Raw genomic sequence first — 115,343 nt, forward strand, 5'->3', positions numbered from 1 at the left:
ATCTCAGTTTTGCACCGCGGGCAGTTTTTATGCGCATCTTTTTCGGCGTGCGGCGAGTCATCCCATTCGCGGGAATGAATGAGAAAAGTAGCCGGCATTTGGCGGTAAACGGCCTCTTCTTCGATAGAGATCTGCAGTACGTTTTGCGTGGCTTCCAGCAGGTTTTGAATTTCCGGATCGGTTAGTTCGGCGGCAATTATTTCCGGGTGCAGTTTTGCCTGGAACAGAATTTCATCTACGAGCCAGTTGCCAATTCCGGCCAGGATTTTCTGATCGAGCAGCGCAGATTTAAGCGCAGTTTTTCTTTTCCGCAGGCTTTTTGCCAGTTCAGCGCCGGAAATTTCCAATGCATCGGGCCCGAGTTTTTTAGCTGTTTTATATACCGTTTCGCTTTCCCATAAACCGATCCGGCCAAACTTACGCGAATCTGCAAAAGCCAGTTTAAAGCCGCTGTCGAAGAAAAAAGTAGCCCGTTCAAAACGCGGCGCATCTTCCGGAATACGGTAATAATGTAGATCGCCGGTCATGCCGAAATGCAGGCTCAGCACCTTGCCGTTGTCGAGCGTTACGAGTAAATGTTTCCCGATCCGGGTGGTTTTTACCATTTGGCGCCCCATTATTTGCTCCCGGAAATCTTCGGCCGGCATGGTGATCTGGCGCTTTGCATCTACAGCCGTAAAACCGGTAATTTTCTGGTGCATGCTGGTTGCTTCCAGGTATTTGCGGAGCGTTTCTACTTCGGGTAATTCGGGCATTAATCTGGTTGTTGATTGTTGGTTAGTTGTTGTTGGTTGCTGGTTGTTAGCTTTGGGTTTTAGGTTTTAAAGAATTCCGAAAATAATAAAAAGCATTTCCCAGATCATGAACTTAATTTTCCGGAATAATTTTTCAAATTTCCTTCGTAGCGTATGTAGCGTAGGGTTTAAACCCTACGCTACATACGCTACGAAGGAAATTAAATAAGAAACCTTTCAATTACAGTATCTTCAAAACCTTAAACAGTTTTTCAGGCCAAAAGCATACCGTTTTCTTTTCGAAAATGCAGCTGCCGCCAGTAAAAAAGTACCATCCCGGCTTCCGTTTAAACATATAAAACGCAGTAATGGCTTTTTAATTTTATTTAAATCCTGCTGCTATTAAAATAAACCGAGCTGTTTGCCGGTCAGTTGGCAGAAGTGGTTGTAATTGTAGGGTTTCATGCTGCGGCCTGCCAGGTATTTTTTCTTACTCACTCGGAAAAGATTGGCAATATTGGCCGCAAAATTTCCTTCGCCAATAATGCGGGTCCCGAAACGGCTGTCGTTTAATTTTCCGCCGTGGCAATGCGCGGTCTGGTACAATACTTTTTCGGCCCGGTCCGGGTAGGCTTTACGCACCCAATCTTCAAAAACAGCGCCGACAGCGCCATTCAGCCGCACAATGGTGTAAGCGGCATTGCTGGCTCCGGCTTCGGCGGCGGCGCGCATGAGTTCCGGAATTTCGTAATCGTTCAGGGCCGGAATAATGGGTGCCAGCATCACGTTTACCGGAATGCCGGCATCGGTTAACTGCTTTACCACTTCCAGCCTTTTTTTACCCGAAACCGTGCGCGGTTCGAGTTTGCGGCGCAGTTCTTCGTTTAACGTGGTGATGGAAATATTTACGTGCACCAGGTCCAGGGCATTGAGTTTTTGCAGCAGGTCGAGGTCGCGGAGAATGAGGGCGTTTTTGGTGATGATGCTGACCGGATGTTTGTAGCGCAGCAGCACTTCCAGAATTTTGCGGGTAAGCTGTTTTTTGGCTTCTATGGGTTGGTAGCAATCGGTATTGCCGGCCAGCATAATGGGCTTGGGTTCCCATTTCGGGTTTTCGAGTTGTTTCACCAGAACCTGCGGCGCATTTTCTTTTATGATGATCTTGGTTTCGAAATCGAGGCCGGCGCCGTAGCCCCAATACTCGTGCGTATTGCGGGCGTAGCAATATACGCAGCCATGCTCGCAACCCTGGTACGGATTCAGCGAATAACCTAAACCAAGATCCGGGCTGTTTATTTTGTTTACGATCTTTTTGGGCAGCTCGGTAAAATATTCCGTTTTGGGCGCTTCTGCCAGCCAGGGTTCATCAAGGCCCTCCAGGTGTTCGGTTACGTAAGCTTGCTTCTGAAATTTATTGGCCGGATCGAATTGCGCGCCTCTACCCTTCCATAGTTCGTCCTTTTTTTCCATGCTTAAAGTTACGGATTTACTAAATTTAAAAGTATTTTCAAGCCAATTATTTTAGCGCTACCTGTTAATATTTCTAAAACTACCGTAAAAACTAATTAACTTAGCAATTTCTTATATGTGAAGGAAAATCAATTCCCGTATTTTGCGGCTTTTACATTACTTTTGCAGAAAATATTTCAAGCATGCTTTTACCTGAAAACGTCGAAATTATAGCTTACCAAACTCTCCACCGCGAAGCCTTTCGGGACCTGAACCACGAATGGATCACGAAATTCTTTGCTTTGGAAGCTGCCGATAGTAACATGCTCGAGAATCCGGAAAGGTATATTCTGGAAAAAGGCGGGTATATTTTTATGGCGCTGCTGCACGGAGAACCTGTGGGCACGGTTGCATTAATTAAAAACCCGGATGGTTCTTTTGAGCTGGCAAAAATGGCGGTAACCGATAAAGCCAAAGGCCTGAAGATCGGGTACGCCCTGGGCAAAGTTGCGCTCGAAAAAGCCAGCGAAATAAAAGCCCCGAAAGTAGAATTGCTCTCGAACCGAAAACTCGCGCCGGCCCTGAACCTTTATAAAAAACTGGGCTTCGAGGAAGTGCCTTTACCGCCCAACGATTACCAGCGCGCCGATATAAAAATGGAAATCCGTTTCTGAAATTTTAAGTAAAAACGGTACAGTTTTATAAACAAAAAGTCACTGCCGCCGGCAGTGACTTTTTTATGCGCAAAGCATAGCGTTTTTAACCGTTACAATCTTGAAATTATCGTTCCGAACCAGGGTTCCAGGCGTTGCCGGAAATCGGATCGTAATAGCGGTTCCTTGGGTAGGCTTCGCTTTCGAAAGGAGTAGCCGTGTTTCCGTAATCCAGATCTGAGGTTCCGGAATACATATCCTGGTCGTAGCCACTGCCCTGGCGGTTGCGGGCGCGCTGCCGCGAACCGTAATTATCGTAAGGCGAGAATTCCTGGTGGCTGCGCAGATTCAGGTCATCGGTAATGCTGCCTTGCGTAGAATTATTGTAGTTACCGCGGTTATACTGGCTTTCGGAAGTATCGTAAATTTCGTAGCGCGAATCGTCTTCAGCAGGTGTAAAACGGTTGTAACGGCCGGTTTGTCTTTGTTCGCTTTCTTCCGTTCTGCGCCAGCCGCGGGTATTATCAGCACCCTGCGATCCGTACCGGGAACTTCCATCGTAACTTTCGCGCTCGCCGGGCGCAAAACTGTTGCTATCGCGGTAAGCGCCGTAAACCTGGTGGCGCGGACGCGGTGCAGGCTCGTGGTGGCCGCTTGCCCAGCGTTCGTTATTGTAACCGTTGCTGGCCGAGCCGAAGCCCTGGGCGCCGCCGTAGCTGCCCATAGAACCGGCATTGCGCGATGCTCCGTACGTTGCTCCGGTGCCATAATCGCTTTGGTGCCGACCGCGGTCGGCGCCGTTGCGCGAATTACCGGCGTGGCCGTAGCTGTAATCGCGGCCGTAATTTTCCTGGTTCAGGTTGCGGTAGGTATCGCGGTTTTCAGGGCTGTTATCTAAGCGGTAAGCACCCCGGAATCTTTCGCGCTCGTCGTTGCGGTAATCAATGCGGTTGGGGTGCCACATATCTTCCTGCCGACGTTGCGGATCGTTGTTCCGGTTCTGACCGCTATTCCGGTTTTGATCGGAATTCCGGTTCTGCGGGTACTGATTCTGTTCATCCCAATTGCGGGACTGGTCATAATTTCTATTACGGTTCATAGTTTAAATTTTGAGTTTTGATCTGGTAAAGAAATATGCTTACTGTAAACGATTCCGGCCGCCTGCGGTTGTGGAAATAATTCCCCGCTGGTTAACAGCCGGCTACCGGTTTTTAACGCAGTAGCACTTGTATTTCTAAAAATTAACTTTAACTTTATGACAAGATTTATGGTAATTCCAACTTTAAATCTTATACTTCAGAAACCTGGTTACATCTCACCCTTAATCGAGGTATTATGCAGTCAACCCTAGTAGTTTGTTTCGAGAATGAGTGCTGCACCCTGGAGCATGATACGGACAACCAATGCCTGGTCATGACCTGGAAAGGTTTGCTGCCCAGCAAAGGCTTCCGGGAGGTTCACCAGCACGCGCTGCACCTGATGCGCAAACATAAAATCAGCAAACTACTATGCGATGCCCGCCGCATGAAAACCATTGGTAGCGAAGACGCCGCCTGGATCGAAAATTTCTGGATTCCCAGCGCGGTGGTAGCCGGTTACCGGTATTGCGCCATTGTAGAATCAGATTATATTTTCAATCAGATCTCCATTAACAACATCACCGAAAAAATAGACCCGGAAAGCATAACGATCGGGCATTTTAAAACCCGGGAAGAAGCGTTGCACTGGCTCCGGCATAGCTGAGTTTTTCAACCCGAAACCCTACCGTTTCTGCTATTTGGTGCGCAGGTTATTGGCATTGCTGCCGTCGAGCTTGCGCGTATCTTCTTCTTTTTCGGCCGCCACATTTCCTTCCGCCACCGTGCCTTCGGGCTTCAGGTCCAGTTCGTCGGTTTTAATGTCTTCCAGCGGTTCAGGGTTATCGTCAGGCAAACGTTTGCTTTCGTCGGCGTTGGTTATCTGGTCTTTGTCGTCGGGATTATTTAAGGCGGCCATGGCTTTCAGAATTTTAGTTTTTTGGTTGAAAAGGATAGCGTTTTTTCCAGCGCTTATTTAGTCGTTCTCGTTATTGGCGTCGCCGTCGTTGGTATCGCGGTCTTCCAGGCTTTTACCGGGGTTGGCGGCGCGGGTTCCGTCAAAATTTTCGTCGGAAGTTGGCGAACCGCGGCGGTGCGACGTCGGGCTCAGATCAGGTGGCGTGGCTTCGCCGGTGGATCCTTCGTTGGCTAAACGAATGGCTTCCTGGCGCTGGTATTCGGCATCCTGTTCTTCAGGACTTAAAGGTCTTTGGTTTTGAGCATTCATTTTTTCGGGGTTTTTATGTAAGAAGTAAGCGTATTTAAATTCACCTGTTTTACTCCCGTTTCCCGTTTTATGTTTTCCTGCCTGCCCTAAACCACACGCCGTGCAACATTTTCGCAGGGCAATAGTTTAAACAGTGTCTATTCCCTTACAAACCAAAAACAGAAAACCATGAAAAAGTTATTATCAATGTTGTTTGCCTTGGTGCTGAGCAGCGCATTTGTGCAGGCGCAAACCACGCAGGAAACAACAACAAAAGCGAAAGCCAAAGGCTCGATGTCTGCAAATCCGCAAATGCAAAACCCCGCTATGAAAGACGGCATTATGATGCAAGGCGGTAAACTGATGATGGTAAACAAAGGCGTGGCGGCTGTAATAACCGAAGACCAGACGCTGAGCAACGGCATGGTGGTTATGAAAGACGGTAACGTAAAAAAGGCCGATGGCACCACCATGATGCTGCACGAAGGCGACCACCTGACCATGGATGGCAAAATTATGCACCACCACCCGAACATGCAGGCAGACGGTAAGGCCAAAAAAGGCAAAGGCAAAATAAAAGTAGACGATGACGAAACGAAAACGAAAGGCAGCATGGGTAATTCGAAAACCAAATACTAAGAATTGACCTGGCGCTGATTTCGATCTGAAAACTGCCCTGCAAACCACGGGGCAGTTTTTGTTTTAAAAACCTACCGTTTTTGCCCGTATTAATTGCGTATCTTTGTTTCTGGAAGCGAAGAAAAATTACGGTATGAAAAACCTGAAAGAAAACGAACGGGAAGTAATTAAACTCATAAACTTTTTCCGGAAACGGGCTGAACGCCTGATAGAAGAAGGTGCTCTGAGCGAAGAAGAACAACAGGTTACCAGCTCCTGCCAGAAACTGGAAGAAAGCCTTTATATACATGCCGCCAACCGCGATGCCGTACTGGAAAAACGCGACCAGCTGAACACGATCGTGAAAGACAATGCGGCCTGCCCGAAATGCGAAAGCAACGCAAACCTGAAATTTGTAACGGTAGAAAAGAATGAACAGGGCTGGAAATCGAACCGCTATAAATGCCGCCGCTGCAACATTGCCTTTACCTGGAACCGCCCCAATAACCCCTGGGACCTGGTACTGTTTTTAAAAGTTGTAGTAGCCGATATGGAAGCCGCCGCGCAGGACGAAAACGAAACGGAGCAAGCCCGCCAGGTGGCCGCCTATAACCGCGACATGATGCTCGAAAACCTGGCCAAACTGGAACCGGTACTGCAAAGCTCCGACGAAGAACTGGCTGAAATGGAAGCCCGCGAACGCGAAATGAGCAAGCTGATCCACCAGTTCAAAAACTATCTTTTGATAGAAAAAATAAAGCTCGATACCTGGGTAGAGCCCAAAAGCCTGCGGGACTAATTTAAATGGCTTAATGGTTAAATTGCTAAATGGTTGAATGGTTTTTAGTACATAGTTTTTCAGGGTGAAACCATACCATTTTTTTAAGCAATTTTCTTTTAAAGCACGCAATTTCAAATTTCAGGTTAGATCAATTAATAATTTAACCATTTAGCAATTTAACAATTAAATATGGTCGCGATCGGGAATTACAACGAACTGGAAGTAGTGAAATTTGTGGATTTTGGCGTTTACCTCGATTCGGAAGACGGCGAAATTCTGCTGCCGATCAAATACGTGCCGGAAAATTTAGAACTCGGCGATAAGCTGAACGTTTTTATTTACCGCGATTCCGAAGACCGCATGATTGCCACCACCCTGAAACCGAAAGCTACCGTAGGGCAGTTTGCTGCCCTGGAAGTGAAGGATTCGAGCAAGATCGGGGCGTTTATGGAATGGGGCCTGGAGAAAGATCTGTTTGTTCCTTTCCATAACCAGCGCACACCTATGCAGCCCGGCGAAAAACACGTGGTTTATATTTACCTCGACGAATCTTCGGACCGCATTGTGGGTTCGGCCAAACTTAATAAATACCTGAAACCCGTAGACGATGAACTGCAGGAAGGCCAGGCGGTAAAACTACTCATTACCAGCGCTTCTGAACTGGGTTACAATGTGATCATCAACGATAAATATGCCGGCGTTTTATATCACAACGAAGTTTTCCGGAACCTGGAAATGGGCGAAGAAACCAAAGGCTTTATCCGGAAGATCCGTGAAGACGGCAAAATTGACGTAAGCCTGCAGCAAACCGGTTTTGCCGAAGTGCAGGATGCTTCGCAGCAGGTGCTGGATAAACTAAAAACCGAAGGCGGCACGCTGAACCTTTCCGACAGCAGCGATCCGCAGGATATTTATGCGGTACTTGGCATGAGCAAAAAGACCTTTAAAAAAGCCATTGGCACGCTTTACCGTGCCGGTAAAGTTCGCCTGGAACCAAACCGCATTACGTTAACCGGCGAAGAATAATTCCGGAATTATATCTGCAAAAAACCTCACCGCTTTAATGGACCAGTGAGGTTTTTTGCTTTTAAAACGGTAGGGTTTCGGACTGAAAAAGTAATGATAACTTTCGCGACATTTTTGAGGTAATTAGGCTTTAAAGGTTATTTCAATTAATTAAGAAACTTATGGTGCCACAGAAAACCGCTCTGATCGCAGGAGCCTCCGGCCTGGTTGGAAGTTATTTATTGCGCATGCTTTTGCAAAGCAACCATTACGACAAAGTTATTTCCGTAGGCCGCCGCAATCTGGAACTCGAACATCCGAAACTCGAGCAAAAGATCGTGGATTTTGAGAAATTAGCCGTAACCAATAACCTGATAGCCGACGATATTTTCTGTTGTCTGGGCACTACCATGAAGAAAGCCGGCTCGAAGGAAAATTTCTATAAAGTAGATTACACCTACGTAGTAGAACTGGCTAAAGCTACTTCCCGGCATTTTGCGCGGCAGTTCCTGGTAGTTTCAGCCATGGGTGCAGATCCGGACTCAAAATTTTATTACAACCGCGTAAAAGGTGAAATGGAGAAGGCCGTTAAAGCGCTTCCTTTTACGGCCGTGCATATTTTCCGCCCTTCCCTGCTTACCGGCGACCGCCAGGAAAAACGCCTGGGCGAAAAAATCGGCGAAGTGGTGTTTTCCGTTTTGAACCCGGTTATGCTGGGCCCGCTGGAAAAATACCGTTCCGTACCGGCCCGCTCGGTAGCCAAAGCCATGCTGCAAACGGCCCTGGAAAGCGGCGGCGGCGTAAAAATCCACGAATCGGATGAGATCGCAAAAGCCGGAGAGGTGATTAAGGAATAATTTTGAATGGTTGAATGGTTAAATGAAGAAGTAGCGCATGACTTTTCAGCTGTAAAACCCTACCGTTTTTGCGAAATTCATTGCCGTCTGCTTTAGCTGACGGAAAAAAACTTTTCCATTTTCCTGCTTTAGCCTAAATTCAATCCGGCATTTCGGCTAAAGCCATTTTTTCAGCCAGCATATCCGTTAGCTAAAGCAGACGGCAATGAATTCTTCAGAACATGAAAACGACATTTTCCTGGTTAGTTTTTTATCCTCAAACCCTACCGTTTTCTGCTCTACAAAATTCCTGAAATCAATAATTCCAAATTCTACCATTTCAACCTTCAACACTGCAATAATTCGAAAATCCAACAATTCACTCAATCACCAATTCTCTCATTCCCTCCTTCAACCATTCAACCATTCAACCATTAAATCATTAGAAACTAACCCAAACCTCCAGTGCTGCGTACTGCCGGATGCAAACCGATAACCTGAATCATGGCTTCCCGAAACTTACGTGCGCATTTTCCGCGGGCTACTACTTACGATCCGCAATGGGTGCAGCAGCACTCTATGGGCGAAAACGTACTTTTTAACCTCGAAAGTTTAACCGAAAAAATAAAGCTGAAACCGGGCATGCGCGTGCTCGATCTGGGTTGCGGCAAAGCCATCAGCTCGGTTTTTCTGGCTACCGAATTTGGCGTGCAGGTGTGGGCAGTAGATGAAGCCATTTCGGCCACCGAAAACCTGGAGCGCATAAAAGAAGGCAAAGTTGAAGACAAAGTTTTCCCGATCCAGGCCGATGCCCGGGCGCTGCCCTTCCCGGAAAATTATTTCGATGCCGTTATGGTAGTTGATTCTTACACCTATTTCGGTACCGACGAAAAATACCTGCCCTACATTTGCCGTTTCCTGAAACCCGCCGGCGTGATTGCCATTGCCGATGTGTGCTTTACCCGCGAAATAGAAACCCTGAAACAGGTGCCGCCTTTTCTGCGCAAAGATTTTCAGCATTACTGGTATTTCATTCATTCTATAGCCTGGTGGAAAAAACTCTGGGAAAAAACCGGGCTGGTAGAAATAACCTGCGCCGAGGAACTACCGGGCAAAGAACTGGTGCGTAAAGAATATGTGCGCTATTATGAAGACAATCCTAAAAAGGACGCTTTTGCCCGGGCATTAATGCAGGATAAAGAGCAGCTTATTTCTTTTTTCCGGCTCATCGGGCGGCGCACTTCGCAGGAAGCTTACCTGCAATCTTACAAAAAATAAACGTCGGCAAAGCTTTTAGTTTTCAGACCCAAAAAGATACCTTTTTTACCTACCCGAAAAAAGATTTTTTGCGTACAAATGCCTAACTCTTCAAGGTTTATGAAAAATTACGCGTCGCTTTTAAAAATCATTTTCTGCATTGGCATGTTGGTTTTGCTTGGTTTTAAAGGTCAGGCGCAGCAACAGCAAAAAGGCCAGGTCCGCAACCTGAACGGCGGCCCGATCGTGGAATATTACAACGCGGTAGGGCTCCGGCTGGGCAATCAGTTTGGCATAACCGGCAAGCACTTTATGCGCGAAGGTAATGCTATCGAAATTATAGTGGGCAGCCACCTGGGCCGGAAAGGCGTTACTGGTACGTTTCTATACGAGTTTCACCGTAATGCTTTTGAAGCCAAAAGGTTGCTTTGGTATTATGGCGGTGGCGGGCACGTAGGCTATTTCAAATACAACGAATATTACGAGCCCGACAATAACCGTTATAACCGCTCCGGCAACTTTGTAACTGTTGGCGCCGATGGCATTATTGGCCTGGAATATGGTTTAGGAATTGTACCGCTAGCCATAAGCGCCGACGTAAAACCGTACCTGAATTTAATTGGTGGGGAAGCTGCGGGTGTAGATGGGGCGATCTCTGTCCGCTATGTTTTTTAGTTTTTTATTTTGTTTTCTGTGCGTAAATGAAGCCAGGAAGGGTTAGATCTTAGTTTTTTTCTTTTGAAATTTTATCTATCATCTCGATGATAGGAGAGATCTCATCACGTTGGTAGTAATGTTTGCTATTGCGTTTTCAGGTCAGAAAGGATACCTTTTTTATAGCGAGCTTCAGATCTTAATTATTAATGTTTAATTATTAATTAAACATTCTCCCTCCAGCCGGGTGGCTTCGTTTCTGCGTTCGCGGCTGCAACCTTACCTGCCCTACCGGGCTGCCTGAAGGCACCGGTAAGCTTGGAGGCCGCTCTCACAGAAACTGGTATCATGCTCCTTTGTAGCCCGCTTCTTTTTAGTTTAGTTTTCTTCAGACCTTGGTTTTCAGGAAACGCTGCGCTGGCGATAGGCGTGAAACAACCACCCCCAACCCCTCCTTGGAAAGGAGGGGAGCTTTTGCTTCCTGCTTCCATTGAGTTTCTAAGAATGAAAGCATAGCATTTTATATTCTTTGGATTGCGGAATAGCTTCTAAAATTAAAGCTGGCTACGAATAGCTCCCCGCCTGGACAGGAGGGGTTGGGGGTCGTTGACTACATTATCTGATCAAAAGCAGCTGATTTAGTTATTTAAATAAGGTCGATTCTGAAAATTCTTTAATTGGCTACGCCCAACTTCGTTTCTGTAAAGCCTGATTCAGACAAACGAAAAATCCTGCCAATCCCAAAAATCCTTAAAATCGTGTTCAGACAAATATTGATCGGATACTGTGCGGATAGGTCGCAACCTGTCCCTACAAGTTCTCTCCAAATCATAAAACCCTGAAAATTTTAGTTCAGACAACTTTCCTAAACTGGCTGCATTTACTTCGGCAATTCTATATCGAAATACGTGCTGGTGAAACCACCAAAATAACCGTAACCTTTTTCCAGATTGCCGAGCACGCGGGTTTGTTCTGCGAAAGGATTATTGCCGTTATCGTTATACATCTTCAGACTTTTCAGGAACTTGAAGGTATCTTCGGTAATGCTGTGCACATAAATGCGGAGGTAACGCGGTGGTGTATTAGCTTTACCGTAGTAGAGCATGGCCTTGCGGGTAAAGCTAACGGTGTTGCCGTTAAAGGTTTTGTCGTCGAAGGGATTGGCGTCGCCGTACAGGATCGGGGAAAAATGGATGTTTTGAAATTCGTTGCCCACCAAAGCCGCATCTTCATCGGTTTCTTCCTGAAATACATCCCGGCCGTTGGCCACGTAACGGTCATCGAGCAATACGCCGTAAAGGACGTAGTAATTATTTTCAGAACCGTTATCGGGCAGACTGATGCTTACGCGTCCCTGAACTATGGCAAAATTTCCGCCCGGCTCTTCAGCACTTATCTTTTGAAAAGAAGCCCGTAAACCGGAAAGCGCCGACGGCATGGTCAGTTTTCCGGTTACGGTCTCGTAATTCGGGGCAGAAACGGAAAGGGTATATTTCTGTCCCGGCTGGGCTTTGAAACGGGTAACAGGTTCGTAATAGCCATCGTCAGAAGCGCCATAGCCGAAGCCGTTGCTGCGTTTAAAGGTTTCTACCACATTGCCATGCTGGTCGGTTACCGTAAGCATCGCATCGTTCACGCCTTTCAGTTCTGCACCGGAATAAATGCTTTGGCTGTGGTTTATGTAAGGCTGGTACTGCGGAAATAACTGGTAAAACAAGGTATCGGGTTCCTGGTCGGGCAACATGTAGCGCACCGCTAATTTAGGCGTATGCGCCGGTATGGGCACTTCTACTACGGTTTCGCAGGCAGAAAACGAGATGACAGCCAGAAAGGCGGCCGCCAGTTGAGCAGTTTTTTGCAACATTTTCATAGCGTTTTTAAAACTTAAAGCTTTTAGAGAAAGACGGCAGGATCGGGAATAAACTTATCTGCTTGAAAACCGCCGTCGGGCGACCATTGCCGGTATCGTAGCCTTCTTCCAGACGCAGGAAATAGGGATTTTTGCGGTTGTATGCATTGTAAATGCTGAAGCTGTTCACGGTTTCGCCCCATTTTTTCTTCTTGGTCTGGTTTAAACTCAGGTCTAAACGGTGGTAAGGCGCCATCCGGAATTTATTGCGGCTGCCGATGTCTTCTATGGTGTTGTAGCTGCCAATGCCGTAACGGGCTTCGGCCAGGGTGACCGCATTTCCGGTGCCGTAAACCCAGGTTCCGGAAACTGTAATATTGTCCTTCAGCTGGTGCGAAACCACTATGGAAATATCGTGGCGGCGGTCGTATTTATAAGGGTACATTTCGCCGCCGTTCAGCTCCGGGAATTTGCGGTTGGCCCAGGCCAGCGTGTATCCTACCCAACCGGTGGTTTTGCCCAGCTTCTTCTGCACAAAAAACTCCGTACCGTAGCTCCAACCTTCGCCGGAAGTAACTTTATCCTGCCAGTTATTATCGGTAGTTCCTAAAAAGTCTGCCCCTTCGCTGTACTCGATCAGGTGGTTCATGGCTTTGTAATAGCTTTCGATGCTTACTTCCACGGCTTCGTCGAATAAGGTGCGGGTTACGCCAAGGGCCACCTGATCGGCGAGCTGCGGACGAACTTTGCCGGTGGCCGGAACCCAAAGGTCGGTTGGCAGATCGATACCGCTGTTGGTAAGTAAGTGAATGAATTGGGATGTGCGGGCGTAAGAAGCTTTGGCGCTCCAATTCTCATTTAAAATGAACCGGGCCGAAACGCGGGGCTCCAGCGAGTGATAAAGCTTTTTGTCTACGTAAAAACCGGCCAGGCGCAAACCGGCATTCACTTTCAGCAGGTCGGTAATTTTTATATCGTCTTCCACGTAAACGCCGCTTTCGTGGCCCAAGGTCTGGGAAAAGAAATTATTGTTGGCCGCGCCCGGTTCCGGGTTCGATTCTTCTATCTGTAACGCGCCCGGTTTAAAACTGTGCTTGATATACTGCGCGCCGAAACGGATGTAATGGTTGGTGCTCGGCGTATAATCGAAATCGGTTTTCAAACTAAAATCGCGGATGTTGGAGAAATAATTCAGCGAGAACTTCTCGGTTTCCAGCTCGCCCCGATCGTTGCGGAACTGGGTGGTTTGCTCGTTGCCGATATCGAACTGGTATTTGGTGTAGGTTAAATGCGTATTGGCGAAAAGCTTATTATTGATGATGCGGTTCCAGCGCAAAGCGGAAGTTAAATTTCCCCAGCCCACGTGCATCTTATCTTCCAGCTCCGAATCGTCGAACTGGCCGTAGAATTTATCGTAGCCGGTGTAGGCGCTTAAATACAGGCGGTCGCGCTGGCTGATCTTATAATTGACTTTGCCGTTCAGATCGTAAAAATAATACCCGAAAACGCCGTTCTCTTTATTCATGAAAGGCCGGGCCAGTATATCGATGTAGGTGCGGCGGGCCGAAACAATAAAGGAGGCTTTATCTTCTTTGATCGGGCCTTCCAGGGTAACTTTTGAAGCAATGATACCCACCGAAGCTTCGCCCTGAAATTCCTTCATGTTGCCTTCTTTCATATTAATATCGAGCACCGAAGAAAGCCGGCCGCCGTAGCGCGCCGGGAAACCGCCTTTTATCAGCTCCACGTTATTGAGGGCGTCGGCGTTGAAAACCGAGAAGAAACCGAACAGGTGTGAGGCGTTGTAAACCGGCGTGCCGTCGAGCAGGATCAGGTTCTGGTCGGGGCTGCCGCCGCGCACGTATAAACCGGTGCTGCCTTCGCCCCCGCTTTGCACGCCCGGCAACAGCTGCAGGGTTTTCAAAACGTCTACTTCGCCAAACAAAGCCGGCAACGTTTTAATCTGCGCAATGGGCACCGAAATAGTACTCATGCGCGTGCTTTCGCGGATCTTCTCTTCTTTGGTGCCTACAATTTCTACCGTTTTTAGTTCGTTGTTGGCCGTCAGGTTGAAGTTTTGCTCCAGGTCACGGTTCAGAAAAATATTAAAGGAAAGCCGCTCATAACCCAGGTACGAAACGATCAGGCTGATAGAATCCTGTGGCAGCGTGATGCTGTAGAAACCGTAATTGTTGGTGGTGGTGCCCTGCCCGGTTTTCGGGTTGAAAATACCTACGCCGATCAGGTTTTCGCCGGTCTGCTTGTCGCGCACGAAGCCGTTGATGGTAAATTTTGCCTGCTGGGCCCAGGCGGCACCCGGACTTAACAGCAGGAACAGGCATGCAAAAGCCAGCAGATTACCCGGTTTGCGAAACAGGTGAAGGCGCGTAAAAAACGGTATCATTTCTAAAGGAAAAAGTAGTTGAGCAAGGCAACAGTTACCTGATAATGAGGTTAAAACCGGCCGAAACGTTGCATGGCTTCCGCCGGTTTTAACAATTCATCACAAGTTAACAATTTCTACTAAATCCTCAGACAAGTTTTCCGTGAACGACCCTTAGTGGCTTTGAAAAAAACGGTAGGGTTTGGGCAGGATAAAGTCACGGTATGCTTGCGAGCAGGAAGGCTTTGAACTGGCACTTTTTCCGCCCGAAAGCATAGCGTTTTTAAAGAAAAAATCCCGCTCCTTTTTACAGGCAGCGGGATTTTAAATGCAAATTAATGCGGGCTGGTCTTTTTGGCTGGTTTCTTCTTTTTCTTCACTACCAACTCTTCGGTAAACTCAATGATCTTGCCGGCGATGTCGAGTTTGGTGGCTTTTTCGATTCCTTCCAGCCCCGGCGAAGAATTCACTTCCAGGATAAGCGGGCCGCGTTTCGATTGCAGCATGTCTACGCCGGCAATGTCCAGGCCCAGGGTTTTAGCTGCGAGCAAAGCTGCAGCTTTTTCGGCGCGGGTTAGTTTTACCAGGCTGCCGGTGCCGCCACGATGCAGGTTACTCCGGAATTCACCTTCTTTGCCCTGCCGTTTCATGGCGCCTACCACTTCGCCGTTCACAATAAAAGCCCGGATGTCGGCACCGTTGGCTTCCCGGATAAATTCCTGCACAATGATGCGGGCTTTTAAATTATGGAACGCTTCAATTACCGATTCAGCCGCTTTTTCGGTTTCGGCTAAAACCACGCCTAAGCCCTGCGTGCCTTCCAGCAGTTTAATTACGAGCGGAGCGCCGCCTACCTGGTTTATTAGTTCCTTTACTTTTACGCCGTAATTGGTAAAAGCTGTTTTGGGCATGCCCAGACCAGCTTTGGAAAGGATCTGCAAACAGCGCAGCTTATCACGGGACCGCACAATGGCCTGCGAATCTACGGGACTTTTCACTTTCATCATTTCGAACTGGCGCACCACGGCCGTGCCGTAAAACGTAACCGAAGCGCCGATGCGCGGAATAATGGCATCGATGCCGGTCAGCTTTTCGCCTTTGTACATAATATAAGGGTCGCCGGCTTCTATGATCAGGTCGCATTTTAAATGGTCGAGCACCAGTACGTCGTGGCCGCGTTGTTGGGCCGCTTCCACCAAACGGCGGGTGGAGTATAATTTAGCATTCCGCGAAAGGATCGCAATCTTCATGTTGAGTTTTTTTCAGTTATCGGAAATTTAGGCGGCCGGTTTCATGTCCGTAAAAGATCATTTTTAAAAATTTAAAAGCCTACTTTTGAAAAATGATCTGACGGGCAAATATACGGTATCCGGATTGCTCCGGAGGCGGCCTTGCCAACTTATTCTTAATTCTTTTTTCGGATGAATGTTTATCCAAAACACTTTCCTACCCTGTCGCTAACGCCCGGATTCTGGCAAAAGCTGGCGTGGCTGGTGCTGGCCGCCGGTATTTTACTCCGGCTGGCGATCTGGTGGCAGCAACGGCCCATTCTGCTGGACGAAGCAAACCTTATACGCAATTATGTAGAAAGGTCTTACGGCGGCCTTTTCCAGAACCTGGATTATGAGCAATACGCGCCGCCGCTTTTTTCGGTAATGGTAAAAGCCTGCCTCGATCTGTTTGGCAATAATGAATTATCGGCCCGGCTTTTTCCCTTATTGTGCAGCATTGCCACGCTGCTTTTATTTTACGGCCTCAGCCTTCGCTTTCTCAATCTGCCGGCCGCAACCGCCGCTTTAGCCTTCCTCGCCTTCGGAAAGATCTTTATAGATTATGCCACGCAATGCAAGCAATACGCAGCCGACGGCCTGGCTACCTTGCTTTTGCTGGAGCTCTTTTTCCGTATCCCTCCGCCAAACGGTTTTAACCGGAATACGCTTCTCTGGAGCCTGATCGGGGCGGTAATTACCTGGTTTTCCATGCCATCGGTGTTTATGCTGGCCGGAATTGGTATTTACTGGCTCATAAAAAGCTGGCAAACGAAAAGCAAAACCGCCTTTTGGGGAAGGATTTTTGCCGGTTGCTGCTGGGTTGCCAGTTTTGCGGTTTACTTCCTGCTGCTGCTACAGCATAACGCCCAATCCGATTATCTTCAGAATTATCACCGTGATTATTTCCTGGCTTTCCCGCCACAAAATATAGCCGATCTGCAATTACTGGGCAGCCAATTAGGCCGCATCGTTTCAAAAGCCATTGGAAAAACGGCAATAGCCAAAATACTGACCGGCCTTGCCTTAGCTGCTATTTTATGGCAACTCGTGATCCGGCGGAAAGAAGCGCGTTACCAGTTAATTTTGTGGCTGCTTATAATGCCCATTCTTTTTTGCTTTACGGCTTCGGCTTTAAAATATTATTCGCTGCTGGCCAGGCTTACGTTATTTTTTATGCCGCTGCTTATCCTGCTGGTATTTCTGGGTTTACAAAGCCTTGCTAAGAACCGCCTCGTTTCCGGCATAAACACCATTCTGGTATTGGTTGTACTAGGGAATTCGCAGGAGCTTACGGCCATCAATAAAGCCTTCCACAGCGATTTTGCCGAAGTGCGGGATGGCCTGAAATTTATTGCCCGCCAGCAACAACCTGGCGAAGTAATTATTGCTTCTGATGATGTGCTGCCGGTGGTGCGCTATTATACTCAACATCACCAAACGCCGCTTCGCGTGCAACATATGGATCTGACCAAACTGGGTTACGGCAAACCTTTAACAACCAAACTTGATTCCCTGCGCCGCCTGGGTTACCAAAAGGTTTGGATAGTAGCCAGCATTCATGATCCGGCTTTTGCAGAAATTCCGGCCCAACCGGAACGGATCTTAAAACGGGTGGATCATTATTTCAGCTATGCATTGCTTTATAAACTGCAGTAATCAGCGGCTTCAAATTTTAAGATAAACCGGCTTCGCGCTTTTTCTGCTCCAGTTTTAAGCGGCGTTTATAAGCCACATTTTTCCGGGAAACATCTACTATAAAATGGCGGTTGAGTAATACGCGGCCAATGAGCACGGGGTAACGCATATCGCTGCGGTCGGAAAGAGAAAATTCGGCCTGGATGATCTTATCAAAAACCTGAATGGCGGTTTTGATCACGTACCGCTGCTGCACGTCGCCGAAGGAATTTTTAATGTCGCGCAAGGCAAATTCGCGGAATTCGAAAACTTTGTTGTTGTAATGCGGATGGTCTTCGTCCATGAACCGGCAACGGATCACGATGCTGCCGTCTTCGAGTTTTACTTCGCGGATGTCGGTGCAGTGCAGGGCCGAGGTATAAGCGCCGGTATCTATTTTAGCTTCAATTTCAAAAAGCTCCAGTTCCGGAAAATCGACCAGTTCGCGGCGGCCGATGGTGCGTTTTTTGGGGCGTTTGTGCATGGGCAAAATTGTGGTTTCAGGTTTGAAGATACGCTTTCCGAAAGGTTTCCCCGATAAAATTTGCTGTTTTTTTTAGTTTTTGGGGCCAAAACCATACCGTTTTTGAAGCTGCTTCGCTTTTTCATCGGTTTTATGCAGGTTATCAGTAAACTTTCGGCCTTTATACCGGCCAGGCAGCCGCCGGCACTGCATTTCCGGCAACCCGCTTCTAGCGCTAAGCAGCCTTCTAAAAAACTTCAGCTCAGGCAATCGGTTTAAGCCTGTAACCGTATAGCCAAGGCAAACCTTTTAGTTTTTATCATGAAAAAGCTACCGTTTCTGATTGCCGCCTGCTTGCTTTTTATGTTTACCGCGCAGGCACAAGATGTGCAAAAAGGCCGGGGAGCTGCCACCATCCAGGAATTAGGGCAGGCCGTTTTTAATGCTTTGCAACACAACCAGTTTCAGGAACTGCAAAATTACCTGCCCGGCGATACTGAACTGAAAGTACTGAAACGGCGAAGCTCGGAAGATATGCGGCTGCTCTTGGAAAGAACGACACCGGACAGCATCAGGCAAAACATGCAGCGCGACTTTAATTCCATCTCGGAGCAGGCCATCCAGAATACCATTAACTGGTCTGAATGGCAACCTACCAATGCCAAAACAACCCGTCGCGACCGGAAAAACCCTTTGCTTTATCGTGCAGAAATTACGTTAGCCAACCCGGCAGGCGGCCAGCGTACGCTGCTTTTTGAAGTTATCAGAATCAGAGGGAATTATTTTTTATTCAAACAAATGGTATTTCACCCTCAGAATTAAGCTGTTTACTTTTTTGAAATTACTTATATCAGGAAAATACCAATCATATCTTCAGATAAGCTAAAAACAAGCCTTTTCAACTTCGTATAGTTAAAACAGACCAATCTAAAAACTATAACGAAAACAAACTATGAAAAGGATCCTGACTTTGGTTTTCAGCTTTACTTTCATGCTGGCAACTTTTGAAAATGCAACCGCTCAGATGAGTCCGGGTTTATTTGCGAAGAAAAAACCGCTGCCCAGCACGCGGGGTAAAGCCAGCGTAAAAGAACTGGGCAAGGAAATTCACACCGCGATGCAAACCGGCGACACCGAGCGTTTAATGATCTTTATGCCCAGCGAAGCGGAATTGAAAGAGGTAAAAAAGAACAAACTTACGCCCGAACCAACCAAAGAACTGGTTGAAACGGTAAATGTAGGCCAACTCGAAAACAGCTTTAAGCAAGACCTTGCCAACGTTCAAAACCAGTTAGCGGCCGATTCGATAATGCCCGAACTGGCAACCTTTAGTACTGCTACCGGGCACCGGCCTAAAATCCCGAACGTGATACCGGTAACCATTACCTTGCTGGATAAACAGCAACGCCCGGTCGCCTTCACGTTCGAAGCTTTGAAAATTGACAAACGTTTTTTCCTGTTCCGGAATTTACAGGTAAAACGCGAGATGCAGGCGGTAAATATGGAACCGGCCCGGCCGTAAATTCTACCAGCAGAAAATGCTACCGTTTGCGCGTATAAAAGTCAGGCTGCTTTGAAACGGCCTGACTTTTTTGTGCTCTTACCATACCGTTTTCAAAATCCGTGCTAATAAAAAGCAAAACAACTACTTCCGCAGATCCGGGTGCTGTTTCAGATAATTCCCCACTTCGGCCAGTAAATGGCTGTGGCCGGTTTTGAGCGTAATTACCTGGCAGTTGTTCAGGGCGTTGGTAAAGAATTGTATGCCTTCAGCAGTAATGATCTTATCGAAAGTACCCAGGAAAACTACCATCGGAATTTCGGTGCGGTTGAGCAAATTGATCATGGCCGGCAGATCGAATTGCAACAGGCGGAAACCGGTCCAGCTTTTATAAATTTTCAGGCGTTTGGCGGGGCTGTTCATCTGGTACGCGGCAAAACGCAGCATGCTGGGGTGCATAAGTTTGTAGCGGTTCAGGGTGTTTACAAACCGAAAAAAAGGCTGGGGCTTTACCACCGTCCGTTTAAAAAAGCCCGAAAGCCAGCTGGGATAGGTGGCTACGTTGTACCAGAAACTGGTTTTAATGCCGTCGGGTGCGACTAAAAAAACGCTATGGATTTTATCGAAAAAACCCTCCAGAACCGTTAGAGCAAACTTCCCGCCCATGCTGAAACCGGCTACCGAAAACGTATCGATTTGTTCTGCTTCGAGGAAGCGTTCCAGCAAATGCGTGAGCAATTCTTTGGTGAGCGGTTCGTGGTTTTTGGCCAGCCAGCTTTCTCCGTGAAAAAACAGATCGAACGCGTAAATGGTGTACATGCCTCTCAGCGCTTCGGCCACCGGTTCGTAAAACGAAAGATCCTGCCCGAAACCGTGAAAAGCCAGCAACACCCGCGGCCCGCGCCCGAGTTTCTGGTAATGCAGCCGGGTTTTTCCTTCAGTTATGAAAGGCATGGGTTTATGTGCTGTTTTTTAATATGAAAATGTGCTAATGTGGCGTACAGATCGAAGTTTTCTCAAATTCATTCAGTGCTGTGCTGCAATGCTGAAATGCGCTGAAACGTAAAGTTTTACATCTCTTCATATCCAAAACGCTATTGTTTTTCTTTCGAAAACCAACAATTAACAATTACAACTTCGCCACGCCGCCGGAAACCACGAATTTCATGACTTCGGAACTTGGCAGATCGAGGTAGCGCACGTTGTCGCGCTTAATGAACCAGAGTTTACCCGAAATATTGTAAGAATCGGGGAAGTATACGGCTACCAGATCTTCGCGGTGCACGCTGGCCATCGAATCCTGGGTGATGAAACCCATGCGGTGCGCTTCCGGCGATTCCTGCATTTTTACCATTACGGGGCAGTTGAATTTCTGATTATCCCCCACAAAGGCATCGAACAGGTCTTTTAGCGCGGAGTAAATAATGCTTACAATGGGCACTTTGCCAAAAATGCGTTCGGTAATTACCAGAAACGGCCGCACCATAAACGTAGAGCCCAGAAACCCGACTACGGTGAGCAATACAACCACCATAAAAATGCCCAGGCCGGGAATGCGCCCCAGAAAAGGCATTTCTCCAATATCGAACATGGCATCAAGCCAGGCTACAGAAGCGATAATGATGTAAACGGTAAGCGTGATCGGGGCCATGATCAGAAAACCGTTCAGGAAATATTTAAAAAAGCGTTTCATTTTTAGATGTAAGTATCAAGACACAAGTATCAGGACAGCATTCAAGGTTGTTTTTTGCGGGTAATTCAAAAAAACTGAAATACAGCAATTGCAAACAAAAAGCCCTGCAAAAGCAAGGCTTAAAGTTACTAGTTTATATACGTTTCCGGCAATATTAGTTTTTCGAGCAAAAAGGATAGCGTTTTTAAAAAGAACGTAGCGCAGGGTTTAAACCCTGCGCTACGTTGGCTTCTTTAGTTTTGAGAGCAAAAAGCATAGCGCTTTTTTATGCTTCCTGCAAACTGATCTCCTTTATTCTGTCGGCAACCTGCTGCATGAGCCACATGGGCGTGGAAGTGGCCCCGCAAATACCTACGGAACCAGCATTTTTAAACCAGGAGGTTTCCAGTTCGGTTTCGTTTTCTACGAAGTAGCTTTGCGGGTTTTCTTTCAGGCAAACTGAGTAAAGAGCTTTGCCGTTAGAGCTTTTTTTGCCACTTACAAACACAATTACGTCGTATTCCTTGGCGAATTTCAGCAGGTGCGGTTCGCGGTTGCTTACCTGGCGGCAAATGCTGTCGTTGGCGTCGAATTCTTCTATGGTGCCCTGCGCGGCCTGAATGCGTTCTTCGATCAGGCTTTTGATGTGGTAAAACCCTTTGGTGCTTTTGGTGGTCTGGCTGAAAAGCGTAACCGGCCGGCTGAAATCGATCTTAACCAGGTCTTCTTCGGTGGTAACGATAATAGCTTCATCGCGGGTCTGGCCGGCAATACCGATCACTTCGGCGTGGCCCTGCTGTCCGTAAATTACGATCTGGCCGTTTTGCTGCACCGTAGAATCGTAGGCGTGCTTTACGCGGTTCTGCAGTTTCAACACTACCGGGCACGAAGCATCGATGAGTTCAATGTTGTTTTGCAGCGCGATCTGGTAGGTTTCGGGTGGTTCGCCGTGGGCGCGGATCAGGACTTTGCAATCGTGCAGGTCTTTGAGCTGGGCGTGGTCTATAATGCGCAGGCCTTTTTCATATAAACGCTTCACTTCCATGCTGTTGTGCACAATATCACCAAGGCAATAAAGCTCTTCTACTTCCTGCATTTCGTCTTCAGCCATCTGGATCGCGAATTCTACGCCAAAACAGTAGCCGGAATTTTTATCGATTACAATTTCCATTCTGAGTCTTACAACACTATTCCTGTTCGGAAAATTCTCTGCTAAGCACTTTTGTAGCTACCCTATCCAGTACGAAATCTACCTGCTCATCGATCGTCATAAATGAAGTATCGAGCAATTCAGCATCCGGAGCCTGGCGCAGCGGACTTTCGGCGCGGGTAGAATCGATATGGTCGCGTTTTTTCAGGTTCTCGATGATATCATCCAAGTCCACCATTTCCTTTTTGGCCAGTAATTCCTGCTGACGGCGTTTGGCGCGGGTGTAGGTATCGGCGGTCATGAAAACTTTGATCTCGGCATCCGGAAAAACGGTGGTACCAATGTCGCGGCCATCCATCACTACGCCGCGTTTGCGGCCCATGCGCTGCTGTTCTTTAACCATGGCGTGGCGCACCGCCGGAATTACGCTTACTTCGCTTACTTTTTCAGTTACGTACATTTTCCGTATCTCGTCTTCCACGTTCAAACCATTCAGAAACGTTTCGTTGCGGCCGGTTTTCGGGTTATGCTTAAAGGTAACTTCAATATTCTCGAGCGCCAGTTTAATGCCGTGGTCGTCGTTTACGTCTATAAAATGGTTCAGAAAATAGAGCGTTACGGCCCGGTACATGGCGCCCGTATCAATATAGGCGTAGCCGAGTTCTTTGGCTACGAGTTTGGCCGTGGTGCTTTTGCCGCAGGAGGAATGTCCGTCGATGGCAATAACTATTTTCTTCATAAGTTCATTTGTTTGGGTGAGAGCAACTAACAGTCTTTCATCGGGCACGGAATGGGTTTGCCGGCCTTGGGCGCTTTACGGTTTTTGTAAGGCGAACGGCTACAGGCCGAAACCAGTAAGGTAACGGTGAGCAGCAATACTAAAAATGAAAATAACTTCCTCATACGCGCGGAATTTTCCCCAAAGATACGCTAATTTACCTTTTTATTCACGTAAAACAACCCGGAATATACGGACCCAGTGTTTATGTACAGAAGAGCATTCAGCCTGAGCGGCCAGATCGTAGATATTGAAAATCAGGAAGTTTACCGCGGAACCGTGCACGTGGAAAACGGCAAAATTGCCAGTATTGTGCGCGGGGAAACAACTGAAAATCAATTCATTTTACCCGGATTTATAGATGCGCACGTGCACGTAGAAAGTTCTATGCTGGTGCCGCGCGAATTTGCCCGGTTAGCCGTAGTGCACGGCACGGTAGCTACGGTTTCCGATCCGCACGAAATTGGCAACGTACTGGGTCTGAAGGGCGTGGAATACATGCTCGAAAACGGCGCGCAGGTTCCGTTTAAATTTTACTTTGGCGCGCCGAGCTGCGTACCAGCTACGCCATTCGAAACGGCCGGCGCCGAGATCACGTCCGAAGACATTGAAGAGCTTTTCCAGCGGGAAGAAATAAAATACCTGGCCGAAATGATGAACTGGCCCGGGGTGCTGAACCACGACTCGATAGTAATGCAGAAAATTACCCTGGCTCAGAAATTCAGCAAGCAGATTGACGGCCATGCGCCCGGCCTTCGCGGCGAACAGGCCAAAGCCTACATCGAAGCCGGCATGACCACCGACCACGAATGTTTCACGAAAGAAGAAGCGCTCGACAAACTCCAATACGGCATGAAGATCCTGATCCGGGAAGGCAGCGCGGCTAAAAACTTCGAAGCCCTGATCGATCTGCTCCACGATTACCCGGACATGATCATGTTCTGCTCCGACGACAAACACCCGGATAATTTAGTGGAAAGCCACATCAACGAACTGGTAAAACGCGCGTTGGCCAAAGGCATTGATCTGTTCAAAATCCTGAAAGCGGCATGTATCAACCCGGTGAAACATTACAAACTGGAAGTAGGCTTGCTGCGCGAAAATGATCCGGCCGATTTTATTGTAGTGAATAATTTAGAGGATTTCGAAGTAAAGCAAACCTACATAAACGGCAACCTGGTAGCGGAAAACGGCAAAACCAATATTCAGTTTGCGGAAAGCAGCTTGGTAAACAATTTCAATACCGATCTGAAAAAGCCGGAGCAGTTTAAAATGGTAGCTTCCGAAGGCGAAAAAGTGCGGGTGATCGAAGCATTCGACGGGCAACTCATAACGCACCAACTCTGGCAAAACGCTAAAATTGACAATGGCAACGCGGTAAGCGATGTAGCCAACGATGTGCTGAAAATTACTGTGGTGAATCGTTACCAGAACGCCGAACCGGCCATGGCTTTCATTAAAAATATCGGATTGAAAACCGGCGCCATTGCTTCTTCCGTGGGGCACGATTCGCATAATATTGTGGCAGTGGGTTGCGATGACGAAAGCATTTGCCGGGCGGTAAATCTCATTATTAAAGCCAAAGGCGGCGTGGCAGCGGTAGATGGTCCGGCAGAAAAACTGCTGGCCTTGCCGGTGGCTGGCATTATGAGCGCCGAAGACGGTTACACAGTAGCGCAGCAATATTCGCAGATCGATGCGATGGCCAAAGCCATGGGCAGCAGCTTAGCTTCGCCGTTCATGACTTTGAGTTTTATGGCTTTGCTGGTAATTCCGGCGTTAAAACTAAGCGACAAAGGTTTGTTCGACGGCGAAAGTTTCCGGTTTGTAAACGCTATCGAATAAGGCTGAAAAAGTATGAAGCAGAGTTTTTAACCAGAAAAGCATAGCGTTTTTAAAAAAACCTGGGCTGGAAATTATTCCGGTCCAGGTTTTTTTGTAGTTTTAACAACCTTTAACTTCCAGCTACATATTGTTTATTTATGCCTATGAAGAAAATCTTACTCAGCTTCCTTGCCTTTTGCACCTTGCATTTCGCCCAGGCACAACAAACGCAGAACGTTACATTTTCGCACGCCGGTAAAACCATTTATGGCACGTTTACCATGCCCAATGGCAACGGTCCATTCGCAACCATTATCATAAACCCCGGCAGCGGCGCCAATGACCGGGATGGAACCATGATTATGTCCGGCGCCACCGTATCTTGTTTATACCCAAACCTGCTGAACACTACCTTACGGATCTATAAAGACCTGTCGGATTCTTTAGTGGCGGCTGGTTATGCGGTGCTGCGGTACGATAAGATCGAGTATACCTATCCAACCGCCCAAACCCTCGGGCCGATAACCTTTAAGAAATTATGGCTGCCGGTTGAAAGCGCGATCGACTATGTAAAAACGCGCCCCGAGGTAGATGCTAAAAATATCATTCTGATCGGTCACAGCGAAGGTTCATCCCTGATCCCGTACATTGCCAAAAAACGGCGGGATGTGAAAGCCCTGATCTCGATTGCCGGCGCGCGTACCCCGTTCGATTCCCTTCTTGCCCGCCAGCTGGTGCATTTCACGCAGTTATGCAACGGAAACGTAGCCGCAGCCCAAGCCCAGGCCAACGATGTATTAACGTATTTTTCAATCATCAGATCGAAAACCTGGAATGCCAGCACGCCGGCTTTTGGGGGCGTGCAGCCTGCTGTCTGGTCAGAATATATCCAGGTAACCGATTCGGTAGCTTTAAATTACAACGAAGCGAACGTGCCTACTTTGTTTACCGGCTTGCAACTTGATCTGAACGTACCGATATCCGAATTGAGCCGTTTTCAGAAAGAAACCTACCCCGGCCCGGATTTTTACCAGATCCCGAATACGATTCATTACATGACGCCGAACAACGTGCCGAAGATTTCGGAAGTGCTGACCGATACTATTATATACTGGCTTGGAAAGCGCTTAATGAACGGCGTGAAAAATGATATGCTGGAAGAAACATTGGTAAAGGTTTATCCTAACCCGTTTACAGATAACGTTACGGTTACTTTAGATGCCAAACCGGTGAAAAATCTGAATATTTCTGTCCAGAATTTACTTGGGCAGACGCTGCAGGAAGAAAAATTCAAGAACGTTAATGCGAGCTTCCGGAAAACCATATTACTGCAGAACCTGCCGGCCGGCATTTACCTGCTGCACCTGCAAGCCGATGGAAAATTAATGACCCGGAAAATTGTGAAAGAAAAATAAGCTACTGACCTGTTCCTGAACCGGCATTCACTTTTAAGCCTGAATCCCTGGCGGTTTGTCCGGGGTTTGGGCTTTTTTTATCAGCCCTTTTTAGTTTCTAAAAAAACACCGGCTTTAATTTACCTTCGACTGCTGATTGAGGCTGTTGTTGATACGCATGAGCTCCATGTTCTTTTCTTTCAGATCCTGCTCGGTTCTTTTGCGCTGTTCAATTTCCCGTTCCAGGTCACGGTTGGTTTTAATAAGTTGGGCGGTACGTTGCTGAACCCGGGTTTCAAGGGCTTCGTTGGCTTCGCGTAATGCAATCTGCGCCCGCTCGCGTTCTGCCACTTCTTTGCGCAATTTAATATTTACTTCTTCTAAACGCTTTTGCCCGGGAATCCGCATTAAATCAGGCAAAGCCCGGTATAGCATAAAAGCAGTTATTACCGAAACCACGCCGGTTATTATTTTAAAAACGCCTTGTATCCTGTAAACCGGGTTCCAGACGGTAACGATCCCGAATAAATGGGTGATACTGCAAAGAAAAAGAAAGAGGGCAAAAAAGATAAAAACGTACTTATGAGTAAGATCTTTACGTTTTTTGGTCAGGAACAATAAAACCGGCGGAATTGCCAAAAAAGCCAGAGCGGTGAGCGCATCGCCGGCCACGTTGGTTGCCAGAATTGCAGGTTGCCAGGAAAAGGAATGCCCGTGCGGGATAAACCCAACTGATTCGAAAAGGTTCTGAACATATTCAAGCATCTTACAACGAAGTTTCTTAAATGTTTTTTATCCTGACAGGCGCTTTAGTAACCCTACCCGATGTTTAAATATTCCACTAATTAATCTAATGTTAATTATACGTCCATCCTGAAAAAGCGAATACTAACAAATTGGGATCTTACTCCTTTTTATGGCAAAAGCTTTAACATAAAAAAAAGCCGGAACTGTTAATTTCCGGCTTTTTTATTAAAAAGCAATAGCATTTTTGAAAAATACCCAGAAGTGGGTACAATTAATCCAAATATCCTTGCTTTTTCATCCATTCGTCGTTATACACCTTGCCTAAATAGCGGGTACCATGGTCTGGCAAAATAATAACCATTACGTCGTCTTCTTTCATGTGCTCGCGGGCGTATTCCAGTGCACCAAACACCGCCGAACCGGAAGACCAGCCCACAAACAAGCCTTCTTCTTTGGCTAAACGGCGGGTCATTAAAGCAGCGTCTTTATCAGTTACCTTTATGAATTGATCAATCAGGTCGAAATCTACGTTCTTGGGCAGAATATCTTCGCCGATGCCTTCGGTGGCATAAGAATAAATTTCATTCTCGTCGAAAATGCCGGTTTCCTTGTATTTTTTAAACACCGAACCGTAGGTATCCAGGCCAATGGCTTTTACGGCCGAATTCTGCTCTTTCAGGTATTTGGAAATGCCGCAGATGGTGCCGCCGGTGCCTACGCCTGCCGCTAAAACGGTGATCTTGCCTTCGGTCTGGTTCCAGATCTCCGGGCCGGTTTGCTCGTAATGCGCCGCCGTGTTGGAAAGGTTATCGTACTGGTTCGGGTAAAAAGAATTCGGAATGTCTTTATTTAATTGCTTTGCTACCGAATAATACGAACGCGGATCGTCGGGCGTAACGTTGGTTGGGGTTACCACTACCTCCGCTCCTACAGCGCGCAGAATATCCATTTTCTCTTTGCTTTGCTTATCGGGCAGGGTAAAAATGCATTTATAGCCTTTCGCCTGCGCTGCCAATGCCAGGCCCATACCGGTATTGCCGGAAGTGCCTTCAATAATGGTTCCGCCTGGTTTCAGCAAGCCGGCTTTTTCAGCATCTTCGATCATGCGGATGGCCATACGGTCTTTTACCGAGTTGCCCGGGTTGAAATATTCTACTTTGGCCAGGATGGTGCCTTTTATGCCTACGGTTACTTTATTGAGCTTTACCAGCGGCGTGTTGCCAATGGCTTCGGTTATGTGGTTTAAGTAATGCATTATTCTTTATTAGAAATTATGAATTAAAAATTGGAAATGGCCTTTTCAAGCTTAATTCTACTTCGGGCAAAGTTACGGAGTTTTTCGGGAATGGCAGAATGTAAGGATTGGTTTGAAAACGGTAGGGTTTGGGAGGGAAAAAGTGCTGCTGCACATCAAGTTTACATTTGAGATCTGCGCGCAAAAATTTCTTTAACACCAAGCAGCGTTTCATCTAAAAATTACGACTATTATTTATTCAGAATCCACTGGTCTAAAATACTACTCTATGAGAAAATTTTGCATCTTCTGCCTGCTGTTCGTGCTTACAATTTTTAATACTTCAGCGCAATTCTTTCAATGGGCAAAGAAACAGGAAAACAACACGGGTTCTGTTTCAGTGGCCAGCGGGAATAGTTTAGTAGCTACAACCGGCACTTTTTCAAGTAGAATAACCATTGGCAACCAAACATTTACCAGTCAGGATTCTAATAACGCTTATTTAGCGGTATATGATCTTTCCGGTAATCTTCTGTGGGCGAAAAAAATAACCGGAAGCGGTGCACCACTTAATAGTGGCCAGGGACCAAGTATTACAGTAGATGCGAACGACAATATTATTCTTGCTGGGATAATGCTCGATTCTTTATATATTGATGGCTTACTTTTTAAAAGCAGTACTTTACCGGCATTTGGCCTTTATACAGCCAAATTCAGTCCGACCGGAACTTTACTTTGGGCCCAAAGCTCTAATTTTCAAGGTGGCCAGTTCCACTATCTTAATTTCATAACTCCATCTTCTATCGATACGGACGCGGCAGGAAATGTACTGGTTGCAGGGCATTTGAATTTCCCATTAACATTTAACGGGATTACGCTGACGCCTAATAACGCAAGCAACACTTTTTTAATTAAGTATAATGCCAGCGGAACCTTACAATGGGGTGTTCTAAGCCCCAATGGGATAAATTATACTTACCTTAAATATGGCATTAAGATTAAAGCCACGCCTGCCGGAAACATATATTTCACCGGGTATAGCTTCAATAATTTTAATATATTTTTAACGAAATTCAGCCCTTCCGGAGCAGTTCTCTGGAATAAAAATGAGACCAGTTTTTTAAATAACGGCTTAGATATTACAATCGACAATAACGATAATGCCTATATCACAGCTCAATATGCTGATTCGGTTACTGTAGGAACTACTACCCTTCATTCTACCGGATCAAATTATTTACTAGCAAAAATAAACAGTGCCGGAAACTGGCAATGGGTAAAAAATATTCTGGATGAGCCATCCAATTTGTATTGGGCCTACAATAAATTATCAATCGTTTACACCCCTGGCAATGCGTTAGGTCTGGCAGGTTCCTTTTCTGGCACTGCTTTGTTCAATAATACCCCTATTACATACCTACCAAACCCACCCAATAATACTGAAAATATATTTGTAGCAAAATTAGATATGTTGGGTACGCCGATCTGGGTAAGCACTGTTTCAGCAACAACAGACGGTCGCGCTCCGGATATAAGCACAAATGCAACGGGTAATTTTTTTCTGGCTGGGAATTTCAGGGGCACCGCCCAATTCAACGCAACAACGCTTACCTCCTCATCCAATTACAGTAGTTTTCTTACCAAAGTAAACAATGAAGGCAATAGCGTTTCAGGTACTATTTTTATAGACACCAACAAAAACGGTATTAAAGATGCATCCGAAACCGGTTTTGGTGAATTAATGATCGGGGTTTCGCCGGGGCCGCGAAATAGCATATCATTTCTGAATGGAACTTACAACGCTGCTATTTCAACCGGGACTTCTTTCGTTAGCCTTCCTAACCCGCCGCGTCATTATACCTTTGTTCCGGCTAGCCATACCGTAACGTTCAGCGGCACAAACCAAACCCAAACCGGAAAAGATTTTGCTTTGCAGCCCATTCCTAACAGCAACGACGTAAAAGTTACGGTTACCAATCTAACCCCTGCCCGGCCTGGTTTCCAAGCAAATTACCGCCTTACTTTTCACAACGCTGGCACTACCGTTTTATCGGATACGGTGAAATTGTCGCATAATACCAATTTCTTATCTTTCGTATCTTCTACGTTAACTCCGGCCACAAACAGCAACGGCAAAATGGCCTGGTATTACCAGAATTTACTTCCCAACGAAACCCGCAACATCGACGTGACTTTTTCGGTGCCAGCCACTACCGTTTTGGGAACTTCCTTGCAAGCCATTGCGAACATTAAACCCTTTGCTATTGACTTATTTCAGGCCGATAATATCGATACTCTCAAGCACGTAGTTATTGGCTCTTTTGATCCGAACGACAAGCAGGTGGATAAAACTACGCTTTCACCTGCCCAGGCCGCTACCGGCGAATACCTCGATTATACCATCCGTTTCCAGAACACCGGCACCGATACGGCATTTACCGTAGTAGTTACCGACCGCATTCTCTCGCAGCTGAACCTGGCGAATTTTGAAATGCTTTCGGCCAGCCATGCTTATAAACTGAACGTGATAGACGGCAACATGCTGGAATGGCGCTTCGACAATATTCTTTTACCCGACAGCAACCGCAACGAACCGGCCAGCCACGGCTTCATCCGTTTCCGCCTCAAATCTAAAGCCGGCTTACAATTAGGCGACTCCATCACCAACCAGGCCGCTATTTATTTCGACTATAATGCCCCGGTAATTACCAACCATGCTGTTACTAAAGTAGCCAACCCGAATGGAATCAAAGAAAAGAAAGCCAGCATCCAGGCTTTCAAACTTTACCCGAACCCGGCGAAGAACTACGTAATGGTGAATGCTGAATTTAAGAAAAATACTTCGGCTACCGTTTCGCTGGTGAACCTGCTTGGCCAGACGCTTTCTAACGTTACCTTGCCGGCTAACAACCAGATCCATTACCAGCTGCCTTTGAAAGATCTTCCAAAAGGCGTTTACCTGATCAGGCTGGAAACGGAAACCGGCTTGCAGACACAAAGATTGGTGGTTCAGTAGTTTTTAAGCTCAAAAGCATAGCGTTTTAAAAGCCGGTTGCCCTAAAAAGCAGCCGGTTTTTTGTTTGATCTGCAACCCCTAAAAATAAATTCCCAACACGAAGCAACGTTTCGGCAACATTTAACGACTCCTTATAAATCACGCTATCAAATAACAAAAAAGTGACTATGAAAAAACTTCTTCTCTTTTGCCTGCTGGTTGGGCTAACGTCTTTCAGCGCTTCGGCACAGTATTTTCAGTGGGCAAAAAAACAGGACAATAACATACCTGTGACTTCGGTTGCCAGTGGCAACAGCCTGGTTGCTACAACTGGAACATTTTCCAATACTATTACCCTTGGGAACCAGACTTTTTCTACTGCTGACACAATGGATCAATATTTAGCCGTGCATGACCATGCAGGAAATGTGCTTTGGGCCAAACATATTGTTACCGGAGGTATTCTGGGAATTCAACAGCCCTGCTTAACGTTTGATGCAAACCAAAATATCATCATTGCTGGCTCTTTCATCGATTCGCTTTACATTGACGGTTTGATATTCAAAGGAACAACTGGTAACATATCTGGTGCTTACGTGGCAAAATTCAGCCCCACAGGTTCATTACTCTGGGCAAGAAGCTCAGACGTTTCTGTAGTTACGGGGCATGCTGCTGGGAGATCAGTGACAACCGATCTTCAAGGCAATGTAATTGTAGCAGGAGACTTTTATAATTCGGTAACTTTCAACAGCACCAGTTTAACGGCTAATGGCTCTAATGCTGCTTTTATCGTGAAGTATGATGTCTCAGGAACATTACAATGGGCAGTAAATACGCTGTCTACCACCGTACCTGAAAATGTTTCCAAAATAAAAGCTACTTCGGCTGGTGAAATTTATTTAATAAATTTCGCTCAAGGCCTGGGAGCTCCCGGTGCTTCTGGTTTCCCTCTTTATAAATATAGTGCTGCTGGCATCTTACTTTGGAATAAAACCATTAATAATCCAACTTTTAGTTACCCTAATCTGGCAGTAGATAATTTAGATAACGCCTATATTATCGGAAATTATCATACTAATATTACCATTGGCAATAGTGCTTTAACTACTCCTCAGAACGTTTCAAGTTCATTTTTAGCAAAAATAGATGCTGCCGGCAACTGGAAGTGGGCACGCACAATTGCTTCAAATTTAATTTTCGGCTATCCTTACATGTTTCATCCTGCACCGGGTATTGTGTATACCAATGATAATGAACTTATTATTTCCGGCACCTTTAGCGGGACCACACAATTCAATAATATTTCTATTACTTCATCCCGGACAAATGGCCTCAACACCTTTGTTGCCAAACTTGATACGGCCGGAACCCCGATCTGGGTTAACAATGCAACCTCAACAGTAGCAAACAATAATACAGACTTGAGTGGAGATAATAGCAACAACCTCTTTCTTGCCGGATCTATTGAAAACGGAAGCACCCAGTTCAGCGGCTCTATGCTTACTACTTCCGGCACTGCAAGCTATTTAGCAAAAATAACCCACGAAGCTAATATCGCCTCCGGCACCATTTTCTTAGATGCAAACAGCAACGGGATAAAAGATGCTTCCGAAGTGCCATATATCCAGTTAATAATACAAAGTACACCCGGACCTGTTTACGGAATTTCGAACCTGGATGGCACTTATAGCATGTATCTACCAACCGGAGCCAGTACCCTTAGCATTCCGAGTCCGCCTCCATATTATACTACCGTTCCGGCGAGCCACAGCCTAACGTTCAGCGGAGCAAATCAAGCCCAGACCGGAAAAGATTTTGCTTTGCAGCCGATCCCGAACAGCAACGACGTAAAAGTTACGGTTACCGCTCTTATTCCGGCGCGACCAGGCTTTCAATCCAAATACCGCCTGACGTTCCATAATTCAGGAACCACAACTTTATCCGACACACTGAAATTTCAGCACAATACCAGTATTCTAGCGTTTGTGTCTGCTTCAGAACCAACTGTAAGCAACAGCAACGGAAAAATAGCCTGGTATTACCAGAACCTGCTGCCGAATGAAACCCGCAACATCGACGTGACTTTCTTGGTGCCAACTACTACCGTTTTAGGAACGCCCTTAAAAGCTATTGCCAGCATCAAACCGTACGCGATCGACCTTCTTCAGGAAGACAATATTGATTCGCTGCACCACGTGGTAATCGGCTCTTTCGATCCGAACGACAAGCAGGTGGATAAAACCACCCTTTCACCTGCCCGGGCCGCTACTGGCGAATACCTCGATTACACCATCCGTTTCCAGAACACCGGCACCGATACGGCTTTTACTGTAGTGGTTACCGACCGCATTCTCTCGCAGCTGAACCTGGCAACCTTTGAAATGCTTTCGGCCAGCCATAACTACAAAGTGAACGTGATAGACGGCAACATGCTGGAATGGCGCTTCGACAATATTCTTTTACCCGACAGCAACCGCAACGAACCGGCCAGCCACGGCTTCATCCGTTTCCGCCTCAAATCTAAAGCCGGCTTACAATTAGGCGACTCCATCACCAACCAGGCCGCTATTTATTTCGACTATAATGCCCCGGTAATTACCAACCATGCTGTTACTAAAGTAGCCAACCCGAATGGAATCAAAGAAAAGAAAGCCAGCATCCAGGCTTTCAAACTTTACCCGAACCCGGCGAAGAACTACGTAATGGTGAATGCTGAATTTAAGAAAAATACTTCGGCTACCGTTTCGCTGGTGAACCTGCTTGGACAAACGCTTTCTAACGTTACCTTGCCGGCTAACAACCAGATCCACTACCAGCTGCCGCTGAAAGATCTTCCAAAAGGTATTTATTTGATCAGGCTGGAAACCGAAAGCGGTATGCAAACGCAGCGCTTGGTCGTTCAGTAGTTTTTCAGCTCAAAAGCATAGCGTTTTAAAGCCGGCTGTCCTGAAAAAGCAGCCGGCTTTTTGTTTGATTATAATACTGTGGAAAACTAAATTTTCTGCATCGTGCAGCGTTTCGGTTATTATTTACGACACTATAATAAATGCTGCATGTTTTAATTTATTCGCTATGAAAAAACTTCTATTCCTTTTCTTATTGCTTGGCCTTACTTCTATATTTTCACAGGCGCAGCATTTTCATTGGGCCAAAACTACCCACGATTCCAGTTTTGGATCTAATGTTGCCAGCACCGGAAATCTCGTAATTACTTTCAGCACAGTTAGCCATAACCTCCGGGCGCCAATTTTTACACTCGCCGCACACGATACTTCCGGCAACATACTCTGGAGTAAAAATATTTTCGGGCGAAGGTGGATACAAAGCATCTATGAACTAACCCCGGCAGTAACCATAGACAATCAGCAGCAAGCTATAATTGCCGGCTCCTTCCGGGATTCGCTCTCTATTGACACCCTTATCTATAAAGCACCGGCTTTGAACGGGTCCATGTTTTTTCTTGCCAAATTCGATAACCGGGGTACGTTACGTTGGGCGCGAACCTCGGCTTTTAACGCTACTCAGTTTATAGGTTCTGTTAACCCAACCTCCGATGTGGCAGGAAACATTTATTTATCCGGCCTGTTTTCGGGAACCCTAAGTTTTGGAAATATCTCTATACAAGCGGCAGGAACCCAGGATGCATTCCTGATTAAATACGATGCTAACGGAAATTTCCTCTGGGCAAAAGCAACCGGCACTCAGGAGGAGGAATACAGTGTAAAATCTAAAGCTTTGCCCAATGGTAGCGTTTATCTGGTTTCCGGCATTAGTTATCCATCAAAGCAAGTTATTCAAAAATTCAACACTAACGGGAACCTGATCTGGAGCAGAACCATTGCGCCCGGAGGAGGAAGCAGCATTACTGGAAATAATACCAACATAAAACTAGAAGTTGATAAGGCTGATAATTTATACCTTACCGGAAACTATACCGGCAGCCTGGATTTTACCAATTCAGTGAGTTTAACCTCTCTTAATCCTAAAATTTTTCTGGCCAAATATTCGGCCAGCGGAACTTTCAAATGGGCTAAAGATCTGGCTTCCGGAAACAACTTCACTACAACTGTTCCGGCCATCTTTTATTCCGGCGATAATACGCTGGCCATTGCCGGAGCATTTAATGGCACAGCCAACTTCGATCAGACTCCGTTATCTTCTACCCCGGTTAATAGCTTTAATGGCTTTATTGTTAAAACTGATACCGCCGGCACCTTATTATGGACAAAAACAATACCTGCCATTAGCGGCACAAACGAGGCATTTGGTATCAGTGGAAATAACAAAGGAACCTATTTTATTACGGGTTTATTTACCGGAGGCGCTGATTTTAGCGGTGGCTATCTTAACTCCCTTACCCGAAAAACCTATATGGCCCAGTTAAAAGCCGTAAGCGGCCCGGTGGTTACGGGAAGCACCTATAACCTGGTTACCGGAAACGTATTTTTTGACAAAAATATGAATGGCATAAAAGACCCGGATGAAACCGGCGCGGCCGAAACATTTATCAAAACCAATACAAACGAAATAAGTAATATTATTTCTCCTGAAGGCACATATAATATGCTTCTTCCGGGCGGTAATTACACCTTAATTCCCTCGCCCAAAAAACACCATAACCTTACCCCTGCAACCCGGAGGATTTCTTTAAGCGGCTCGAACCAAACCCTGAGTGCCGTAGATTTCGCACTGCAGGCAATTCCCCAACAAGTGGATGTTGCCGTAGATCTGACCAATTTAACCCCTGCACGCCCCGGTTTCGGATTTAGCTATTTACTTACCTTTAAAAACCCGGGCACCACAACCGTTTCAGACACATTAACGATGTTGTATGACCCTTTGCTTTTAAATTTTGTGAACAGTACAACCTTACCGGCAACGCAGCAAACCGGAAAGCTGAGCTGGTATTACGCCAATCTTCAGCCCAACGAAAGCCGGACCATCCGGGTAAACTTTCAGCTTTCTGTTTCTGCTCCGCGTGATTCCGTATTACAGGCTACTGCCAGTATAAAACCTTTAACCACAGACCTGTTCCAAGCCGACAATTTTGATACCGCCCGGGTGGTTATTACCGGTTCTTTCGATCCAAATGACAAACAGGTAAATAAACAAATGCTTTCGAAAGGTGAAGGAATGGCAGGTGCTTTTCTGGAGTACACCATCCGTTTTCAGAATACCGGCACCGATACCGCTTTTACCGTTGTAGTTTCCGATAAAATAGCGACCGGCCTGCAGGTGCATACGCTGGAAATGGTAGCTGCCAGTCATCCGTATGTTTTAAAACTCTATGAGAACAACCGGCTGGAATGGCGTTTCAATAATATTTTACTACCCGACAGCAACCGCAACGAACCGGCCAGTCACGGTTTCATAAAATTCAAAATTAAAAGTAAACCAGGTTTAGTTTCCGGCGATTCCATTACCAACCAGGCTGCTATTTATTTTGACTATAATGCCCCGATCATCACCAATTATGCTGTTACCAGGGTTAAAATCACTACCGGGAGTGGGAATGCTCCAATCCTGAAACTCTACCCGAACCCGGCGAAGAACTACGTAATAGTGGCGGCAGAATTTAAGAAAAATACGGCTGCTACGGTTTCGCTGGTGAACCTGCTTGGCCAGAAACTTTCCAAGGTAACCTTACCAGCCAATAACCAGATCCATTACCAATTGCCCTTGAAAGAACTTCCGAAGGGCGTTTACCTGATCAGGCTGGAAACGGAAACCGGTTTGCAAACCCAGCGTCTGGTGATTCAGTAGTTTTTAAGCTTAAAAGCATAGCGTTTTTAAAGCCGGCTGCTGTAGAAAGCAGCCGGCTTTTCCATTTCCGGCCCTGAAAACGCTATGCTTTTAGCTTAAAAAACTAAAAACCCGGCCAATTTTGCACCGGCCGGAAAAAAGCCTATTTTTGCAGAAGCGTTTAATTTTGCATCAAAACCACATAACGAAATACCAATGAGCGTATTAGTAAATAAGAATTCCAAAGTAATTGTGCAGGGCTTCACCGGCTCGGAAGGTTCTTTCCACGCGCAGCAAATGATCGAATACGGTACCAACGTTGTTGGCGGTGTTACACCGGGCAAAGGCGGTTCTACGCATCTTGATCGTCCGGTATTTAACACGGTTGCGGAAGCGGTTGAGAAAGCCGGCGCCGATACTTCTATTATTTTCGTGCCACCAGCTTTTGCTGCCGATGCTATTCTGGAAGCTGCTGATGCCGGCATTAAAGTGATCATCACCATTACCGAAGGTATTCCGGTGAAAGACATGATCGCGGTAAAAGCGTATCTGAAAGGCAAAGACCTGACTTTGATCGGACCAAACTGCCCGGGCGTAATCACCCCAGGCGAAGCGAAAGTAGGCATCATGCCGGGCTTCGTTTTCAAACCAGGCCGCATTGGTATCGTTTCTAAATCTGGTACTTTAACTTACGAAGCAGCTGATCAGATCGTGAAAGCCGGCTTAGGTATTTCTACTGCTATTGGTATCGGCGGCGACCCGATCATTGGCACGCCTACTAAAAATGCGGTTGAAATGCTGATGAACGACCCTGAAACTGACGCGATCGTAATGATCGGTGAGATTGGCGGTAACTACGAAGCGATGGCTGCCGAATACATCCGCTCTACTGGCAACAGAAAGCCAGTAGTTGGTTTTATTGCTGGCCAGACTGCGCCAAAAGGCCGTAGAATGGGTCACGCGGGTGCGATCATCGGCGGCGCTGATGATACTGCAGAAGCTAAAATGCGTATCATGCGCGAGAACGGTATTTTTGTAGTTGATTCTCCTGCTGAAATTGGCGATACAATGGTAAAAGCGCTGAGAGGCGAAGCGGTTAACGCTTAATTTTCCCTTATTGATTAAAATAAAGAAAGCCCTGCTGTGAAAACGGCAGGGCTTTTTGTTTATAGCAGCTATTCGTCAGTTAAAGCAGACAGCCATGAGATTCGGTTTAGCCGGTTTTTGCTGGCAAATGAATTAAGAATATAACTGCAATGCTCCACGGGTTAACCCCATGGCAAACAGTTGTTTTCTCTGACCTGTATGCTGGAAATTTGCTCTGCTTTACTCTGGCGCAAGTGTTAAGCCGAAAGCGTCTACTTTTGCCTTTTTATATTAGGAAGTCTCCAGACTTCCGTGAAACCAATTTCTGATTATCAACTTTGCTATTGTCAATTAGTCATAAGTGGCGCCTTTGGCTTACCACTTGCGCCAGGATTTTTTTTGCTGACTTTCTTTGAAAAAATAAAAGTCAGGCACTTTTCAGGCCCGAAACCCTACCGTTTTAAATTAAAAACTCGAACCTCCAACATTTGAACTTTCAACTGGCTAATCGCAATTCGTATTCCGGCTCGAAAGGCACAGCTTCGGAATAATCCTGCTCGTCGAACCAATCAGAAACATCATCTACTTTCACTTTCGGACCTTCTACCAGAATTTGATCTTTGCGAATGTAAACGGTAACGGCCGGGGTAAAAAAGCTGCTTTGCACGAGCATTTTATTGAAATACAAACGGTTGGAACGGCCGCCCTTTAATTCATAGCCATTCTGGTAAAACTTCCGGCGCAGCTTATCCAGGCAGGCCTCTTTGTCTTCGAAACGGATCCGGATGCGGTGCGCCCGGTTCAGGTATACGCTGATACTTACCAAAACCAACACTGAAAAACTGTAACCAGCCCAGGTAAAATTATTGGTGGCATTGGAAAACAGCTCGCGGTTAGATAAAAAAAGCAAATAGACGCCCAGAAAAATGAAATTGGGAAGAACAAGTTTAAAGTAGTACACAGATCTGTTCATGGCTGCAAAGCTTTTATAATTTTAACGTAAACCGGCTATTCCAAATTGCAAGCTGCTGCGCCAGCCGGACAAATTTTGCTAACGGAAAAAACCGTACCGAAAGTTGCTTTAAAGATAATGTTACTGCTAAACGTTTACAGATGCCCGGTTAAGTGCAATACAGTTCTAAAAACGGTATTATTTTCAAGGCAAAAACTAAACCGTAAATTTTAAGTAAACCTCATTTTCAGGAGAAATTTTACCTGGAATAAATTAGCATATTCCTGAATTGTTTATTCTTTTATTCTAATTGTAAAAACTATGAACGAGATCGTTGAACCATATTTAACTTTGAGCAGCGCCGCATTTTTAGATGGCCAGCATATTCCCGAAAAATACACCTGCGACGGGGAAAATAGTAATCCGCAACTCGAGGTTGGCAATATTCCGGAAGGTACGCAAAGCCTGGCTTTAATCATGGAAGATCCGGATGCCCCGAATGGCACTTTTACCCACTGGCTGATCTGGGACATGCCCGTATTGCACACCATCATGGAGAACGAGGCACCCGGCATTCAGGGGAAAAATGATTTTGGCGAGAATAAATACGGCGGGCCCTGTCCGCCTGATGGTACGCACCGCTATTATTTCCGGCTATATGCCCTGAGCCAGCAATTAAATTTACCCGAAACAACCTCGAAAGAAGAACTACTCAGCGCCATTGAACCAGTAAAACTGGCCAAAGCAGAATTAATGGGCAAATACAACCGCTAGTTTTAAGGCAGAATTTTCGCGCTTTAAGTAGTTTCTTTACTCCTCCGGCCTTGCAATCCGGAGGAGTAAAGAAACTACGGTTAAATCTTATTCTTCGGAAAAATTTGTTCCTGCCCCATCTTTAACTTCTAAAACCCGCTATGCCTCCATTAAAAAAAGAAGGCATAGCGGAAAAACGCCCGTTCACCAAGATCTTTTCCGGCTTCGGGCCTTAAAACTACCTGTTCATCCTATTTGCCGGGTAACACTCAAACATATAATCATTCTTACAAGTATTATAAGTTTACCAACAATTTAAATTTGTAATACTATGGAAAGAAAACTACGCGCAAAATTATCGTGGTTGGTATGGATGATCTGCCTATTGCCTTTTTCCGCTTGCGATAGCGATGACGATACCACCGACAACCCTGTAAACAAAGTGCTGCAATTAAGAGAAATGAACGGCACCTTCGTTTCGCCTATCGCTTTAGTAGAATCGCCGGACGAAACGAACCGCTTGTTTGTAGTAGATCAGGCCGGCAAGGTTTTCATAATTAATGCGGCCGGCAATGTGGTTACTGACCCTTTTCTGGACGTTACGGCTAAAATGGTGCCTTTAACGCCTCAATACGACGAGCGCGGCCTGCTCGGATTTGATTTCCACCCGAATTATAAAACCAACGGAAAATTTTATGTGTATTACAGCGCGCCGTTAAAAGCCGGTGCGCCCGCGGGCTGGAACCACACCAGCATGATCTCGGAATTCACGGTTTCGGCCGACCCTAATAAAGCCAATGCCGGTTCGGAACGCATGATCATGGAAATACATAAACCGCAGGCAAATCATAACGGCGGCACCATTGCATTTGGCAAAGATGGGTTTTTATATATTTCCATCGGCGATGGCGGCGGGGCAAACGATGTAGGTCTGGGTCATGTGCTGGATTGGTACACCGTAAACGATGGGGGCAATGCGCAAAGCGTAGATAACCTTTTAGGTAAAATCCTGCGCATAGATGTGAATAGCGGCTCGCCATATGGCATTCCTGCAGGCAACCCGCTGGTGGGCAAGCCAGGCATGGACGAAATTTATGCAATGGGCCTCCGGAATCCGTATCGTTTTTCTTTCGACAGAACGACCGGCGAATTATTTGTGGGCGACGCCGGTCAGAATTTATATGAAGAAGTGAACAAAGTAACCATTGGCGGAAATTACGGCTGGAATGTAAAAGAAGCTTCGCATTGTTTCAGCACGGCCACCCCGAACCAGTCGCTGGCTAGCTGCCCGTCTTCCGATCCGGATGGCCGGCAACTGGTAGACCCGATCATTGAGTTTCAGAACATCAAATCTTTTGCCGGTGGCCTGGGGCTGGTAGTAGTGGGCGGCAACGTTTATCGCGGCAGCGCTGTTCCAAGACTCCAGGGCAAATACCTGTTCAGCAATTTTACCGCCTCCCAAACCAGCCCGTCGGGCGATATTTACATGGCATCTCCGGGCGGAACAACCTGGCCTTATGAAAAAATTAGTTTCAGCAATGCAACAGCTCCCGGTATAGGTTACTATGTAAAGGGTTTCGGGGAAGACAATAAAGGCGAACTTTATGTGCTGGCAACGAAAGAATTAGGACCCACCGGAAATACCGGCAAAGTTTTAAAAATTGTAGAGGAGTAAAAACCGGTATGCGCCAGGCAGGGCCTCTGAAAAGAACAAGCTGGCCTTACTTTTTGCCTCCCAAATGATACTGTTTCAGCAATAAATAAGGCGAAGCTCCTACAGAAAGTTTCCGGTACTGCTTTCCAAAACGCTATGCTTTTCAAACAAAAAACCCGCAGGCCAAAGCCTGCGGGTTTTTTGTTTTATCTTAAGTCTTGTGTCTTAAATCTTAAGTCTACTTCGCGTAGCTCACCGAACGCATTTCGCGGATTACCGTGATCTTGATCTGACCTGGATACTGCATTTCTTTTTCGATCTTCTGGGAAATATCGAAGGAAAGCTGTTGGGCGCGTTCGTCGGTTACGTTATCAGCATCTACCATTACGCGGAGCTCGCGGCCGGCCTGGATGGCGTAGCACTGATTCACCCCTTCGAAGCTTAGAGCCGTTTCTTCCAGTTCTTTCAGACGCTTAATGTACGACTCCATAATTTCGCGGCGGGCGCCCGGACGGGAACCGGAGATCGCATCGCAGGCCTGTACCAAAGGCGAAACCATTGCGGTCATTTCAATTTCGTCGTGGTGAGCACCAATGGCGTTTACTACATCCGGGTGTTCTTTGTATTTCTTGGCCAGCTCCATACCGATGATGGCGTGCGGTAATTCCGGTTCTTCGGTGGTTACTTTCCCAATATCGTGGAGTAAGCCGGCCCGTTTGGCGTGTTTCACGTTCAGGCCAAGCTCTGCCGCCATTGTGGCGCAAAGGTTAGCAACTTCGCGGGAGTGTTGCAATAAGTTCTGGCCGTAAGAAGAACGGAAACGCATACGACCAACCATTTTGATCAGTTCCGGATGCAAACCGTGAATTCCTAAGTCGATAACAGTACGTTCACCGATCTCAACTATTTCTTCTTCAATGGATTTCTTCGTTTTGGCAACAACTTCCTCGATGCGGGCCGGGTGAATACGACCGTCAGCTACTAAGCGGTGCAGAGCTAAACGGGCAATTTCGCGGCGAACCGGATCGAAGCCGGAAATGATGATTGCTTCCGGGGTATCGTCTACGATAATTTCTACGCCGGTAGCAGCTTCTAAAGCTCGGATATTACGGCCTTCACGACCAATAATTTTACCTTTTACGTCGTCGGATTCGATGTTGAAAATGGAAACGCAGTTCTCGATGGCGTGCTCAGCGGCGGTGCGCTGAATGGTTTCTAAAACTACTTTCTTCGCGTCTTTGGCAGCCGTTAATTTGGCGTTAGCAACGGTGTCTTTGATATAAGATGACGCCTGGATCTGGGCTTCGTTTTTGAGGGCTTCCACCATTTGTTCACGGGCTTCGGAAGCGGTTAAACCGGCTATTTTCTCGAGCTGGCTAACGATGCTTTGGTGATCTTTTTCAACCTGCTCCTGGCGTTTTTTCAGGCCTTCGAGTTGGGTATTTAAGGTTCCTTTCAGCGCTTCAACTTCTTTTTCGTTTTTCTTGAAGTCTTCAATTTGTTTGGCAACAGCTTGTTCGCGTTGTTTAACTTTGGCTTCGTTCTGAAGGATTATGTTTTTCTTCTTGTTGGAGTCTTCTTCGAATTCCGCTTTCAGGCGCAAAAATTTCTCTTTGCTTTCGAGCATCCGCTCTTTCTTGATGTTTTCGGCGTTAATTTCGGCTTCGCGCAGGATCAGTTTCGCTTTTTCGCGGGCGTCTTCTTCCTCTTTAACGAAAACCTTTTTAAGCATTGAACGGCCTAAAAGCAGGCCAATGCCAAGGCCGACGACAAGGCCAATAATGATATAAACAATTTCCATAACTATAATTTTAGGGTGTTAAAATTATAGCAACCGGGGCAAAAACCTACAGAGGGCTGGGCAATGCTTATTACTATTCCGCTTTTTCGTCTAAATTAAGAGCATTCAGCGTGTCGTTTAACCGGGTAAGCTTGTCGGAAAAAGTTGAGTCGGTTTGCGTGGTGGCCTGTACCGTTTTGAGGCGGTCGGCGGCAGTTTCCAGGGCTACCATCGCCAACAGGTCCTGCTTATCGGTTATGCCAAACTGTTCTCGGAACAGCTTCAGGCGTTCGGCTAAATATTTGCCGGCAATGCGCAATCGTTCTTCTTCTTCCGGCGAAACGCGCATTGGATAATCGCGGTCAGCTATTTTTATTTTAATAGATAACTCATTCATTTCCGTTGCCTTCGTTCTGTATTCCGGTTAATGTTGTTTTGTACGGGTGTTAAATATGTATAAACCTTTCTCTTTGTTTTTACAGCTTTCCGGCACTTTTTGGGGCTAAACCCCTAGCGTTTTTATCGTTAAAAACCTGCCGGGAAACACAAGTAACTCACAACCGCTTAGTCTCTTAAATAAGCAATGCACTTATCTATTTCGCGGATATATTCGTTTATTTTCAGCTTTAATTCTGTGGCGTTCGCAGCATCGGCTGCTATCGTATTCACAATTTTACCAATATTTTCCTGATTTTGAAAATTTTTTATTTCCTGTTCCTTCTCTCCTAACGCCGTTTCAAGCTTTTTTATTTCGGCCTGCGCCGCACTCAGCTCGCGCTGCAACCCTTGGTAACGGGCTATCAGCTTCGAAACTTTCGCTTCGACGCTCCGCAGTTGGTCTAATTGAGAGGCTTTGGTTTCCATATTGGTTTCGCGAAGATAGGAAATTCTGGTTTTCGCTGGTTGTTTCTTTTATGACGGCTTTTAGTTATTGCGTCATTCTGAACGAAGCCGAGGAAACTTATGGAGTCGAATTAGTTCTTACCAAAAATATCATCCCAATAATGAGTGGCTAGCTCTTTCAATTTATCTAACGTTATTGGCTTACGCGCTTCGTCCAAAATTTCAAAATCATCACACTTAAAAATAAGCTTCCCTCCTGAAAACAAATTTTCTAATGAATTGAAGCATCTGCAATGAACAAGAAGGTTTCCTGTTTCATAAATTTCTGCGCTTAGAATCTCAAGTTCAAGGTTGAAAATTTCCTTTGGATTGATAATAATCAGAGGTTCATCGGTCCAAGCGTCGAAACTTAAATTTTGAACATTTTTGAGTTCAATAAAAAAGTATTCAAAATCTTTGTTAATTAATTCGGCTAAATATTGAATACCAACTTTTAATTCAATATTTGGGTTGTTTTCAACTGCACTTACAATAACTCTATCGTGGAGCATATCGAAAAGGTCATTTAAGTCTTGTAAGTTATCCATAATGAATAAATAAATTTTCCCCGAAAACAAGATACAATAAAAGCCTCATAAGTTTCCTTGGCTTCGCTCGGAATGACGCAATAAATAAAAATTTCCCAAACCCTGCTGACAATCTGTTGTCATGAGCCGGTGGTAGCTTTGTTCCATACTTCAAAAAACCACAAAAATTATGGAAAACACGTTAGAAAAAACCGCTACTGCTACTTTCATTTCCCCTGCCGATATGCTGGCGCACTGGCAGGGGCATCGCAACTTAACCCGCCGGGTAATTGCCGCTTTCCCGGAAAAAGAACTGTTCGAATTTTCAATTGGCGGAATGCGGACGTTCTCAGCCATCGTACAGGAGCTTTTGGCGCTTGGTGCACCAGGCTTGCGGCAAATCGCTATGGAAACCAACGAAAAACTAAACGAAGACATTAAAGAAGCCAACTCCAAAGAAAACATCCTGCGCCTTTGGGATGAATCGACCGCAGAAATAACCCAACTTTGGTCGAAAATTCCGGCGGAGCGATTCAACGAAAAGATCGTGGCTTTCGGGCAGTACGAAGGCACCGTGTGGTCTACCATTCTTTACTACATCGATAACGAAATTCACCACCGCGGACAAGGTTATGTGTATCTGCGCGCTTTAAATATTGAGCCACCTTTTTTCTGGGAACGCTAATTCCGGCATTATGAAAACAGTACTGGTATTCAGAACGTCGGTGGCCACACCGCAACAGGCCGGCCGGCTAAAACCCGTATTGGATAACCTGATGCATACCCGCGAAAAGTGGAACTTCGACCTGGAAGATTGCGACCGCATTCTCCGGGTCGAAGCTTTTACCTTGCAGGCGCAGGTTATCATTGAAAAGCTGAACCGCGAAGGTTTTTTCTGCGCCGAACTGGAAGATTAACTTACCAGTTTAGCCGAAACTACCCCTTTGAAGGGGGCTGGGGGATGTTTTTTTCTGTTTCTTTCTAAGGAGTTTGTCAGTAAAACCCATTCTCTAAGGTGTAAACACCCCTCTAACTCCCCTCAAGGGGAGAATCCTAAATAGCAAGACTCTTCGAAATCCATAGAGAGGATTAACCGACCAATTCCAGCGTAGGAAATTTTAGATTAGCCGTTGCTTTTTCCAGCAATTCGCTAACCTTCTCGCGGAAGCTTTCCGGTGAAATTATTTCCGCGCAATCGCCGAACATCAGGTAATACCGCGCCAAACCTTCAGTACAGCTGCCGGTTTTAAAGGTCATTTCTACAGCGTCAGCTAAAATATTTTCCGACACAAAACCGTAGTATTTCCGGCCCGATTCCATAAACCGGGCAAATTCTTTCTGCACTTTTATTACCACTTCCGTTTCGCCTTCCGGCATTTCTCTTTGTTTCCGGAAATCGGCTACGTTATCGTGTTGTTGGGTGAAGGGTTTATCGGTGCGTTTTAAGCCGATCATCCGGTCGGTGCGGAACTGGCGGTAACTCTGGCGCAGGTGGCAATAGGCAAAAATGTACCAGCGGTTGTGTTCATTAAACAAACCTACCGGCTCAATAATGCGGTTAGAGGCTTCTTCTGAATACAACGATTTATATTCCAGCGCTACCTGCTTTTTTTCGGCAATGCTGATCATAATCAGGCTCAGCGCATCGGGCGTATTCTCATTAAAAACCTTTCCCGAATTGTTTACCCAAACCTGCGTTTCCAGGGCCGCGATCTGGTCTTTGGTATTTGCCCGCAGCACCGATTTCACCTTAAACACCGCCGATTCGAAACTGGCGCCCAGACTTTTATCACTGAATTTCTGCATCAGTTTTTCGGCGGCTACAAAGCTGCTTGCTTCTTCGGGCGTAAACATAACCGGCGGCAACCGGTACCCTTCCAGCAACGAATACCCCACTCCTGCTTCCCCGGCAACCGGCACGCCGGATGCTTCCAGGGATTTTATATCGCGGTAAATGGTGCGCAGGCTAACCTCAAAACGGTCGGCCAGTTCCTGCGCCTTCACCACCCGGCCCGATTGCAGGTGAATAAAAATAGCCACAATGCGGTCGAAGCGGTTCAGGGTTTCGGTATCCATAGTCTGAGAAGGTTAGCCTATCAAATTTAATAAAACCCTGAATTAAAAGCTGGTAAATAAAACTATATTTGAAAACTTTCTGCTGCCTTTTTACCCCGGCTGAATGTAAGTAAAGTTGCTTATTAAATTGCTTTCACCCATTCAAAACCTATCGCAATGACCCAGCCAAGCTTCTTCCGAATCCCGATCCTTCCACTGCTGTTCATTTTAGCGTTTATCACTTCCTGCAACGGCCAAAGTAAAACGAACTTACCTCAGGAAAACTCCGGAAAACTCCAAACATCCGAAATTGGTCAGGCGAAAATTATAAAAGCCCAAAACGCAGGGCATGGTAATGTACATTGCGGGTTGCAGGATAAGGCCGGGAATCTTTGGTTTGGCACTACCAACGAAGGCGTTTACCGCTACAATGGAAAATCGTTCGTAAATTTTACCCAGAAAGACGGCCTCAATAGCAATAATATTGCTGCAATCCTGGAAGATAAAGCGGGGAACATTTGGCTTGGCACCAACGCCGGCCTTTGCAAATTCGACGGTAAAAAATTCACCACTATTCCGCTTGGCAATTATTTTAACACTACCCCTACTTCGAATGCATCCGCTAAAATCCCGCCGGCAAAGAATGCGGTTTGGAGCATAATGCAGGATAAAACCGGGATTATCTGGTTTGGCACCTTCGACGATGGCGTTTATCTCTACGATGGCAAAACGTTTACTCATTTTTTACACAACAATCCGGTTGAAAATAAAAGTAACCTGCAGCTGAAAACAATTACTTCCATTATAGAAGATAGATCCGGAAATGTCTGGTTTTCTACCTGGTTTGAAGGGTTAAGCCGGTTTGACGGAAAATCCTTAACGAATTTCAGGCCGGATAACGAAGTATGGCACGCTGGGCTACTGGAAGATAAAAACGGAAATATCTGGATCGGCAGAAGAAGTAAAGGGGTAAGCCTTTATGATGGAAAAACCTTTACCAATGTGCTGCAGCACAGCACCTTCGATTCCTGCAGCGTACTGCCTTTATTACAAGATAGCAAGGGAAATATTTGGTTCGGCACGATACACAGTAATTTAGGTAGAAGAGAAAAATCAGGTGGCTTGTGGCGTTACGATGGTAAAACCTTTAAGAATTTTACCGCGGCAGATGGTTTGAAAAATAATGCAATCTGGAGTGCAGAAGAAGATAAAAATGGCAACATCTGGCTGGGAGCCAACAACACGGAACTATACCGATACGATGGCAAAACTTTCACTAAATTTTCGGAATAAAAAATCAGCCGAACAACAACATCTACTTTATTAATTTCCACAATTTTGTTTTATAATCATAAGGAAAAATTATCGCAGAAAAATTTGAGTAGCCAAATAACTACACATATATTTGTAGTCAAATAGCTACACGATGAATTTAAGACGCGACGTATTCCAGGCCATAGCCGACCCCACCCGAAGAGCCATCCTGCTTTTGGTAGCTTCCCAGGCCATGACGGCCGGGGCCATAGCCTCCAATTTTGACACCGCCAGGCCTACCGTTTCCAAACACCTGCAAATACTGACCGAATGCGAATTGCTACAGCAGGAGCAAAACGGCCGGGAGATCTACTACCATATAAACGCCAAAAAGATGAAAGCCGTAGCCGATTTCCTGGAGCCCTTCCGCGAAATGTGGGACGACCGTTTCAACATACTGGAAGCCATTATGAAAGCCAAGATGAAGGAAGACCGGAGGGAGAAATAAACCTGCGAAAAAAGTTTCCTTTAGAGGGGATAGCGGGAGAAAACCACGCATTGCCGAAGATTCTCCCCTTGAGGGGAGTTAGAGGGGTGTTAAACGTGCTGTAAACTTAAACTGTGAAAAATGAAAAATCCGATCATCCCATACCGGAAAGATCTTCGGACTAAAGCAAAGGAACTAAGGAATAACAGTACGTTATCCGAAATTTTGCTTTGGAACGAAATTAAAAACAGGCAGATAGATGGGTTTCAATTCCACAGACAAGTTCCAATGCTCGATTTCATAGTAGATTTTTATTCGCACGAACTGAAACTTGTTATTGAAATAGATGGGGATAGTCATAATGACAAAGTGGAATATGATGATTCAAGACAGCAGAAATTGGAAGCTTATGGCGTAAGATTTCTTCGATTTGATGATTTGGAGGTAAAGCGGAATATGCGGTGGGTTTTGAATGAGATCTGGGAACAGGTTCAGGGATTGAAAAAATCGTTGGAAATGGGAGAATGAAAAACACCCCTCCGGCTCCCCTGAAGGGGAGAGTATCGGATAACGTAAAAGGATTCTTCCCCACCCTTCCAACCGATAACCAAAAACGCTAGGCAATAACGAAAAAAACCACAAAACTAAAACGCTATGGAAAAGAAGACAAAAATCCACGCCGAAGATGGTAAGCAGGATCTGGTGATTACCCGGGAATTTGAGCTGCCGTTGGAGTATCTTTTTAAAGCCTATGTGGAGCCCGAAATTGTGGAGCAATGGATGGGCACGAAAGTGCTGAAACTGGAAAACCAAAAGCACGGCAGCTGGCAATTCGAAACCACCGATCCGAAAGGCAACAAACACGGCTTTAATGGCGTGATCCACGAATTTGTACCGAACCAGAAAATTACACGGACCTTCGAAATGGAAAATACGCCGTTTCCGGTGCAGCTGGAATTCCTGGAATTTGAAAAACTTACCGATGACACCAGCAAACTAACGATGCAGATCGTGTACCGTTCGGTTGCCGACCGGGACCAGATGCTGAAGCTGCCTTTCGCGCAGGGCATAAATATGGCGCATAACCGCTTACAGGAAATTGTAAAAAACTTAATCTAAAACCTTATGACAAAGCGAAACAAAATAATCTATTGGGTGGCTACCTGCTGGCTTGCTTTAGGAATGCTATCGACCGGAATGGTGCAGTTATTAAAAGTGGAATCGGAAGTAGAAAACATTACCAAACTGGGCTATCCGGAATATTTTTTAATCATCCTGGGTATCTGGAAAATCCTGGGAGTTTCCGTGGTGCTTATGCCTAAATTTCTGTTGCTGAAAGAATGGGCGTATGCCGGCTTTTTCTTTGCAATGTCGGGCGCTACGTTTTCCCGGATCTTAGCCGGCGATCCCGTTAACGCCATATTTCCTTCATTGCTGCTTTTGGTGCTGACGGTGGTATCCTGGTATTTCCGGCCGGCCGATAGAAAGCTTGTTGCTGTTAATTCCTGAACGTATGAATCCGAAGGTTGATTTTTATTTCAAAAAAGCCGGCAAGTGGCAGGAAGAACTGGCACATTTGCGAACGATTATGCTGGATTGCGAACTGACAGAAGAACTGAAATGGGGCGTTCCCTGCTATACCTTGGAGAAAAGCAACGTGGTTTTAATTCACGGTTTTAAAGAATATTGCGCGCTGATGTTTGTAAAAGGTGCCTTATTGAAAGACCCCAGTAATATCCTGATCCAACAAACCGAAAATGTGCAGGCTGGGCGCCAGATCCGGTTCACCAATGTGCAGGAAATTGTGACTTTGGAGCCCATTTTGAAAGCCTATATTCAGGAAGCCATTGAAGTAGAAAAAGCCGGTTTGAAAGTGGAGTTGAAGAAACCTTCGGAATTCGCAATGGCCGAAGAATTTCAAACGAAACTAACAGAAAACCCTGCTCTGAAAACTGCCTTCGAAGCTTTAACGCCCGGCCGGCAACGCGCTTACCTGCTGCATTTTTCGCAACCCAAACAAGCCAAAACCCGCGAAGCCCGCGTTGAAAAATGTATGCCGCAGATTTTCGCCGGAAAAGGGTTGAATGATTAAGTGACGTTAAGTAACCAAGAGGAAAATCACACTTTGAAGGGGGTTAGGGACAATGCCATCAACTTAAAATAAAGATTTATACATTATTTGGTCATTCTGAGCCTGTCGAAGAAACTATTTAGTACTTCTATGGAATTTTGAGCGATTGAGCGATAAATTCCTTTCGCTCAGGTTTTTTGATAAGCTTTCTTGCGGGTTCGGTACGCGTTAGTTCCCTCGGCTTCGCTCGGGATGACCAGATAATGTAAAAATCCTCCCTCTAACCCCCTCCAAAGGGGGACAAAAAACCTTGCACAACGTCAGTAATTAAGATCGTTGGCGTGAAAATAAATTGAACATTTTTTAAGATATTACCTACTTTGCAAACCTCCGGATTCCTTTTTGAGCAGTTACAAAACGCTATGGAATAAGCCGGAAAAACTAAAAATTAAGCATTAATCTGATGGGTAAATTAGCCGAAATAAAAACCAAAGAAAACACCGCCAGCGTGGAAGACTTTATCAATTCCATTCCGGACGAAACCAAACGCCAAGACAGTTTCCGCATCTTGGAATTAATGCAAAAGGCATCCGGCGAAACGGCTAAAATGTGGGGAGCTTCGATGATCGGGTTTGGTAATAAGATCTACAAAAGCCCGACATCCGGCCGGGAAGTTGCCTGGTTTAAAATGGGTTTTGCGCCGCGAAAAGCCAACCTTTCTTTTCACCTCCTTAACCTGAAGCAACACGCCGCCGCCCTGGAAAAATTGGGTAAACACAAAACCGGCGAAGGTTGTCTGTACATCAATAAACTGGCCGATGTGAACCTGACCGTTTTAGAGGAAATAATTAACGCGACTGCTAAAAATGAGCACTAAAAAGGAATTGCCGGAAGAGCAAAGGAACGAACTGCTCCGCGTTTTGAAAGCCCGTTTCGAGAAAAACCAGAACCGCCATAAGGGAATTGCGTGGGCCGACGTTCAGGCCCGCCTGGAAGCGAATCCGGAAAAGCTGTGGAGCCTGGATGAAATGGAACTGACAGAAGGTGAGCCGGATGTGGTGGGTTTTGATGCCCAGACGCGCGAATACATTTTTTACGATTGCGCCGCCGAAAGTCCGAAAGGGCGCCGGAGTATTTGCTACGACCACGAAGCGCTGGAAAGCAGGAAAGAACATAAACCGAAAAACAGCGCGTTGGGAATGGCCGCGGAAATGGGCATCGAGATTTTAACCGAAGACCAATACCGGGAACTGCAGCAACTTGGCAAGTTCGATACGAAAACGTCGAGCTGGGTGAAAACGCCGGCGGCCATCAGAGAACTGGGCGGGGCCCTCTTTTGCGACCGCCGCTACAACCAGGTTTTCACGTATCACAACGGGGCGGAATCTTACTATGCCGCCAGGGGATTTCGGGGTTCGTTGCGGGTTTGAGTTCGTTGGTTTAAAGTTTTGAAGTCTCTCTTATTGAAAGGCTTTTGTTTCAATTTTGGTGTGTGGAGATTGAAATTCTGGATATTCTTTAGACTTTAGATGATGAATGATTTAAGTGGAATAATGTCTTCTATTTTTATTAAAAGGATTTAACTAAAGGTTTAATAATGACAACTAAAGAAGAAATAGCAACTACTCTTATACGATATAACCATTCAGTAAAAATTCTAGGTCTAATTCTTGATCGAATAGAAGAAAAAAACTTTGATAATAATAGTTGGGTTACTTTTTCCGAAAAGATTGGGAAGAAATATTTAAACCAAGCTTTTACACTACAACAGGCTTTCACTAATGATCTTTACATAATTAAAGGAAATATTGAAGAAAGATTTTTTGATTTCTCTTCTATTTTTTCCCTATTAAGAGTCCAATTAGAAACCTATGCTGTTTTTTACCATTTATTTATCGACAATTGTAGCATTGAAGAACGAATAATTCGATTTCGCCTTTGGCAACTCGATGGGTTAAAATCAAGACAAACATATTCTCAACCAGACGACGAAGAATTAAAACAAAAGCTGGAAAAAGAAAATGAAGATATTCAGCATTGTATTTCAGCTATTGAAGGAGTTAATTATTTTAAAACTTTAGAGGAGAAAAATAAATTATTTTTATTAAAGTTTGCGGCTTGGCGTTTCACAAACGAATCCCTAAAGAATAAGGACAATCAAAAAAAGAAGATTAGCATTAATCAAATGATAATGAATACTGGTTTAGATAAAGCCCATTTTGATGATTGGTATTCATATACTTCCACACATACACATACAACATATTGGAGTGTTGTTCAAAATGATAGTTTAGTTGAACAGGATAAAATTACAATGGAATATGTTGCTCTAATGCAGGGAACCTTTATTACTTCATTCTTAATTAAAGATTTTTGCAAAATCTATAAAGTTGCACAAGATGTATTTAATGCACTTCTTGAAAAAGATCAGAAATTAATTAACTCGTTTGAAAAAAGGGGAAAAAACAAACTATGAGAGAAATTTCAAATCTCGAATTAAAGATCCAACTCACAAATGAATACTTAAGAACAGGTGGAGTGGAAAAAATATTTGATGACGAGCTACTTCAAGATTTACAAAATGTAAGGTTTGACTTACACGGAAAGGCAATTGAACAAACTATAACACCTAGGCTAAATGCCTTTATGCTAGCAATATTGGGATCACATACTTTACCACCCCTTGAGACTGAAAATCATATTTCTGAATATGATTCATTTGTACAAAAAAGCTCTTTTTTTGACCAACATAAAATTGATACAAAAAAAGAAGTGGATGAGTTAATTGAAAAATATAAAGACTCAAAAAGCATTCTATTCAGGGGACAAAGAGAAGCGAAATGGAGGCTATATAGCTCATTGCAGAGGTTCTGGGTTTGGGATAAGATGGGAAAAAGTAATGAGGAATATTCTGCTTTCTTAAAAAATATAATAGCTGGCGGAAGGAAAGAATTTGAAACTGAAATCTCAAAAATTTTAAAAGAAATACATATAGACTCTCTAAATGATATCTCTACCTTAGGTTTCTTACAGCATCACGATTGCCCAACTCCTTTACTTGATTGGACCTATAATTTTAAGACTGCTTTATTTTTTGGTGTAGATGGTCTCCAGAGAAATGATAGTCCTAAAGAAATCGATAAGTATTTCAGTATATATTTTATTGATGAGAAGCATTTTGAAAGTGCAGGAATGAGAACTTTGTTAAGTGATAGCTTACAAAAAATAAGTGAAGACTTAAAAAATGAGTTGATTTCCCAAATTGCAAAAAATGAAAAGCAACGGATTGAAATGACTAATCGCTTTAAAGAGAGAAGTTTTTTTGACAAAGATAAATTAACTGGCTCAGGTTTAATTAACCATATGACTAAAATAGAACATATGGTTAATATCCCAATTAGTTATTTTAGCGACAGAGATATTGATTCTGGCATTGCATTTTCTTTAACAAATAGTGAAAATATAAAGAAACAAGACGGAGTTTTTACTTGGAATGCACATTTTTCAAAACCATTAGAGGTAATGGGAAATGAACAATATAGTGAAGCTAAACTTGAATCTGAACCTGTTGATTATAGATTCAGCGAATGCTTCAATGTAAACAAGGATTTATCAGATTATATTATGCAAAAACTTGCAGATGAAGGTATTTCAACGGAAACAATGTATCCTGACAATCATATAAATGCCAAACATATTTATGATCACAATAAAAATATTAAATCATAATTTTTAAATTCAAAGACATCAATCAGGTTGCATTTTCATAAGTAAAAACAAAAAAAATGGTTAAACCGCCTCTTCAGCAGTTTAACCATTTTTCATTTTAAGCCCTTAAAACTTACTTCCTGATAACCGCGCCGAGCTGCTTTTCGAACTGCTGCATCAGTCGGCTCATCGTGCTTTCGATGGTTTTGTCGGTGAGGGTTTGCTGTTTGTCCAGGAGCGTGAAGCTGATGGCGATGGCTTTTTTACCGGCTTCAATTTTGTCGCCTTCGTACACGTCGAACACGTTAATGTCCTGGAGGAGTTTGCGTTCGGTGCGTTCTGCTATCTGTTTTACCTGCTCAAAGCTTACAGTTTTATCCAGCACCAGCGAAAGGTCGCGGCGCACTTCCGGGAACTTCGGCAGCTCTTCGAAAACGGCGTTGTCTTTGTAGTTGCGGGTTAAATACTCCCAGTTCAGTTCGGCGTACCAAACCGGCTCTTTTACGTCGGCTTGCTTGGCTACGGCGGCGTTTACCAGCCCGATGTGCGCCACGGTTACGTCGTTCTTCAGGTAGGTAATGCCATCCGATAAATACGCGTGTTCGGTTGGTTTGGTGCTGAAGTTGCGGGCGTTGAGTTTTACAAGTAAATTCTGTACCGTTTCAGCCAGTTCGTAGAACGAAGTTTTGGCCGAAGGCTGGCGCCAGGTTTCGGCGGCGGTGTTGCCGGTAGCAAATAAAACCAGCTGGTTCTGCTCTTTGTATTTGCCGTTTTCCTGCCAGTAAATTTTCCCGAACTCGTACATCTTCAGGTCTTTCTGCTTCCGGTTAATGTTGCGGCGCAGCGTTTCGAGGCCCGAATAAACCAGCGTTTTGCGCATCACGTCCAGGTCTTCGGAATTGTAATTCAGAATGCGCACCAGACTTTCGTCGCGGTTATCGGTACCGTTTTCGTAGTATTTCGAATCGGTGAGCGAGTTGGTCATAATTTCGTGGAAACCCTGGCTCGAAAGCTGGTTGGCCACGGTGCTTTTCAGCACTTCCGGGTCCGGGTGCGGGAATTGCGCCAGGAAACTCGCCGACAAATTCGGTTTCAGCTCCACATGGTTGAAGCCGTAAATGCGCAGGATTTCTTCCACCACGTCGGCTTCGCGTTTCACGTCCACTTTGTGCGGCGGCACGCTCAGCTGCAGATGGCTTTCCGATTCGCCTTCAATTAAAATATTCAGGTCCGTGAGGATGCTTTTGATGCGCTCCACGCCAATGAACTGGCCAATTAAACGGTGTACGCGGTCGATGTTCAGCGCAATTTTGAAGTTCTCGATCGGCTGCGGATACACATCCACAATTTCGGAAGTAACTTCGCCGCCCGCAATTTCCTGGATGATGAGCGCCGCGCGTTTCAGGGCGAAAATGACCATATGCGGATCGGTGCCGCGCTCGTAACGGAACGAAGAATCGGTTTTGATACCGTGCCCCTGGGCCGTTTTGCGAATATGCTCCGGCTGAAAATATGCCGACTCCAGGAAAATATTGGTGGTTTCTTCGGTTACACCCGCTTTTTTACCGCCGAAAACGCCCGCAATTACCATTGGTTCTTCGGCGTTGCAGATCATCAGGTCGGTAGCGCGCAGTTTTCGTTCCACGCCATCTAAGGTTACAAACGTTTCGCCTTCGGTAGCTTCCTGAACGATTATCTTTTTACCGGCAATTTTATCGGCATCGAAAGCGTGCATCGGCTGGCCCAGATCGTGCAGTACGTAATTGGTAGCATCTACCACGTTGTTTATCGGCGACAAGCCGATGCTTTTCAAACGGTGCTGCAACCACTCCGGGCTCTCCCCTACTTTCACGCCACTAATGCTCACACCCGCATACCGCGGACAAGCTTCCGGGTTTCTAACTTCAACTTCAATTGGCGCAGAGTTATTTTTAACGTGGAAGTTTCCAATGTTCGGCAGATTGGCTTCGGTTTTCAGCAAAGCCTGAAGATCCCGGGCCACGCCAAAATGCGAAGCCGCATCGGCGCGGTTCGGGGTTAAACCAATTTCAAAAACGCTATCGGATTGCAGTCCAAAGTAATGCGCCGCCGCCGTGCCGTTCGGCAAATTCGTATCGAGCACCATAATTCCCGCGTGCGACGTTCCCAAACCAATCTCATCTTCCGCGCAGATCATCCCTTCGGAAGCCGCGCCGCGAATTTTCGATTTCTTGATCTTGAACGGTTCGCCGGAAGCCGGGTACAGCATCGCATTTTCCAACGCCACGACCACTTTCTGACCAGCCGCCACATTCGGCGCACCGCACACAATATTCTTTGGTTCAGCTTCGCCTACGTCTACCGTGGTAATGCTCAGTTTATCGGCATCCGGGTGTTTTTCGCAGGTTAAAACCTCGCCAATTACAATTCCCTGCAAGCCACCTTTAATGCGGTCGTATTGTTCAATTCCTTCCACTTCCAGACCCGCGCCGGTCAGCAACGCGCCAACTTCTTCGGCAGGTTTATCGGTTTGGATGAATTGCTTAAGCCACTCGTATGATATCAGCATTTTGTTTCGATTTTTCGATGTTCGATTGTTCGAGGTTCGACTCTTTTAAGCTAAAAGGATAGCGTTTTTGGTCGGACTTCTACTTTGTGTAATATACTTTATCCCGTCATTTCGACCAGCGGGAGAAATCTCCTGAGGAAGGTAGAGCAGCCAGAATAAAAGCTACTACCATTTTGAAGAGATCCCTCCTGCCGTCGGGATGACCGAAAAGCGTAAATGACGCAATTAATTAACCCGCAAAATTAGCTATTTCCGCAGAAAAATCCGGCTTTACTTGGTGAAGTTCTTTTCGCCGGCGGGAATTTTAACGGGTAAGCGGTTTTCCTGGGGCGGTACCGGGCAATTGTATTCAGCATTATAGGCGCAGAAGGGATTGTAGGCTTTATTGAAATCTACCTCGATGCCGGCCGCATTGGTTCCGGGCATCGGCAGATCAATAAAACGGCCACCACCGTACGTTTCGAAGCCGTTGGTTTTATCAGTGAAAGGAACGAAAAGTTTGGGCTGGCCTTCTTCGTTTACTTTCTTGAAAAGCGTCAATTCGTAGGGTTTATTTTCCAGTTCGAAGGTGGCTTTGCCGAATTTTAAAAATGCTTCAGGCTCACCGCCGGTCATTTGCATGGGGTAGGTTTCCGGGTTTTCGTAGACTTCCAGGTCGGCTAAGAACTTGTAATCCGGGTTGGCGGGGAAATAATCGAGGCTGTCGAATTTCGGGCGAACGCCTTCATCTAACGGAGAATTGCGGCCTTTGAATTCGCGGTTCTTGGTTTTGCGTACCTGTTGAATGCTGCTCAGGTATTGGCTATTATCGAAGATCAGGTCATTGAGGAAATAAACGGCTATTACGCCGAGGCCCAGCAAGATGATCCAGGTTTTTAAGCTTAAACGCATACGGTTTTGGGTTATGAGTCCAGGCAAAGATACGAAAGTAGCGCAGGGTTTAAACCTGCGCTACTGTTCAAAATTCTGATAGCATCCCTAAAATCCTTTTCATCAACAAAATCCCTGAAATCGTGTTCAGACTAAAGCAAACCTTCATCCGCAAAGCTGTAATAATCGTTCTCCGTAAAAATAATGTGATCCAGCACCGGCATATCCAGCAGCAATCCGGCTTCTTTCGCTTTTTTGGTAAGGGTAATGTCGGCAGCGCTGGGTTTCGTGTTTCCGGAGGGATGATTATGGACCAGAATGATTGAACTGCAGCTGCTTTCTATTGCTTTCTTAAAAATAATCTTTGGGTCGGCTACCGTGCCGGCAATACCGCCGGAACTGATTTGGACTTTCTGCATCACCACATTGGCGCGGTTCAGTAGAATAATCCAGAATTCTTCGTGCGGCAGATCTAATAGTTGGGGCTTGATATAATTGTAAATATCGGTGCTACAAGTTATAGTAGTTCTTGCGGCAGCGGCGGTTTCTTTCCGGCGGCGGCCCAGTTCCAGGGCGCTGACAATGGTGATGGCTTTGGCTTCGCCGATCCCTTTGATCTTTTTCAAATCTTTAATAGAAAGCTTCGCCAACGCGTTCAGGTCATTATCTACAGAACCCATGATCAGTTTTCCGACATCTACGGCGGTAAGTTTGGCGGTGCCTGATCCGATCAGGATGGCGATCAGCTCAGCATCGGACAAAGCCGCTCTGCCTTTTAACAATAATTTTTCTCTGGGACGGTCGTCTTCGGCCCAGCTTTTTATGCCCAGGGTTGGCGCGTAAGCGGTAATTTGTAGCAGGTTTTCGGCCATAAAAGGATAGCGTTTTTGTTCATGCGCCTAATGTTTTTAAATTGAAAATAGTTCAGCCCTTCCCTGAACTAGCAGAAAAAGCCCGCGTAAGCAATAAAAATTTTCAGGTTGAAGAATTTCAGATGCAAAAACTGACCACCATTTTCCTTGCCGGGCTGCTGATTTTCCTGGTAGATCTTTACGTTTTTCAGGCAGTACGATTGGTTATGCAGGAGTTGCCGGGTACCGGCCAGGCTGCCATTACCGGTTTGTTTTGGGGCTGGTCGGCGTTTACGTTTATAACCCTGGTGCTGGCTTTGCTTTCGCGCGGCACGCCGCCCACGCCTTTCCGCACGTATTGGGCCACGGTGCTTTTCATTGTTTTTGCATCGAAACTGGTGGTAATTCTGTTCCTTTTCCTGGAAGATACGTTGCGGCTGATGCTGTGGCTGATCCCGGACTTTCCCGGCGATTCAACGGCTGGTACTACGCCATTGCGAAGTCCTACCTGGAGCAAAGTAGCGTTACTGGCAGGGGCCATACCGTTTACCGCTTTTATTTATGGTATGGCCTTTGGCGCTTTTCATTATAAAATAAAACATATCCTGCTGACTTTTCCGAACCTGCCGCCAGCTTTTCAGGGTTTTAAAATGGTGCAGATCTCCGATTTACATACCGGGAGTTTTTCAACCAGAAAGCCGCTCGAAAAAGCAGTAAAACTGATCAATGCACAACAAGCTGATGTGGTGTTCTTTACCGGCGATCTGGTGAATAACGTGGCCACGGAAGTTGAACCTTATATTCCGGTTTTAGGCCAATTACGCGCCAAGGAAGGAGTTTTTTCGGTGCTCGGCAACCACGATTACGGCGATTATGTACGCTGGCCCAACCGGTTGGCTAAAATAGAAAACCTGGAACGGCTCAAACACACCCATGCGCGCATGGGCTGGCGGCTGCTCATAAACGAACACGTAAAACTGGAACGCAACGGAGAAAAGATTGGTATTCTGGGCGTAGAAAACTGGGGCAACCGCGCCGGCTTCCCCAAATATGGCAAACTCTATAAAGCGCATCAGGGAACCGAAGAGCTGCCCTTCAAAGTATTGCTCTCACACGATCCCTCGCACTGGGACGGCGAAGTGAACACCAAATTCCCGGACGTAGACCTGATGCTTTCCGGGCATACGCATGGCATGCAGTTCGGCTTTAATTTCAAATTCTTCCGTTGGAGCCCGGTGCAATACGTGTATAAGCAATGGTCAGGTTTATACCGAAAAGGGTCACAATATTTATATGTAAACGTGGGCCTGGGCTTTCTGGGCTACCCGGGCAGGGTGGGATTCCGGCCGGAAATTACGGTTTTCGAACTTCGCCATAATTAGATCTGTATCAGGAAAATACAACTTTGCCTATATAGTTTGCGTAAGTAGCGCTATAATTTTCAGGTTTTAAAACCGCAACCTATAAACTATGAAAAAACTATTGATGATTTTTGCCGGAGCGGCCCTGTTTTCGTTTCAGGCCTGCCAGGGAGATACGTCGGATGGTAAAGTAAATACCAACGAGAATACTCAGGAAACCTCCCAGAGCGTGATGGATGCCGGCAACGAGGGCTCTAATGCCAGTTCCGATACCGATTCGAGCAATGCCCGCATGGAAGAGCATACACGCATGAACCAGGCCGCCGAAGAGGCTGAACCAAAGCGCTAAGCTTTCATCCACAGCGTTTTTCAGCTTAAAGGCATCGCGTTTTTAAGCTGGCCGCCAAGTGCATTCAGCGGCATTGCCTTAAATTTCAACATTTCCAATTTTAAATTTCTGAACTATGAAGAAATCAGTTTTCCTGTTGCTGGGCACCGGCCTGTTTGCGTTTGCCTCCTGCAACAAAACCGAAAAAACCACCTCTGATACCGCGGTGGTAACTGAAAATACGGAACCGGTAGATAACGAGGCCATGTACCGCGACCGGGCAAAAGAAGTATCGCGCCAGATGGCCCGCGACCTGCAATTTGATGCCGATACGCTTATGCAAAGCCAGGTTAGCAAGGTTTATTATACCCGCGCGCAACGTCGTAACGAGGCCCGCGGCCGATATGCTACCGATACAACCGGGATGTATGCCGAAATGCGGGAAATAGACCTTGAAGCTGATAAAGAATTCCAGCGCATCCTGAAACCAGAGCAGTATAAAGTTTACGAAACCAACCGCGTTACCTATTATGGCGGCTTCGAAGAAACGGATATGCCCAGCCCGGGCTTCGATACCAGTTCTTATGCCGCAACCACAAGTGGCGCCGCTACGGGAAGCGCCGCTTCTACCACCGGCAGCAATGCCAAGGTAAAAACCAAAACGGAAAAAGACGGCGATACCAAAACTGAAATTGAAGACGGCAAATCGCAAACTAAAATAAAGACCGATGCCGACGGCGAAACCAAAATAAAAACCAAAGAGAGAAATTAAGCGAAATAATCTGCTTTATTTCCCGTTCCAGAAAAGCCTGCGCTAAACCCGCGGGCTTTTTTATTGTCTGAAGGCCAAACGGTATGGTTTAGGCGCCTAAAAGTATGCAGGCTTTGCCTTGGGCAACTGTTGCTTAAATCTTACATTTGCGTATGCTGCGTTTTTTACTTTTGCTGATCTTCTTTTCCGGTAGCAGCCTATGCCAGGCGCAAACCCAGGCCGTCTGGGTAACGGTAAGCGGGCAGGTCATGCAGGCTGAAACGAACAAACCTTTAACCGGCGTTTCGCTCGTAGCCCGGCCCAGCCGCAGTGGCACCACCACCCAGGCCGACGGCACCTTCCGCTTAAAAGCCCGCCCCGGCGATACGATCACCTTCAGTTCGGTGGGGTTTCAAAACGCTAGCTATTTCGTATCTAAAACTCTGCTGCAAGCCAACGTGAAAATTGTATTGTTGGAAAAAAGTCAGGAGTTGCAGGAAGTGGAAATCACTACGCGGCCTTCGGCAGAAAAAATAAACCGCGTATTGCGCAACATGAAACGCGAACCCGAACCCAGCCCCACTAAAGCGCCGCCCCCACCCCAGCCCCTTTTCGAAGAAAAAGAAACAACCCCGGTAAAACCGGGTGCGATCTCCAATCCGGCTTCGTTTCTTTACGACAAGTACTCCAAAGAAGGAAAAGAACGCCAGAAAATGAACGAGATCTTAGAAGAAAAGCAACGGCTGAAACGCGATTCGGTAAACCGCAAAAAGGAAGTGGAGTACGACAAGCTTTTCCTGGATCGTAACCAGCCTTTTAAACAAAATCACTTTTATTACCGCCACCGCTGATTTATTTTATTGCTTGGCTTATACTATCTTATGAGTTTTCCAGGCTAAAACGCTACCGTTTTTTAAACAAAAACTGCTTTTTAGGGTTAAAAGATTTCGCGCGTTTTAGCTTTATGAAAATCGGATATCCCTGCATCAACGAGTCGCTTCCCTGCACCTCTTCTTCCACCTTCCGGCTGGCTTCTTTTTCGGAAGAACGGCTGCTGGAAACCACTGCCAGAAACTTCGCCTGCCTCGAAAATATCCTGGAATACAACGTGGCTCATAACCTGCTTTTCTTCCGGATGAGTTCGGACCTGGTGCCCTTCGCTTCGCATAAAATCTGCACGGTAGACTGGCAAATGCACTTTAAAAGCACGTTGGAAAAGATTGGCCGCTACATTCAAAACCACGGTTTGCGTATTTCCATGCATCCCGATCAGTTTGTGGTTTTAAATTCGCCCAAACCCGAAATTGTGGAGAACAGCGTGCGCGAACTGGTTTATCAGTGCGAGGTAATGGATCTGATGCAACTGGAAAGCTCAGCCAAACTGCAGATCCACGGCGGCGGCGTTTACGGCGATAAACCAGCCGCTATGCAGCGCTTCATCGAAACCTACGCCTTGCTGCCCGAAAACGTAAAAAACCGCCTGGTAATAGAAAACGACGACCGTTTATACAGCCTCCAGGATTGTTTGTTTATACATGAGCAAACCGGCATTCCGATCCTGTTCGATAATTTTCACCACGAATGCCTGAACAACGGCGAACCGATGCACGAAGCGCTGGCTTTAGCTGCACAAACCTGGCAGGAAAATGACGGCATTCTGATGATGGATTACAGCTCACAGGCCTTGGGCGAACGCAAGGGAAAACACACCGACCAGATCGTAGAAGCACTTTTCCGGGAATTTTTACTGGAGCTGCGCGGCCTGGACCTGGATATTATGCTGGAAATAAAAAACAAGGAAGTAAGCGCTTTAAAAGCCGTTTCTATTGCCCGCGAAATGGGTTTACTCGTTTAGATTCCGGAGTTTGCGCATCATTAAATGCGGCAGCGGCGCCCAGAAAACGGTTTCTACGTCCGCTTTTTTCAGCGCCGTGTTGGTCCAGCCATTGCAGGTTTTAATAAGCGAAAACCGGCCGTTGGCTTCGTAAAAATTATCGGTGCTGGTATAACCTTTACTTTCTATGAGCAAAAACCTACCGTTTTTATCTTGCTGAAAGGTATTAAAAATGTATTGCACCAGTTTGGCGTATTGTTCTTCGGAAAGGTGCAATTTAATTTCTTTTTTACCGGGCTTAGGCGCTTTCGGCAAATAATAAACGTGCATCGCGCTTTTGCCTATGCCCAACGCAGCCGAAAGCGCTACATCTAAATTCAGGTCGCCCCATTCCGGAGTTTCCATGTAAAAGCGGCGGTTGCCCCAGCCAAAAGCAAAATGCGTGAACGTAGAATCGGCGCCAGGATAATCTTTTAAAGGCAAATGCCGGCGCCAATCGATGGTGTTTGTTTTGGCGGGCAGAACCAAATCGGTGTGCACGCCGTTATCTATAACGAAGACCGCAATTCCCTTCTCTGCCTGCGCAAAACTATTGTTTACCGGAATAAGCCCGAAAAACACGATCAGAACGGAATATAGCAATACAAATCCCAGCAAAAAAGCGCCTAAACCCGCAACCCATCTGGCAATTTTCACGAATGCATGTTTCATGCTTTTTATACGGTAACGCCTGCAAAGTAACCCTGGTCATACTAAGCACGTGAATCTGTAAAAATTACAAAAAACCAATGCTAAAAAAATGGCACTGAAATTGCCGTTGAACCTACGAGAACAAACCTTTGAACACCATGCAGAACTTACGAGAAGAAAACAACCGCATTAGCCTGGAACTGAACCACGAAATCCGCTACTGGACCCAGCAATTAAAATGCAGTAAAGAAGAATTACGCCGTGCCGTTAGAAAAGTGGGCGCCTGCGTTACGGCTGTTCGCCGCGAACTGGCCCGGTAATTTTTATTGAATGTCTTTGCTGCGAATCGCGGAGAGGTTTATCAAAAAAATCACTTCATAATGCAAAAAAAATGGCAGGCAGAACCATTCTAAAACTCAGGGTTTCCGGATCAGGTTTATCAGGCCGTCTTCCGAAACCACTACCGCCAGGCAATTATGCGAACTTGTTTCTACGTAACGGATGGCCGAATTATACCGCGCACCGCGCGCTGCATTGCCATTTTCTGAAGCCAGCCCATCCAGTATCAGCCCGATAGCGTGGCAATGACCTTCGGTATCGAGCAGCATGGCGCCGTCTATCTGGGTTAATTGCCGGATAAAGCTGGGTGCCATGGCCATGGGCGAAACTTTAAAACTCTGCTTTGCCAGCCTTTTGGCTTCTTCTGCCGCACCTTCCGAAATTACCACAATAGTGCCATGCCGCAGTTTGGTTACTTCGTGCATCAGCAGCCAGAGTTTCTGCGCATTTTCTTCCGGCAGCGCCGGGAAAGTCAAACCCAGGTCGCGGCGGAATTTTTGTTCATCGAGCTGGCCCTTGGGTAAGTTCGGTACGCCATAAGCCACTTTCATCATCACGTGGCCGGCATGTACAAATTCCCAGGTATAGTGCTTCGTGAAATTGATCATAAACACTTCGGCCTTGCTGAAATCATGGCCCGGTTTCAAACTCCCCAATCCATACACATTCACCGCATCCGAAAGCAGCCGGATATTACCTTCGGCCAGTTCCAGCAGTTTTCGCACCGAACGGTAGTCGCGCAGCGGCACGGGCGTATCTAAGGTGAGCAATTGGTAGATTTCCGGATGGTTCCGTTTTGTCAGCAGCATAGAGCCCACGCCTTCCGAACCTTCATATTTTAAAGCCGAAATGGCGTTACAGGCATCAAACAAACCATGGCTCGAGCCGGCCGGCGTGTACATGAACCGTTTGCCGGCGGCCCGCAAAACCTCGCTGTAATCGCGGTCCAGAATACTCTTTCCGGAAGCAAATTCAGTTTCGTGCAGGGCCTTTACGCAATCGTTCAGGAATTCAGTAACCGTGGCGTCCAGGAAAGATACAGCCGGCGTGTGGGTTTGCCTGGCGGGCACCGGCGGCAGCGTGTAATGCGACAAAAACACGCTCCGGTCGAAATGCAACGTAACCAATACCAGCAGATCGTTTACCCAAACCGGACAGGCGCACAAAGAAAGCCGGTTTTGTCCCCGTTCCAGGTTCAGTTCATTAAGCAACACCTGCAGGTTAAGCCGGAGTAATTGCTGCTGCACAATGCGTTCGTGGCGTTCGTTTTCGCTTAAGTGGCCGCTGTCTTTATAGCGTTCGGCTTCCTGTTTTTCGAATTTGGCAATCTGGAAAATAAATCCCTGAAAACGCTCAAAATCGAAACTGATCTCGTTCGGTTCCAGAATGATCGTGTGCTTTGCCTTTTTACCGGTTCTCCCGAAGGCTGCAATAGAAACTTCCGGCTTCAGGTTGCGGTCTAGGCCCGAAAAAATACCTTCGGCTGCCAGTTGCGCCGAAACCCGGAATAAGGTCTGGTTATGCCACATCTGCGCGGAAGTTTAAAATAACGGTAAAGAAAAACGGTAGGTTTTCAAGGCAAAAAAGTCTGATGCTGGTTTATGAAAAAGAAAGCGGCCTGTATGAAAGCAGGTTACCAAAGATCCTGGACATAACCGTAAAGCCAGCCGATCAGTTTGGCAAGTCCGTACATTACCAATGCAAAAGCGAGCACCATAATTATAATAATTACGGTGAGGAAGCCGGTGCCCGACCCCTGGTATTTGCCTTCATGATAATGCGCTTTCAGCAGCCGCACGTTGCGCTCGTTGGCCTTATATCCAAAATCGAAAAGCGCCCCTAGTATAGGAATGCTGCCAATAACCATGTCCAGAATAATGTTCACCACCATCCGGATGATCAGGTGACGGCTGGCACCGTGCCGGGCCATGGTAAGTACCAGCGTCCCCGAAACTGCAAATGAAGAAACATCGCCCAGGAAAGGAACCAAACCCAGGATCGGGTCCAGCCCGAAACGAAAATTCGTACCCGGCAGGCGGAACTGGCTATCCATTAAGCGCGCAACACTTTCAACCCAGCGCAATTTCTTAGCATCGTCGTTAACAGCCATATATAGGAGATTGATTATTTATTTTTCCTGCTTACGGTTTTACGGCAAAAGGTTTGCAAACGTCGCAGATTTCGCTTTGCCGTTTTTTTCAGCCAATAAAAAACGGTAGGCTTCCGGGCATAAAAACTGCTACAATTATGCAGGCTTGAAAGAAAACGGGAAACGCTATGATCTAAGGCACAAAAAATGCATACCCCGGCAGAATAAAAAACGTGCCAAAATTTCCCTGCTCTGTGTTAAAAACAACTGATTTACTATAATTAAGCCAATAAAATACTTACCTTTGCGGGCTTAATATCTGAAATTACGCAGCCACGATAAAGTCCCTGATGGAGGGAAAAGGAAGAAGAAAAAGCGTCACCGGTTTGTTGTTAAGAATCGAAGGCCGTAAAAATCTCCTCTTGTTCTCCCTGAAAGTGCGCCTGAGAACGCGGGTAAGATCAGTGTAATCATACGAATTCGTTTAAAAACCTATATGAGAGTTCTATTCCCCGTGCTACTGATCATAGCACTGGCAACATCCTGCGTCAGCCAGAAAGAGGTAACTTACTTTCAGGCCGCAGATCTAAACAAAGATTCCGGTCAGGTTGCGGTGCAGGAAAAATATATCCGTCAGCTTCAGCCCGGCGATATTCTTTCCATTCTCGTGAGCAGTTTAAGCCCGGAAGCCAGCGCGATGTTCAACCCCTACCAGATGGGCAATAATATGAACATGCAGCAACAAACTACCCAATCTACGGCACCTACCCCGGCTACCGGTTTCCTGATAGATGAAGAAGGCGCCATAACCTTACCATTGGTGGGTAAAATAAAACTAGCCGGGCTTACTACCGGCGAAGCGGGCACCCTTCTCACCAAAAGCCTGGACAAGTACCTGCAGCAACCCACCGTGAACGTACGCATCATCAATTTTAAAGTTTCAGTTTTAGGCGAAGTTACCCGCCCGTCGGTTTACACCATCCCGAACGAAACGATCACGTTGCCCGAAGCCCTGGGCCTGGCCGGCGACCTGACCATTTACGGCAAACGCAACAACATCCTGGTGATCCGGGAAACGGAAGGGAAACGCTCCTTTAACCGGGTAGACCTCACCAAACGCGATTTTTTCAATTCCCCTTATTATTACCTGCACGCTAACGATGTGATTTATGTAGAGCCCACCGCCGGCCGCATCACCTCTACGGACCGCGCTGTGCAACTGGCGCCGGTAGTTTTAAGCGGCTTAAGCATTGTAGCAGTAATTTTAACGGCATTTTTAAGATAACCGCATTTTAGTTCGCATAAAAGCATAGCCAATTAAACTTAATTCAGGCACGCCTTGTTTGCCCCGAAGCTTCGAAAAAACAGCAGCATTTAAGAATAACAGGTGCAATAATATTTTCAGATGAATAATACTACTTCCAGAACCAACATCCCTGTTAACCCTTTCTATTTCCCGCAGGAAGAAGAAAACGAGATAAATCTGAAAGAACTGGTTTATAAGTACCTGGCCTACTGGAAATGGTTTGCCCTTTCGCTTGCCCTGGCTTTGCTGACAGCTTTCATTTATCTGAAAACCCAGAACCCGCAATACAAGATCACCAGCAGCGTCCTGATAAAAGACAACAAGAACAATCTGGGCCAGGACGACCTGATGAAACAGCTCGACATTTTCTCTTCCAACAAGGTGGTAGACAATGAGATCGAAATTCTGAAATCTTTCACGCTCATGGAAAAGGTAATAACCAACCTGAACCTGCACGTACAATATTTCACCTCCGATTCCTTTAAGGACATCGAACTATATGGCCAGACCTCCCCAATTCACCTGGAAGTAATAAAAGCCAACGACCTTGCCTTCGAAGAACCACTGGAAATAAAAATTACCAGTAAAAACGCTATCGAAATCAACGGCAAAACTCATCCGCTGAACCAGCTCATTCAGACTGAAGCCGGCACTTTTAAAATAAGCCTTACCGGAAAAAACCCGGACCTGCATGAGCTTACCGTGCATCTTTCGCCTATCCAGCCTTTAGTTGAAGATTATCTGGAAAACCTGAAAGTGGAAACCAGCTCCAAAATGTCCTCGGTTTTAATGCTGAGCTTGGAAAGCCCCGTGCAGGAAAAAGGCAAGGATATTCTGAACAAACTGATCGAAGTTTACAACGCTGCCGGCTTGGAAGACAAAAACAAAGTAGCTGCCAACACCCTCGTTTTCATCGACGAACGCTTGGCCCTGATCTCCAAAGACCTGACCGAAGTAGAAAAGAACGTAGAAGAATTCAAATCCCGGGAAGGCATTACCGATATCAGCGCAGAATCAAAACTTTTTCTGGAAAGTGTAAAAGAAAACGATGCCCAGCTGAACCAGGTAAAAATTCAGCAAGGTATCCTGAACAGCATCGAGCAATACGTACGCAACAAGGAAAATAAAACCGGTACCGTGCCGGCCACTTTAGGCCTCAGCGATCCGGTGCTTTTAGGCTTATTAGATCAGTTGGCCGAACTCGAAGCCAAACGCGTGCAAACCAGCAAGTTGGTAAAGGCCGATAATCCCATGATGATCGCCATCGAAGATCAGATCGGCAACCTGAAAAAGAGCCTGAATGAAAACATCCAGACCTTCCGGAAAAGCCTGGCCATTACCCGCCAGCAACTGGAGCGCCAGAATGCCAAAATGGAAAGCCTGATCCGCACGGTGCCCGGCAAAGAACGCGCCTTGCTCGATATTTCCCGCCAACAAGCCATTAAAAACAACCTTTACATCTTCCTCTTACAGAAACGCGAAGAAACCGCCCTTGCCTATGCCTCTGCAGTTTCCGACAGCCGCACCATCGACGAAGCCCGCAGCAGCAACAAACCGGTAAAACCAGTTAAACGCAACATTTTCCTTCTATTTGCTTTAGCCGGTTTAGGCATTCCGTTCGGCTTTATTTACCTCATCGATTTGTTAAACGACAAGGTGAAAAACAGGCAGGAAATCAAAAAAGCCACCCAAGCCCCGATCCTGGCCGATATTTCTTTAGGCGACCAGGAAGAGGCTATCGTAATAAATCACCAAAGTCGCAGCGTAATTGCTGAACAAATACGCGGCTTACGGACTAACTTATCTTTTCTGGCGCCCGGCAAAGGCGTGCATACTATTCTGTTCACCTCCAGCATCAGCGGTGAAGGCAAATCCTTCGTTTCCCTGAACCTGGGAGCCAGTTTAGCGATGACTGATAAAAGAACGGTAATTCTGGAAATGGATATGCGGAAACCTAAGTTACATGCGGCATTAGAGATCCCTAATACCACCGGTATCAGTAGTTATCTTATCGGGAAAGCCAGCCTTCAGGAAATCCTCCGCCCGGTTTCCGGCCAGGAAAATTATTACGTGATCACTTGCGGACCAATTCCACCTAACCCGGTAGAATTACTGGTAAACGGCCGTTTATCAGAACTCTTTCAGGAATTAAAAGAGCAGTTCGATTACATTGTAGTAGATGCGCCGCCGGTAGGCATGGTAACAGATGCTCAGATCTTAGGGCAACATGCCGATGCAACCTTGTTTCTGGTAAGGCACAATTTTACACATAAGGCCTCTCTAAAACAGATTGACACTTTATATAAAGAGCAGAAATTCCAGAACCTGAATCTTATATTTAATGCTGTTAAAAAGGGAGGAAAATATGGCTATGGTTATAGCCATGGTTATGGATATGGTTATTACAGTAACTGATTCATATTATTTCTAATTTTCTAGAACTGAACTTGAAGCTATTATTTGAAAGATAATAGTTTATAATATGAAATCTACGCTTACAGCATCTTCGAAATTGAGTTCGATAGACTCAAGATCTAAAAAAACTTTATTCGACATAATACTTTCTTTAATAGTTAAAGGAACGAGTGTAAGCATAACTTTCATTACCATACCTCTTATTTTAAGATTTGTATCAAAAGATACTTTTGGTGTTTGGCTTGCCCTCACTTCTGCTTTCGCTTTAATTAATATAATGGATATTGGCTTAGGTGATGGCTTAAGAAATAAATTTGCTGAAGCAAAAGCGCAGAACGATTTAAAGCTAGCTAGAGCATATATCAGCACAACTTATTTTTCTAATTTCTTTTTAAGCAGTATAATAATTATGTGTTTTTTTATTTTAGAAGAACATATAAAATGGCATGTGTTGTTTAATCTACCCCAAACATTAGAAGTAGAGTTAAAATTTATTACAAGAATCTTAATTATTTCTACATCTATACAATTCTTTTTACAAGCATTTTTAAATTTACTAAAAGGGGATCAAAAAGTAGGAATCGCATCTACAATTGGCCTTATACTTAACTTATCATCTATTTTATCTATTGCCATATACCTTTATTTGGAGATACCAGGTACACTATTACATTTGAGTACCTCATATTTTATTGTTCCTAATATCTTATTATTGATTATCAGCCTAACCTTCTTTTTCACAAAATACAAATATATCTACCCTTCTATTAAAGAAATAAAGGCAAAACACTTCCATGAGCTAACAAAAATAAGCCTGAAGTTTTTTGTTATTAATATTTTTACTATTATCTCAATTCAAGCAGCTAACATTATCATTATAAGAGAATTTTCCTCCTTAGAAGTGGCTAACTATAACTTACTGTACAAATATTACTTCTTTCTAATTACAATATCTTTTATTCTATTTAATCCTTTATGGTCTTCATTTACTGAAGCAATTTTCAAAAATGATATTGAATGGATATTAAAAATATTAAATAAATGCAGGCTTATCTCACTTATTTTATCATTAATAATACCAATACTAATTTTATCATCTAATCAATTTATATCCGTTTGGACGAATCAGCCATTCAGCTCTACCTTAGAATTAAATTTGCTTTTTGGACTCTGGACTTTTTTAACAATTTATTCAGAACCACAAAAAGTATTTATTAAGGGAGCGGGCAAAATAGGCAGTTACGTAAAGGTGAGCATTATTTTTACAGTAGGTCAAATCGGTTTAACCATTGCTTTAATTAATTATCTAAACCTTGGATTAAACTCAATTCTCATCGTGAACATTATTGTTCAATTTGGATATCTTTTATTTTTTGAGAGGGTAAAAAATTCAACGATAATGAAATTAAATCAGTCAAAGACAAGTGAATTTTAAGATAAATTATTTCTTTCTGGTTTTGTATATAGTTTCATTTCAGAATGTACTATTTGAATTTGTACCTTTTTTTAAACAGTTAAATTCTTATACAACCCTCTTTGTTGATTTTGCTTTAATGTACTTAGGTATAAGTTCATTCAAATGGGCAAATAAAACCTTCAACTTCTTGCTTCTTCTATTAATTATTTTTTCAACTCTAAATTTTATTTTTGGTCCTAAGATCCTACTTATTAGCCATATAAACGGTTTAAGGGAAATAAGTAATATCTTTTTTCTGAGTGCTTTTCTAAACTTTATCTATAAATCTAATTACCAGTTTGAATTTAATGTAAAATTTAAGCGATTTGTAATCCTGTTTCTAATACTACAACTACCAATTTCTTTTTTGCAATTTAAAGAATTTAGTGCTGGCGATCATGTAGGAGGTACACTGGGAACTGGAAGCAGCGGAATACTTACCTTAACAATTTTGATTTTAATTTACTACCTGGTAGTATTAAAATCTAATAATAAAAAGCATGAGAGAAAGATTCTATATTTTTTCTCTTTTACCCCCTTTCTTATTCCATTAATATTAAATGAAACAAAAATATCTTTCATCTTAATCCCTATATTAATATTAACTTTAATTAACCCTGCACAAATAAAGTCATTAGTTGGAGCGATATCCGTCGGAACACTACTCATTGTTCTATTAATTAATAACTATTCTGACCAAGGGAAAAAATACAGCAATCCAATAAAAGAAATTTTTAATGAAGACTTTCTTGAAAGCTATCTTTTAAGTAAAGATGATAAATACGAAGATATACCCAGGTTTACTAAAATAGCATTAAGTATTAATATTTTATCAGATGATTACTTAAGCTTATTTTTCGGCAAAGAATACGGCGCTTTTAAAGGAGGGACAACATTAGAAAAATCTGAGTTTGCTTTTAGCTATGAATGGCTATTGCGAGGATCCAGACCATTTCTTTTTAACTTAATAATAATGGGTGGGGTTACTTTAGTCGTTACATTTATTGCCTTAATGTGTTGGATATTTTTTTCTAAAAAAAACCAAAGCTACAAATCAGGTAACGTTGGGTTCCTAACCTTCTTATTTGGCATTTTATTGCTCATCCTATTTTATAATGATAGCCTTAGAAATCCGGCTTTTCTAATGATATTTTTTAATCTTATTTACTTTGGGAAATATTTCCCTCAAATAGAATCAAATAAGATCCAATATTTAGCAAGTACAAATTACCCAGAAACTCCGATGCAAGAGTTGATAGCTTAATTATTTTTATAAACACATACATATTTAAACTACACTTGATACTTTCCATATTAAAAACATGCCTACTTCAATAAAGCCTAACTTATTTATTTGTACTTCCAATCAGTTTGGTTACTTAACGGACACTTATAAATATTGCGAATATGGCCGGCATCATTTTAATATAACTTATCTCTGCTGGGATTATAATCTTCCTAAAATTGAGCTAAATAATGTATCAATTATATATATTAATAGGAATGGCAACCTGTTTACAAGAAATTTTCGTCTCCTTCAGGCTATATATGATTTTATCAATAAGAATAATTTTAAATATAATTTTATAGTTTATATAAGAGGAATATCAATTGTAAAACTTTTACTTCCTACTTCATCAATAATCTTAGATATCAGAACCGCCTCAGTTCACACAAAAAAATCAAAGAGAATTATTTACAATTCATTCCTTAGAATTGAATCAATATTTTTTAAAAGAATATCGGTTATTAGTGAAGGTGTTGCAAACTCACTAAGGTTAAAAAAATTCCAAGTTCTTCCGTTAGGGGGCGACAATTTTAAGCCAATATCTTCAAGGAATTTAATACTTACATTTATTTATGTAGGAACTTTAGCGGGAAGAGACATAATAACTTTTGTTAAAGCGTTTTATCAATTTTGCTTAAATAATTCTGATCAGCATTTTGTTCTAAAAATTATTGGTGATAGCCCTAACAATGAGCTTGAGGAATTGCAAGATTTTGTCAATCAAAATCAAATCTTGAATATCGAATTATTAGGCAGAGTTAACCAAAAAGATTTACACAAACAATTTTTAAATGCAAATATTGGGGTTAGCTATATTCCTATAAAACCCTGGTATGAATTTCAACCCCCAACAAAAACATTCGAATATTTAGTTTCAGGATTACCAGTAATTGCAACTTCTACTTTTGAGAACAAAAAAATCATTCGAGAAAACAACGGGGTTCTAATCGATGACAATTTTGACTCTATCATCAATGGTTTAGAAGCCATTAAAAATAAGTTTTATTCTGGTGGCTACGATGAGAATTTAATTAAAAGTGAAAGTGAAAAATTTTCCTGGAAGTTCATTGTAGAGAATTTTTTAAAATCTGTTCTTGAAAACGGTACATTCCCAAAATCAACTTAAGTAATTAATAATGAAGGTGCTATTTATCACTAATATGTATCCAACCTCAGATTATATCTATAACGGCATACATGTAAAAGAGCAAACCGATTACTTAACCAGCAAATATAATTTAGATAGCCAGATCTATTTTATCAATGGAAGGCAATCAGCAATCAACTATTTGAAAAGTATATTTTCATTGAATTTATTTATAAATAAAAATAAATTTGATGTTATTCACATTCATTTTGGACTAACTGGTTTATTCCTGCTATTTAACCCATTCATCTATATTCCTACAGTTCTGACTATTCATGGAAGTGACATAAGTTCATCTAAACTATTCGGTTTATTACCTATAATTACTAAAATGGTAACAAAAAGAGTAAATAAGGTAATCATCTTAAACGAAAACATGTACAGCCTATTATCTAAGTATAATTATAAACTTATCCAGATTCCTTGTGGTATAAATATTAAACAATTCAATATTAAAAGGGCCAATAACCCTATTTCTTTTACCATTGGTTTTCCTGGTGATAAAAGACGCCCGGAAAAGAACTTTTCACTATTTGAAAAAATAGTAAAGGAGTTAAGAAATACACATACTAATATAGAGATAATTGAATTTCACAATTTCACTAGACAAGAAGTTATTGATAATTTAAGTAAGCTTGATTGTTTATTAATGACATCATTTAGAGAGGGCTCTCCTCAGATAGTAAAAGAAGCAATGGCGGCAGGGGTACCTATAATTTCAACGAAAGTTGGAGATGTAGAAAAACTTTTAGAAAATGTTGAAAATTGTTCTGTAATCAATAATTTCGATCACACTGAATTTCTAGAAGAGTTATTAAAATTATACGCATTAGATTATAATGAAAGAATTACAAATGGTTATTTAAAACTAGAAAGTTTATCACTTGACCAAGATTCTGTTACAGAAGCTATTTACAGTTTATATCAAACCATAAATAAGTAAAAGTTTGAAAAAAAAAATAAGTTTGGTCATTTATTTCCTCATTGCCTATAATCTTCCATCCAGTTATTTTCCGTTAGGCAAATATTTCAATATTCTGAGAGTATATTTATTAAAGAATGTAATCTCCAACTTAGGGAATAATAATAAAATCCAAAAACATGTGCGATTTGGAGATGGTCAACATATTGATATTGGTTCCTTCTGCCAAATAAACGAGAATGTTTACATCCAGAGAGCTAAAATTGGTGACTATGTGATGATAGCTCCTAATGTTTCAATACTTGGCTCATCTCATAATTTTGAACGGATTGATATTCCAATGGTAAACCAAGGTGAAACCGAGCGGCTAACCCCAATAATTAGCAATGATGTTTGGATAGGCAGAAATGCTATCATTATGCCTGGAATCAAGATCGGAGAAGGAAGTATAATTGGCGCTGGTGCAGTGGTAACTAAAGATGTAGAACCTTATTCAATAGTAGGTGGAGTTCCAGCAAAATTTATTAGGTCACGATTAATTTCCAGAAGTTAATTTTCATTGATGAAGACAAAAAGAATTAGTATCTGCAATATACCGGTAGATGCATTAACCATGCAGCAAACCCTGGAAATTATTGATACCGCCATAACCAATAATAAACCGGTGCATCATGTGGTTGTGAATGCAGCTAAACTGGTAAATGCCCAGAAAGATGCCAAATTGAAGGAATCTATCGTTAATTGCGATATTATTAATGCCGATGGCCAGGCCATTGTCTGGGCTTCGAGAATATTGAACAATGCCTTGCCCGAACGGGTTGCCGGGATAGACCTGATGGAGAATCTGGTTGCTATGGCAGCTGGAAAAGGCCGAAGAATCTTTTTCCTGGGTGCAAAGGAAGAAATAGTAAAAAAGGTTGTTGAAAAATACACAGCTACCTATGGAAGCTCCATTATTGGCGGGTACAGAAACGGCTATTTTAAAAAGGAAGATGAATCTGAAATAGCCAAGCAAATCGCTGCTTCCAAGTCAGACATCCTTTTTGTAGCAATCAGCTCTCCTAAAAAAGAAATTTTTCTGGATACTTATAAAGCTGAAATCAATATGCCTTTTATTATGGGGGTTGGAGGCAGTTTCGACGTGGTATCCGGACTTGTGAAGCGTGCACCCTTATGGATGCAGAAATCAGGTTTGGAATGGTTTTACAGAACCTTGCAGGAACCAGGACGGATGTGGAAACGGTATTTATTTACCAATACCGAATTTCTGTATTTATTGATGAAAGCGAAAACGAAGCAATTACTCGTAAAACAACCGGAAACGATAGAAGCATAATTACATTCTTTTTCATTCCGGATTCCTTAAATTGATTTCCCTATTGTAAGAACTTATCAAATGAAGATTACTATCATAGCTGGCGCCAGACCTAATTTCATGAAAATAGCGCCCATCATTGAAGCCATCGCGACGGCATCTGAACAAGGTGCAGAAATCAACTATCGGCTGGTGCATACGGGGCAGCATTACGATAAAAAAATGAGCCAGGATTTCTTCGAACAATTGGGAATTCCGGAGCCTCATGCAAACCTGGAGGCCGGAGGCGGTACTCAGGCTGAGCAAACGGCAAACATTATGGTGCGTTTTGAGCAAGAACTTTTGGCTAATCCGGCCGATCTGGTGCTGGTAGTTGGAGATGTTACATCTACGATGGCCTGCTCGATAGTAGCAAAAAAATTAAACACGAAAGTTGCTCATGTAGAAGCAGGCATTCGTTCCGGCGATATGACCATGCCAGAAGAAATAAACCGGATTGTAACAGATTCGATAACAGACTATTTCTTTACTACTTCCGAAGTGGCTAATAATAACCTGCGAAATAGCGGGATTAATGAGGATCGAATCTTTTTCGTGGGAAATACAATGATTGATACCTTACTGAAGCAGATGCCGAACTTTAAACAACCAGAAATCTGGAAACGGGCATCACTTGAGCAAGGTCAATATTTTGTTCTTACCCTTCATCGTCCTGCCAATGTAGATCAGGATCAGCAATTAAAAGTTTTGCTCCAGGAAATAGTAAATTTAAGCCAGGGATTGCCCATAGTTTTTCCGGTACATCCCCGAACTGCTACAATGTTATCGAAAATTGGGGTTGAAGCGCCTAATTTACATCTGATCGAGCCTCTGAGTTATTTGGAGTTTAACTATCTGGTTCAAAAAGCCAAAGCCGTAGTTACAGATTCGGGAGGAATAACGGAAGAAACAACGGTAATGGGCATACCATGTTTAACCTTACGCGAAAGTACCGAAAGACCAGAGACCTGCACAATTGGAACAAATGAACTTTTAGGCACCGACCCGAATGCACTTCAGCCAGCAATGGAAAAATTATTTAGTGGCAACTGGAAAAAAGGGCAGATCCCGGAATTATGGGACGGGAAAACATCCCAAAGATTAATTAAACACCTGTTGAATTTAATCGAACCCGAGCTGGTTGCGTAATTTTTTATACATTCCAGCCCTTTCCTATCCCAAAGAAAGTAATATTTTAATCTGATCAATCTGAATTCATTCTATCCTAAAATAAATTGCTGCTCTAAAATAGACCTGTAAATATAAACAAGCCTTAAAGAATATAATGTTCATTTTAATATGAAGGGTAAAGCTTCCTTTTGTTGACTTTTCTATTAATTAATAAAATAAAAAAGGGTAATATCTATTGTTTTCATTTATCTTTGCAGGCTTCATATTGATTCAGGGTTGTTATATCTCTCCGCTACAAAGACCTTATTATGAAAGCATAACAACTTGGCTGGAAGACTTGGTTGTTTGGATCATCAGCTTTTATTATAGTATTCGTACTTAAATGACTATCCGATATACTGCATTCTCGAAGGCTTTAAACCTGTTCACAGATTTTTTTCTGCTGAACCTTAGCCTGTATACATGCTTTGTAATTCAAAACCCGGATAAGCTTTGGGAAAACGTATCGGAAAATTACCATGTCCGATTTCTGCTGGTAAACATCATGTGGTTTATCAGTGCTACACTCAATAACCTGTATGAAGATATTTTCAAGCGTGACAGTATACCTACCATAAAACTTTCGATCCAGTCACTGGTCCTTTTTATTTTCCTTGTAATTGTACAACGGATAGCCCTACCCTATGAAAGATTTCCGGCGACTTTACTAGTTGCTTTTTTCATTTTATTCAGTACCCTGGTTCTGGGCTGGAAAACGGTATTCCTTTTGATCCGGAAACCCAGACGCTGGTCGTTGGTGAAATTCAAGAAAATTGTAATTATTGGTGCAGGCAGCCTGGGAGTGGATGTTTACAATTACATTAACAAAAACAGGCAACTCGGTTACGAAGTGGCTGGTTTTTTTGATGACCATATTCCAGCTATGCCAAACATTAACCCCATATTGGGAAAGATAAATGAATGCCTGGATTATGTAGAAAAAAATAACATTGCGGAAGTTTATTGTGCGCTTCCCGATATTGCATACGACAAGGTTTTAGCACTGGTGGAAGAAGCGGATAAACGGTTGATCCGGATTAAACTTGTGCCCGATGTAAAGGATTATTTTAAAAATCATTACATGGTAGAGCTTTACGGGCACTTACCTGTACTTACGCCGCGGCGCGAACCATTGGAAGACAAAGCAAACGAAATTATAAAACGAGTCTTCGATATCGCTTTTTCTTTAGCGGTAACCGTATTTCTGCTTAGCTGGCTCGTGCCTTTAATTGCAATTATTATAAAACTGGATTCTAAAGGCCCGGTATTTTTTAAACAGCTCCGCTCCGGCAAAGATAATAAACCGTTTTATTGCTTAAAATTCAGAAGCATGGCGGTAAACTTCGATGCTGATAAAAAGCAGGCAACCCGCAATGATTCCCGGATCACCCGGGTAGGCGCTTTTCTTCGAAAATCCAGTATCGATGAGCTTCCGCAGTTTATTAATGTGCTCTTCGGCGATATGTCGGTGGTAGGGCCTCGACCGCATATGCTCAAGCATACAGAAGACTATTCGCAGGTAATAGACAAATACATGGTGCGTCATTTTCTGATTCCAGGCATTACCGGCTGGGCTCAGATCAATGGATTGCGGGGAGAAACGGACGAAAATGAATACATGGAAAAGCGGGTTAACGCTGACATCTGGTACCTGGAAAACTGGTCTTTGCTACTAGACCTGAAAATTATTGTACTTACCGCCTGGCAGACGGTCCGGGGAAATGAAAAGGCTTTTTAATTGCCGGTTTCCATATGAATTACACTGCCGTTTATTTCCGATCCATCTCTATAAATAAGTAAGCTTCTTTACAGTTCATCATCCGTTTTTCATGTGAGAAAGCATCCTGACATTGCTTGAAGCTTACAGCAATGTAGCCAGGCTGAAAACAGGAAACTGTGAGCAATGCTTATTAATTGCAAGAAACAAAACCATTATCCAATTCTGAAAAACGCTATAGGTTTAAGGCAAAAAAGTGCCTTCCTTTTTTATAACCGGATAATTCATAATAACCGGATAATTCATAACTGTAGTTTTACAGGTAAAAACCATAGCATTTTACCTTTATTACCGTAAACCTGATCGCAAAAAAAAGATCCGAAACAGGCAGTTTCGGATCTTTAATAAGGGGAAGCAAGGTAGTTTTAAATAACCGGTTTTATTATTACTACCCTGTTTTGGGCCCGGCCTTCTTCCGTTTTATTAGAATGCATTGGCTTGCTGGAACCGTAGCCTTTTGTAGTTAACCGCGAAGGTTCAATTCCTTTCGAAACCAAGTAATCTTTAATCGTATTGGCCCGAAGCTCCGACAACTCCTGATTCCAGTGACTGGGCCCGGTTATATCGGCATGCCCTTCTATTACAAAGGTGTTCTGCTCTTTCTTCAACAAATCGGCAATGTTATCTAACACCCGCGAAGAACCGGTTTTCAGGGTAGCAGAATTCAGATCGAACTGAATGATCTTACCGTAGGTCTGTAATACTTTTTCCCGGACCTGCTTTTTAGAAATTGCACCCGCCGAGGCATTTACGTCTTTTACAATGGTGGTAATGCCTTTCTTTTTCAGGTTCGCACTGAAAGCATTGGCTTGGGCCGGCTTGGTAAAATTACCAGCATAAACCCGGTGCATTTTTTTACCATTCACAATTTCCTCTTCTACAGAAACGGCTGCGCCGGGATCAAGGGCTTTAATTTTATCGGCCAGGCTTTTGGCATTGGCCTCCGTAGAAAACACCCCTGCCTGTACCGCAAATCGGGCACCGGCTGGTTTAGAAACGAATGATTCTCCGGCAAAAGCCAACGGCGCATTTCTCTGACCGGCTTCTAAGTTTGTGGTCAGCTCTTTTAATTTAGTTTCCGATTGTGCCAGTGCCACCTGAAGCTGGTCCTTTTCACTTTGCAGGATTTTAAAATCTGATTGCAAAATATTCAGCAAAGAATCTTTTTTTTCCAGCTCCTTTATATATCCCGACAACTTAATAAGGTCTTCTTCTTTATAGGTTAATTCGCCCTGAGAATTGCGGGCTTCTAACTTTTTAATGTATTCTGAAAGTTTTATTAATTCCTCATCGGTGTAATTATTTACAGCTTTTGTAGGGTCGTTATTTTTTTTCCCCTGCGAATAGCCATAAAATTGGGCACAGAAAAAAAAGATCATTAAAGGAATTATCTTTTTCATTTTCTTGACATGAAGTGATGAAAGTTTATGTAACCGGGTCTTTCTACCCAGGATTAATAAAACACAAATACAAAAGCGGTAGAATTGTATTTGTAAAGCAACAGGGTTTTAGTAACGGAAAATAAAAAGCGTGGAAAAATGTTTGCCCGCTACTAAAACCACCTGGTAAACACGAAAAAAAACCTAAGAAACTAATAACTTAAAAATCAGATTATGGGAATTCCACCCCAGAAGACTATCGGCCCATAATCCGGTTAAGATGATCTACAGCAGATTCTGTCTGGCTATTTCTGAATCGCCCGCCATATAATTTAGAACCGCCGAATTTATAGATAACGCTTATGGAGTGTTGCTTATAGCTGGTAGCCCCGCCACTAAAGCTAAATTTACCCATTGACTCCAGGTTAACCCCTATTTTATTCGTAACCCACATATTGGCACCAAATCCTAAATGGTTGTACCAAATATCTTTTTTAAGGGAACTAAAGTCTTTTTTGGGTCCAAGGGAAGTGAAACCGTACCCGCCCCCTACATAAGGATCGAACCACTTTGTAGGGCCAAACAGGTAGTTCAGATCGAATTTAGCGGTAGCATCAACTGCATAGAAAAGCTGGGTTGTTTTGTTAACTTCCAGATTAACCTGCTTGCCGGCTTTATATTTGTTATAAGAACCATTTAACTGAACGCTTAAGCCCTTGTAAATGTGTTTTTCAACAAATAATTTAGAAGGTACAGGCATAATATTCCAGTTATTCCCTATCCGCAACGGTTCTCTTAATTCCGTTCCGGAATCGTCAACCCCGTTTATTCCTAATCCGACGATCCAAAATCTTCTTACTTCATAGTTTACTTTCCCACGTTGAGCAAGTGCGTTACCCATACTGACAATGCATAGCAAAGCAGCAACGGCAAGTTTTAAGTAGTTCATTTTTAATGAATTAAATTAGCAGAATATCAGACAATAAACAATAGGATGTTATGTTCTTTAAGTTTACAAGAGTACATATATTTTTTAAATTTACCAACAAATAACACAACTTAATTAATCATCTCATTATCAGGAATATAAATCGATTTTTAGGATGTCTTTTCTACGCTTTAGCTTCTACATAAAATCACAATCTTTCCTAAGCCAGATTCTATATAAACCATAAATCAATATTTATTTAGTACAATTAATCCAATTCATTTTATTTCCAGTAATCTTCAGAAAGGATTGCATAAATAGCAGTTAGCATACTGGTGCTTTACGAAGATACAGGCTTAAATCTGCACCTGTATTTAAGATCTAACCTGGGGCCGGCTAGGTGAAAAGAGCGGCGTTATAAAGTAAAAAACGCTATGGTTCGAGGCTGAAAAAGTGCGGGCATAAAAAAACCGCTACCAGATTTCTTGCAAAACCCGATAGCGGAAAAAAAATTGGTGGAGATGCAGGGATTCGAACCCTGGTCCAGACAAGGAAACCCTCGTGCCTTCTACATGCTTAGTTTCCAGTTAATTTTCGAATAAGCCCAGGCTGGATCAAACCTATGAACTTACCTTATCTGCTTTATTTCGCCCGAAAGCCGCAGTCTCCTTCAGACTAGTTCTACATTTCGATGCCCCTGATGCAAGCGCGGTAAAACGGCGCTCTTGCGGGACAATGGCTAATGCGTAATACCTAGATTAGGCAGCCATGGCGTAGTTATATTCGCCAGTTATTGTTCGAAAGGATTTTTAACAGGAGGTCCTATCAACTCCCGACATGCTTACACGGAATCTGCTCAAGCTGTCAATTCCGGTCATCCCCATAAATTAAAGAACGTTGCACCTTTTCAGCACAAGTCTGCAAAGATACTTTTTTCAATCAGAACTATAACGTTTTTTTAGGGGTAAATAGTTTCAAGTTTTTCGTTTGCGTTTGAAGATTAAAAGTCTCCCTTAGCCGGGGTTAGGGAAAGATTTTTACATTCTCCGATAATTTGATCCAATATGCGTGCCCCTCCCCCTACCCTTCCAAAGGGGACAAAAAATCTACTCACTCCTATATTCCAGAATATCGCCCGGCTGGCAATCTAATTCCTTGCAAATAGCTTCCAGCGTAGAAAACCGGATGGCTTTGGCTTTGCCGTTTTTCAGGATGGAAATATTGGCCATGGTGATACCCACTTTCTCCGCAATCTCCGTTACCGACATTTTTCGTTTGGCCAGCATGACGTCTAAATTAATAATGATCGGCATATTCAGACGGTAAGTTGTTCTTCTTCGTAAAGGCGGTTGCCTTCTTTAAAAATTTCGGCTAAGATATAGGAAGCCAGCATGAGCACCAGCGTACTAAAGCTGAAATCGAAACTGAAATGCCCTGTATTTCCGGCCGCAACAAAAGTAAAACTCGATACGATGAAAATCCAGAGTAAATAACCCGCAATTTTCTGAAAGGATCTTACATTCTGCTCCCGGAAAGTTTGCACCAGTTTCACTGCTTTTATCACTTTTAGAAATTCCTGTACCACCAGGATCCATAAAACCAGTTGCGCCAACATCTGAATATATATTATATAAACCGAAAAAGGCTGCAGCTGGCTCACCATAAAGGTGCGGGTATCATCCATTTCTGAGGCAGCCGTATGAATAGGATTGCTTATACTAAGCTTTCCCAGAGGGCCGGAGAATTTCCAATCGTCATAACTTGCCGGATCTAACTGCCATTGAACAACATAATAGGTTAGTAATAAGATCAACCCAACCTGAAAGGCTTGCATAAGGCGACAGCAGACCATTGCCCAGAAAAGTAGTTTATTGCGTTCCATAATGTTTACGTATGTTTTTTTTACAAACATAAGAAACTAAATTGTAAAAACAATATTTATTTATCGTTTATCAATAATTATTTATCCCAAAGAGATAATAGTATACTTTTCAAGTATAAATATATAGCGTTTTCAATCTGAAATCTTCTTGCCAGGCGAACTGCTCCAAACTCTTAAAACAATCCAATTGCCATTCTAAAGCTGAAGCCGTATCTTTGTAATGATGGAAAATTTTGTTGTTTCGGCGCGGAAATACCGGCCAAGTACGTTCGATAGTGTAGTTGGGCAACGCCACATTACCACCACGTTAAAAAACGCGATCACCAATAACCACTTGGCACAGGCATTTTTATTCTGCGGACCAAGGGGTGTGGGTAAAACTACCTGCGCGCGAATTTTAGCCAAAACCATCAATTGTACGAACCTTACGCCCGAAACCGAAGCTTGTAACCAGTGCGAATCGTGCGTGAGTTTCAACAACAATGCCTCGTTCAATGTGCACGAACTCGATGCGGCTTCCAACAACTCGGTTGAAGATATTCGTAATCTCGTGGAACAGGTTCGGTACGCGCCGCAAACCGGAAAGTACAAAATCTACATCATCGATGAGGTGCACATGCTTTCGAATTCGGCTTTCAACGCCTTCCTGAAAACGCTGGAAGAACCGCCGAGCTACGCCATTTTCATTCTGGCTACTACAGAACGCCACAAAATTATCCCCACCATCCTATCGCGTTGCCAGATCTTCGATTTTAACCGGATCCGGATCGATGATATGGTGAAGCATTTGCAGGGAATTGCGGGTAAAGAAAACATTCAGGCCGAACCCGATGCGCTGCATTTGGTAGCCCAGAAAGCCGACGGTGCACTACGCGATGCGTTGAGTATTTTTGACCAGCTCGTTACGTTTTCCGGCAGCAATATCACCTATAAATCGGCGGTAGATAACCTGCACATTTTAGATTACGATTATTACTTCAAACTCACCGATTATTTACTGACCGAAAACCTTTCGGGCGCTTTGCTTCTGTTCGATGAAGTGCTGAAAAAAGGCTTCGATTCACATAATTTCGTGATCGGCATTGGCGAGCATTTCCGCGGATTACTGGTTTGCAAGGATAACGCCACGGTACAATTGCTCGAGGTTTCGGATAATATAAAAGCCAAATACGCTGAACAAGCCAATAAAGCGCCGCTGTCGTTCTTGCTTTCCGGCCTCAACATTGTTGCCACCTGCGATCAGCATTTTAAAGCCAGTAAAAACCAGCGCCTGCACGTAGAACTGGCGCTTATGAAACTGGCTTATCTGAACGCGGCAGTTCAATTTGCAGCTTCCGGAGTGGCGGAGGGCGCCGCAAAAAAGCTGATGCCGGTAGCGTAAAACCTGCCGGCTCCCCTGCGCACCACGTAACTTCTTCGGCTACAGCTTTAGAACCCGGCGGCGATAAATTGCCGCCCGCGCCTTACGTGCCCAAAGGTTCTACAGAAGATCCTTCAGCTGTTGCCAGCACTTTTTCGGACCAAAACCCTGGCGTTTCAGCTCCGGGCGTGGTTACTGTTTCCGAACCTGTTGCTTCAGAAACTACTTTTGTAAAGCCTGCCATTCATGCGCCTAAAAAAGCGATCGGTAAGTTCAGCTTAAGCAGCCTGAAAGAAAAGATCAGTACCGGCAACTTCCAGGAAGAAACTACCGAAGTAGCCGAAGCCGAACTGGACATGCGTCCGGGCCAGCAAAAGCCGATCGAGATGGAAACCTTACGCGCCGCCTGGTTTGCTTTTGCACAGCGTAAAAATCAGGAAGGCCGGGTTTCGGAATACATGATCCTGAACCGCAATTTTGAGCTGCAAAACGGTACCGAAATCCACTTAAAAGTAGATAACCCGGTGCAGGTAGAGCAGTTCAACGACGTAAAAGCCGAACTTCTGGGTGAACTTCGCCGGAAAGTGCAGAACAATAAATTAAACGTGCTCGTGGAATTTGTGGAAGTGGTTGGCGCCAAACGGCTCTACACTTCTATCGATAAATACAATTTCCTGTCCGAGCAATACCCGATTCTAACGGAACTAAAGCAACGTTTAGGCCTGGATACTGACTTTTGATCGCGGATGAAGCGGGTTATTTGATCACGCGGAAAGATATGGGCAGCCTTATTGGGTTGCCCTTTTTCGTTTTTACTATTTTACCTTATCGCACCGATGACTAAAGCAGACGAAAATGAAGTCTGAACACGATTTTTAGGATTTATGGGATGGACAGGATTATTTGTCTGAATTAGGATTTATAGGATTCAGAAATTTAAGGATTATCAATTTCACATGTATATCGCCAGCGCAGCGCCCTTGAAAATCACGCTATCTGAGAGAGTAAACTAAAAAGAAGCCAGCTACGAAGGGAACTGATACCAGTTTCTGTGAGAGCGGCCTCCAAGACTTCCGGTGCCACAGGCAGCCCGCAAGGGCAGGAAGGGTTGCAGCCGCGACCGCAGAAACGAAGCCACCCGGCTCGAGGGAGAAAGTTTAATTAATAATTAAAAATTAATAATTAAGAATTGAAGCCTTCTATGAAAACAGTATCGTTTTAATCATCAAAAGTCAAAAACAACTATCTCATTACCTTAAGTAGATCTCTACTATCGTCGAGATGACCGAAAAAGTCAAGATAACCGAAAGAGAAACGCTATACATTCAAACCAAAAAACTCCGCGAAATCCCAAAATCCCATTAAATCCACGATCAAAACCAAGGTAAATCAACAAGCAAACCGACAAATCAGAAACAAACCCTTACAAATCACAAATTTCCAAAACTACCTTGTATCTTTGTCGTTCGGCTCCGCGTGAACCCGGGCGAAGTATTGGATTAAAAAACATGAAAATAACCGTTTGCCGTAAAGAACATTTTAATGCTGCCCACCGGCTGCATAACCCGGCCTGGACCGAAGCGCAGAATGACGAATTTTTCGGGCTTTGCAATAATCCTAATTTCCACGGGCATAATTACGAGCTGATCGTGAAACTGACCGGCGAGGTGAACGAAGAAACCGGCTACGTCTACGATCTCAAAAAACTCAGCAACCTGGTTTCTGAAGAGATCATTGCGCGCTTCGACCATAAAAACCTGAACCTCGATACCGAAGAATTTCGCACCCTCAACCCTACTGCCGAAAATATTGCCGTTGTAATCTGGAATTTGCTGCGCCCGAAAATTGAGGCCGAACTGGCACTTTCCGTTACCTTATTTGAAACCGAACGAAACTTTGTTGAATACCATGGAGAATAGGGAACTTCACGCCGACGAAACCGGCCACGATCATTTGAGCGCTTCCCAGCAGACCCCGCTCCGCCCCGATGCTTTTGAACTTTCCGACGACGATAAGATCCAGATCATTGAAGGCCATTTTGCCGAAATTATGCACACCCTGGGCCTGGACCTGACCGACGACAGCCTGAAAGGAACGCCGCACCGGGTGGCTAAAATGTACGTGAAAGAGGTTTTTTCCGGCCTCAATCCGAAAAACCGCCCGCACGCCCGATCATTCAGCAACCATTATAATTATAACCAGATGCTGGTGGAACGCAACATTACGCTTTTCTCCTATTGCGAGCATCATTTTGTGCCCATCGTAGGCAAAGCGCACGTAGCTTATATTCCGAACGAACACGTAGTGGGTTTATCGAAACTGAACCGCATTGTGCAATATTACGCCAAACGCCCGCAGGTGCAGGAACGCTTAACCATCCAGATCGCCCACGAACTGAAAAAAGCGCTGCGCACCGATAACGTAGCGGTTTTAATTGAAGCCGACCATTTGTGCGTAATGAGCCGGGGCGTGAACGATATCAGCAGCAACACCATAACCTCCGAATACAGCGGTCTTTTTCAGGAAGCCCAGTACCGCAACGAATTTCTGCATTACCTCGGAAAGTAGTAAACTTTAGAACTTTAAATGACCATGATGGTTATAATGCGTATACTTTAATTTTCCAGTGAATCGTTTAAACCGTTATAGCCCACTTCGCACACAGGCAAAGCAAATGGCAGGAAAAATTTTAATTACCGGCGGCACCGGTTTAGTTGGCACCAGGCTTACCGAAATGCTGATCGATTCGGGTTACGAAGTAGCACACCTGAGCCGGAAACCGAACAATTATTCCCGTTACAAGGCCTTCCGCTGGGATCTGAAACAAAACTACATCGACGACCACGCCATTAACTGGGCCGACTACATCATTAACCTGGCCGGGGCCAGCGTAGGCGACGAAAAATGGACCGAGGAACGCAAAAAAGAGATCCTGAACAGCCGCGTGCAAGGCACCAACCTGCTTTACAACTGCCTGAAAACCACCCCTAACCACGTAAAAGGTTTTCTTTCGGCTTCGGCCATTGGTATTTATGGCAATACCGGTGAGCAACTCATAACCGAAGAGAGCAGCTATGCTTCTGAAGAATTTCTGGCGGAAGTTGCCAGGTACTGGGAAAAAGCGGCCTGGCAAATGCACGAGATCGGAATCCGGACGGTAATTTTCCGTATCGGACTGGTGCTTTCCAATTTAGGCGGCGCATTGCCCCAAATGGCTAAACCGGTTAAAATGATGGCCGGCGCCCCCTTAGGATCGGGCAAGCAATACATGAGCTGGATCCACATCGATGACCTTTGCCGGTTGTTCATTAAAGCCATTGAAGAACAGCAATTTAGCGGAGTTTACAATGCTGTAGCGCCGCACCCGGTTACGAACCAGGAATTCACCAAAGCCCTGGCCGAAGTCATGCACCGGCCGCTGATCGTGCCTAAAATTCCGGCTTTTGGCCTTAAACTGGTGCTTGGCGAAATGAGCGAAGTGGTTTTAGGGGGTTCACGGGTCAGTTCAGCTAAAGTACAGAACACCGGTTTTACTTTCGAATACAACTCGGTAGAAGAAGCGCTCGAATCTTTTTATCACCAGGAAGCTTAGTTTCATTTCAAAAAACGGTATTGTTTACAGGCTTGAAACTGTGGCCTGCTGCTTTCGGGTAAAAAAAACGGTAGGGTTTAAAGCCTAAAAAGTGCTGTTCCGGAAAAATCTTTTAAAAACGGTATCTATTTCAGCTCAAAAAGTCTGTTATACAACTGTCACTACAAGCCTTAAAAGCCTTTTTTGAAAAATATTTCAGAAAAGGCTTTCCTTTTTATCTTTATCATCGTAATATTGCAATGAACAAATGATAAAAACATGGGCGCTACTAAAACCGATCATTTCACCCTACAGCAAAACGAACTGGCCAGCTTAGCCAAAGCCCTGGGCCATCCGGCCCGCATTGCTATTCTGGAGGTACTGCTAAAACTGGATAGCTGCATTTGCGGCGATATTGTGAATGAGCTTCCGCTGGCCCAACCCACGGTTTCGCAGCATTTAAAAGAACTGAAAACTGCCGGCCTCATAAAAGGAAATATCGAAGGAAACTCCATTTGCTATTGCATCGATGCCGAAAACTGGAATAAATACAAAGAGTTGCTTTCGGCTTTTTTCGGGCAGCTGGCGCTTAAAACCAATTGCTGCTAAAAATCTTTACTGTCATCCTGAGCCTGCGAAGGATTTATGTAGGCGCAGTTTTCGAGATAGTTTGCTCCTAAAGTCGGGACGACATCAGAATTTGATTTTCAAATCTTTAAATTATAAAAGCCATGAACCAGAACGTATTTCCAAGAATGCACGTGAGCTTATATGTAAGCAACCTTGCCAAAACTGTAGACTTCTACACCGCATTTTTTGGTCAGGAAGCTGTTAAAATCAAGCCCGGTTACGCCAAATTTGTGCTCGATAAGCCTTCGCTTATCATTTCGTTTGTAGAAAATCCCGGTCGCGTACAAAGCAATTTCGGGCATTTAGGTTTTCAGGTAGAAACGGTAGCCGAACTGGAAGAAAAACTGGTTGCAGCCCGCGAAAAAAACCTGGTAGCCAAAGAAGAAATGGGCACCAACTGCTGCTACGCCAAACAAGATAAATTCTGGGCTACCGATCCGGACGGCGTGCAATGGGAAGTATACTATTTCCACGAAGACGCTGAATTCAACGATCCGCATTACGAAACCGCCGCTGCCGAAGCCTGCTGCCTTGCTCCTGCGCAATCTACCATAGAAATCACCAATGCTGCATCCTGCTGCGAGCCGCTGGAAACTTCGGAAAAACCCAAATTCGATCTCAGCAACCTGATTGCTGGTTCAACCAGAAACAACTGCTGCTAAATGAAAAAGATCTTAGTGCTCTGCACCGGCAACAGTTGCCGTAGCCAGCTTGCCGAAGGCTACTTACGCCATTTCGCCAACGGTAAAGCCGAAGTTTACAGCGCCGGCATCGAAACGCACGGCGTAAACCCGCGGGCCATTGCTATTATGAAAGAAGACGGCCTTGATATTTCCGGTCACACGTCCAACAACGTAAACGAATACCAGCACCTCGATTTCGATTTCGTGATAACAGTTTGCGACAATGCCCAGGAAAACTGCCCTTACTTTCCTGGTTTTGCCAAAAAATTCCATTATAATTTCCCCGATCCGGCCAAAGCTACCGGTTCTGAAGAAGAGATCATGGCGCAATTCCGGAGCGTGCGCGAACAGATAAAAGAATATTGCCGGAAGTTTGTAACCGAGAATTTGTGAAAAGTTATTTAGCGGAATTCATCGGCACTTTTACGCTGGTTTTCTTTGCCGCTGGTTCAGCCCTGGTAGATGCACAAACGAACGGCGCAGTGAGTTTAATTGGTTGCGCTACGGCTTCCGGGTTGATTGTAACGGCCATGATTTATACTTTCGGCAATGTATCCGGGGCCCATATCAATCCGGCAGTTACGATTGGTTTTTCTATGGCGGGCTTATTCGATAAAAAAGAAATACTCCCGTACGTTGGCAGCCAGTTAGCAGGAAGTTTAGCCGCCGGTTTAACTTTAAAGTTACTTTTCCCGGCAAGTCAAAACATGGGGGCTACTTTTCCCGCCGGCGAAGTGATGCAATCTTTCATATTAGAAATTATCCTCACGTTTCTGCTCATGCTGGTTATTCTGCATACTTCGCAGGGCATTAAAGAAATACAGCAACTGGCCGGTTTTATTATTGGCGGGATGGTTTTACTAGAAATTATTTTTGCCGGCCCTATTTCCGGCGGTTCCATGAACCCGGCCCGTAGCTTCGGACCAGCCCTGGCAGCAGGAAATATTACTACGCTCTGGATTTATTTTCTGGCGCCGGTTCTGGGTGCTGGCTTGGCAACGTTTGCCTGGAAGATCACAAAGGCAGATTGAGGTTACTTTTCCCGCTCAAAACCATAGCGTTTTTAACTAAAAAGCCTGCTTAATGGAGCAGGCTTTTTCTGTTTTATGGTTATGCCACTGCTTCCATTCTACCGGCTTTGCTTTCCGGCTTCTTATCAATTGCAATTCCAGCCAGCATATGCGCCAAAACCGGGGCGCACTTTTCGTGGCAGGCGGGATAAAAATGACCATGTTTCCAGAAAGCCGATTTAGGCGATAAGCCCCACCAGAATTCGGCCATGGCCAGTGGTTTTAAACCTTGCTGAAAAGCGTACTGCAGAAGTTTCGGAACGGCACAATCGCCGGCACCAGCTCCGGGCCCTCGGCTGGTATTTTCCCGAAAAACAGTGCGTAAGCTTTTTTCTTCGCCGGCCTGGTTTAAAAACTGATACTGATCAAATAACTTTTCCTGGAGCTTGAGCGAATGCTGCTTACGGATCTGTTTTAACAAAGCAATTTTTCCCGGATCGTTGGCGGCAAAACTTTCCAGCGAAGTTATTTCGGCATTCATTTGGGTAAGTTCCTGCATGCCGGTATTCAGGAAACTTCCCGGTAATAAGCTATCGTAAACGGGCGGCACAAAATTAGCGTGGTGGTAACTGCCGGCTAATTTTCCCGAAAAAGCGGCCAGGAAACCGATCTCATTTTCTTCCGTGCGAACCAGCAACACGCCAAACATTTTCCCGATAATGGTACCCGCTTTTCCTTCTTCCAATCCAAAATTATGCTCCCATTCGGTTTGCACTTTTAAATAACGCTGAAGTTTATTAACGGCCAGCAGGCAAAGCGGATGCGGTGTGTAATTAAATGGATAGGTGAAATTTTCCGGCAACGAATAAGCCGCAATAGGTTCATCGAAAGGAATAAGACAATCGATTCCGAAAGGAATTTGAATGGGTAAGTTCCGTTTCACAATTTCAAAATTAAAAACTGCAAAACGAGTTACGGCACCAAAACCGTTTCTCCTCCTACTTCCGGCTCCACATCCTGGGCATCTTTTAGCTGCAAAGAATCCACTTTTGGTTTCGGAATAAAACTCTGGCACATGTACTTCTTGCGGATCTTCACGGTTGGTTTCGGGAAACGACCGAATTTATAACCCAGGTCCGGATTCTTATATACGTTTTCCATAAAGATACCGAAAACCGGCAGAGCCGTTTTAGAGCCTTCGCCCATAGCCGAGGTCCGGAAGTGAATGCTGCGGTCGTCGCCTCCTACCCAAACACCCGTAATTAGATCCTTGGTTACGCCCACGTACCAGCCATCGGAATGGTTGGAAGTGGTGCCGGTTTTACCGCCCACTTCGTTGCCTTTGCGCCAGCCCAGATCGTATTCCCAGAGCGCCTGCGAAGTTCCGCCCTGCTCTTCCATCCCGCCTTTCAGCATATAGGTCATGAGCCAGGCCGTTTCAGAACTAAGTACTTTTTTCTGCTTCGGCATAAACGTGTGGATCACGTTGCCATTGCGGTCTTCTATGCGGGTTACGTACATAGGTTCGGTGCGGAAACCGTTGTTCATGAATGTGCCGTAAGCCCCAACCAGTTCAAACAGCGAAACATCCGAAGAACCTAAACCAATAGAAGGCACAGCTTGCAACGGACTTTTTATCCCGAGTTTATGAGCGTATTCTGCTACCGTTTGCCAGCCCACTTTTTCGGTTAATTGCGCCGTAATGGAGTTTATTGATTTTCCCATGGCGTGTCGCAAGGTAATATTGGCGCCCGAAAAATGATAATCGGCATTGTGCGGGCTCCAGCTTTTGGCTTCTCCGTTCTCCACATAATTAATAGTTAAACGCTGGTCGCGCATTCGGTCGCAGGGCGCGTAACCTTTATCGATTGCCGTTACATAAACAAAAGGCTTGAACGTAGAACCCGGCTGGCGCTTGGCCTGTTTCACGTGGTCGTACTTAAAGTATTTGAAGTTGATACCCCCCACCCAGGCTTTTATCTGACCCGAATGCGGATCCATGGTTACCATGCCGGCGCGCAGAATGCGTTTGTAATACGCCAGCGAATCCATCGGGCTCATGGTTACCGTTTTCTCCAGGCTGTCGTTGTCCCAGGTAAACACTTTCATCTGGCGCGGCTTATGCAGTTCGGCATTTATGGCGGCCTGGTTGTTGCCGTGTTTATTCTTCAGTGCTTTGTAATATTCGGTGCGCTTCATGCTGGCTTCCAGAAAACCCGGAATTTCCTGGTCTTTATCGTCTACCCACGGATTTTTATCACCCCAGTGGCGCTTGAATTTCTTCTGCAGGTCGCGCATGCGTTTTTCCACAGCCTGCTCGGCCAAAGTCTGCAAACGCGAATCAATGGTGGTATAGATTTTCAGGCCGTCGCGGTACAGATCATAACCATTTTCGGCGCACCATTTTTTTACGTATTCACTCACCGCGCCTCTGAAATAGGTAGCCGGACCATCGTAATGATTTTCCACTTTATAACGGAGCACAATGGGCAAAGCGCTTAAGGAATCGGCCATTTCAGGGGCAATTACCCGGTATTTGGCCATTTGTGCAAGCACAACGTTGCGGCGGCGCAACGAGTTTTCGGGGTTAAAACGCGGACTGTAAGAAGTAGGTGCTTTCAGTAAACCAACCAACACGGCGGCTTCTTCGGTTTTTAAACTATCGGGCGAGGTACCAAAAAAGGTTTTAGCGGCCACCTTTATCCCGAAGGAATTACTGCCGAAATCTACCGTGTTCAGGTACATGGTCAGGATTTCCTGCTTCGAATAATTTTGCTCCAGCTTTACGGCCGTGATCCATTCCTTGGTTTTATTGATGAGCGTGCTGATGCCCGGAATATAACCCAATACACCCTTCGATTTTTCGGTGCGGATTTTATACAGGTTTTTGGCCAGCTGCTGGGTAATGGTAGAACCGCCCCGGTTTTCGCCCTTGGCTACGGCCGCAATTACACTCAGCATGGCTTCCGGATCGATGCCCGAATGGTTGTAAAAACGCACGTCTTCGGTTGCGATCAGGGCTTTGATCAGCATCGGGGAAATTTTCTCGTATTTTACCGGGCTGCGGTTTTCCCGGAAATATTTCCCGATCAGTTTGCCATCTTCGGTATAAAGTTCGGAGGCCAGTTCGGTTCGGGGGTTTTCCAGTTTTTCGAGGCTCGGCGAAGCGCCAAACAGGAAAAGGAAATTGATATCGACGAGGAAAAGGTAAACCAGGAAACCGATCAGGCCGAAAGCAAAAAAACGCCAAAGCCAGTTTACCAGCCGCGCAAATGCTTTTGTAGGTTTTGGAGTACTCGGTTGTGCTTGTTCAGACATTGTAAAAAACCTGCCTCAAATCTGCGCCACTTACCGGCCCGGACAGGAAAAATTTCACAAATATAAATGTTTAAAAGCGGATTTCGCTATTTCCGATTACAGCCTTTTTTGCTTATATTTTCCCGAAACACTATGATTTTCAGCCTGAAAACTAATTTTTATAGCCTTCCCATTTAGCTTGAGGGAAAAAATATTCGTAAACATCTACCCACGCGGGCTTGTTTTGGGAAAACGCTATGGATTTGACGCGAAAAAGTCTTTGATCTTTAATCCTGCTTCTTTTGTCTGAAAAATGAAACGATTTCACCTGTTTGAATGGGAAGACCAAACCTGGTTTCCGGACGTGCTGCGCCGTAACATGACCGATTACCTGCGTTTCATGATCACCAGGCTCGGTATTTACGACCCCGTAGTACCGCATTTAAAAGAAATGCTCGAAAAAACCGGGCAGCGGCAAATCCTGGATCTTTGCTCCGGCGCCGGCGGCGGCCTGGAAACCCTGCAACCCAAGATAAGCGCCGAAATAGGTTTTAACGTGCCGGTAACGCTCACCGATAAATTTCCGAACCTGGAAGCCTGGCAGCAAATTCAAACGGAAAGCAAAAACGCTATCCAATTCGAACCCCAAAGTGTAGATGCCACCAACGTACCCGCAAACCTGACCGGCGTGCGCACGCTTTTTTCTTCTTTCCACCATTTCAAACCCGAAGAGGCGCAGGCAATTTTACAGGATGCTGTGAATAAAAAGCAAGCCATCGGCATTTTTGAAGGTTCCGGTAAACAATACCACGAACTGCTGCTGGCTGGTTTGGTGTTTCCACCCTTAATGCTGGGAATTACGCCTTTTATTCGCCCGTTTAAACTCAGTCGCTTGTTTTTTACGTATCTTATTCCGGCTATTCCGGTTTTCACCTTGTGGGATGGCGTGGTTTCCGTTCTGAGAATGTACAGCCCGGAAATGCTATCGGAAATGACCAAAAAACTCGAAGGCCCGCCCTACGTCTGGAAAACCGGCTACGCCAGACACAAATCCGGCGCGAAAGTTATTTACCTGATCGGCTATCCGGAGGTTAATTAGGAATTAGAAATGGATTTAATGAATGAGGAACAGATTACATCTTGGATTTTTTTAGCATTAGCTTTAGCCTCACAAACTAAGCCAACTGACATTAATGGAATTTCAATGGTTGCTGATGGCATAAATCATGCTGTACCAACACAAGAACAATTACAAGCCTCTATTAGTTGGTTAACAAATCACGATCTCATAGAAAAAGCCGGGAATAAATTTAAATTAACAGAAAAGGGGAAATTATTATCCGAAAGAGCTTCAAATGAAACTAATATTCTTTTAGCGGTTTGGAAAAACCTAGAGTTAGAAATAAAGAATCTGCTACCTTAATCTTCTTTAATTTCAAATCATTAAAATGAACGCCCTGAAACTCATGCGCATCCCGTTTTCGGTATTCCTGATGCCAGTTTTCTGGTTTGCGTTAAGTGCCGCGCCTGTATTCGACTGGCAGAAAGCCGTGGCTGTTTTTCTCATTTTACACGTATTGGTTTACCCGGCCAGCAACGGTTACAACTCCTATTTCGACCGCGACGAAGGCAGCATTGGTGGTTTGAAACATCCGCCTAAAGTAACGCACAGTTTATTTTACCTGGTCGTGGTTTTCGATTTCCTGGCTGTTTTACTTTCGCTGCTTATTTCCATACCGTTTGCGGTTTGCGTGCTGGTTTATTTGTTCGTTTCCAAAGCCTACAGTTACGATAAGATCCGCCTGAAAAAATACCCTTACCTGAGCACCTTTACCGTGGTTTTCTTCCAGGGCGCTTTTACGTTTTTAACGGTGCAGATCGGCAGCGGCGTTCTCTCAGAACACTATTTCAGCGCTCAAAACCTGGTCCTGGCTTTCGTAAGTTCGCTTTTTTTATGCGGCAGTTATCCGCTCACCCAGGTTTATCAGCACGCCGAAGACAAAAAACGCGGCGACGAAACGCTGAGCCTGAAGCTCGGTTTAAAAGGCACGTTTCTATTTTCTGCCATCAGTTTAACCCTGGCCGCCGCTTTATTAATTGCGGAATACTTCTATACCAACCAGCTGAGCAGCATCGTTATCTTTGCAGTTTTTACCGCGCCGGTCATAGCGTTTTTTGCCTGGTGGCAACTCCAGATCCGCAAAAATTCCTTAGCTGTAAATTTCGAAAATACCATGCGCATGAACCAGATCTCCTCCCTTTGCATGAGCGCCGCCTTTCTGCTCATGCTGTTCTGGCCAAAACTATTCTGATTCCCTTTCTAGGCCAGTTTAAAAGTATAGCCTGAAGCCTCCTCAGAATCGGGTCAGAATTATAAAGTGGTTAGTATTTCACCGGAAAAATTCGCTACTTCAACGGTACAAAAAGTACAACCGGCTTTTTCAGGTTTCTATGCCTTTCTTTTCGCCGTACTTTTGAATAAACATTAGCATTACCACTATGAATCAATATCAGGGTCCGCGACGTTCCGGCAAAGTAATGGCAGGCTTGGTACTCCTTGCCGTAGGTGCCATCTTATTACTCAAAAATATCGGTTATTTCTTTCCGGACTGGCTTTTCTCCTGGCCCATGCTGCTCATCGTACTGGGGCTTTTTATAGGTTTCAAACATAATTTCCGGAACCCGGGCGGCGTGATCCTGATCATTCTCGGTTCGCTTTTCCTGGCCAAGAAATTCTTTTACATGAATATTATGTGGGAATACGTCTGGCCCGTTATCATAATGCTTTTTGGCGTTTGGATGATCTTCGGCAAAAGCCGCGGGCGCCATTTTCATCCCCGCGAAGACCTGGAAAAGAACGCTGAAAATGCGGCCTCAAACAGTACAAATTACGAAACAAACCACGGCACAAATTACGGCACTCCGGAAAAGCCTTACGAAAGTCCCAATCCTTATGAAACCGTAACGGCCACCGATGAAGATTACCTCGATACCACTTCCGTTTTCGGCGGCACAAAAAAGCTGATCCTTTCCAAAAATTTTAAAGGTGGCGAAGTGGTTACCGTGATGGGCGGCGCCGAACTGAATTTTTCCCAAGCCGATATCCAGGGCCGGGCCATTTTAGACGTAACCCAGATCATGGGCGGCACCAAGATAATTGTCCCTCCGCACTGGGACGTTAAATCAGAAATGGCTGCCATCCTGGGCGGCATCGACGACAAACGAATGATCCAGCCCGCCGGCGTAGACCCCAACAAAGTGCTCATAATAAAAGGCACTTCCATTCTGGGTGGCATCGATATCCGCAGTTATTAATAATTGGCATTTGGTTGCAAGTATCTGGTAGCTGGACTTTTAATTCATCCAAAATCCCCCGATACCAGATACTAAATACCAACTAGCAGTTACCAAACCGAAACATGGCCAATTCTCCGTTAGAATCAGCAAAGTACCGCGCCATATTTTTTGGGGTGTGGCTGGTTATTGCGCTTTTGCAAACGGCTACGCTTACCTGGTTCGGGGTTTTGTTCGAATTAGCCCTGGGCGATGCCTTTATCAGTTCGGCTTTGCTGGCGGCGGCATGCTGGCTCATCAGTTCGAACCTGGAATATTACCGGCCGCAACAGGCGCGCTATTTTTACATCGGACTTTGGTGTTTGCTGTTGGCTGTTTTTTACGCCAGCACTTTATACTACCTCTTGCCAATGCTGCTGGAAACCGATGCTGCCTATGAAATTTTCCTGCTGAACTCCTTACCTGTACGCTTCAGCATTGGTCTTTTAATGATCGGCTGGATGGCCATGATAAGCATTTTGTGGTACAACCAGCAGGAACAGCAGGCCAGTTTAAAGCGTAAATCAGATACCGAAAAACTGGCGCGCGAAGCCGAATTGTACAAATTACGCCTGCAACTGCAACCGCACTTTCTCTTCAACAGTCTTAATTCCATAAATGCATTAATTGGTTTTCAGCCGCAGGAAGCCCGCAAAATGGTGCAGCAATTATCGGAATTCCTGCGCAGCACGCTCCGGAAAGACGATACGCAACCGGTACTTTTAGCCGAAGAACTGCAAACGCTGGAATTGTATTTAGAGATCGAAAAAATGCGTTTCGGCCACCGTTTGCAAACCGAAATTTTGGCCGATGAAACCAGCCGCACCATGAAATTACCGCCCATGCTGTTGCAGCCCTTAGTAGAAAACGCAATCAAATTCGGCCTTTACGATACTACCGGCCAGGTAACCATTTCGCTGCAAACAAAAGCCTTGGAAAACACTTTAGAGATCTCGATCCGAAACCCGTACGACCCGCAAACCGCCACCAAGCGCCAGGGCACCGGTTTCGGCTTAAACGGCGTGCAGCGGCGCCTTTATTTACTTTTCGCGCGTCACGATCTGCTGCAAACCCGCGCCGAAAATCATTTTTTTACTTCCACGCTCATAATTCCGCAAACCCTATAATTTTATGAAAGCCGTATTGATAGACGACGAACCACTGGCCCGCATGCTGGTAAAAGAATACCTCCAGAACTTCCCGCAAATAAACGTGGTGGAAGAATGCAACGACGGTTTTGAAGGCCTGAAAGCGATCTCCCAGCACCAGCCCGACCTGGTATTTCTGGACGTGCAGATGCCCAAAGTTACCGGCTTCGAAATGCTTGAATTACTCGAAGAACCGCCCGCCGTGATCTTCACTACCGCTTTCGACGAATACGCCATAAAAGCCTTCGATGCGCACGCCGTAGATTATTTGCTCAAGCCTTTTAGCCCGGAACGTTTTAACCAGGCCGTAGAAAAATTCCTGCAAAAAAACGCTACGCCCGAAAGCAAAAAAACTACCAAAGCACTGCTCGAAACGGTAGGAAAAACCGAGGAAAAACTCGACCGCGTAGTGGTGAAAACCGGAACCAAGATCCGCATCATTCCGGAATCTGAAATTTTGTTTTTAGAAGCAGAAGGCGACTATATCAACATTCATACGCCCGAAGGCCGCTTTCTGAAAACCAAAACCATGCAATATTTTGAAGATGCGCTGGACCCGAAGAAATTTGTTCGGATTCACCGTTCCTACATCATTCAGCTGGCGCAGATCACTAAAATTGAGCCTTACGAAAAGGATACACACACGGTAGTTCTAAAAAACGGCGCGCGGTTACCCGTAAGCCGAAATGGCTACGCCAAACTAAAGCAGGTGCTCGATTTCTAAACCCGGAAATGCTGAAAAAACGGTAGGGTCTTAAGCGCAAAAAGTCAGTCTGCCTAAAAAGGCCTGGTTATTTTTATATCGGTTTCCGGCCGGCAAGCAACTAATAACGCAAATATGCGGGCTTCGTAAACGAGGTAAAAAACCACACGGCTATGAAAAAAATATTGGTTTACTGCGCAGTAGCTGCCTTTTCTTTTTCCTGTTCCGAAAACAAACGGCTCGAAATGAAGGACACCACCAGAACCGATAAAAATGGGAATACTACTTCTGAAAAAACAACCAATATAACTACCGGTTCTGCCCCAAAAACTGCCGAAAATACAGCCTCCCGGATCAGCTTTACCAATATGCGTACCCACATTTTTTCCGATCCAGCCAAACCCGATACCTTCAGGATCGTGATGCAGGGTTCAGATATTTTAAATGGGAAAGCACATTTCACCATTACCACGGCCCAGGGAAAAGTAATTCACAACGAAATAATTCCTGCCCCTGACCTGGAAGCTTCCATGGTCTACGAATTGGAAACCCCGACTGCCACTAAAAAACAGCGGGAAGATTTCATCAAAAACCGTTTCAGTCAATTTTTCCACGAAGAACAATTCACTACCCCGGCTATCGCCCCCAACGATGTTTACGACCCAACTTTTGGCGACGAAACCGCCTGGAACGCTATAAAAAAAGACCCCAAAAGTATCAGCTTCAGTTATTTGCTCGGCAAAGAAAACGGCAAACGAATAGCCTATTCCAAACTCAAAAAGAAAGTAATGCTGGTAGGCAATTTTGGCGGCTGAATTAGGATCAGGATTTGCAGAATTAAAGGATTTACAGGACAATTGTTTGAAAGTTGATTCTTTTGATTTTTATGATTGCTGTGACAATGTAGAAACAGGGCTTGACCTGTCCGCATGGTATCGGATCAATTGTCTGAACACGATTTTAAGGATTTTTGGGATTGGCAGGATTTTAATATTTCGTGCTTTGTGATGTTCTCTTTGCAGTGTATATCTCTGTATTGAAGACCACCACCCCCAACCCCTCCTTGAAAAAAGGAGGGGAGCTTTTTACTTCCGACTTTCTTTGAGTTTTTGTACTTCAAAGCATAGCATTTCAGGCCCTTTGGTTGAGGAATAGCTTCTGAAATTAAAGCTGGCGACTAACAGCTCCCCTCCTTTTCAAGGAGGGGTTGGGGGTGGTTGTTTCAAGCATATCGCCAGCGCAGTGTCGCGCGAAAATCACGTTATCCAGAAAACTAAATTAAAAGAAAGCTTACTACGAAGGGAACTGACACCAGTTTCTGCGTGCGCGGCCTCCTATTCATACGGTGCCTTTAGGCAGGCCGCAAGGCCAGTTTGAATAGAAGACGCGAACGCAGAAACGAAGCCGCCCGGCTGGAGGGAGAATGTTTAATTAGGAATGGAGAATTACGAGTTAGGATCTGAAGCTCGCTATGAAAACGGTATCCTTTTAAGAATCAAAAGTCAATGGCTTACTTTCTTATTAACCTGAATAGATCCTCCTCTCGTCGGGATGACAAAAAAAACGGTATCAAATTCCACTAAAAAAGTCCTGCCTCCATTACAGAAGCAGGACTTTTTATTAAAAATCGACCAATCGAAAATTCGAACCTACGAATTCATCGAGATCAAAAACTCATCATTATCCTTCGTACCCTTCATGCGGTCTTTCAGGAATTCCATGGCTTCCACGGCATTCATATCAGACATGAATTTGCGCAGGATCCAGATACGGTTCAGTTCATCTTTATCCATTAACAGATCTTCCCGACGCGTACCCGAAGCCGGAACATCGATAGCCGGGTAAATACGACGATTCGCCAGTTTACGATCCAGCTGAAGCTCCATATTACCGGTTCCTTTAAATTCTTCGAAGATCACTTCGTCCATTTTAGAACCGGTTTCGATCAGCGCGGTAGCAATAATGGTTAAAGAACCGCCATTTTCCACGTTACGGGCCGCGCCAAAGAAACGCTTCGGTTTGTGCAGTGCGTTGGCATCTACCCCACCCGATAAAATTTTACCAGACGAAGGAACAACCGTATTGTAAGCTCTGGCTAAACGCGTAATAGAATCCAATAAAATCACCACGTCGTGGCCACATTCTACCATGCGCTTGGCTTTATCCAGCACAATGCTCGAAATTTTCACGTGGCGCTCTGCCGTTTCATCAAACGTAGAAGCAATCACTTCGGCTTTTACGCTACGGGCCATATCGGTAACTTCTTCAGGACGCTCATCAATGAGTAAGATCATCAAATAAACTTCCGGGTGGTTTTCGGCAATGGCGTTGGCAATTTCTTTCAATAATACCGTTTTACCGGTTTTTGGCTGCGCCACGATCATCCCCCGCTGGCCTTTACCAATTGGCGCGAACAGATCCATGATACGGGTAGAGTACAAGCCAGACTTAGTGGTCAGGTTTAAACGTTCTTCCGGGAAAAGCGGCGTTAAGTGCTGAAACGGAATGCGGTCGCGGATCTCTTCGGTAGTACGGCCGTTCACCGAGTCAACTTTCAATAAAGCGAAGTATTTTTCCCCTTCTTTTGGTGCGCGCACGGTACCTTTCACGGTATCGCCGGTTTTCAGACCGAACAGTTTTATCTGCGAAGGCGAAACGTAAATATCATCCGGCGAAGCCAGGTAATTATAGTAAGTAGAACGCAGGAAGCCGTAACCGTCCTGCATGAGTTCCAGCACGCCTTCGTTGGCAATTACGCCGTCGAATTCGCGGAAATTATTGTTGTTAAAACCTGAAGTTTGCTGGTTGCTTTGTTGCGGCTGACGCTGCTCACGGTTTTGTTGTTTCTGCCCGAACTGCTGGCGCTGATCACCGCGGGGTTGCTGATTTTCGTCGCGAGGTTGCTGGTTTTCGCGGTTTTGATTTTCCCGGGACTGGTTCGGCTGGTTTTCGCGCTGCTCCTGGGGCTGAATATTTTCGCGTTGTTCGCGGGGCTGGTTTTGTTGGGGTTGTTCTTTTGGCTCGCGTTGTTCCTGAACAGGTTGGGCAGGTGTTTCGCGGGCTTCGGTTGGTTGTTCCTGGCGGGAAGATTGGGGCTGGCGCGGTTCACGCATTTCGCGGGGCTGGCCTTCGGTGCGCGTTTGGTCAGCTTTGTTGCGTTGGTTTCGCGGCTGAAAAGGTCTTATCGGGCGGCCATTGCTATCCAGGCGTTCACCGGTAGCAGTACTTTCGCCGGCCGGGGTTTCCGGTTGCTGGCGTGGGGCATTTTCAGTAGTTCTTTCGGTATTTCTTTCCGGTGCAATTTCAGCTTCTGCCTCGTTAAAATCGCGGGTATTGGCATCGCGGCGCATTTCCGGCTCTGGTCTTTCTGCAACCACGGCTACGGTTTCGGCTACGGCCGGAGCGGCAGCAGCTACGGCCGCGCGGGCCGCTTTTTTCGGCAATTTATCGGCTGGCAAAGTGGCCTGCTGATCCAGGATCTTATAAATTAAATCTTGTTTGCTGAGTTTTTTGAAATTGGTAACACCAAGCCTTTCAGCTATTTCTTTAAGCTCTGAAAGCAGCTTGTCTTTCAATTCTTCAATATTGTACATAGAAAGAATAAGGTAGTTGAACTGTTCTCCGAAAAACCAATGGACAGAGCCGGTCGGCAGGCAGGTTTCAGGAAAAAATGCGTTTGAATATTATACTGTTGAATGCGCCCCGGAAAAACGGGCATTTTGAATTTGTACCGCAATGTTAATTTAAAGCAGACGAATTACCAAAGCATTAGCGAGGTTTTTCGTAAAAATGTTTCAATTTGCCGGAAAAGATTTTCAAAATAACGTTTGCTGTACAAAATATTATATTTTTGTGGACTAAAATTTACCTGAAACCATGCTGCAACTCTCCGTTTTAAAAGAGCAGACCGCCCTGGCCATTGCCGGACTTACCAAGAGAAATTATAAAAATGCGGAAGCCGAAATTGCTGCTATTTTAGAGATAGACCAGCGCCGCCGTAAGATCCAGATCGAGCACGACGATATTCTGGCCCGCTCTAATTCCCTGGCCAAAGAGATCGGTAACCTCATGAAAAGCGGCCAGAAAGAAGAAGCCGAAAAACTGAAAGCCGAAACCGCTGACCTGAAAGCAAAATCGAAAACACTGAGCGAAGAGCTAACGCAGATCGAAACCGAATTGCACGAAGCGCTGGTAAAACTACCAAACATTCCGCACGAAAGCGTACCGCCCGGCCGCACTGCCGAAGACAACGAAAATATCTACCAGCACGGCGAAATTCCAACGTTGCACGAAGGCGCGTTGCCGCACTGGGAGCTGATCAAAAAATACGACATCATCGATTTTGAGCTGGGTAATAAAATTACCGGCGCCGGTTTTCCGGTTTATAAAAAACAAGGCGCCCGTTTGCAGCGCGCCTTGATCAATTTCTTTTTAGACGAAGCCCTGAAAGCCGGTTATACCGAAATTCAGCCACCTATTTTAGTAAACGAAGCCTCCGGATTCGGTACCGGACAGCTGCCCGACAAAGAAGGCCAGATGTACCATGCCACCGAAGACAATTATTACTTAATTCCAACTGCCGAAGTTCCGATCACCAATTTGTACCGCGACGAAATTATTCCGCGCGAAAAACTACCGATCAAAAACGCCGGTCACACGCCCTGCTTCCGCCGCGAAGCTGGTTCGTGGGGTGCCGACGTACGCGGCCTGAACCGTTTGCACCAGTTCGATAAAGTGGAAATTGTGCAGATCCAGGAGCCGGAAAAAAGCTACGAAACGCTGGAAGAAATGAGTCAGCACATTCAGAATCTGCTGCAGAAACTCGAGTTACCGTACCGCGTGCTCCGTTTGTGCGGAGGCGATATGGGCTTCACTTCGGCCTTAACCTACGATATGGAAGTTTACTCGGCCGCACAAGGCCGCTGGCTGGAAGTAAGCTCCTGCTCCAACTTTGAAACTTACCAGGCCAACCGCTTAAAACTGCGCTACAAAGGCGAAAACGGCAAAACCCAGTTACTGCACACCTTAAACGGCAGCGCCTTGGCTTTACCAAGAATTGTAGCCGCCATCCTGGAAAACAACCAAACCCCCGAAGGCATAAAAATGCCGAAGATCCTGCACAGCTACTTAGGTTTCGAAGAGATTAAGTAAGCCCCTATTCAACTACATTTTTCAGAGCCGGAAGCCAGTTTCCGGCTCTTTTTTTTTGCCATTCATTAAACAAAAAACGAAAGTCAACTTCCAAAAACCCATAAACCCTTCCACTCCATTTCACCAATATTCTCACGCCTATCGCCAGCGCAGCGTATCCTAAAAATCACGCTATCTGAGAGAGTAGACTAAAAAGAAGCCAGCTACGAAGGGAAACTGATACCAGTTTCTGTGTGAGCGGCCTCCAAGACTTCCGGTGCCGACGCAGGAGGCAGCCCGGTAGGACAGGAAGGGTTGCAGCCGCGAACGCAGAAACGAAGCCGCCCGGCTCGAGGGAGAAAGTTGCCTATGAAAGTTGAAATTCTGAGTTAAGGAATAATGCTCATTTGAAAAAGAAAAGCAAAAGTCTTCCTCCGAATTAGTTATTTAGGTGGGGTAAAACGGTATCCTTTCAGGCGTAAAAACTCATCCCTTTCAATACCGTATCTCTTTTAGCCTAAAAAGTAAAGCCGGATATGGAAATAAAAAAGTTCTTCAACAAACTAAAACACGAAGCCCAGGCCCTTACCGGTCAGGAAAGCAAAGACCGGTTTTTCTGCGCCGAAGCCATTTTCCCGGATGCCGCTGCTGCCCAGACAACATTTCCCGAAGCCCGGAAACGGCTTTTCGACATCAACAACTGGCACGACAATACGCCCGTAACCACCCCTTTTGAACTCTACGATTCCGCCGGCCGGAAAACCACTGCTGAACCGCAAAAAGGAAACTTTATAAAGATCACCTTGCCCGGCATTCCGGTAGAGAACTGGGTAGAGATTACCGACCTGCAGGATCAGCCTGACCAAGCTGCTTTCACGGTTCACCCTTGCCCCAATCCTTTCAATAACGAAAAAGAAACGCAGCATTTTTTTGTACAGGAAACCAGCAGTGTTTTTAAAGTGGTGCGCCAGGGAAATAAAATAATTGCTTCGGAAACCGGCCGCAACGAGTACATCAATAACCAGGAAGAAGCCGGAAACCGCGCCGCGCTGAACACCGTGATCGCAGAAGGCGGCTGGGCCGTTTTTCAGAAAATACTCTGGCAGAACCTGGCCGATTATTGGTGTTGCAAAGATGAAATGCCTTCCTGAACTTCGGAGATAAAGCTGCTTAAATATCGGGTATAAAACCAATGCCAGGTGGAAGAAAAGCCAACTCCTGACGGCAGAAACCGTATCCATTCAAGCACAAAAACTACCACCGAAAGCTATGGAATTCCAGGATATTATTGAAAAGGCAAAACACGAGCTGAAAGCGCTGCAGGGCGAAACCGGAAAAAATAAAACCTTCCAGGCCGAACAACGATTTTTCAGTTCCGAAACTGCCCAGAACCAGTTTGCCGGGGCCATAAAACGCCTGCTCAACATAAACAAATGGTCCGAAGAATCGGGCATCCGGGCCACGTTTCAACTTTACGACAACACCGGCCTGGAAAAAAAAGCCGATAAACCCGAGATCGGCGATTATTTTAAAGTGCTCTTGCCCGGCGTGCCGCTCGAAAACTGGATGAAAATTACTGACATTACCACCAGCATTCATCTGGCCGAATTCACCGCCCACCCCTGCGCCAATCCGCAGGAAAATCACTCCGAGATCACGTCCCACTTTTTTGTAAAAGAAACCAGCAGCACTTTCCAGGTTAAAGTAGACGGCACGCGCATTAAAGCCTGCCAGATCGGCCTGAATGAAAAAATAAACAACCACGAACAGGCCGGCAACCGCGCCCTTGCCAACACCTTAATTGCCGAAGCCGGCTGGAATGGCATGCAGTTCATTCAGTGGGAAAACCTGGCGGCTTACTGGTGCGGCGCAAAAGACAAAAAAAACCACTAAAAACGGTAGGCTTACAAGCTAAAAAACTCAGGGATACTCCGGCAAGGCCAAAGCAAGGGTAGTAGAAATCTTAAACGCCGGCGAAAGGCTTTTGTGGACCGGGCATTTCTGCGCAATCACGGTTAAGCGCTCCAGTTGTTCCGGGCTTAAATTGCCTTGCACCAATAGCTGCATTTTGATGTTGGGCATTAACTGGTTTTCGCTTTCCGCTTCCCCTTCGAACTGCAATTTTACGTCAATTTGGGTTAACGGCCAGGCTTTGTGATCGGCGTACATGCGCAATGTAATAGCAGCGCAGGAACCCAGCGCACTTAAGATCATGTGCTGCGGTTGCGGGCCGGCATTGGCGCCACCCATATCTTCAGGTTCATCTACCACAAAACTGTGTTTCCCGACCCGTATTTTGGTCAGGAATCTGGGTTCGGAAAGGCTGGCACTTACCTGGTTGGGTAAAAGGATGCGGGTATCGGCGAGAGTTCTCAAGAGTAAAACGGTATGGTTTAGCCCTTAAAAACTCTAAAAGAAGCAAAAAGGTTAAGCCGGAAGTGTAAAATTAAAGCTTTGCTCGCGCATGCACTTGAAATGCCCCCGCGGACATTTGCTGTACCCGATCTTAGAACAAGGCCGGCAATCCAGTCCGCGTACTTCAAAAACCCCGAAATCGGTTTTGTACGGGTACATGCCAAATTCCGGTACAGTGTTGCCCCAGATGCTGTAAATTTTCTTCTGAAAAGCCGCCCCAATATGCATTAATCCGGTATCGTGGGTAAAAAGCGCTTTGCATTGTTTTACCAGCGAAGCCGATTGGTTCAGATTGTATTTTCCGCAAGAGTTGAAAATGGTTGTTCGTTGTTGGTTGTTGGTTGTTGGGTTTTCGTTGTTCGTTTTTCGTTGTTCGTTGTTCGGATTTTGGTTTTTGAAATGCTTCGCAATTAATTCGCCTGTTTCGAAATCTTCTTTGCCACCAAGCAGCATGATGGGCGCATTTATTTTTTCGCAGAGCTCGATGAGTTTTTCTACGGGCAAACGTTTGGTGTAATGCTGCGCGCCGATGGCCATGCCGTAATAGCCGTTCTGATGGGTTTCCGGCAAACTGCTCATTTGCACTTCATCTTTTTCCGGAATAAAATAATCCAGACCTTCGCCATCGTTGCTGATGCCTAATTTTTTAGCCGCGGCCAGATACCGTTCTACAATGTGCACGTCGGGCATGGCATTGTACTTCAGATTAACCAAAAGCCACTTCCGGAAATTGAGTTTATCGAACGTGCCATTTGGCCGTGCCAAACGCGTTTTGATGAGGCGGGTGCGCAGGTTATTGTGCAGATCCACTACGAAATCGAATTTCTCTTTATTCAGCTCCGCGATCAGGTCGTTCAGGCTTTCGCCGAGGTAATGCGCTTTATCTACGTATGGATTGTACTCAATAATGCTCCGGAAACTTTGCTTCGTGCAGTAATGGATTTCAGCATTGTCCAACTGCCGCTTCAACGCCCGGATTACCGGCGTGGTTAAAACGATATCGCCAATGGAAGAAAAACGGAGAATGAGGATTTTTTGCAAGGTGGTTTTGGGCGGTATGTTTCTGCAAATTTACACTTTAAAATCAGCTTTAAAACGAAGCTATTAACCAGCTGACGGCCCCAAAAAGGCGCAAGTCTTCGTGTAGCAAGATTTATGAGTTATAGACAATAGCCAACCCACATACTTGCACTTCCCTGAAATTGCCCGGCCCCGGAAGTCTGGAGGCTTCCGAAATGTAAAAAGGCATAAGTGACGCCTTCGGCTGAACACACGCGCCAGAGAATTAACACTTATGCCAGATAAGCCTAACAAGGCTTTGCATGAATTATCAGGCTTTTTAACGCTTAAACACCATTTCTGAAATAGTTTTCCCGATAGCCAGCGAACTGGTAGCCGCCGGCGATGGCGCATTGCAAACGTTTATAATAAACTCATCTTCCAGGATCAGAAAATCGTCGATAAGGCCACCGCTACGGTCGCAGGCCTGGGCTCTAACGCCGGCGCCGGAAGGAACCAGGTCATCTTCCTGAATTTCGGGTACCAGCTTTTGCAGGGCTTTGGTAAAAGCCGCTTTGGAAAAAGAACGATAATATTCGCCTAAACCGGTTTTCCAGTATTTCAAAGCAACTTTCCGGAAGCCCGGCCAGGTAACCGATTCCATAAATTCATCAAATTGAAAATCAGTCCGTTTATAGCCCTCACGTTTGAACGCAAATACAGCATTTGGCCCAGCTTCTACGCCACCGCCAATCATGCGGGTATAATGCACGCCCAGAAACGGGAAATTCGGATCCGGCACCGGGTAGATCAGGTTCCTAACCAAGTTTTGTTTTTCTTTCCGGATCTCGTAGTATTCACCGCGGAACGGAATGATCCGAACGTCGATATCTTTGTGATTGATGGCGGCAATTTTATCGGAAAATAAACCGGCGCAATTTACGATCAGTTTAGCCTCGTAGGTTTTATGTTCCGTAATAATTTCCGAGCCCTGCCCAGATTTATTCCGGATATCAATTACTTTTTCGCCTAAGAAAATTTCGCCGCCAGCCTGTTGGAATAACTCAGCATATTTAGCCGAAACAGCTTTATAATCGATGATACCGGTTTGGGGCACGAAAATTCCTTCAATGCCGGAGCAATGCGGCTCGTATTCGGTAATTTCCTGGCGGTCTATTTTTTTCAGTCCTTCCAGGCCGTTTTCAATTCCCCGCTTATATACATTTTCCAGCGCCGGCAATTCACTTTTATCGGTGGCAACAATTATCTTACCGCAAAGGTCGTAAGCAATGCCGTGTTTATCGGCAAACTCAATTAACTGCTGGTAACCCGTAATGCAATTGGTAGCTTTTAAACTGCCGGGCTTGTAATAAATGCCCGAATGAATTACGCCGCTGTTATTACCGGTCTGGTGTTTAGCAATGGCGTTTTCTTTTTCCAGTAAAGCTATTTTCAGTTCTGGCTTTTGTTCTTTTAAACGCAAAGCCGTAGCCAAACCCACTATACCCCCGCCAATAATTAAAATATCGTATTGCATTGTTGCGAAAAACTCAGTTCAAGGCTCAAAATTATGCAATTATACCGGAATTGTTTTCTGAAATTTTACCACCTCATAAAATCCCCTTCTCCTTCTTCCTTTCCACAAAATACGCTTCCACTTCTTCCCTACTCTTCGCATTAAAAGTCATTTCGGCAGATAAGCCTCCTTTGCGGCCCATGAGTACGCCGTAGCGCATATCGGCGTAGCCGGTGGTGCTGTGGGCATCGGGGTTGATGCTGAGCATTACGCCTTTTTCCAGGGCATAACTTACCCAGCGCCAATCCAGATCGAGGCGCCAGGGGTTGGCGTTTATTTCGATGATCACGCCGTTTTCGGCGCAGGCATCGATTACGGCCTGGTGGTCTATCGGGTAACCTTCGCGGCGCAAAAGCAGGCGACCGGTGGGGTGGCCAAGCATGGTGGTGTAGGGGTTTTGAATGGCCGTGATTAACCGTTGCGTGGCTTTTTCGCAGGTCATGTTCAGGGTGCTGTGCACGGAAGCTACCACAAAATCGAAGGTTTTTAGGATATCTTCTTCGTAATCTAAAGAACCGTCGTTCAGAATGTCGGATTCAATGCCTTTGAAAATTTTGAACGGGGAGAGTTGTTCGTTTAGCTTGTCGATCTCTTTTTGTTGTTGCACCACGCGGCCTTCCTGCAAACCGTTGGCGTAAAAAGCCGATTTGGAATGGTCGCACATGCCTAAATACTGGTAGCCTTGTTCTTTACAGAAAACCGCCATTTGTTCCAGCGTATTTGCGCCGTCGGAATAGGTGCTGTGGTTGTGCAGAATGCCTTTCAGATCGGTGTCTTCCAGTAGTTTCGGCAGTTTGTTTTCTGCGGCCAGCTCTAGTTCACCGAGGCCTTCGCGGAGCTCGGGGTAGATAAATTGCAGGCCGGCTTTTTCGTACACTTCAGCTTCCGATTTGAACGTGACTTTTTTGAGCAAATTGTATAGCGTTTCGGAACCGTTGTAAGGCAAACTCAGGTGCATATCAGCAGCAGAATTTTTAAAAACTTCGTTCACAAAATCCGCTTCCGACACCAGTTTCATTTCGACTTTTAAACCAGTTTCGGCTACTGTTCCGCGCCAGGCAAACGGGCCGGAAAGCTTTTCATCCTGTTGCAAAGCGGAAATTTCGTTTATCTTTTCCTGGGTGCGTACCGGGTTTTCCGTCGCGATTACCAGTTGTAGCAAATTAATGATTTCGAGCTTGCGGCGGAATTCGCCGGTAATTTCAACGTTGTCGGTTTGCAGAGTTTCCTGCAAGATTTTCTTCAGGTCTTCGGCGGGAATTTCGGCTTCGGCCCAGAGCAGTTTGCCTTTGCTTTCCTGCGAATACAGCAGTGCATTCTTCAGGGTTTCCTGGGTTTTGGCGCCAAAGCCTTTCAGCTTCGCGATCTGATCGTTTTCGCAGGCCTGCAGCAGATCAGCCGTATTCTCAATGCCCAGTTCTTTCCAGATAGCGCGGATCTTTTTCGGCCCGAAACCTTTTATATTGAGCATTTCCACCACGCCGGCCGGCGTAACTTCGAGCAACTTATTCAGGTCTGAGAAGCTGCCGGTTTGGTTTAATTCTACAATTTTGGCCGCAATGCTTTTCCCCACGCCTTCGTAGCTTTCCAGTTCTTTTTCGGTCATGCCAGCCATGGGCGCATCCACTCTTTCCAGTGCGGCCACGGCATTCTGGTAACCTCTTATTTTAAAGGCATTCTCGTCGTGCAGCTCCATTAAGCTGGCCATCAGTTTAAAAGCGCGGCGTATATTTTTATTATCCATCTTGTTTAGTGATTAGTGAATAGTGATTAATGATTAGTAATGGGGCATTAAACACTATTATATTCATAGCCATCTGCTTTCGCTGACGGGTAACCCGGCAAAGAAATTCATGAGCCCTAAGAAAGTAAAATTAGGCAAAGCTGCCGGAAACCGAAACGAAAAACAGTTTTTAGTTTTTCAACCCAAAACCATAGCGTTTTTAAAGGCCGCCAATCATATTAAAAGGATTAATCATCACCCATTAATCATTCTCCACTAACCATTAATCACTTTCCACTTACCTGATTTTTGTATATTGCCCGTAATTTCACCCTTATTTACGTATTCGAAAATTCAACCTGATGCCATTTAGATTCATTCCCGGCGCGCTGCTGCTTTGTTTAATGCTCTTAGCCGGAACCTGCAAGAAAAAAACGCCCAAAGAAACATTGAAGATCACCAACGCGCTGCTCGGCAAAACCTGGCTTCACTCCCACGAAGAAGACCGCGGCGATACGCTGGTTTACCGCCCCAACAGCTACGATTTCCCGCCTTCCCGCGGCCGCATCGGGTTTCAGCTGGAAGCCGACGGCAACCTGAAACAATACGACATTGCTCCGACCGATGGCCTGGAAGAAAAAGCGGGTAAATGGCAGATTCGCGACAAAAACCGCCTGGAGGTAACTTTCCCGAAACGCAATTCCATGGATTACGACGCAGAGATCATTTCTATTGATGCCGATAAACTTATCCTGAAACGTACTTTTAAATAATGATTGAATGAAAGAATGAGAGAATATTTTCTGAAAGCTCTAATCATTCTCTGATTCTCCCATTCAATCATTTTCCCAATCAATTATTCAACAATTCAATCACAAACATGAACTATTGGCTCGTAAAATCGGAACCGGAAACGTATGGCTGGGGCGACCTGGTGAAAGACGGAAAAACCGTTTGGGACGGCGTGCGCAATTACCAGGCCCGTAATTTTCTGGCCGAAATGAAGCGCGGCGACCTGGTTTTATTTTACCACAGTGTTTCGGAAAAAGCCGTTGTGGGTTTGGCCAAAGTAGAAAAAGAAGCCTTTCCGGACCCTACCGCCGACGATCCGCGCTGGCTTTCGGTAGAATTGGTGCCGCAACGCGATTTTAAAGACAAAGTAACCCTGAATCAGATAAAAACCGACCCGCGGCTGCAGAATATCGGCTTGCTGCGGCAGTCGCGCTTATCGGTAATGCCGCTTAAACCCGAAGAATTTGAAGTAATTCTGGGGCTGGGGAACTAACATTTTTGTAGAGGATCTGCTGCTGCGCTTGCCTGCGGAATATACTTCAGAAACGCTATACTTTCAGCCTGAAAAACTGCCGGAGCAACCTTAAAACAAACGGGCGGCTCCGGCGTTATTTTAGTACCGAACTTCCCCCGGCAGGTTCGCGTAGGAAAATCCTGGCGGCTATGAAAGCAATCTTATTCCTTTTCTGTTCTCAGTTATTTACGGTGTTTTGCACCTGGGCCCAACCCAGCCAGAACAGCCGCGCAGAATTGCCATACCGCAACGATTTCACCCAATACGAAATCTTTCCGCAACCCGATAGCACCCTTTTTCTCCTCACGCACGAAAACTATACCCGCCGCAACGCCGATCCTTTTCTTATTTTCAAATTTGACCACAACCTGACTTTGCTGTGGCAAAAACCATTGCACTTGCCGCGCAGCAGCAAATTTCTACAGGCTGCCTGCGAAGCGAGAACCCTTTTTCTGTTCTTCGATGGCGCTAAAAAAGACGAATATGTACTCCTGCGCGTGCATACCCGCACCGGTGAGCAAACCCAAACCAAACACCAGCTGCCGGAAAACATGACCTTTGCGCTTTCCGGGATGCAAGCCTTGCAGGGCAGCCTTTTCCTGACGGGTTTGCAGAACGACCGGCTTACCGTTTTGCACCTGAATCCCGACCGGGAAGAGCTCATGAAGCTGCCGGCCATTTACGATCAGTCTTCGGCCCTGGCTACTTTTTACGCCGATACGTTAACCGGCCGCATGGAATTTATTTTAACGGAATCGAACGGGTTGAAAGCGCGGCTGCAAACCAAAAGACTGGGCCCGGACGGGCGTTTATTTTCAACCAATTTCCTGCAAAGCCCCGAACACAATTACCTTTCCGGCCGATTAACGCCCGGCGACAGCACCCGGAAATTACTGGCCGGCACGTATAGCTTGCGCGATCTGCGTTACCCGCAGGGCTTTTTTACCGGACCGTTTTTAACCACCGGGAACCAGCATCTGAAGTATCACGATTTTACCACCTTCGCGCATTTCTTCGATCACCTGCGCCCTGGCCGCCAGGAAAGAGTGCGGCGTAAACTGGACCGTTTCCGGATCTCGCGTAAAACCTATTTACTGCGGCAGCGCTTTTTAATGCACGAAATGTACCCTTTGGAAAATGGTTTTATACTGGCCGGCGAACTTTACTACCCACAATACGAAGGCGAGGGTTCTACCAACCGGGTTTTCAGCGGGTACGCATTTTCGCAGGCCGTGGCGGCAGCTTTCGACAGCCAGGGAAATCTGCAATGGGAAAACAGCTTTCCGCTGGAAAATGTGCAGCAACTGGAACTGAAGCAAATTACGGCAGCCGGGGTGTTTGCAAACAAGATCGCTTTTTGCTACCCGGATGAAGAAATGATCCGCTACAAGGTTATTTCCGGCAACGAGAATTCTTCAAACGAATTAAGCACCCCCGTTAAGCTCATTTTCCCCAACGAGAAGATACTAAACACCGATCTGCGAGGCATCAAGCATTGGCACCGGCAACATTTCCTGGTTTTTGGAGAGCAGAAAATCCGTGGCAGCGACGGTGTTCGCACCGTTTTTTTCCTGAATAAATTATCGTTTTAAAATGCTATTCTTTTGGGGCTGAAAATCCTAGCGTTTTTTAGCATCAGTAGCGTAAGGTTTAAACCCTATGCTACAGAGAATTTTTTTTCCCTTCCTGACCCTAGCGTTTTTACGCCGCAGAAAATGTTTTTTGTTAAAAGAAGAAAACAAAAATAACACGCAACAGTTGCTTTCTTAACACAAACTTATATCTTTCGCAAGAATTTCACGCTCAAGCTTTTTATATGAAAAAAATGCTACCTGTTTTTGCCGTCATTTTTGCATTTATAATAAGCGTAACTACTGTTTCAGCGCAGAATTACCAGCCCTTCCGGAAAGGTTTGACCTACCACTACATTGCCCGGGATTCTATTTATTCCATGCGCATCGATTCGGCTAAAGTGGTGAACGGCGATTCAGTTTTTGTTTTTAATGCAATGGCCCGGAAAGGCGGCCCTTCGGTTTCCAATTGTCCGCCGCCGCCAATATTTCATCTGGAATATGCCGTTCATCCTAATAACCAGTTCGGGAGCCAAATGCGCAAAATGCCAAACGGCGACTATGTTTTCAAAACGCATCAAGGCGCCGAATTCCTGTTAAAAACCAAAGCGCCTATTGGCCAGGGTTGGACCGCTTTGGCTAATCCGGCCATAACCGCAACCCTAACTTCCCGCACATTTGAGCCGGTAAAAAATACGGTTTCCGATTCGGTTCTGACTTACACGTTGAGCAACGGTAAAACCATCAAGCTTTCTAAAAACTATGGTTTTCTGAAAGCGCCGAATCTGAGCCAATATTCCGATGCTTATTTCAAGCCGAGAGAGCTGGAATTTTATGCTATTCCGGAAAAAGGCTTGGGCCACACGATCAGCAGCCCGTTTGCGATTTTTGATTTTCAACCCGGCGATCAGTTCAGTTTATACTACAAGCATCTTACAGTTCATAATTCTGTTTGCCAGGAAGAATGGACTAAAAGAGAAGTAAAAACCCGAACTACCAATGGTGATACGATTTTATACTCCATTGAAGAACAACAATTAACGAAAGGCTATGGTACTCCAGGCGCACCAATGGGATGGTGTTCGGCTTCCAGAGCCTCTACTTTAACCCCGAAGTACACCTATGTTTTAAAAATATATCCTGATTTCCCCAATGCTCCCTATGCGCTTTCGCATGGCTTTGTTGCAGGCACAGATTTTATCCGGCAAGACAGCCGGGTTTCAAAGGGCATAATCAGAAAAACACAGTACAATTTTAGGGAGCAGATGCAATTTACAAATCTGGGTTTTGATACGTGCAGCAAAATCTTTTCACTGGGAGTAGATTATGCTATTCAAAATACCTATACGGTAGGCTTGGGTGAAACCCGGCGGGAAATTTTTTCGATGGGCGCCGTAGAAACCACGATTCTGGAATGCTACACCAAAGGCACCGAAACGTACGGCTCTTGCCGCAGTTTAGCTGATATCATGGCAACCACAGAAGATCTTCAGAAGCAACCAATGGTTCAGGTTTTCCCGAACCCGTTTACTGATGAACTGACTTTAACGTTTGGTGAAACTGCCGGCAAAACGCATTTGGTTTTATTGAACACGCTGGGGCAAAGAATGTGGCAGCAAGAAACAACAACTGCCGCGAATACTGAATTGAAACTACAACTTCCGGAATTGCCCAAAGGCATGTATATTCTGCAGGTTTCGCAAAACAGAAAAACTTTAATCACCAGATTAGTGAAACAATAATTGACTTTTTCTGTCTAAATTCCTAGCGTTTTTTAGCATCAGTAGCGTAAGGTTTAAACCCTATGCTACAGATGCTAAAGGCAGCAGTTTTTCCTTCCCAAACCCTACCCTTTTCCGGCGCAGAAAATATTTGGCGGCAAAAGGCAAAAACGTATCTTTGCGAAACCAAATTGCTATGCAGAAACGCCTGATTGTTCCCCATGCTTTGCTTCAGATCATGTTGCAGCGCCTTTGCCATCAGCTCATCGAAACGCATGGCGATTTCAGCAACACGGTTCTGATTGGTTTACAGCCGCGCGGCAAAT

109 protein-coding genes, 1 other RNA gene and 1 pseudogene (2 of these 111 running past the window's edge) are annotated in these 115,343 nt (G+C 45.1%); 71 read left to right on the forward strand and 40 right to left on the reverse strand.

The window, feature by feature from the left end:
- Both mutM and I5M27_RS13670 read right to left on the reverse strand, forming a co-directional pair.
- Nucleotides 1-755: the 5' portion of a DNA-formamidopyrimidine glycosylase gene (mutM, locus tag I5M27_RS13665; RefSeq protein ID WP_200506874.1), read on the reverse strand. 61 nt of this gene lie to the left of the window's left edge; only the first 755 of its 816 coding nucleotides appear in the window; its start codon is at nucleotides 753-755; its stop codon lies beyond the left edge, outside the window.
- Between the two features lie 381 nt (nucleotides 756-1,136).
- The gene (locus I5M27_RS13670; RefSeq protein ID WP_200506875.1) at nucleotides 1,137-2,204 is read right to left on the reverse strand and encodes a PA0069 family radical SAM protein; all 1,068 of its coding nucleotides are present in this window, start codon (nucleotides 2,202-2,204) and stop codon (nucleotides 1,137-1,139) included.
- A gap of 182 nt (nucleotides 2,205-2,386) precedes the next feature.
- On the opposite strand from I5M27_RS13670, the gene I5M27_RS13675 reads away from it, so the two are divergent.
- A complete protein-coding gene (locus I5M27_RS13675; RefSeq protein WP_200506876.1) occupies nucleotides 2,387-2,857 on the forward strand; it encodes a GNAT family N-acetyltransferase in 471 nt (156 codons plus the stop codon).
- Between the two features lie 106 nt (nucleotides 2,858-2,963).
- On the opposite strand, the gene I5M27_RS13680 is transcribed toward I5M27_RS13675, so the two are convergent.
- Nucleotides 2,964-3,935, reverse strand: a complete 972-nt coding sequence (locus I5M27_RS13680; RefSeq protein ID WP_200506877.1) for a hypothetical protein — start codon at nucleotides 3,933-3,935, stop codon at nucleotides 2,964-2,966.
- A 236-nt stretch (nucleotides 3,936-4,171) separates the two neighbouring features.
- Here I5M27_RS13680 and I5M27_RS13685 point away from each other — a divergent pair, with 236 nt between their 5' ends.
- The gene (locus tag I5M27_RS13685) at nucleotides 4,172-4,579 is read left to right on the forward strand and encodes an STAS/SEC14 domain-containing protein (protein WP_200506878.1); all 408 of its coding nucleotides are present in this window, start codon (nucleotides 4,172-4,174) and stop codon (nucleotides 4,577-4,579) included.
- Nucleotides 4,580-4,609: 30 nt separating this feature from the next.
- Here I5M27_RS13685 and I5M27_RS13690 read toward each other — a convergent pair whose 3' ends face one another.
- Both I5M27_RS13690 and I5M27_RS13695 read right to left on the reverse strand, forming a co-directional pair.
- Nucleotides 4,610-4,831, reverse strand: coding sequence for a hypothetical protein (locus I5M27_RS13690; RefSeq protein ID WP_200506879.1), 222 nt, complete (start codon nucleotides 4,829-4,831; stop codon nucleotides 4,610-4,612).
- Nucleotides 4,832-4,888: 57 nt separating this feature from the next.
- Nucleotides 4,889-5,140, reverse strand: a complete 252-nt coding sequence (locus tag I5M27_RS13695) for a hypothetical protein (protein ID WP_200506880.1) — start codon at nucleotides 5,138-5,140, stop codon at nucleotides 4,889-4,891.
- Nucleotides 5,141-5,308: 168 nt separating this feature from the next.
- Here I5M27_RS13695 and I5M27_RS13700 point away from each other — a divergent pair, with 168 nt between their 5' ends.
- From I5M27_RS13700 to I5M27_RS13725, 6 genes are all read left to right on the forward strand, one after another.
- Complete coding sequence (locus I5M27_RS13700) at nucleotides 5,309-5,758, forward strand: DUF6799 domain-containing protein (protein ID WP_200506881.1); 450 nt, start codon at nucleotides 5,309-5,311, stop codon at nucleotides 5,756-5,758.
- 133 nt (nucleotides 5,759-5,891) lie between these two features.
- A complete protein-coding gene (locus I5M27_RS13705; protein WP_200506882.1) occupies nucleotides 5,892-6,536 on the forward strand; it encodes a hypothetical protein in 645 nt (214 codons plus the stop codon).
- Nucleotides 6,537-6,707: 171 nt separating this feature from the next.
- Complete coding sequence (locus tag I5M27_RS13710) at nucleotides 6,708-7,544, forward strand: CvfB family protein (protein ID WP_200506883.1); 837 nt, start codon at nucleotides 6,708-6,710, stop codon at nucleotides 7,542-7,544.
- A 161-nt stretch (nucleotides 7,545-7,705) separates the two neighbouring features.
- On the forward strand, nucleotides 7,706-8,380 hold the full coding sequence (locus I5M27_RS13715) for an oxidoreductase (protein WP_200506884.1): 675 nt from the start codon (nucleotides 7,706-7,708) through the stop codon (nucleotides 8,378-8,380).
- A gap of 483 nt (nucleotides 8,381-8,863) precedes the next feature.
- Nucleotides 8,864-9,637 (forward strand): SAM-dependent methyltransferase, encoded by a 774-nt coding sequence (locus I5M27_RS13720; protein WP_200506885.1) that lies wholly within the window; start codon nucleotides 8,864-8,866, stop codon nucleotides 9,635-9,637.
- Between the two features lie 99 nt (nucleotides 9,638-9,736).
- Complete coding sequence (locus tag I5M27_RS13725) at nucleotides 9,737-10,291, forward strand: hypothetical protein (RefSeq protein ID WP_200506886.1); 555 nt, start codon at nucleotides 9,737-9,739, stop codon at nucleotides 10,289-10,291.
- 859 nt (nucleotides 10,292-11,150) lie between these two features.
- Here I5M27_RS13725 and I5M27_RS13730 read toward each other — a convergent pair.
- From I5M27_RS13730 to rimK, 3 genes are all read right to left on the reverse strand, one after another.
- The gene (locus tag I5M27_RS13730) at nucleotides 11,151-12,134 is read right to left on the reverse strand and encodes a DUF4249 domain-containing protein (RefSeq protein ID WP_200506887.1); all 984 of its coding nucleotides are present in this window, start codon (nucleotides 12,132-12,134) and stop codon (nucleotides 11,151-11,153) included.
- A 13-nt stretch (nucleotides 12,135-12,147) separates the two neighbouring features.
- Nucleotides 12,148-14,523, reverse strand: a complete 2,376-nt coding sequence (locus tag I5M27_RS13735) for a TonB-dependent receptor (protein ID WP_200506888.1) — start codon at nucleotides 14,521-14,523, stop codon at nucleotides 12,148-12,150.
- A 314-nt stretch (nucleotides 14,524-14,837) separates the two neighbouring features.
- Nucleotides 14,838-15,752 (reverse strand): 30S ribosomal protein S6--L-glutamate ligase, encoded by a 915-nt coding sequence (gene rimK / locus I5M27_RS13740; RefSeq protein ID WP_200506889.1) that lies wholly within the window; start codon nucleotides 15,750-15,752, stop codon nucleotides 14,838-14,840.
- Nucleotides 15,753-15,923: 171 nt separating this feature from the next.
- Here rimK and I5M27_RS13745 point away from each other — a divergent pair, with 171 nt between their 5' ends.
- Complete coding sequence (locus I5M27_RS13745; protein WP_200506890.1) at nucleotides 15,924-17,429, forward strand: glycosyltransferase family 39 protein; 1,506 nt, start codon at nucleotides 15,924-15,926, stop codon at nucleotides 17,427-17,429.
- Between the two features lie 16 nt (nucleotides 17,430-17,445).
- Here I5M27_RS13745 and I5M27_RS13750 read toward each other — a convergent pair whose 3' ends face one another.
- Nucleotides 17,446-17,931, reverse strand: coding sequence for an ATP-dependent zinc protease family protein (locus tag I5M27_RS13750; RefSeq protein ID WP_200506891.1), 486 nt, complete (start codon nucleotides 17,929-17,931; stop codon nucleotides 17,446-17,448).
- Nucleotides 17,932-18,231: 300 nt separating this feature from the next.
- Between I5M27_RS13750 and I5M27_RS13755 the strand changes: the two genes are divergently transcribed.
- Nucleotides 18,232-18,732 (forward strand): hypothetical protein, encoded by a 501-nt coding sequence (locus I5M27_RS13755; protein ID WP_200506892.1) that lies wholly within the window; start codon nucleotides 18,232-18,234, stop codon nucleotides 18,730-18,732.
- Nucleotides 18,733-18,862: 130 nt separating this feature from the next.
- Entirely contained in the window at nucleotides 18,863-19,432 is a 570-nt protein-coding gene (locus I5M27_RS13760) for a hypothetical protein (RefSeq protein WP_200506893.1), read from the forward strand.
- Between the two features lie 123 nt (nucleotides 19,433-19,555).
- Here the strand turns inward: I5M27_RS13760 and I5M27_RS13765 are convergent, their stop codons facing one another.
- The 5 genes from I5M27_RS13765 to I5M27_RS13785 all read right to left on the reverse strand — a co-directional run bounded on the left by I5M27_RS13765 (nucleotide 19,556) and on the right by I5M27_RS13785 (nucleotide 23,136).
- Nucleotides 19,556-20,365, reverse strand: a complete 810-nt coding sequence (locus I5M27_RS13765) for an alpha/beta fold hydrolase (RefSeq protein ID WP_200506894.1) — start codon at nucleotides 20,363-20,365, stop codon at nucleotides 19,556-19,558.
- 175 nt (nucleotides 20,366-20,540) lie between these two features.
- Nucleotides 20,541-21,104 carry a DUF502 domain-containing protein gene (locus I5M27_RS13770; RefSeq protein ID WP_200506895.1) on the reverse strand — a complete coding sequence of 188 codons (564 nt, stop codon included), beginning with the start codon at nucleotides 21,102-21,104 and terminating at the stop codon, nucleotides 20,541-20,543.
- Nucleotides 21,105-21,369: 265 nt separating this feature from the next.
- Nucleotides 21,370-22,254, reverse strand: a complete 885-nt coding sequence (locus tag I5M27_RS13775) for a 4-hydroxy-3-methylbut-2-enyl diphosphate reductase (RefSeq protein ID WP_200506896.1) — start codon at nucleotides 22,252-22,254, stop codon at nucleotides 21,370-21,372.
- Between the two features lie 16 nt (nucleotides 22,255-22,270).
- A complete protein-coding gene (gene cmk / locus I5M27_RS13780; protein ID WP_200506897.1) occupies nucleotides 22,271-22,972 on the reverse strand; it encodes a (d)CMP kinase in 702 nt (233 codons plus the stop codon).
- 26 nt (nucleotides 22,973-22,998) lie between these two features.
- Nucleotides 22,999-23,136 carry a hypothetical protein gene (locus I5M27_RS13785; protein ID WP_200506898.1) on the reverse strand — a complete coding sequence of 46 codons (138 nt, stop codon included), beginning with the start codon at nucleotides 23,134-23,136 and terminating at the stop codon, nucleotides 22,999-23,001.
- Nucleotides 23,137-23,218: 82 nt separating this feature from the next.
- Between I5M27_RS13785 and ade the strand changes: the two genes are divergently transcribed.
- On the forward strand, nucleotides 23,219-24,856 hold the full coding sequence (gene ade / locus I5M27_RS13790; RefSeq protein WP_200506899.1) for an adenine deaminase: 1,638 nt from the start codon (nucleotides 23,219-23,221) through the stop codon (nucleotides 24,854-24,856).
- Nucleotides 24,857-24,999: 143 nt separating this feature from the next.
- Nucleotides 25,000-26,250, forward strand: a complete 1,251-nt coding sequence (locus I5M27_RS13795) for a T9SS type A sorting domain-containing protein (RefSeq protein WP_200506900.1) — start codon at nucleotides 25,000-25,002, stop codon at nucleotides 26,248-26,250.
- A 114-nt stretch (nucleotides 26,251-26,364) separates the two neighbouring features.
- On the opposite strand, the gene I5M27_RS13800 is transcribed toward I5M27_RS13795, so the two are convergent.
- Nucleotides 26,365-26,994, reverse strand: a complete 630-nt coding sequence (locus tag I5M27_RS13800; protein ID WP_200506901.1) for a hypothetical protein — start codon at nucleotides 26,992-26,994, stop codon at nucleotides 26,365-26,367.
- Between the two features lie 256 nt (nucleotides 26,995-27,250).
- Nucleotides 27,251-28,231, reverse strand: a pseudogene (locus I5M27_RS13805) (PLP-dependent cysteine synthase family protein); the annotation flags it as partial.
- Nucleotides 28,232-28,499: 268 nt separating this feature from the next.
- On the opposite strand from I5M27_RS13805, the gene I5M27_RS13810 reads away from it, so the two are divergent.
- From I5M27_RS13810 to sucD, 4 genes are all read left to right on the forward strand, one after another.
- The gene (locus I5M27_RS13810) at nucleotides 28,500-31,226 is read left to right on the forward strand and encodes a DUF7619 domain-containing protein (RefSeq protein WP_200506903.1); all 2,727 of its coding nucleotides are present in this window, start codon (nucleotides 28,500-28,502) and stop codon (nucleotides 31,224-31,226) included.
- Nucleotides 31,227-31,393: 167 nt separating this feature from the next.
- Nucleotides 31,394-34,111 (forward strand): T9SS type A sorting domain-containing protein, encoded by a 2,718-nt coding sequence (locus tag I5M27_RS13815; protein ID WP_200506904.1) that lies wholly within the window; start codon nucleotides 31,394-31,396, stop codon nucleotides 34,109-34,111.
- Nucleotides 34,112-34,277: 166 nt separating this feature from the next.
- On the forward strand, nucleotides 34,278-36,968 hold the full coding sequence (locus I5M27_RS13820; RefSeq protein ID WP_200506905.1) for a T9SS type A sorting domain-containing protein: 2,691 nt from the start codon (nucleotides 34,278-34,280) through the stop codon (nucleotides 36,966-36,968).
- Between the two features lie 195 nt (nucleotides 36,969-37,163).
- The gene (gene sucD, locus I5M27_RS13825) at nucleotides 37,164-38,054 is read left to right on the forward strand and encodes a succinate--CoA ligase subunit alpha (protein WP_200506906.1); all 891 of its coding nucleotides are present in this window, start codon (nucleotides 37,164-37,166) and stop codon (nucleotides 38,052-38,054) included.
- A 475-nt stretch (nucleotides 38,055-38,529) separates the two neighbouring features.
- Here the strand turns inward: sucD and I5M27_RS13830 are convergent, their stop codons facing one another.
- Entirely contained in the window at nucleotides 38,530-39,006 is a 477-nt protein-coding gene (locus I5M27_RS13830; RefSeq protein WP_200506907.1) for a hypothetical protein, read from the reverse strand.
- Nucleotides 39,007-39,306: 300 nt separating this feature from the next.
- On the opposite strand from I5M27_RS13830, the gene I5M27_RS13835 reads away from it, so the two are divergent.
- Together I5M27_RS13835 and I5M27_RS13840 are read left to right on the forward strand one after the other, a co-directional pair.
- Nucleotides 39,307-39,759: a YbhB/YbcL family Raf kinase inhibitor-like protein gene (locus I5M27_RS13835; RefSeq protein WP_200506908.1), complete on the forward strand. Its 453-nt coding sequence runs from the start codon at nucleotides 39,307-39,309 to the stop codon at nucleotides 39,757-39,759.
- Between the two features lie 310 nt (nucleotides 39,760-40,069).
- Nucleotides 40,070-41,413, forward strand: coding sequence for a PQQ-dependent sugar dehydrogenase (locus tag I5M27_RS13840; RefSeq protein ID WP_200506909.1), 1,344 nt, complete (start codon nucleotides 40,070-40,072; stop codon nucleotides 41,411-41,413).
- A 217-nt stretch (nucleotides 41,414-41,630) separates the two neighbouring features.
- On the opposite strand, the gene rny is transcribed toward I5M27_RS13840, so the two are convergent.
- The 4 genes from rny to I5M27_RS13860 form a co-directional block, all read right to left on the reverse strand.
- Nucleotides 41,631-43,193, reverse strand: a complete 1,563-nt coding sequence (rny, locus tag I5M27_RS13845) for a ribonuclease Y (protein WP_200506910.1) — start codon at nucleotides 43,191-43,193, stop codon at nucleotides 41,631-41,633.
- A 73-nt stretch (nucleotides 43,194-43,266) separates the two neighbouring features.
- Nucleotides 43,267-43,569, reverse strand: coding sequence for a cell division protein ZapA (locus tag I5M27_RS13850; RefSeq protein WP_200506911.1), 303 nt, complete (start codon nucleotides 43,567-43,569; stop codon nucleotides 43,267-43,269).
- Between the two features lie 167 nt (nucleotides 43,570-43,736).
- Nucleotides 43,737-44,036, reverse strand: coding sequence for a hypothetical protein (locus tag I5M27_RS13855; RefSeq protein WP_200506912.1), 300 nt, complete (start codon nucleotides 44,034-44,036; stop codon nucleotides 43,737-43,739).
- 110 nt (nucleotides 44,037-44,146) lie between these two features.
- Nucleotides 44,147-44,602: a hypothetical protein gene (locus tag I5M27_RS13860; RefSeq protein ID WP_200506913.1), complete on the reverse strand. Its 456-nt coding sequence runs from the start codon at nucleotides 44,600-44,602 to the stop codon at nucleotides 44,147-44,149.
- Between the two features lie 169 nt (nucleotides 44,603-44,771).
- On the opposite strand from I5M27_RS13860, the gene I5M27_RS13865 reads away from it, so the two are divergent.
- The gene (locus I5M27_RS13865; protein WP_200506914.1) at nucleotides 44,772-45,266 is read left to right on the forward strand and encodes a DinB family protein; all 495 of its coding nucleotides are present in this window, start codon (nucleotides 44,772-44,774) and stop codon (nucleotides 45,264-45,266) included.
- Nucleotides 45,267-45,276: 10 nt separating this feature from the next.
- The gene (locus tag I5M27_RS13870) at nucleotides 45,277-45,498 is read left to right on the forward strand and encodes a hypothetical protein (RefSeq protein WP_200506915.1); all 222 of its coding nucleotides are present in this window, start codon (nucleotides 45,277-45,279) and stop codon (nucleotides 45,496-45,498) included.
- A 172-nt stretch (nucleotides 45,499-45,670) separates the two neighbouring features.
- Here I5M27_RS13870 and I5M27_RS13875 read toward each other — a convergent pair whose 3' ends face one another.
- Nucleotides 45,671-46,657: a helix-turn-helix transcriptional regulator gene (locus I5M27_RS13875; protein WP_200506916.1), complete on the reverse strand. Its 987-nt coding sequence runs from the start codon at nucleotides 46,655-46,657 to the stop codon at nucleotides 45,671-45,673.
- A gap of 156 nt (nucleotides 46,658-46,813) precedes the next feature.
- Between I5M27_RS13875 and I5M27_RS13880 the strand changes: the two genes are divergently transcribed.
- The 10 genes from I5M27_RS13880 (at nucleotide 46,814) to I5M27_RS13925 (ending at nucleotide 54,177) form a co-directional block, all read left to right on the forward strand.
- Entirely contained in the window at nucleotides 46,814-47,929 is a 1,116-nt protein-coding gene (locus tag I5M27_RS13880; RefSeq protein ID WP_200506917.1) for a ligand-binding sensor domain-containing protein, read from the forward strand.
- A gap of 133 nt (nucleotides 47,930-48,062) precedes the next feature.
- The gene (locus tag I5M27_RS13885; protein WP_200506918.1) at nucleotides 48,063-48,398 is read left to right on the forward strand and encodes an ArsR/SmtB family transcription factor; all 336 of its coding nucleotides are present in this window, start codon (nucleotides 48,063-48,065) and stop codon (nucleotides 48,396-48,398) included.
- Between the two features lie 120 nt (nucleotides 48,399-48,518).
- A complete protein-coding gene (locus I5M27_RS13890; RefSeq protein WP_200506919.1) occupies nucleotides 48,519-48,905 on the forward strand; it encodes an endonuclease domain-containing protein in 387 nt (128 codons plus the stop codon).
- A 126-nt stretch (nucleotides 48,906-49,031) separates the two neighbouring features.
- Entirely contained in the window at nucleotides 49,032-49,496 is a 465-nt protein-coding gene (locus I5M27_RS13895; protein ID WP_200506920.1) for an SRPBCC family protein, read from the forward strand.
- Nucleotides 49,497-49,502: 6 nt separating this feature from the next.
- Nucleotides 49,503-49,886 (forward strand): DoxX family protein, encoded by a 384-nt coding sequence (locus I5M27_RS13900; protein WP_200506921.1) that lies wholly within the window; start codon nucleotides 49,503-49,505, stop codon nucleotides 49,884-49,886.
- A gap of 4 nt (nucleotides 49,887-49,890) precedes the next feature.
- A complete protein-coding gene (locus tag I5M27_RS13905; protein WP_200506922.1) occupies nucleotides 49,891-50,469 on the forward strand; it encodes a YdeI/OmpD-associated family protein in 579 nt (192 codons plus the stop codon).
- A gap of 442 nt (nucleotides 50,470-50,911) precedes the next feature.
- On the forward strand, nucleotides 50,912-51,325 hold the full coding sequence (locus I5M27_RS13910; protein WP_200506923.1) for a DUF1801 domain-containing protein: 414 nt from the start codon (nucleotides 50,912-50,914) through the stop codon (nucleotides 51,323-51,325).
- Nucleotides 51,315-51,878, forward strand: a complete 564-nt coding sequence (locus tag I5M27_RS13915; RefSeq protein WP_200506924.1) for a DUF4256 domain-containing protein — start codon at nucleotides 51,315-51,317, stop codon at nucleotides 51,876-51,878. The genes I5M27_RS13910 and I5M27_RS13915 overlap by 11 nt, the downstream gene beginning before the upstream one ends.
- 167 nt (nucleotides 51,879-52,045) lie before the next feature.
- Nucleotides 52,046-52,924 (forward strand): hypothetical protein, encoded by an 879-nt coding sequence (locus I5M27_RS13920; protein WP_200506925.1) that lies wholly within the window; start codon nucleotides 52,046-52,048, stop codon nucleotides 52,922-52,924.
- Nucleotides 52,921-54,177, forward strand: coding sequence for an FRG domain-containing protein (locus tag I5M27_RS13925; RefSeq protein WP_200506926.1), 1,257 nt, complete (start codon nucleotides 52,921-52,923; stop codon nucleotides 54,175-54,177). Before I5M27_RS13920 ends, I5M27_RS13925 begins: the two co-directional genes overlap by 4 nt.
- Nucleotides 54,178-54,289: 112 nt before the next feature.
- On the opposite strand, the gene pheT is transcribed toward I5M27_RS13925, so the two are convergent.
- From pheT to radC, 3 genes are all read right to left on the reverse strand, one after another.
- A complete protein-coding gene (gene pheT / locus I5M27_RS13930) occupies nucleotides 54,290-56,704 on the reverse strand; it encodes a phenylalanine--tRNA ligase subunit beta (RefSeq protein WP_200506927.1) in 2,415 nt (804 codons plus the stop codon).
- Between the two features lie 270 nt (nucleotides 56,705-56,974).
- A complete protein-coding gene (locus I5M27_RS13935) occupies nucleotides 56,975-57,595 on the reverse strand; it encodes a DUF1684 domain-containing protein (RefSeq protein ID WP_200506928.1) in 621 nt (206 codons plus the stop codon).
- A 131-nt stretch (nucleotides 57,596-57,726) separates the two neighbouring features.
- Nucleotides 57,727-58,446, reverse strand: a complete 720-nt coding sequence (gene radC, locus I5M27_RS13940; RefSeq protein ID WP_200506929.1) for a RadC family protein — start codon at nucleotides 58,444-58,446, stop codon at nucleotides 57,727-57,729.
- 122 nt (nucleotides 58,447-58,568) lie between these two features.
- Between radC and I5M27_RS13945 the strand changes: the two genes are divergently transcribed.
- From I5M27_RS13945 to uvsE, 5 genes are all read left to right on the forward strand, one after another.
- Nucleotides 58,569-59,807, forward strand: a complete 1,239-nt coding sequence (locus tag I5M27_RS13945; RefSeq protein WP_200506930.1) for a metallophosphoesterase — start codon at nucleotides 58,569-58,571, stop codon at nucleotides 59,805-59,807.
- An 88-nt stretch (nucleotides 59,808-59,895) separates the two neighbouring features.
- Complete coding sequence (locus I5M27_RS13950; protein ID WP_200506931.1) at nucleotides 59,896-60,135, forward strand: hypothetical protein; 240 nt, start codon at nucleotides 59,896-59,898, stop codon at nucleotides 60,133-60,135.
- Nucleotides 60,136-60,250: 115 nt separating this feature from the next.
- A complete protein-coding gene (locus I5M27_RS13955) occupies nucleotides 60,251-60,886 on the forward strand; it encodes a hypothetical protein (protein WP_200506932.1) in 636 nt (211 codons plus the stop codon).
- Nucleotides 60,887-61,038: 152 nt separating this feature from the next.
- Nucleotides 61,039-61,716, forward strand: a complete 678-nt coding sequence (locus I5M27_RS13960) for a carboxypeptidase-like regulatory domain-containing protein (protein WP_200506933.1) — start codon at nucleotides 61,039-61,041, stop codon at nucleotides 61,714-61,716.
- Between the two features lie 113 nt (nucleotides 61,717-61,829).
- Complete coding sequence (uvsE, locus tag I5M27_RS13965; protein ID WP_200506934.1) at nucleotides 61,830-62,720, forward strand: UV DNA damage repair endonuclease UvsE; 891 nt, start codon at nucleotides 61,830-61,832, stop codon at nucleotides 62,718-62,720.
- Here uvsE and I5M27_RS13970 read toward each other — a convergent pair.
- A complete protein-coding gene (locus tag I5M27_RS13970) occupies nucleotides 62,709-63,410 on the reverse strand; it encodes a TIGR02117 family protein (protein WP_200506935.1) in 702 nt (233 codons plus the stop codon). The two genes, uvsE and I5M27_RS13970, sit on opposite strands and share 12 nt — an antisense overlap.
- A gap of 137 nt (nucleotides 63,411-63,547) precedes the next feature.
- Between I5M27_RS13970 and I5M27_RS13975 the strand changes: the two genes are divergently transcribed.
- The gene (locus I5M27_RS13975) at nucleotides 63,548-63,709 is read left to right on the forward strand and encodes a DUF3606 domain-containing protein (RefSeq protein WP_200506936.1); all 162 of its coding nucleotides are present in this window, start codon (nucleotides 63,548-63,550) and stop codon (nucleotides 63,707-63,709) included.
- A gap of 96 nt (nucleotides 63,710-63,805) precedes the next feature.
- Here I5M27_RS13975 and I5M27_RS13980 read toward each other — a convergent pair whose 3' ends face one another.
- Together I5M27_RS13980 and I5M27_RS13985 are read right to left on the reverse strand one after the other, a co-directional pair.
- Nucleotides 63,806-65,257 (reverse strand): DNA integrity scanning protein DisA nucleotide-binding domain protein, encoded by a 1,452-nt coding sequence (locus I5M27_RS13980; RefSeq protein ID WP_200506937.1) that lies wholly within the window; start codon nucleotides 65,255-65,257, stop codon nucleotides 63,806-63,808.
- A gap of 104 nt (nucleotides 65,258-65,361) precedes the next feature.
- Nucleotides 65,362-65,838, reverse strand: a complete 477-nt coding sequence (locus tag I5M27_RS13985; RefSeq protein WP_200506938.1) for a DUF4112 domain-containing protein — start codon at nucleotides 65,836-65,838, stop codon at nucleotides 65,362-65,364.
- A gap of 475 nt (nucleotides 65,839-66,313) precedes the next feature.
- Between I5M27_RS13985 and I5M27_RS13990 the strand changes: the two genes are divergently transcribed.
- The 10 genes from I5M27_RS13990 to I5M27_RS14035 all read left to right on the forward strand — a co-directional run bounded on the left by I5M27_RS13990 (nucleotide 66,314) and on the right by I5M27_RS14035 (nucleotide 78,613).
- Nucleotides 66,314-67,102, forward strand: a complete 789-nt coding sequence (locus I5M27_RS13990) for a polysaccharide biosynthesis/export family protein (RefSeq protein WP_200506939.1) — start codon at nucleotides 66,314-66,316, stop codon at nucleotides 67,100-67,102.
- Between the two features lie 120 nt (nucleotides 67,103-67,222).
- On the forward strand, nucleotides 67,223-69,538 hold the full coding sequence (locus I5M27_RS13995) for a tyrosine-protein kinase (RefSeq protein ID WP_200506940.1): 2,316 nt from the start codon (nucleotides 67,223-67,225) through the stop codon (nucleotides 69,536-69,538).
- A 67-nt stretch (nucleotides 69,539-69,605) separates the two neighbouring features.
- Nucleotides 69,606-70,973 (forward strand): lipopolysaccharide biosynthesis protein, encoded by a 1,368-nt coding sequence (locus tag I5M27_RS14000; RefSeq protein WP_200506941.1) that lies wholly within the window; start codon nucleotides 69,606-69,608, stop codon nucleotides 70,971-70,973.
- Between the two features lie 388 nt (nucleotides 70,974-71,361).
- The gene (locus I5M27_RS14005) at nucleotides 71,362-72,258 is read left to right on the forward strand and encodes a hypothetical protein (protein WP_200506942.1); all 897 of its coding nucleotides are present in this window, start codon (nucleotides 71,362-71,364) and stop codon (nucleotides 72,256-72,258) included.
- A gap of 58 nt (nucleotides 72,259-72,316) precedes the next feature.
- On the forward strand, nucleotides 72,317-73,408 hold the full coding sequence (locus I5M27_RS14010; RefSeq protein WP_200506943.1) for a glycosyltransferase: 1,092 nt from the start codon (nucleotides 72,317-72,319) through the stop codon (nucleotides 73,406-73,408).
- A 10-nt stretch (nucleotides 73,409-73,418) separates the two neighbouring features.
- On the forward strand, nucleotides 73,419-74,372 hold the full coding sequence (locus I5M27_RS14015) for a glycosyltransferase family 4 protein (protein WP_200506944.1): 954 nt from the start codon (nucleotides 73,419-73,421) through the stop codon (nucleotides 74,370-74,372).
- A gap of 4 nt (nucleotides 74,373-74,376) precedes the next feature.
- On the forward strand, nucleotides 74,377-74,904 hold the full coding sequence (locus tag I5M27_RS18825) for an acyltransferase (protein ID WP_200506945.1): 528 nt from the start codon (nucleotides 74,377-74,379) through the stop codon (nucleotides 74,902-74,904).
- Between the two features lie 9 nt (nucleotides 74,905-74,913).
- Nucleotides 74,914-75,687, forward strand: coding sequence for a WecB/TagA/CpsF family glycosyltransferase (locus tag I5M27_RS14025; protein WP_200506946.1), 774 nt, complete (start codon nucleotides 74,914-74,916; stop codon nucleotides 75,685-75,687).
- Nucleotides 75,688-75,747: 60 nt separating this feature from the next.
- Nucleotides 75,748-76,854, forward strand: a complete 1,107-nt coding sequence (gene wecB / locus I5M27_RS14030) for a non-hydrolyzing UDP-N-acetylglucosamine 2-epimerase (protein ID WP_200506947.1) — start codon at nucleotides 75,748-75,750, stop codon at nucleotides 76,852-76,854.
- A gap of 364 nt (nucleotides 76,855-77,218) precedes the next feature.
- Entirely contained in the window at nucleotides 77,219-78,613 is a 1,395-nt protein-coding gene (locus I5M27_RS14035) for an undecaprenyl-phosphate glucose phosphotransferase (RefSeq protein ID WP_200506948.1), read from the forward strand.
- 404 nt (nucleotides 78,614-79,017) lie between these two features.
- Here the strand turns inward: I5M27_RS14035 and I5M27_RS14040 are convergent, their stop codons facing one another.
- The 5 genes from I5M27_RS14040 to I5M27_RS14060 form a co-directional block, all read right to left on the reverse strand.
- Complete coding sequence (locus tag I5M27_RS14040) at nucleotides 79,018-80,052, reverse strand: OmpA family protein (protein ID WP_200506949.1); 1,035 nt, start codon at nucleotides 80,050-80,052, stop codon at nucleotides 79,018-79,020.
- Between the two features lie 235 nt (nucleotides 80,053-80,287).
- Entirely contained in the window at nucleotides 80,288-80,980 is a 693-nt protein-coding gene (locus tag I5M27_RS14045; RefSeq protein WP_200506950.1) for an outer membrane beta-barrel protein, read from the reverse strand.
- Nucleotides 80,981-81,472: 492 nt separating this feature from the next.
- Nucleotides 81,473-81,841: a transfer-messenger RNA gene (ssrA, locus tag I5M27_RS14050) on the reverse strand.
- A 224-nt stretch (nucleotides 81,842-82,065) separates the two neighbouring features.
- The gene (locus I5M27_RS14055; protein WP_200506951.1) at nucleotides 82,066-82,272 is read right to left on the reverse strand and encodes a helix-turn-helix domain-containing protein; all 207 of its coding nucleotides are present in this window, start codon (nucleotides 82,270-82,272) and stop codon (nucleotides 82,066-82,068) included.
- 2 nt (nucleotides 82,273-82,274) lie between these two features.
- Nucleotides 82,275-82,841 (reverse strand): DUF2975 domain-containing protein, encoded by a 567-nt coding sequence (locus tag I5M27_RS14060; protein WP_200506952.1) that lies wholly within the window; start codon nucleotides 82,839-82,841, stop codon nucleotides 82,275-82,277.
- Between the two features lie 223 nt (nucleotides 82,842-83,064).
- Here I5M27_RS14060 and I5M27_RS14065 point away from each other — a divergent pair, with 223 nt between their 5' ends.
- From I5M27_RS14065 to I5M27_RS14105, 9 genes are all read left to right on the forward strand, one after another.
- On the forward strand, nucleotides 83,065-84,222 hold the full coding sequence (locus I5M27_RS14065; RefSeq protein ID WP_200506953.1) for a DNA polymerase III subunit gamma/tau: 1,158 nt from the start codon (nucleotides 83,065-83,067) through the stop codon (nucleotides 84,220-84,222).
- Nucleotides 84,223-84,290: 68 nt separating this feature from the next.
- Nucleotides 84,291-84,941 carry a hypothetical protein gene (locus I5M27_RS14070; protein ID WP_200506954.1) on the forward strand — a complete coding sequence of 217 codons (651 nt, stop codon included), beginning with the start codon at nucleotides 84,291-84,293 and terminating at the stop codon, nucleotides 84,939-84,941.
- Between the two features lie 768 nt (nucleotides 84,942-85,709).
- Nucleotides 85,710-86,120 carry a 6-pyruvoyl trahydropterin synthase family protein gene (locus I5M27_RS14075; RefSeq protein WP_200506955.1) on the forward strand — a complete coding sequence of 137 codons (411 nt, stop codon included), beginning with the start codon at nucleotides 85,710-85,712 and terminating at the stop codon, nucleotides 86,118-86,120.
- Nucleotides 86,080-86,769, forward strand: a complete 690-nt coding sequence (gene folE / locus I5M27_RS14080) for a GTP cyclohydrolase I FolE (protein ID WP_394369086.1) — start codon at nucleotides 86,080-86,082, stop codon at nucleotides 86,767-86,769. The genes I5M27_RS14075 and folE overlap by 41 nt, the downstream gene beginning before the upstream one ends.
- A 106-nt stretch (nucleotides 86,770-86,875) precedes the next feature.
- On the forward strand, nucleotides 86,876-87,793 hold the full coding sequence (locus I5M27_RS14085; RefSeq protein ID WP_200506956.1) for a TIGR01777 family oxidoreductase: 918 nt from the start codon (nucleotides 86,876-86,878) through the stop codon (nucleotides 87,791-87,793).
- Nucleotides 87,794-88,051: 258 nt separating this feature from the next.
- The gene (locus I5M27_RS14090) at nucleotides 88,052-88,381 is read left to right on the forward strand and encodes an ArsR/SmtB family transcription factor (protein ID WP_200506957.1); all 330 of its coding nucleotides are present in this window, start codon (nucleotides 88,052-88,054) and stop codon (nucleotides 88,379-88,381) included.
- Nucleotides 88,382-88,503: 122 nt separating this feature from the next.
- Entirely contained in the window at nucleotides 88,504-89,064 is a 561-nt protein-coding gene (locus I5M27_RS14095; RefSeq protein WP_200506958.1) for an ArsI/CadI family heavy metal resistance metalloenzyme, read from the forward strand.
- Nucleotides 89,065-89,478, forward strand: coding sequence for an arsenate reductase ArsC (locus I5M27_RS14100; protein ID WP_200506959.1), 414 nt, complete (start codon nucleotides 89,065-89,067; stop codon nucleotides 89,476-89,478).
- On the forward strand, nucleotides 89,475-90,116 hold the full coding sequence (locus I5M27_RS14105; RefSeq protein ID WP_200506960.1) for an MIP/aquaporin family protein: 642 nt from the start codon (nucleotides 89,475-89,477) through the stop codon (nucleotides 90,114-90,116). The genes I5M27_RS14100 and I5M27_RS14105 overlap by 4 nt, the downstream gene beginning before the upstream one ends.
- 79 nt (nucleotides 90,117-90,195) lie before the next feature.
- Here I5M27_RS14105 and I5M27_RS14110 read toward each other — a convergent pair whose 3' ends face one another.
- Together I5M27_RS14110 and I5M27_RS14115 are read right to left on the reverse strand one after the other, a co-directional pair.
- Complete coding sequence (locus tag I5M27_RS14110) at nucleotides 90,196-91,038, reverse strand: pseudouridylate synthase (RefSeq protein WP_317193602.1); 843 nt, start codon at nucleotides 91,036-91,038, stop codon at nucleotides 90,196-90,198.
- 29 nt (nucleotides 91,039-91,067) lie between these two features.
- Nucleotides 91,068-93,413: a penicillin-binding protein 1A gene (locus I5M27_RS14115; protein ID WP_200506961.1), complete on the reverse strand. Its 2,346-nt coding sequence runs from the start codon at nucleotides 93,411-93,413 to the stop codon at nucleotides 91,068-91,070.
- Between the two features lie 292 nt (nucleotides 93,414-93,705).
- On the opposite strand from I5M27_RS14115, the gene I5M27_RS14120 reads away from it, so the two are divergent.
- From I5M27_RS14120 to I5M27_RS14150, 7 genes are all read left to right on the forward strand, one after another.
- Nucleotides 93,706-94,491: a class I SAM-dependent methyltransferase gene (locus I5M27_RS14120; protein ID WP_200506962.1), complete on the forward strand. Its 786-nt coding sequence runs from the start codon at nucleotides 93,706-93,708 to the stop codon at nucleotides 94,489-94,491.
- Nucleotides 94,492-94,500: 9 nt separating this feature from the next.
- Nucleotides 94,501-94,815 carry a hypothetical protein gene (locus I5M27_RS14125; protein ID WP_200506963.1) on the forward strand — a complete coding sequence of 105 codons (315 nt, stop codon included), beginning with the start codon at nucleotides 94,501-94,503 and terminating at the stop codon, nucleotides 94,813-94,815.
- A 25-nt stretch (nucleotides 94,816-94,840) separates the two neighbouring features.
- Nucleotides 94,841-95,704 (forward strand): UbiA family prenyltransferase, encoded by an 864-nt coding sequence (locus tag I5M27_RS14130; protein ID WP_200506964.1) that lies wholly within the window; start codon nucleotides 94,841-94,843, stop codon nucleotides 95,702-95,704.
- A 187-nt stretch (nucleotides 95,705-95,891) separates the two neighbouring features.
- Nucleotides 95,892-96,707 carry a LiaF transmembrane domain-containing protein gene (locus I5M27_RS14135; RefSeq protein ID WP_200506965.1) on the forward strand — a complete coding sequence of 272 codons (816 nt, stop codon included), beginning with the start codon at nucleotides 95,892-95,894 and terminating at the stop codon, nucleotides 96,705-96,707.
- Nucleotides 96,708-96,811: 104 nt separating this feature from the next.
- Complete coding sequence (locus I5M27_RS14140; RefSeq protein ID WP_200506966.1) at nucleotides 96,812-97,852, forward strand: sensor histidine kinase; 1,041 nt, start codon at nucleotides 96,812-96,814, stop codon at nucleotides 97,850-97,852.
- A 4-nt stretch (nucleotides 97,853-97,856) separates the two neighbouring features.
- Nucleotides 97,857-98,597, forward strand: coding sequence for a LytR/AlgR family response regulator transcription factor (locus I5M27_RS14145; protein ID WP_200506967.1), 741 nt, complete (start codon nucleotides 97,857-97,859; stop codon nucleotides 98,595-98,597).
- A 152-nt stretch (nucleotides 98,598-98,749) separates the two neighbouring features.
- Nucleotides 98,750-99,391 carry a hypothetical protein gene (locus I5M27_RS14150; RefSeq protein ID WP_200506968.1) on the forward strand — a complete coding sequence of 214 codons (642 nt, stop codon included), beginning with the start codon at nucleotides 98,750-98,752 and terminating at the stop codon, nucleotides 99,389-99,391.
- 834 nt (nucleotides 99,392-100,225) lie between these two features.
- Here the strand turns inward: I5M27_RS14150 and rho are convergent.
- Entirely contained in the window at nucleotides 100,226-102,169 is a 1,944-nt protein-coding gene (rho, locus tag I5M27_RS14155) for a transcription termination factor Rho (protein WP_200506969.1), read from the reverse strand.
- 283 nt (nucleotides 102,170-102,452) lie between these two features.
- Between rho and serS the strand changes: the two genes are divergently transcribed.
- The 3 genes from serS (at nucleotide 102,453) to I5M27_RS14170 (ending at nucleotide 105,599) form a co-directional block, all read left to right on the forward strand.
- A complete protein-coding gene (serS, locus tag I5M27_RS14160) occupies nucleotides 102,453-103,727 on the forward strand; it encodes a serine--tRNA ligase (RefSeq protein WP_200506970.1) in 1,275 nt (424 codons plus the stop codon).
- A 515-nt stretch (nucleotides 103,728-104,242) separates the two neighbouring features.
- Nucleotides 104,243-104,857, forward strand: a complete 615-nt coding sequence (locus I5M27_RS14165) for a hypothetical protein (RefSeq protein ID WP_200506971.1) — start codon at nucleotides 104,243-104,245, stop codon at nucleotides 104,855-104,857.
- 118 nt (nucleotides 104,858-104,975) lie between these two features.
- Nucleotides 104,976-105,599 (forward strand): hypothetical protein, encoded by a 624-nt coding sequence (locus tag I5M27_RS14170; protein WP_200506972.1) that lies wholly within the window; start codon nucleotides 104,976-104,978, stop codon nucleotides 105,597-105,599.
- Between the two features lie 27 nt (nucleotides 105,600-105,626).
- Here the strand turns inward: I5M27_RS14170 and I5M27_RS14175 are convergent, their stop codons facing one another.
- The 4 genes from I5M27_RS14175 to polX all read right to left on the reverse strand — a co-directional run bounded on the left by I5M27_RS14175 (nucleotide 105,627) and on the right by polX (nucleotide 110,440).
- Nucleotides 105,627-106,082 (reverse strand): OsmC family protein, encoded by a 456-nt coding sequence (locus I5M27_RS14175; RefSeq protein WP_200506973.1) that lies wholly within the window; start codon nucleotides 106,080-106,082, stop codon nucleotides 105,627-105,629.
- Between the two features lie 51 nt (nucleotides 106,083-106,133).
- Nucleotides 106,134-107,162, reverse strand: a complete 1,029-nt coding sequence (locus tag I5M27_RS14180) for a glycosyltransferase family 9 protein (RefSeq protein ID WP_200506974.1) — start codon at nucleotides 107,160-107,162, stop codon at nucleotides 106,134-106,136.
- 298 nt (nucleotides 107,163-107,460) lie between these two features.
- Entirely contained in the window at nucleotides 107,461-108,657 is a 1,197-nt protein-coding gene (lhgO, locus tag I5M27_RS14185) for an L-2-hydroxyglutarate oxidase (RefSeq protein WP_200506975.1), read from the reverse strand.
- Between the two features lie 73 nt (nucleotides 108,658-108,730).
- The gene (gene polX, locus I5M27_RS14190) at nucleotides 108,731-110,440 is read right to left on the reverse strand and encodes a DNA polymerase/3'-5' exonuclease PolX (RefSeq protein WP_200506976.1); all 1,710 of its coding nucleotides are present in this window, start codon (nucleotides 110,438-110,440) and stop codon (nucleotides 108,731-108,733) included.
- A 341-nt stretch (nucleotides 110,441-110,781) separates the two neighbouring features.
- Here polX and I5M27_RS14195 point away from each other — a divergent pair, with 341 nt between their 5' ends.
- The 5 genes from I5M27_RS14195 to pyrR form a co-directional block, all read left to right on the forward strand.
- A complete protein-coding gene (locus I5M27_RS14195; protein ID WP_200506977.1) occupies nucleotides 110,782-111,192 on the forward strand; it encodes a hypothetical protein in 411 nt (136 codons plus the stop codon).
- A gap of 107 nt (nucleotides 111,193-111,299) precedes the next feature.
- Nucleotides 111,300-111,704 (forward strand): EVE domain-containing protein, encoded by a 405-nt coding sequence (locus tag I5M27_RS14200; RefSeq protein ID WP_200506978.1) that lies wholly within the window; start codon nucleotides 111,300-111,302, stop codon nucleotides 111,702-111,704.
- Between the two features lie 170 nt (nucleotides 111,705-111,874).
- Nucleotides 111,875-113,317 (forward strand): hypothetical protein, encoded by a 1,443-nt coding sequence (locus tag I5M27_RS14205; RefSeq protein ID WP_200506979.1) that lies wholly within the window; start codon nucleotides 111,875-111,877, stop codon nucleotides 113,315-113,317.
- 224 nt (nucleotides 113,318-113,541) lie between these two features.
- Nucleotides 113,542-115,038: a T9SS type A sorting domain-containing protein gene (locus I5M27_RS14210; protein ID WP_200506980.1), complete on the forward strand. Its 1,497-nt coding sequence runs from the start codon at nucleotides 113,542-113,544 to the stop codon at nucleotides 115,036-115,038.
- A 175-nt stretch (nucleotides 115,039-115,213) separates the two neighbouring features.
- Nucleotides 115,214-115,343: the beginning of a bifunctional pyr operon transcriptional regulator/uracil phosphoribosyltransferase PyrR gene (pyrR, locus tag I5M27_RS14215; RefSeq protein WP_200506981.1), read on the forward strand. It continues 422 nt past the right edge of the window; only the first 130 of its 552 coding nucleotides appear in the window; the start codon lies at nucleotides 115,214-115,216; the stop codon falls past the right edge of the window.

The sequence above is a fragment of the Adhaeribacter terrigena genome, from assembly GCF_016623615.1.
GTDB lineage: Bacteria > Bacteroidota > Bacteroidia > Cytophagales > Hymenobacteraceae > Adhaeribacter_A > Adhaeribacter_A terrigena.

Bases quoted from the DNA above. Each gene is read 5' to 3' on its own strand.
- I5M27_RS13670 (WP_200506875.1), bottom strand. From the start codon at position 2,204: ATGGAAAAAAAGGACGAACTATGGAAGGGTAGAGGCGCGCAATTCGAT.
- I5M27_RS13675 (WP_200506876.1), top strand. From the start codon at position 2,387: ATGCTTTTACCTGAAAACGTCGAAATTATAGCTTACCAAACTCTCCAC.
- I5M27_RS13680 (WP_200506877.1), bottom strand. From the start codon at position 3,935: ATGAACCGTAATAGAAATTATGACCAGTCCCGCAATTGGGATGAACAG.
- I5M27_RS13685 (WP_200506878.1), top strand. From the start codon at position 4,172: ATGCAGTCAACCCTAGTAGTTTGTTTCGAGAATGAGTGCTGCACCCTG.
- I5M27_RS13690 (WP_200506879.1), bottom strand. From the start codon at position 4,831: ATGGCCGCCTTAAATAATCCCGACGACAAAGACCAGATAACCAACGCC.
- I5M27_RS13695 (WP_200506880.1), bottom strand. From the start codon at position 5,140: ATGAATGCTCAAAACCAAAGACCTTTAAGTCCTGAAGAACAGGATGCC.
- I5M27_RS13700 (WP_200506881.1), top strand. From the start codon at position 5,309: ATGAAAAAGTTATTATCAATGTTGTTTGCCTTGGTGCTGAGCAGCGCA.
- I5M27_RS13705 (WP_200506882.1), top strand. From the start codon at position 5,892: ATGAAAAACCTGAAAGAAAACGAACGGGAAGTAATTAAACTCATAAAC.
- I5M27_RS13710 (WP_200506883.1), top strand. From the start codon at position 6,708: ATGGTCGCGATCGGGAATTACAACGAACTGGAAGTAGTGAAATTTGTG.
- I5M27_RS13715 (WP_200506884.1), top strand. From the start codon at position 7,706: ATGGTGCCACAGAAAACCGCTCTGATCGCAGGAGCCTCCGGCCTGGTT.
- I5M27_RS13720 (WP_200506885.1), top strand. From the start codon at position 8,864: ATGGCTTCCCGAAACTTACGTGCGCATTTTCCGCGGGCTACTACTTAC.
- I5M27_RS13725 (WP_200506886.1), top strand. From the start codon at position 9,737: ATGAAAAATTACGCGTCGCTTTTAAAAATCATTTTCTGCATTGGCATG.
- I5M27_RS13730 (WP_200506887.1), bottom strand. From the start codon at position 12,134: ATGTTGCAAAAAACTGCTCAACTGGCGGCCGCCTTTCTGGCTGTCATC.
- I5M27_RS13735 (WP_200506888.1), bottom strand. From the start codon at position 14,523: ATGATACCGTTTTTTACGCGCCTTCACCTGTTTCGCAAACCGGGTAAT.
- rimK (WP_200506889.1), bottom strand. From the start codon at position 15,752: ATGAAGATTGCGATCCTTTCGCGGAATGCTAAATTATACTCCACCCGC.
- I5M27_RS13745 (WP_200506890.1), top strand. From the start codon at position 15,924: ATGAATGTTTATCCAAAACACTTTCCTACCCTGTCGCTAACGCCCGGA.
- I5M27_RS13750 (WP_200506891.1), bottom strand. From the start codon at position 17,931: ATGCACAAACGCCCCAAAAAACGCACCATCGGCCGCCGCGAACTGGTC.
- I5M27_RS13755 (WP_200506892.1), top strand. From the start codon at position 18,232: ATGAAAAAGCTACCGTTTCTGATTGCCGCCTGCTTGCTTTTTATGTTT.
- I5M27_RS13760 (WP_200506893.1), top strand. From the start codon at position 18,863: ATGAAAAGGATCCTGACTTTGGTTTTCAGCTTTACTTTCATGCTGGCA.
- I5M27_RS13765 (WP_200506894.1), bottom strand. From the start codon at position 20,365: ATGCCTTTCATAACTGAAGGAAAAACCCGGCTGCATTACCAGAAACTC.
- I5M27_RS13770 (WP_200506895.1), bottom strand. From the start codon at position 21,104: ATGAAACGCTTTTTTAAATATTTCCTGAACGGTTTTCTGATCATGGCC.
- I5M27_RS13775 (WP_200506896.1), bottom strand. From the start codon at position 22,254: ATGGAAATTGTAATCGATAAAAATTCCGGCTACTGTTTTGGCGTAGAA.
- cmk (WP_200506897.1), bottom strand. From the start codon at position 22,972: ATGAAGAAAATAGTTATTGCCATCGACGGACATTCCTCCTGCGGCAAA.
- I5M27_RS13785 (WP_200506898.1), bottom strand. From the start codon at position 23,136: ATGAGGAAGTTATTTTCATTTTTAGTATTGCTGCTCACCGTTACCTTA.
- ade (WP_200506899.1), top strand. From the start codon at position 23,219: ATGTACAGAAGAGCATTCAGCCTGAGCGGCCAGATCGTAGATATTGAA.
- I5M27_RS13795 (WP_200506900.1), top strand. From the start codon at position 25,000: ATGAAGAAAATCTTACTCAGCTTCCTTGCCTTTTGCACCTTGCATTTC.
- I5M27_RS13800 (WP_200506901.1), bottom strand. From the start codon at position 26,994: ATGCTTGAATATGTTCAGAACCTTTTCGAATCAGTTGGGTTTATCCCG.
- I5M27_RS13810 (WP_200506903.1), top strand. From the start codon at position 28,500: ATGAGAAAATTTTGCATCTTCTGCCTGCTGTTCGTGCTTACAATTTTT.
- I5M27_RS13815 (WP_200506904.1), top strand. From the start codon at position 31,394: ATGAAAAAACTTCTTCTCTTTTGCCTGCTGGTTGGGCTAACGTCTTTC.
- I5M27_RS13820 (WP_200506905.1), top strand. From the start codon at position 34,278: ATGAAAAAACTTCTATTCCTTTTCTTATTGCTTGGCCTTACTTCTATA.
- sucD (WP_200506906.1), top strand. From the start codon at position 37,164: ATGAGCGTATTAGTAAATAAGAATTCCAAAGTAATTGTGCAGGGCTTC.
- I5M27_RS13830 (WP_200506907.1), bottom strand. From the start codon at position 39,006: ATGAACAGATCTGTGTACTACTTTAAACTTGTTCTTCCCAATTTCATT.
- I5M27_RS13835 (WP_200506908.1), top strand. From the start codon at position 39,307: ATGAACGAGATCGTTGAACCATATTTAACTTTGAGCAGCGCCGCATTT.
- I5M27_RS13840 (WP_200506909.1), top strand. From the start codon at position 40,070: ATGGAAAGAAAACTACGCGCAAAATTATCGTGGTTGGTATGGATGATC.
- rny (WP_200506910.1), bottom strand. From the start codon at position 43,193: ATGGAAATTGTTTATATCATTATTGGCCTTGTCGTCGGCCTTGGCATT.
- I5M27_RS13850 (WP_200506911.1), bottom strand. From the start codon at position 43,569: ATGAATGAGTTATCTATTAAAATAAAAATAGCTGACCGCGATTATCCA.
- I5M27_RS13855 (WP_200506912.1), bottom strand. From the start codon at position 44,036: ATGGAAACCAAAGCCTCTCAATTAGACCAACTGCGGAGCGTCGAAGCG.
- I5M27_RS13860 (WP_200506913.1), bottom strand. From the start codon at position 44,602: ATGGATAACTTACAAGACTTAAATGACCTTTTCGATATGCTCCACGAT.
- I5M27_RS13865 (WP_200506914.1), top strand. From the start codon at position 44,772: ATGGAAAACACGTTAGAAAAAACCGCTACTGCTACTTTCATTTCCCCT.
- I5M27_RS13870 (WP_200506915.1), top strand. From the start codon at position 45,277: ATGAAAACAGTACTGGTATTCAGAACGTCGGTGGCCACACCGCAACAG.
- I5M27_RS13875 (WP_200506916.1), bottom strand. From the start codon at position 46,657: ATGGATACCGAAACCCTGAACCGCTTCGACCGCATTGTGGCTATTTTT.
- I5M27_RS13880 (WP_200506917.1), top strand. From the start codon at position 46,814: ATGACCCAGCCAAGCTTCTTCCGAATCCCGATCCTTCCACTGCTGTTC.
- I5M27_RS13885 (WP_200506918.1), top strand. From the start codon at position 48,063: ATGAATTTAAGACGCGACGTATTCCAGGCCATAGCCGACCCCACCCGA.
- I5M27_RS13890 (WP_200506919.1), top strand. From the start codon at position 48,519: ATGAAAAATCCGATCATCCCATACCGGAAAGATCTTCGGACTAAAGCA.
- I5M27_RS13895 (WP_200506920.1), top strand. From the start codon at position 49,032: ATGGAAAAGAAGACAAAAATCCACGCCGAAGATGGTAAGCAGGATCTG.
- I5M27_RS13900 (WP_200506921.1), top strand. From the start codon at position 49,503: ATGACAAAGCGAAACAAAATAATCTATTGGGTGGCTACCTGCTGGCTT.
- I5M27_RS13905 (WP_200506922.1), top strand. From the start codon at position 49,891: ATGAATCCGAAGGTTGATTTTTATTTCAAAAAAGCCGGCAAGTGGCAG.
- I5M27_RS13910 (WP_200506923.1), top strand. From the start codon at position 50,912: ATGGGTAAATTAGCCGAAATAAAAACCAAAGAAAACACCGCCAGCGTG.
- I5M27_RS13915 (WP_200506924.1), top strand. From the start codon at position 51,315: ATGAGCACTAAAAAGGAATTGCCGGAAGAGCAAAGGAACGAACTGCTC.
- I5M27_RS13920 (WP_200506925.1), top strand. From the start codon at position 52,046: ATGACAACTAAAGAAGAAATAGCAACTACTCTTATACGATATAACCAT.
- I5M27_RS13925 (WP_200506926.1), top strand. From the start codon at position 52,921: ATGAGAGAAATTTCAAATCTCGAATTAAAGATCCAACTCACAAATGAA.
- pheT (WP_200506927.1), bottom strand. From the start codon at position 56,704: ATGCTGATATCATACGAGTGGCTTAAGCAATTCATCCAAACCGATAAA.
- I5M27_RS13935 (WP_200506928.1), bottom strand. From the start codon at position 57,595: ATGCGTTTAAGCTTAAAAACCTGGATCATCTTGCTGGGCCTCGGCGTA.
- radC (WP_200506929.1), bottom strand. From the start codon at position 58,446: ATGGCCGAAAACCTGCTACAAATTACCGCTTACGCGCCAACCCTGGGC.
- I5M27_RS13945 (WP_200506930.1), top strand. From the start codon at position 58,569: ATGCAAAAACTGACCACCATTTTCCTTGCCGGGCTGCTGATTTTCCTG.
- I5M27_RS13950 (WP_200506931.1), top strand. From the start codon at position 59,896: ATGAAAAAACTATTGATGATTTTTGCCGGAGCGGCCCTGTTTTCGTTT.
- I5M27_RS13955 (WP_200506932.1), top strand. From the start codon at position 60,251: ATGAAGAAATCAGTTTTCCTGTTGCTGGGCACCGGCCTGTTTGCGTTT.
- I5M27_RS13960 (WP_200506933.1), top strand. From the start codon at position 61,039: ATGCTGCGTTTTTTACTTTTGCTGATCTTCTTTTCCGGTAGCAGCCTA.
- uvsE (WP_200506934.1), top strand. From the start codon at position 61,830: ATGAAAATCGGATATCCCTGCATCAACGAGTCGCTTCCCTGCACCTCT.
- I5M27_RS13970 (WP_200506935.1), bottom strand. From the start codon at position 63,410: ATGAAACATGCATTCGTGAAAATTGCCAGATGGGTTGCGGGTTTAGGC.
- I5M27_RS13975 (WP_200506936.1), top strand. From the start codon at position 63,548: ATGCAGAACTTACGAGAAGAAAACAACCGCATTAGCCTGGAACTGAAC.
- I5M27_RS13980 (WP_200506937.1), bottom strand. From the start codon at position 65,257: ATGTGGCATAACCAGACCTTATTCCGGGTTTCGGCGCAACTGGCAGCC.
- I5M27_RS13985 (WP_200506938.1), bottom strand. From the start codon at position 65,838: ATGGCTGTTAACGACGATGCTAAGAAATTGCGCTGGGTTGAAAGTGTT.
- I5M27_RS13990 (WP_200506939.1), top strand. From the start codon at position 66,314: ATGAGAGTTCTATTCCCCGTGCTACTGATCATAGCACTGGCAACATCC.
- I5M27_RS13995 (WP_200506940.1), top strand. From the start codon at position 67,223: ATGAATAATACTACTTCCAGAACCAACATCCCTGTTAACCCTTTCTAT.
- I5M27_RS14000 (WP_200506941.1), top strand. From the start codon at position 69,606: ATGAAATCTACGCTTACAGCATCTTCGAAATTGAGTTCGATAGACTCA.
- I5M27_RS14010 (WP_200506943.1), top strand. From the start codon at position 72,317: ATGCCTACTTCAATAAAGCCTAACTTATTTATTTGTACTTCCAATCAG.
- I5M27_RS14015 (WP_200506944.1), top strand. From the start codon at position 73,419: ATGAAGGTGCTATTTATCACTAATATGTATCCAACCTCAGATTATATC.
- I5M27_RS14025 (WP_200506946.1), top strand. From the start codon at position 74,914: ATGAAGACAAAAAGAATTAGTATCTGCAATATACCGGTAGATGCATTA.
- wecB (WP_200506947.1), top strand. From the start codon at position 75,748: ATGAAGATTACTATCATAGCTGGCGCCAGACCTAATTTCATGAAAATA.
- I5M27_RS14035 (WP_200506948.1), top strand. From the start codon at position 77,219: ATGACTATCCGATATACTGCATTCTCGAAGGCTTTAAACCTGTTCACA.
- I5M27_RS14040 (WP_200506949.1), bottom strand. From the start codon at position 80,052: ATGAAAAAGATAATTCCTTTAATGATCTTTTTTTTCTGTGCCCAATTT.
- I5M27_RS14045 (WP_200506950.1), bottom strand. From the start codon at position 80,980: ATGAACTACTTAAAACTTGCCGTTGCTGCTTTGCTATGCATTGTCAGT.
- I5M27_RS14055 (WP_200506951.1), bottom strand. From the start codon at position 82,272: ATGCCGATCATTATTAATTTAGACGTCATGCTGGCCAAACGAAAAATG.
- I5M27_RS14060 (WP_200506952.1), bottom strand. From the start codon at position 82,841: ATGGAACGCAATAAACTACTTTTCTGGGCAATGGTCTGCTGTCGCCTT.
- I5M27_RS14065 (WP_200506953.1), top strand. From the start codon at position 83,065: ATGGAAAATTTTGTTGTTTCGGCGCGGAAATACCGGCCAAGTACGTTC.
- I5M27_RS14075 (WP_200506955.1), top strand. From the start codon at position 85,710: ATGAAAATAACCGTTTGCCGTAAAGAACATTTTAATGCTGCCCACCGG.
- I5M27_RS14085 (WP_200506956.1), top strand. From the start codon at position 86,876: ATGGCAGGAAAAATTTTAATTACCGGCGGCACCGGTTTAGTTGGCACC.
- I5M27_RS14090 (WP_200506957.1), top strand. From the start codon at position 88,052: ATGGGCGCTACTAAAACCGATCATTTCACCCTACAGCAAAACGAACTG.
- I5M27_RS14095 (WP_200506958.1), top strand. From the start codon at position 88,504: ATGAACCAGAACGTATTTCCAAGAATGCACGTGAGCTTATATGTAAGC.
- I5M27_RS14100 (WP_200506959.1), top strand. From the start codon at position 89,065: ATGAAAAAGATCTTAGTGCTCTGCACCGGCAACAGTTGCCGTAGCCAG.
- I5M27_RS14115 (WP_200506961.1), bottom strand. From the start codon at position 93,413: ATGTCTGAACAAGCACAACCGAGTACTCCAAAACCTACAAAAGCATTT.
- I5M27_RS14120 (WP_200506962.1), top strand. From the start codon at position 93,706: ATGAAACGATTTCACCTGTTTGAATGGGAAGACCAAACCTGGTTTCCG.
- I5M27_RS14125 (WP_200506963.1), top strand. From the start codon at position 94,501: ATGGATTTAATGAATGAGGAACAGATTACATCTTGGATTTTTTTAGCA.
- I5M27_RS14130 (WP_200506964.1), top strand. From the start codon at position 94,841: ATGAACGCCCTGAAACTCATGCGCATCCCGTTTTCGGTATTCCTGATG.
- I5M27_RS14135 (WP_200506965.1), top strand. From the start codon at position 95,892: ATGAATCAATATCAGGGTCCGCGACGTTCCGGCAAAGTAATGGCAGGC.
- I5M27_RS14140 (WP_200506966.1), top strand. From the start codon at position 96,812: ATGGCCAATTCTCCGTTAGAATCAGCAAAGTACCGCGCCATATTTTTT.
- I5M27_RS14145 (WP_200506967.1), top strand. From the start codon at position 97,857: ATGAAAGCCGTATTGATAGACGACGAACCACTGGCCCGCATGCTGGTA.
- I5M27_RS14150 (WP_200506968.1), top strand. From the start codon at position 98,750: ATGAAAAAAATATTGGTTTACTGCGCAGTAGCTGCCTTTTCTTTTTCC.
- rho (WP_200506969.1), bottom strand. From the start codon at position 102,169: ATGTACAATATTGAAGAATTGAAAGACAAGCTGCTTTCAGAGCTTAAA.
- serS (WP_200506970.1), top strand. From the start codon at position 102,453: ATGCTGCAACTCTCCGTTTTAAAAGAGCAGACCGCCCTGGCCATTGCC.
- I5M27_RS14165 (WP_200506971.1), top strand. From the start codon at position 104,243: ATGGAAATAAAAAAGTTCTTCAACAAACTAAAACACGAAGCCCAGGCC.
- I5M27_RS14170 (WP_200506972.1), top strand. From the start codon at position 104,976: ATGGAATTCCAGGATATTATTGAAAAGGCAAAACACGAGCTGAAAGCG.
- lhgO (WP_200506975.1), bottom strand. From the start codon at position 108,657: ATGCAATACGATATTTTAATTATTGGCGGGGGTATAGTGGGTTTGGCT.
- polX (WP_200506976.1), bottom strand. From the start codon at position 110,440: ATGGATAATAAAAATATACGCCGCGCTTTTAAACTGATGGCCAGCTTA.
- I5M27_RS14195 (WP_200506977.1), top strand. From the start codon at position 110,782: ATGCCATTTAGATTCATTCCCGGCGCGCTGCTGCTTTGTTTAATGCTC.
- I5M27_RS14200 (WP_200506978.1), top strand. From the start codon at position 111,300: ATGAACTATTGGCTCGTAAAATCGGAACCGGAAACGTATGGCTGGGGC.
- I5M27_RS14205 (WP_200506979.1), top strand. From the start codon at position 111,875: ATGAAAGCAATCTTATTCCTTTTCTGTTCTCAGTTATTTACGGTGTTT.
- I5M27_RS14210 (WP_200506980.1), top strand. From the start codon at position 113,542: ATGAAAAAAATGCTACCTGTTTTTGCCGTCATTTTTGCATTTATAATA.